Genomic DNA, 114982 nt, shown 5'->3' with positions numbered 1-114982 from the left:
CGACCGACTTCCACCTGCCCGACCTGGAGCCGATCATCGAGCTCGGCGTCAGCCCGCGCGCGACCCTCGGCATGATCGCGGCCGGCCGGGCGCTGGCGCTGATCCACGGCCGGGACTACCTGCTGCCGAGCGACATCCAGACCGTCGCGCTGGACGTGATGGGGCACCGGCTCGGCCTGACCTTCGACGCGGTCGCGGACAACATCGACCCGCGCGCCGTGATCGAGCGGATCCTGGCCACCGTCCCGCCGCCGCAGCCGGTCTGGCGTGACGGCGCCGACGGCTCCGGCCGCCCGGAGTTCGTGTAGTGCCCAACCGCCCAGATCCACGAGTTGCGATGACGATCTCGCAGCTCGCCCCCGAGCGTGCGTTGCGGCGGCTGGAGCTGACCGTCGTACGGCGGCTCGAGGGCTACCTGCACGGGGAGCACCTCGGCCTGCTGCCGGGGCCGGGCACCGAGCTCGCCGAGGCGCGTGAGTACCAGGTCGGCGACGACGTACGGCGGATGGACTGGGCGGTCACCGCGCGTACCACGGTTCCGCACGTCCGCGACCTGATCGCGGACCGTGAGCTGGAGACCTGGGCGCTGGTGGACCTGTCCGGCTCGATGGACTTCGGTACGTCGACGCTCGAGAAGCGGGAGCTCGCGGTCGCGGCCGTCGCCACGGTCGGGTTCCTGACCCACCGGCTCGGCGACCGGTTCGGCGGGCTGATGCTGCGCGACTCGGCGCTGCGCCGCTGGCCGGCACGGTCCGGGCGGCTCGCGCTCTACGGCCTGCTGCGCGCGCTGCTGGCCGAGCAGTTCAACGGCGACGAGGAGGCGCACCGCAGCGACCTGGCCGCGGCGCTCGAGTCGATGGCGCGGACGCAGCGTAAGCGTGGACTGCGCGTGGTCGTCTCCGACTTCCTCACCCCGCAGGACGGCGAGGTGGCCAGCCAGATCGAGCCGTCCTGGGAGCGCGCGATGCGCAAGCTGACCGCGCAGCACCAGGTGCTGGCGGTCGAGATCGTCGACCCGCGGGAGCTGGAGCTGCCGAACATCGGTGTCGTCACGATCGGTGACCCGGAGACCGGCGAGGTGCGCGAGATCGACACCCGGCGGCGTAAGGTCCGGGAGGCGTTCGGGATGGCCGCGCTCGCGCAGCGGGAACGAACGCGGGCCGCCCTGCGTAGGGTAGGTGCGGGGCACCTGGTGCTGCGGACCGACCGCGACTGGGTCGCCGACACCGTGCGGTTCGTGCTCGCCTACCGGCATGTCGCGGCCCGTCTGCACCAACCGCCGAAGGGAGTGGCTCGCTGATGGAGTTCCTGTCTCCGGCCAGATTGTGGTTCCTGCTGCTCATCCCGCTGATCCTCGCGGGGTACATCTTTCTCCAGCACCGTCGCTCGCAGTACGCGCTGCGCTTCACCAACATCGCGCTGCTGGACCGGGTCGCGCCGCGGCGGCCGCAGTGGCGGCGGCACCTGGCCGTCGGGCTGGCGCTGCTGGCCGCGCTGACCTGTGTCGTGGCGTTCGCGCAGCCGAAGGCCAAGGTGAAGGTGCCGCGCGAGCGGGCCACGATCGTGGTGGCGATCGACGTCTCGCTGTCGATGATGGCCACCGACATCGACCCGAACCGGCTCGAGGCCGCGAAGAAGTCGGCGAAGAACTTCGTCAACCAGCTGCCGGGCAAGTTCAACGTGGCGCTGGTGAACTTCGCCGGTACGGCCTCCATCATCGTGCCGCCGACCACCGATCGGGCGACCGTGCTGCGCTCGATCGACGGGCTCGAACTGGCCGAGTCGACCGCGACCGGTGAAGGCATCTTCACCTCGCTGCAGGCGCTCACCCAGGTCCCGCCGGACCCCGAGCACCCGACCGAGCCGGCCCCGGCGCGGATCGTGCTGCTGTCCGACGGGAAGCGCACCGTCGGACGGACCGCCCAGGAGGGCGCGCAGGCCGCGAAGGCGAAGAGCACCCCGGTGTACACGATCTGCTTCGGCACCGACTCGGGCTTCATCGAGATGGACGGCATCCGGCAGCGGGTCCCACCGGACCGTGCCGAGCTGCGGTCGGTCGCCGAGATCAGCGGCGGCAAGGCCTACACCGCGGAGTCGGCCGGTGAGCTCGAGGACGTCTACAAGGACATCGGTTCCTCGGTCGGGTACGACGAGGTCGACAAGGAGATCACCGCCCGGTACGCCGGTATCGCGATGCTCTTCACCCTCGCCGCGGCCGGCGCCTGCATCGCCCTCGCCACCCGTTTCCCCTAGCAGGACGCAGCCTCTAGAAGGACACTGCCCCTAGGAATCGGCGTAGGCGGTGAGCCAGGCAAGGGCGGAGTTCCAGTTCACGGCGACTTCGTTGGTCGAGTACGAGCCGATCTCGTCGATGTAGCACTTGGCCGGGGCGCAGCCCTGAAGGTTGCGCTGGGCAACGGGGTCTTGGAGTCCGGAGTTGGGGCCGCCGGCCATCGAGCCCGGGTACGGCGACGGCAGCGCCGGGTCGAGCGAGTGCGCCCAGAAGCGGTGGTGCTGATTGTGGCTGGACCGCTCGCCGTAGCCGGTCACGTACGACTGGCCGACCGCGTTCCGGCCGAGCAGGTAGTCGAGCGACTCCAAGGCCGCCGAGCGATAGGCGGTCCGGCCGGTCAGGTCTGCAGCGATCGCGAGGATCATCGCGTTGTTCGCCGTACCGGAGTTGGAACCCCAGACGTACTTGCCGTCCGCCGGCTTGTAGGGGTTGGCGTAGCCCTGCGACTTCAGGTCGGCGACGTAGGTGTCGGCGACTCCGGCGATCCGCTGGCGCAGCTTCCACTGGTCGAGGAGTGACAGCCGCCACGGCACCCGGGCCAGCGCGAGATCCGCCAGTCCACCGGTCTCCTGCCAGGAGAACCCGTCCGCCGCCTTCAACGTGGTGGTGATGGCCTTCCGGTACGACGCTTTGCCCGTCGCCGCGAACAACTCCGCGGCCGCCCACGAGAACTCATCGGTCACCTTCGTGTCGTCGTACGCGCCACCGCCCTCACCACCGGCGGGCGCATAGACGGCAGGGTGCTGCCGGGCCGCGGTCCAGGCCGTCTCGGCCGATTGGAGGCACCTCGTGGCGAACGCCTTGTCCCACTTCGCGTACACCCGAGCGCAGCGCGCACCCAGTGCCGCGAGGTTCAGCGTGGCCGCGGTCGACGGCGGGTAGAGGTAACGCTGCTGTGGATCCGCCGCCGGTGCGAGCGGGAGGCCGGTCCATTTCTCGTCGTGGATCTTGTGGTGCACCATCCCGGCCAGCGGCTGCCCGGCCGGTACCTGCATCCGCAGCAGGAAGTCGAGCTCCCACTTCGCCTCGTCGAGTACGTCGGGTTTCCCGTTGCCGGCCTCGGGGATGCGCAGCGTGTTGTCGGCAGTCCCACGATCGTGGTGGCCGGCTGATCGTTCGTACAGGTCGAGGAGTTGCCACGCGGCCAGAGCGCCGTTGACGACGTACTTGCCGTGGTCGCCGGCGTCGTACCAACCGCCGCGGACGTCGAGGCTGTAGTCGCAGGTGGCGGGGAAGCAGGGGACCGAGGTGTCGCCCTTGTTCGGGGCGACGCCGAGATGGCCGGCGGGTCGGGCGTACGCGTCGCCGACGTACTGCGCCTCGATCGGGATGCCGCTGCGGTTGTTGTAGAAGTACTCGAGTGCGTCCTGCCGGAGCCCGGCGTACACGTCGGTGCCGATGTCGAACGGGTCGCTGAGGTCGTCGCCCACCTTCAGGCGCAAGCCGGTGCCGGTGCGACGGTAGGTGCCGAGGTCGATCAACTGGACGTTGTCGCCGGAGAGCGCGTCCGGGCCGTACGGCTTGGTCTTGCCGGTAGCAACGATCTGGTTGCCTCCGTCAAGCAGCTGCCAGGTCTGTGCCGTGGTCGTCGTGGTGACGTAGGTGGCTCGCTTCGGGCCGCCGGCGACGTACCCGAGCTGGTTGACCCGCACCGCCGGGCCGTAGTCGCGGACCCCGCCCGGTGGCACGATGCCGCCGACGACCGAGATGTTGTCCAGGCACAGCGTGTACGCCTCGGTCGCGCCACCCGCCTGGAACGACACCTGCCCGTGCGTGTCGGTGACCGGCGACGTCCCGGTGAACTCGAACGTCTGCGGTGTCGTGGTGGCGTCGACGGGTTTGTTCAGCACCGTCGAGTACGGCGCGGCCGACTGCTGTAGCGCCGTACGGAACTGGACCGGCCGGCTGGCCGACGCGTCGAACCTGATCGTGTACGGCTGGCCCTGCTCGAGCGGCAGGTCGTCCTGGCCGATCATCGCGTCCCAGGGATTGGCCGTGCCGGCCGGGATCTGCGCGCACAACCGGCCGTCCGTCACGTCGGCGGGGATGTTGCTCCACCACGGATCCTTGCCGGTGTCGAAGGTCCCGTTCAGCACCCGCTCGTACGGCGGATCGGCAGCTGCCGGTGTGGTGACGAAGGGGACCAGCGTGAGGGCGCCGAGCAGGGCGATCGTGCCGGACCGCCGTCGGGATCTGGGCATGGCAGGCCTCCGGAAGCTGGTCTGGGAGCGCTTGCAGTTACGAACCGACCGGACCTGATGCTGCCGACCGTCACCAGCCGTGTCAAGAGCGAGATGTACGCTGGAACCGCTCCCATTCTGCTCCGCCGAAGGAGTTGAACGGCGCGTTCGGGTCGTGATGTTCTACGCTCGCCCTACGCCAAGAGTAAGGAACCGCCGGTGACCGACCTTTCCAGACGCCAGGTGACGCTCGACGAGGTCGCCGAGCGTGCCGGTGTGTCCCGGTCGGCGGCATCGCGTGTCATCAACAACGCCCCGCACGTCAGCAAGGCGAAACGGGCAGCCGTACTGCGGGCCGTCGCCGACCTGGGCTACGTGCCCAATGCGACGGCGCGGGCGCTCGCGACGCAGCAGGCCGGCGCTGTCGTGCTCGCGATCTCCAGCGACAGCGCGCAGGTGTTCGCCGACCCGTTCTTCGCCGAGGTCGTGGTCGGCATCTCGGCAACGCTCGACGAGACCGAGCTGGAGCTGATGTTGCTGCTGGCAACGTCGTCGCGAGGGCGGACCCGGTTGGAGCAACTGCTGCGGACGCGGCAGGCCGCCGGGGTGATGCTGATGTCGATGCACGGCGACGATCCGCTCGCCCGGCTCGCCGAGCAGTCCGACGTACCGGTGGTGTTCGGCGGGTGCCCGATCGGCTTCGAACCGCGGTACTACGTCGACGCGGACAACCGCGGCGGAGCACGGCTCGCGACCGAACATCTGATCGCGAGCGGACGGACCCGGATCGCGACGATCACCGGCCGGATGGACGAGGGCGCCGGCGGTGCGCGGTACAAGGGCTTCCAGGAGGCGCTCGCCGTCGCCGGACTCGACGCGAGCCGAGTTGCCCACGCCGACTTCTCCGAGGACGGCGGGACCGCCGCGATGCGCGAGTTGCTGGACAAGCACGCCGACCTGGACGCCGTGTTCGTCGCGTCCGATCAGATGGCTGTCGGCGCGCTGCAGGTGGTGAAGGAGGCGGGACGCTCGGTGCCGGGCGACGTAGCGATCGTCGGGTTCAACGACATCGCCGGTGCCCGCCACATTGATCCGCCGCTGACCACCGTCGCCCAGCCCATCCAGTCTCTCGGCCGGGAGATGGCACGGATGCTGCTCGCGCTGATCTCCGGGGACACGCCGACACCCCTGATTCTCCCGACCCGCCTGGTGCGCCGCGGGTCCAGCTGAGATCGCGACACGACGGTGATGTAGTTGACACGGCGAGGTTGCTGGTGTTGAAGGGGGCTGTGGTGCAAGATGTACCAGAGTTCTGCGGGGCATCTTGTGATGCCTTGCGGGATCAGTACCGCCAGGACCGACAGACGAGTGATCGAGAACGCTGGGGAAGGCGCCCCTCGAGCACAGGAGGTCCCGGTGGCGACGACTCGTGGCGTTCTGTACGTCCACACGGTGCCGTCAGCGTTGTGCCCTCATGTCGAGTGGGCCGCGGGCGGCATCCTTGGCGTGCCCGTGAAACTGGACTGGACACCGCAACCTGCGGCCCAGGGCCAGTACCGGGCCGAACTGTCGTGGCAGGCTGAGGCCGGGACCGCGGCGAAGCTGGCGTCCGCCTTGCGCGGATGGCAGAAGCTCCGGTTCGAGGTGACCGAGGAGCCGAGCAACGGCGTCGAAGGCGAGCGGTACTCCTTCACCCCGGCGCTCGGGGTCTTCCACGCGACCACCGGCGTCCACGGCGACATCATGGTGCCCGAGGAGCGGTTGAAGGCGGCCATGCTGAAGGCGGCGAGCGGTGAGGCCGACCTGACCGAGGAGGTCGAGCGGCTGCTCGGCCGCCCGTGGGACGACGAACTCGAGCCCTTCCGGTACGCCGGTGACGGCGCCCCGGTGCGCTGGCTGCACCAGGTGGTCTGAGGAGTTCCTGAGAACTTCAGAAGAAACCTGTGAACTCGGGGACGTCGCCGAACTTTTCGGTGAGACTGAGCATCAGACGTTCTACAAGGGTGGGAGGGGCCGTGGCCGCTGGGCCACCGGGTGTCGGGACACCCCCGGTGGTTGTCTAAAAACAGCGGCCGCACCACGTGAAGGGCACGAACCTCCGGGTTCGTGCCCTTCCAGCCGTTTCAGGGCTGGCTACAGCGGGATGTTGCCGTGGTTGCCGCGGATCGGTCCGCCGGCCTCGGCGGTGGCCAGGGCGGTCGCGAGGGCGGTGCGGGTGCAGGTCGGTTCGACGACCTCGTCGACGACGCCGATCTCGATGGCCCGGTCGATGCCGCCGGCAATCTTCTCGTGTTCCGCGGCCAGCTCGGCCTCGACCTGGGGCCGGAGCTCCGGATCCACCTCGGCGAGCTTGCGGCGGTGCAGGACCCGGATGGCGGCCACCGCGCCCATCACGGCGACCTCGGCGCGCGGCCACGCGAAGACCCGGGTGGCGCCGAGCGAGCGGGCGTTCATCGCGATGTAGGCCCCGCCGTACGTCTTCCGGGTCACCAGCGTCACCCGCGGTACGACGGCCTCCGCGAACGCGTGCAGCAGCTTGGCGCCCCGTCGTACGACGCCGTCCCACTCCTGACCGACACCGGGCAGATACCCGGGTACGTCGACCAGGACGACGAGCGGTACGCCGAACGCGTCGCACATCCGGACGAACCGGGACGCCTTCTCCGCGGACAGGGCGTCCAGGCAACCACCGAGCCGGAGCGGGTTGTTCGCGATCACGCCGATCGTGCGGCCGCCGAGGCGACCGAGTGTGGTGACGATGTTCGGTGCCCACCGCTGGTGCAGTTCGACCGAGGAGTCCTCGTCGAGCACCCCTCCGACCAGCGGGTGGACGTCGTACGCGCGCTTCGCCGACTCGGGCAGGAACCCGGACAGGTCGGTGTCCGGGATCGCGGTCGACATCGTGCCCTGGTTGGCGAGCAGATCGGCCAGCCGGCGCGCCTGCTCCAGCGCCGTCGCCTCGCTGTCGGTCGTGATGTGGACGACGCCGGACCGCCGCCCGTGCGGCTCGGGGCCGCCGAGGCGGAGCATGTCGACGTCCTCACCGGTGACCGAGCGGACCACGTCCGGGCCGGTCACGAAGATCCGGCCCTCCGGACCGAGGATGACGACATCGGTCAGCGCCGGACCGTACGCCGCTCCGCCGGCCGCCGGGCCGAGGACGACGGAGATCTGCGGGATCTTCCCGGAGGCCTGCGTCATCGCGTAGAAGATCTTGCCGACGGCGTGCAGGCTGAGCACGCCCTCGGCCAGCCGGGCGCCGCCGGAGTGCCACAGGCCGATGATCGGCACCTGCTCGGCGCGCGCCACCTCGTACGCCTGAACGACGACGTCGCAGCCTTCGTCGCCCATCGCGCCGCCCATCACCGTGGCGTCGGAGCAGAACGCGACGACCTTCGCCCCGGCAATCTTCCCGCGGACCGCGATCATCCCCGACAGGTTGTCCGGGGTGATCAGCTCCAGGCTGCCCGGGTCGAGCAGGTTCGTCAGCCGGGTCACGGGGTTCCGCGGGTCCAGCTCACGGGGCAGTTTGGCGGGTTTCGCCGGGGCGACGGTCATGAAGCCTCCAGGGGGACTACAGCGTTTTGAAGGCGATGGCGGCGTTGTGGCCGCCGAAGCCGAAGGAGTTGTTCAGCGCCGCGATGTCCCCGTCGGGCAGCTTGCGTTGCTCGGTCGCGACGTCCAGCTCGATCGCGTCGTCGAGCTTGTCCACGTTGATGGTCGGCGGCGAGACCCGGTTCTTCAGGGCGAGCACGGTGGCGACCGACTCGACCGCGCCGGCGCCGCCGAGCAGGTGACCGATCATCGACTTCGGCGCGGTGGCGACCGCGTGGTCGGCCTCCTTGCCGAGTGCCTGCCGGATCGCGAGCGACTCGGCGATGTCGCCCTGCGGCGTCGAGGTGGCGTGCGCGTTGATGTGGAAGATGTCGGCCGGGGTCAGGTCGCCCTCGGACAGCGCCCGCTCCATCGCCCGCCGCGCACCGGAACCGGTCGGGTCGGGCTGCGCGATGTCGTGGCCGTCGGCGGAGATCCCCGCGCCGGCGAGCTCGGCGTAGATCTTCGCGCCGCGCGCCTTCGCGTGCTCGTACGACTCCAGGATCAGGATCCCGGCGCCCTCACCGAGCAGGAACCCGTCGCGGTCCACGTCCCACGGACGCGACGCCTTCTCCGGGTCGTCGTTGCGCTTGCTGAGCGCCTGCATCATCCCGAACGCGGCCAGCGGCAGCGCCATGATCGCGCCCTCGGCGCCACCGGCCACCACCACGTCCGCGCGGCCGAGCCGGATCTGGTCCAGTCCCAGCCAGATCGCCTCGTTGCCGGACGCACAGGCCGACACCGGGGTGTGGACGCCGGCCTTCGCGCCGAGCTCCAGGCTGACGTAGGCCGCCGACGAGTTCGGCATCAGCATCGGGATCGCCAGCGGCGACACCCGGCGCGGGTTCTGCTGCAGGGCGTCGTAGTTCGACAGCGTGGTGTGCAGGCCGCCGATACCGGAGGCCACCGCCACACCGAGCCGCTCCTTGTCGAGCCCGGAGTCCTCCAGGCCGGAGTCGGCCCAGGCCTCGCGGGCGGCGACGACGGCGAGTTGCGCCGTACGGTCCAGACGGCGGGCCTTGACGCGCTCGATGACCTCGGTCGGCTCGACCGCGACCGGTGCGGCGATCTGCACCGCCAGGTTCTGCACCCACTCGTCGGTCAGCCGCCGTGCGCCGGAGCGACCGGCCAGCAACCCTTCCCAGGTGCTGGTCACATCGCCGCCGAGCGGAGTCGTGGCTCCGAGTCCGGTGATGACGACTCGGGTCTTCGACATGGTTACCTCATCCTTCACATGAGCGTTCTGCGGTTGGGAGCGAGGGGTGTGTACTGCGTGGTGCTCATCGGACCGTGTTCACGGCCCGATGAGCATCCGGGCCAGCACGGGTGACGGCGTACGTCAGCCGTTCTGGGCGCGCTCGATGAACGCGACCGCGTCGCCGACGGTCTTCAGGTTCTTGACCTCGTCGTCGGGGATCTTCACGTCGAACTTCTCTTCGGCGGCCACCACGACCTCCACCATGGAGAGCGAGTCGACGTCGAGGTCGTCGGTGAAGGACTTGTCCAGCTGGACGTCCTCGACCGGGATGCCGGCGATCTCGTTCACGATCTCGGCGAGGTTGGAACGGATCTCTTCGGTGCTGGCCATGTTCTCTGGTTCCCTTTCGGATTTCTTCTGGCTGTCACAGCCGGGTGCGGCCACCTGAGCCGCCCCCGGACAACTATGGACTACGGAAGCCGGATGACTTGGGCTGCGTACACCAGCCCGGCTCCGAAGCCGATGATCAGGGCGAGGTCGCCGCTCTTCGCCTCGCCGGCCTCGCGCATCGCGGTGATCGCGAGCGGGATCGACGCGGCCGAGGTGTTGCCCTGGCGCTCGATGTCGCGGGCGACCTTGACGTGCTCGGGCAGCTTCAGCGTGCGGCGCATCGCGTCAGTGATCCGCATGTTCGCCTGGTGCGGGACGAACAGGTCGAGCTGCTCCGCCTTCACACCGGCCACGTCCAGCGCCTTCTGCGCGGCCTTGGCCATCTCGAACGACGCCCAGCGGAACACCGGGTTGCCGTCCATCGTCAGGTGCGGCCAGTTGTGGTTGCCGTGCACCTCCTGCCAGGACTCCTTCTGGCTGATCACCTGGTGCTGCGTGCCGTCGGAGCCCCACACGACCGGGCCGATGCCCGGCTCGTCGGTCGGGCCCACGATCGCGGCACCGGCGCCGTCGGCGAAGATGAACGCCGTACCGCGGTCGGTCCGGTCGGTGATGTCGCTGAGTCGCTCGACCCCGATCGCCAGCACGTACTTCGCGCTGCCGCCGCGGACCAGGTCGTTGGCCATCGCGACGCCGTAGCAGAAGCCCGCACAGGCCGCCGAGATGTCGAACGCCGCCGCGGTCGGGGCGCCCACCTCGACCGCGATCCGGGTCGCGATCGCCGGCGTCTGGTACAGGTGCGTGACGGTCGCGACGATCACGCAGCCGATCTCGGACGGGTCGATACCGGAGTCCTGCAGCGCTTCCTTGGCTGCGTTCACCGACATCATCAGGACGGTCTCGTCCTCGCTGGCCCAGCGCCGTTCCTTGATCCCGGAGCGGGTCTGGATCCATTCGTCGCTGGAGTCGATCTGCTCGAGGATCTCCGAGTTCGGCACTGCCCGGCGCGGCCGGTACGACCCGATCCCGAGAATCCCGGCGTACTGCGAGCCTGTCGATGCGGTGATCATGCGTTGCTCCCGGCGGGGTGTAGGCGGACCAAGGGCTGGCCGGGGGCGACCGGGTCGCCTTCCTCGACGAGCCACTCGACCACGATGCCGCCGTGCGGCGCGGTCACGTCGACCTCGTCCCGCAGGCTCGCCACCTTCGCGACGACCTCACCGGCCTCGACGGTCGCTCCGGACTCCCGCGGTACGTCGACCTTGCGGGTGAAGGTGCCCTTGATCGGCGCGACCAGCAGGCGCCAGGTGGGGGAGGCGTCGATCTCGGACGGGCTGCCGTGCTTGTCGACGAACGCGCGGGCGTCGTCGAGCTGGTCCGGGGTCTTCAGCGCGAACGTCTCGACACCCTTGAGGGCGCGCCGCGCGATCCCGGTCAGGGTGCCCGCCGGCGGCAGCTCCAGGATGCCGGTCACCTCGAGCTCGGCCATGGTCTGCATGCACAGGTCCCAGCGGACCGGCGAGTTCACCTGGGTGACGAGCCGCTGCAGGACGTCCCGGCCGTCGTGGACGATGTGGCCGTCGCGGTTCGAGATCAGGCGGGTCCGCGGATCGTGAGTGCTGATCGCGGTCGCGTACTTCGCCAGCGTCTGGACGGCCGGCTCCATGTGCCTGGTGTGGAACGCACCGGCCACCGACAGCGGGATCAGCCGGGCCTTCGCGGGCGGATCGGCGGCCAGCGCCTCCAGCTCCTCGACGGTGCCTGCGGCAACGATCTGGCCGGGGCCGTTGTCGTTGGCCGGCGTCAGGCCGTGCTCGGCGAGCTTCGCGAGGATCTCGTCGCGGTCGCCGCCCAGCACCGCGGTCATCGAGGTCGGCGTCAGCGCGGCCGCCGCGGCCATCGCCTTGCCGCGCTCGCGGACCAGGACCATCGCCTGCTCGGCGGACAGCACGCCGGTGCCGGCCGCGGCGGCGAGCTCACCGACGCTGTGACCGGCGACCGCGCCGACCTTCGTGAAGGCGTCGGCCGGGTGCGGGAAGACCGCCAGCGCGGCGAGCATGCTGGAGGCGACCAGCAGCGGCTGCGCGATCGCGGTGTCCCGGATCGTGTCGGCGTCGGCTTCGGTGCCGTAGTGGGCGAGGTCGAGACCGGCGACCGCGGAGAGCCAGTTCAGCCGGCTCTCGAACACGGGATCCGCCAGCCACGGCTCGAGGAATCCTGGGGTCTGGGCACCCTGACCGGGCGCGACGATGACGAGCACGTGACCACTCTCCCTCAGCCGGGCCGGTCGTGAGCGGAAAGGCGAGCACGAATTCTCCGGGGCCGGTTTGTAGAGATCCTACAAAACGGTGCTTCCCGGCTCGGGATTGAGCAGCCGACCCAGGGCCAGTGCGACACGCAACGTGAAACTGTCGCGGGGATTCAGCGGGTTGTACCCCGTGATGTCCGCCACACGCTTCAACCGGTACCGGACGGTATTGGCGTGGATGAACATCGCCCGGGCCGTCGCCTCGATCGATCCGCCGGAGTCCAGGTACGCCGAGACCGTGTCGAGGAGCACGCCATCGCCCATGGTGAGCGGGCCGTAGACCTCGTTCGCGAGCTGCCGGCGCGCGTGGCCGTCTCCGGAGAGTGACCGTTCCGGGAGCAGTTCGTCGGCCGGCACCGGTCGTGGGGCACCCGGCCAGGCCACCGCGGCGCGGAGCCCGGCGACGGCGGCTCGTGCCGAGGTCACGGCCGACATCAGGTCCTTCACGACCGGTCCCACCACGATCGGACCGGGTCCAAACCAGGGCGCGAGTTTTTGTACGATCTCGACAGGTTCGCTCGTACCGCCGAGTACTACCACCAGGCGGTCGCCCTGGATCGCGCACAGAGCGTCAGCACCCGCTTCGCGGGCCGCGTGCCGGACCAGGTCCGCGACGTTCGAGCCGGCGTTGCGGACTTCGGCCGGTTCGGCGGGAGCCCGTCCGACCACCACGGCGACCTCGGCGGCTCCCGTCGTACCGGCGGCTCCGGTCCAGCCGAGGGCCGAGGCGCGGGAACGGACCGACTCGTCGGCCTCGCCGCGGATGACGGAGTCGACGAGGAGGGCCTCCAGACGGGCGTCCCAGGCGCCGCGCATCTCGGCGGCCTGCGCGTAGACGGTCGCGGCGGCGAACGCGACCTCGCGGGCGTACCGCTGGATGGCCTCGTGGACGATCGGCACGTCGTCGGGCGGCAGCAGGGTGCCGATGGTGTTCTCGATGGTCTCGATCGTGGTCCGCACCAGGTCGACGGTCTGGTGCAGCGAGATCACCCGGGTGAACTCCCGCGGCGCGGAGCCGAAGATCCGGGTCGGCATCGAGGAGTGCGCCTCGGGGTCGCGGAACCACTCGACGAACGCCGAGATCCCGGACTGCGCGACGAGCCCGATCCACGACCGATCCTGCGCCGACAATGTCGCGAACCACGGCAGCTTGGCGTCCATCGCCGCCATCGCGGCCGTGGCGAGGGCCCCGGTCGCGTGTTGCAGGCGCTCGGCCCGTGCGACGTGCTTCGGATCGGCCACGCCCCAACCGTAGACCCCGAACCGCCATGCAGGCAGAACCCACCCAGATCGCCATTCCAGGCATCGTTTCACCGGGTTCTGTCTGCGTGGCGGTCCGCGCTGCCATGATTAGGCGCATGACCGACAATGCGGGCGTGGCAGACGCCGTTGCCGCTCTGCGGGCGATCGGCTATTACCTTGAGCGCGATCGCCAGCCGACGCACCGGGTGAAGGCGTACCGGCGGGCGGCCGACACGATCGCCGCGTTACCGGCCGCCGAGGTGCGGGCGCGCCGCCGTGCCGGCACGCTGACCGAACTGGCGGGGATCGGGCCGAAGACCGAGGCCGTGATCATCGAGGCGATGGACGGCGAGACCCCGGCGTACCTGGTCAAGCTGGAGGGCGACGCGGGGGAGCTGACCGGCGCGGGGCAAGGGCTGCGCGCCGAGCTGAAGGCGGACCTGCATCTGCACTCGGAGTGGTCCGACGGCGGCAGCCCGATCGAGGAGATGGCGCGTACGGCGCACCGCCTGGGCCACTCGTACATCGCGCTCACCGATCACTCGCCGCGGCTGACCGTCGCCAACGGCCTGTCCCGGGAACGGCGGCTGCAGCAGCTCGAGGTCGTTGCCGAGCTCAACAAGAAGCTCCAGGACGAGCTGGACGGCTTCACGATCCTGAACGGTATCGAGGTCGATATCAACGAGGACGGCTCGCTCGACTGTGACTCCGAGATCCTCGCCCGCCTGGACGTGGTGGTGGCGAGCGTGCACTCGAAGCTGCGGATGGCGGCCGAGCCGATGACCGAGCGGATGGTCCGCGCGATCGCCAACCCGCACGTCGACGTCCTCGGTCACTGCACCGGCCGGCTGATCACCGGCGGTCGCGGAACCCGTCCCGAGTCGGAGTTCGATGCCGAGGTCGTGTTCGAGGCGTGCCGTCAGTTCGGTACGGCGGTCGAGATCAACTCCCGTCCCGAACGGCTCGACCCGCCCAAGCGGCTGCTCTCGATGGCGGTCGAGATGGACTGTGTGTTCTCGATCGACACCGACGCGCACGCGCCCGGCCAACTCGACTGGCAGGTGTACGGCTGCGAACGCGCCGAGGACTGTGGGGTGACGCCGGATCGCGTCATCAACACCTGGGACCAGCAGCAACTCGCGGAATGGACGGCGTCATGAGTGATCTGGAGAAGGACCCGGCCGAGGTCGTCGGGACCGGGGACTGCGAGGGTCCCGCGCTGGAGATGCTCGAGGCGCGCGACGTCGTCCTGGGGCGAACCACGAAGGTACGGCGGCTGCTCCCGAACAAGAACCGTCGGATGGTCGGCGCCTGGTGCTTCGTGGACCACTACGGACCGGAGGACCTGACCCAGCGCGTCGACTCGTACGACGTACCGGGGGAGCGCGGCATGCAGGTCCCGCCGCACCCGCACACGAGCCTGCAGACGGTGAGCTGGCTGTTCGAGGGCGAGATCGAGCACCGCGACAGCGTCGGATCCCACGCGTTCGTCCGCCCGGGTGAGCTGAACATCATGACCGCCGGCAACGGCATCGCCCACTCCGAGGTCTCCACCCCGGACGCCCCGCCGAGGCTGCACGGCGCCCAGTTGTGGGTCGCCCTGCCGGACGACGTCCGTACGACGACCCCGCCGGCCTTCAACGCGTACGCCGACCTGCCTCGACTCGAGCTCGACGGCGCGCAGGTGACGGTAATGATCGGGACCGTCGCCGGTGTCACCTCACCCGCCCCGGCGTACACCCCGCTCGTCGGCGCCGACGTCACGATCGAGCCAGGCCGTACGGTCTCGCTCCCGCTCACTGCGTCCAACGAGTACGCCGTCCTCGTGGTCGACGGATCGCTGACGGTCGGGGAACTGAGCCCGGGGTTCGGCGAGATGACCTACCTCGGCGCCGGCCGCGACGCGATCGAGCTCGTTGCCTCGGGCAATGGTGTGCGCTTCCTGCTGCTCGGCGGCGAGCCGTTCGAGGAGGAGCTGGTGATGTGGTGGAACTTCATCGGCCGCTCGCACGAGGAGATCGTCGCCGCCCGGAACGCCTGGCAGGCCGCGATCGATGCTGCTGGCAACGACCGGTTCCCGATGGTCCCCGGGTACGACGGGGATCCGCTGCCGGCACCGCCCTTGCCCGTGACGACGCTCAAACCGCGACCGCGAGCGCGCTGACCCGGCGCCGGTAGTACGCCCAGGTGACGGCCAGCAGCGCGGGACCCCAGAAGTTCAGCGGCGAGTAGCAGGCCAGCATCAGCACCTTCCAGCCCGTGCCGGAGAACGGGATGAAGTGGTCGGTGTACGCGTCGCGGAACCCGTACGTCCAGATCGCGATCAGGGACAGCGATCCCAGGACGGCGGGCACGATCGCGGCGTACGGATGGATGCGCCGGCCGCCGATGAACGGGATCCAGCGCGGCGCGACCTCGCCCCAGCGGCTGACCAGGCCCAGTGCGGTCAGGGCGACCAGTTCGGAGACGATCGACAGCGAGACGACGTACACCTTCTCGCCGATACCGCCGAGTTGGGCGGGGTTGCCGTTGTCGTCCAGCATGCCCATCGACGATCCGAACACCAGGCCCAGCCGCCAGAGCCCGGACGGCAAGGTCAGGAACGGGATCGCGTGGGCGAGGAGGTAGGCCCAGCGGGGGACGGGACGGTCTGTTGTGCTCACGTTCCGAGCATCCGGCCTACCGCCCCTCGGCGCCTCACCCGTCGGAGTGAAGCGGCTCCCTCCGAGGGCCGATTCCTTGTTCCAGTACGTCGAAGGCGCGGTCGATGACGGCCGCCTGATCACGGCGGACCTGCTCGACGTCGTCGCCGGCCACGATCCGGCCGACCGGGGTACGGAAGATCGTGGTGATGGTCGCGGTCAGCAGGTTCGCGACCAGGCGTGCGGAGAACTCGTCGCCGGTCTCCTCAGCCAGTACGCCGGCCAGCATGTCGCCGATCTCGTGTTCCTGCTCGACCATGCGGGACATCAGCGCGGGGCTGGACTGCAGCACGCTCCAGAATCCGTGCACACCGGCGATCGCACCGGACAGCGGGTGCCCCGCGGCGAGCAACTCGTGGTGGTAGCGGCGCATCGCGGTGGCCACCGGCTCGCCGGCGGGCCGGTCGCGGACGACGGCCTCGAGCTCGCGGAGCCGGTCGAGGTGCCGGTCCAGGTACAGGTCCTCCTTGCGCGGGAAGTAGTTGAAGACCGTCATCTTGGACACACCGGCCGCCTCGGCGATCTCGGCGACCGTCACCGCGTCGAACCCGCGGGTCACGAACAGGCCGGTGGCCACGTCCGCGATCATCCGCCGGGTCGCCTGCTTCTTGCGTTCGCGCAGTCCTTGCTCCGCCATGATGGGGATTGTACTGGACCAAATTTTATACCCGGTCTAAGATTCTCGGCATGGACAACAAGGACGTGGTGATCGCCGGCGGCGGACCGGTCGGACTGATGCTGGCCTGCGAGCTCGCACTGGCCGGAGTCGACGTACTGGTCGTCGAGCGGCTGCTCGAGATCGACCCGACGATCAAGGCCGGCTCGATCAACGTGCCGACCGCCGAGGCGTTGTACCGGCGCGGCATGCTGCCGGCGCTGCAGGAGCACCAGCGGCTGGCGTACGAGCAGATGAAGGCGTTCCGGGGCGGGAAGGCGCCGAGCGGCCCGCCGCCGGCCGGGCACTTCGCCGGGATCATGGTCAGCTCCGCCGGTGTGGATTTCGCGGATCCGGACTTCCGCGACGCCGGTCCCGCGGTATCGGTCGTCGCGGTCGGGCAGCAGGCGATCGAGTCCGTGCTGGGCGCGCGGGCCACCGAGCTGGGCGTGGAGATCCGGCGCGGGGCCGAGGTCACCGGCTTCGACGCCGACGACGAGGGCGTGACCGTCCAGCTGAGCGACGGCGAGGTGCGGGCGGGCTGGTTGGTCGGCTCTGACGGCGGCCGCAGCCTGGTGCGCAAGCTGGCCGGGTTCGACTTCCCCGGTACCGAGCCGGCGATCACGGGCCGGCAGGCGATCGTGGAGCTCGAGGGCGCCGAGGGACTACGCCGCAGCTGGAACTACACCCCGACCGGGCTCTACGCGCACGGACCGGTCCCGGGCCGGGTGCTGACCGTCGAGTTCGACGGCCCGCCGGAGGATCGCGACGCACCGATCACCGCGGAGGAGATCCAGGGCAGCCTGCGGCGGGTCACCGGCGTCGACGTCACGGTCACCCGCCTGCTGTCGGCGACCAGGTTCACCGACAACGCGCGGCAGGCCACGACGTACCGCAAGGGACGTGTGCTGCTCGCCGGGGACGCGGCACACGTGCACTCACCGTTCGGCGGGCAGGGCCTGAACCTCGGGATCGGCGACGCCGTCAACCTCGGCTGGAAGCTGGCCGCGACGATCCAGGGCACTGCGCCAGCGGGTCTGCTCGACACCTACACAACCGAACGGCACCCGGTCGGCGAGTGGGTTCTGGACTGGACGCGTGCCCAGATCGCCTTGATGCGCACGGATTTCCGGACTTCGGCGTTGCGCAGTGTGGTCAAGGATCTGCTCGAGACGGCGGGCGGTACGACGTACCTCGCGAAGAAGTTGTCCGGTGTCCTGCATCGCTACCCGATCGAGGGCGCGCACGAGCTGGTCGGCTCGGGTGCGCCGGACTTCAAGTTCGCAGACGGCACGCGGCTGGGGGAGCACCTGTTCGATGGCAAGGCGTTGCTGGTGGACCTGTCCGGCTCGGAGGAGTTGCGCGACGTCGCGTCCGGGCGGGTGCGCGTGCTGACCACGAAGTACGACGGCGACCTCACCGGCGTACTGATCCGGCCGGACGGGTACGTCGCCTGGGCCGCCGCGGACGGCACCGTGACGGGACTGGACGAAGCGTTGTCGACCTGGGGGGCTCAGAGCAGGTCGTGATCGCGGGCGTACGCCACGGCCGCGGTCCGGGACGGTACGTCGAGCTTCGCGAAGATGTTGGTGAGGTGCCGGGCGACGGTCTTGTCGCTCAGCACCAGCCGCTCCGCGATCTCGGCGTTGCTGTTGCCCACCGCAACCAACCGTAGAACGTCCAGCTCGCGCCCGGTCAGCCCGCCCGCGGGACTGCGACCGATCAGCCGCTCGACGCCCTGGCGGGCCGGTTCCGCGCCGACCTCGGCGAAGCTGCGGCAGGCCGCGGTCAGCTCGGCCGACGCCGAGTCGTCGTCACCGAGCAACCGGACCGCCCGCCCGACGAGCACCTTCGCGCGCGCCAGCTCGTACGGCGCTCGCAGCTCACCCCACAACCGGGCCGCCGTCCGGGCGTGCGGCAGCGCCCGGTCGGGATCGTCGTCCGCCAACGCCACCAAGGCCGAGCAGTACGCCGCCGCCGCCCGCAACCCCGCGCACCCGAAGCGATTCGCGATCGTGTCCAACTCGTCCGCAGCGGCCACTGCCTCGGCCAGCGCATCACCGGCGAGCAGCACCTCGACCGCACCCGCCAGCATCCGCGACCGATGGACCGGATCACCCGTCTCCGCGAGCAGCCGACGTACGGCGGCAACCGCGCCCGGGACGCGCCCGCGCGCAACCATCAACAGCGCCCGCCCGGGCTGCGCCTCGTACCCGAACCCGGCCGCTTCGTCGTACGACGCATCCGCCGCCGCGAAGTCGCCCCGAATCCGCAGTACGTCGCCCCGCTCGCCCAACGCCAGCCCTGCCGCGACATCCGACCCGGACGCCTCGTACCGCCGGCATGCGTCCTCGAACTCCGCGAGCGCCTCCGGGTACGCCGCATGCAGCCGCAGGATCTGGCCGCGGTGGACGGCGCACTGCCCGGTGAACGGCACGAGATCCGGCTGGCTGTCGCACCAGCGCGTCAGCGCCGCCGTCCACGCGGAGGCCCGCCCGAAGTCGAGTACTTCCTGGCAACCCTCGATCATCGCGCAGTACACACTGCCCGCGAAGATCGGTGACAACTCACCGGCGGCGACGCCGACCATCGCCTCGTCCAGCAGCGCGAGCCCTTCCGGCACGCGGCCGGAGTACAGCAGCAAGCGGCCCTTGCAGACCAGGCCTTGGGCCAGCAGATCGGAGTCGCCGTGCCGGCGGGCGATGGCGACGATGTCTTCTCCGACGACCAGCGCGCCCGGGAAGTCGCCATCGTCGAGGCAGCGGAAGAAGTCGTGGATCCGCAGGTAACCGCGCTCCACGACGTCCTCCGGCTGGTCGACCAGCAACCGCTCGGCGCGGGCCGCCCAGCCGTTGCCGACGGCCCCCTCACCGCGGCCGTTCAGCACGCGGGCCAGCCAGAACGCGAACCGGATCGCGCCGAGCACGTTGCCGGCGTCGGTCTGCAGGCGGTAACCGCGTTGCAGCGCCCGGATACAGGCGTCGGTGTCGCCGAGCAGGAACGCGGCGGTAGCCAGCGTGCCCAGCTCGTCCGGACCTAGACCGGTCGCGCCCGCCTCCCGGTCGACCGCAGCGAGCCGCTCGTACGCGACCGCCCAGTCCCGCCGCTCGAAAGCCGACCGGGCCCGCTGCAGATCGTCGACAATCCCCATTCACGCCCCCACACCACTGTGCATGCTCACTCGCGAGCATGCGCCGCCAGGTCACGCGGCGGCAAGGCTCCGGTCCGCGCCGGCGCGCGCTGCGATCCGCCGTGCGACGTACGCCGCGTCCCGGCCGACCCCGGGCAGGACCATCGAACTGAAGGCGTACTGGAAACACAGCCCGCAGAAGAACAGCCCCGGTGCGTCCGTGGCCACCCCGCGGTACTCCCGCGGCCAGCCGTCCGCGCCGACCACCGGGACCTTGATCCAGTCGAAGACCTGCTGGAACCCGGTCGCCCAGACCACGTTCGCCACGTCCAGCACCCGCCCGTCGGCCAGCAGCGGCCGACCGTCCTGGACGCCGACGACCCGGTCGGCCACCCGCTCGACCCCGCGGGCCAGCAGGTCCGCCCGCTTGACCCGGATCATCGGGCCACCGTGGAACCGCAGGTCCTTCATCGCGACCTTGCCGATCGGCGAGCGGCGGGTGACGACGTGCCGTCCGACGAACAGGAAGATCGGCCAGAACAGCTTCTGCCCCGGACGTCCGGGCTTGAACGGCATCTGCCCCGGGTCGCGGCCGCACAGCACGGTCGCGTGCGTCTCGGCGACCTCGTACGCGACGTCCGTACCGGAGTGCGATCCGCCGACGACCAGCACCGGCCCGTCCTTGAGCTGCGCCGGCCGCTGGTACTCCGACGAGTGCAGCTGCCGGATCGCCGGGTCCAGGTCGACCGCATAGTCCGGGAGGTACGGCGTACGCCCGAAGGTGCCGGTCGCGACGACGATGTTGTCGGCTGTGAGCTCCTCGCGCCCGACGGTGACGATCCACCGGTCGTCGCGGCGTTCGAGCCGGTCGACCCGGGTGTTGTGCCGGATCGGCAGCGCGAAGTGAGCGGCGTACGACGCGAGGTAGTCGGCCACCTCGTCCTTGCCCGGGTAGTGCCACGGATCGCCCGGGAACGGGAGGCCGGGAAGCCCGTCGTACTTCGCGGGGGAGTAGAGCCGCAGACTGTCCCAGTGCGAGCGCCACTGGTCGCCGACAACGGCGTTGCCGTCGAGGATGGTGAACGGCTCCCCGAGCCGTTGCAGGTGGTGGCCGGTGGCGAGGCCGGCCTGGCCGGCGCCGATGATGATGGTGTTCATGAAAGAACCTCCCTGACTTCGCGCCGGGGAGCGTGGAAGCGCAGCCACCACAGCAACATCAGCGCGGACGTCACGACGTAGAAGCCGTGCAGGAACCAGATCGGTCCCGGCGGCAGGTGCACCACGTAGATGCAGTGGACGGCGTTGCCGACGTTGGCCAGCACCAGGTTGGCCGGGCTGTACGACGCGAGGTCGCGGGTCCGGATCGCCCGGATCACCATCGGCAGCGCGCTCGACGCGAAGAGGATGGTGGACATCGTCCCCGCGAGAAGAGCAACGCTTGCGCCAGTCATGTCACTGACGCTAGGTCTGCCGGGCCGCCGTCCGCGTCGGACGGAATGCGCAACTCGCGAACGGCGCGACTACGACGTTTCTCGTACGTCGGTGTGCCGCCGGATCCACGGCGCCAGCGCGAAGACGACGAACGCGACCACGATCGTCACGACCGCGAGGCCACCGAAGTACGCGGTGTCCGACGCGTCCTCGGTCGCCTGCACGAGCTGGGCGGTGATCGCCTGACCCGCGGCCGGGGCCAGGAACCACAGCGCCATCATCTGGCTGAGGAACGCCCGCGGCGCCAGGACCGTCGTCGCGGCCAGGCCGACGGGGGAGAGGAACAGCTCGCCGAGCGTCTGGATCACGTACACGGCGACCAGCCACAGCGGTGACGCAAGGTTGTCCCCGGCAACCGACGAGGCGAGCGCCATCACCGCGAACGAGAGGCCGGCCAGCAGCAGCCCGGTCGCGAACTTCTGCCCGATCGACGGCCCGCGGTCGCCGAGCCGGATCCAGATCACCGCGAACACCGGCGCCAGCACGATGATCGAGAACGGGTTCACCGACTGGAAGAACTCCGGCGAGATCTCCACGCCGAACAGCTCCAGCTGCGTCCGGTCGGCGGCGAACGTCGTCAGCGTGGTCGCGGCCTGTTCGAACAGCATGAAGAACAGCATCGCCGCGATGAACAACGGGATGTACGCACGGACCCGCTGCCGTTCGACCGGTGTGACCAGCGGGCTCCGCAGCAGCATCACGAAGTACGCGATCGGCGCCAGGAAGCACACGTACGATATCGCGTCCACGACCGGCCTCGGGCCGACGCCGCCGGATCGCCAGGCCGACCAGGCGAACACCACCGCGAGCAGCGCGAGGACCGCGGCGGAGACCTTGATCATCGTCGGCCGGTCGGCGGCGGTCAGCGGGTTCGGCGGGGTGTCACCGCGGCCGTGCAGGGTGCGCCGGCCGAGCAGGTACGCGACCAGCGCGAGTGTCATCCCGACCGCGGCCGCCGCGAACGCGACGTGGAACCCGAACTCGCGACGCAGGAACCCGACCACGAACGGCGCCGAGAACGACCCGATGTTGATCCCCATGTAGAAGATCGAGAACGCCGAGTCCCGCCGCGCATCACCTTGCTCGTAGAGCGTGCCGACCATCGTCGACACGTTCGGCTTCAGCAGTCCGGTGCCGAGGGCAACCAGCGCGATCCCGGCGTACGCCGGACCGGTCGACGGCAGCGCGAGACACAGATGGCCGGCGACGATCACGGTACCGCCGTACAGGACGGTGCGACGGGCGCCGAAGACGCGGTCCGCGAACCAGCCGCCGAGCACCGAGAGCAGGTACACCGAGGCGCCGTAGATCGACACCACAGCCTGCCCGAGCGACTCACCCAGACCGAGACCGTGCGCCTGGTCGGTCAGGTACAGCAGCAGGATCGCCCGCATCCCGTAGTAGCTGAACCGCTCCCACAGTTCGGTGGTGAACAGCGTCATCAACCCACGCGGATGCCCGAAGAATGTCTTCTCCTCGGCAACGTCCTGTTGCGTTCCGGACACGCTCAACTACTCCCCGTGGTCGACAACACTCAGCGCCGACCGTAGCAAACCGAAGGCAACGCAGCGGGCCGCCCACCCCGGTGGGGTGAGCGGCCCGTTGACGGGTGGACCGGGGTCAGGCCCCGGCGCCCTCCTGCTTGACGCCGGCGACCGCGGTCGGGTCGTCGATGCGGTACTTGCGGGCCGCCTCGGCGGCGACCTCCGGCTTCACGTCACCGCGCTTGGCGAGGATCTCCAGCGTGGCGACGACGATCGACTCGGCGTCCACGTGGAAGTGGCGCCGGGCCGCGGCCCGGGTGTCGGCCAGGCCCCAGCCGTCGGTCCCGAGCGACGTGTAGTCGTTCGGCACCCAGCGGGAGATCTGGTCCTGCACCGCGCGCATGAAGTCGCTGACCGCAACGACCGGACCCTTGGTGTCCTTCAGCTGCTCGGTGATGAACGGCACCTGCTCCGGCTCCTCCGGGTGCAGCAGGTTGTGCTGCTCGGCGGCGACGGCGTCCCGGCGCAGTTCGTTCCACGAGGTCACGGACCAGATGTCCGCGGCCACGGAGTACTCCTCCGCGAGGATCTGCTGGGCCTTCCGCACCCACGGCAGCGCGACACCGGACCCGAGCAGCTGCACCCGCGGTACGTCGTCACCCTCGGCGGTCTGGTACTCGTCGAAGCGGTACATGCCCTTGAGCAGCCCCGCGACGTCGAGGTTCTCCGGCTCCGCCGGCTGGAAGACAGGCTCGTTGTACACGGTGAGGTAGTAGAAGACGTCCTCACCGAACGGCTTGTCCTTGTCCAGGCCGTACCCGTACATCCGGCGCAGGCCGTCCTTGACGATGTACGCAACCTCGTAGGCGAAGCCCGGGTCGTAGTGCACCGCCGCCGGGTTGGTGGAGGCGAGCAGCGGCGAGTGACCGTCCGCGTGCTGCAGTCCCTCACCGGTCAGCGTCGTACGGCCGGCCGTCGCGCCGACCAGGAAGCCCCGGCCGAGCTGGTCGCCGAACGCCCAGAGCGAGTCACCGGTCCGCTGGAACCCGAACATCGAGTAGAAGATGTAGAACGGGATCATCGGCTCGCCGTGCGTCGCGTACGCCGTACCGGCCGCGATCATCGAGCCCATCGCGCCGGCCTCGCTGATGCCCTCGTGCAGCAGCTGGCCCTGCTCGGACTCCTTGTAGGACAGCAGCAGGTTGCGGTCGACGGCCTCGTAGGTCTGACCGTGCGGGTTGTAGATCTTGGCCGTCGGGAACATCGAGTCCATCCCGAACGTGCGGTACTCGTCCGGGGCGATCGGGACGATCCGGTCGCCGATCTCCGGGTCCTTCATCAGGTCGCGGAACAGCCGGACCAGCGCCATCGTGGTGGCGACCGGCTGGTGGTTGCCCTTGGACAACGGCTTGTAGACGTCGTCACCAGGCAGCTTGAGCGACGTCTTCGGCGCCACCCGCCGCTGCGGCAGCGAACCGCCGAGCTGCTTGCGCCGGTCCATCATGTACTGGTACTCCGGCGAGTCGGTGCCGGGGTGGAAGTACGGCGGGTTGTAGGCGTCCTCGAGCGCGGAGTCGTCGATCGGCAGGTACAGCCGGTCCCGGAACGCCTTCAGGTCGTCCGAGGTCAGCTTCTTCATCTGGTGGGTCGCGTTGCGGCCCTCCAGCGCCTCGATCGTCCAGCCCTTGATGGTCTGGGCCAGGATCACGGTCGGCTGCCCGACGTGCTCGGTCGCGCTCTTGAACGCGGCGTACACCTTGCGGTAGTCGTGACCGCCGCGGGGGAGCTTGCGCAGATCCTCGTCGGACAGGTTGCTGACCATCTGCTGGAGCCGCTGGTCGCCGCCGAAGAAGTTGTTCCGGATGTACTCACCGGACTCGACGGAGTACGTCTGGAACTGACCGTCGGGCGTGGTGTTCATCTTGTTCACCAGCGCGCCGTCGTGGTCCTGGGCCAGCAGGTTGTCCCACTCGCGGCCCCAGATCACCTTGATGACGTTCCAGCCGGCGCCGCGGAAGAACGCCTCCAGCTCCTGGATGACCTTGCCGTTGCCGCGGACCGGTCCGTCCAGCTGCTGCAGGTTGCAGTTGATGACGAAGGTGAGGTTGTCGAGCTCCTCGCGCGCGGCCAGGCCGATCGCGCCGAGCGACTCCGGCTCACCCATCTCGCCGTCACCGAGGAACGCCCAGACGTGTTGCTGGCTGGTGTCCTTGATACCGCGGTGGTGCAGGTACCGGTTGAAGCGCGCCTGGTAGATCGAGTTCAGCGCGGCCAGACCCATCGAGACGGTCGGAAACTCCCAGAAGTCCGGCATCAGCCGCGGGTGCGGGTACGACGACAGGCCCTTGTGCGGGCCGCGCGACACCTCCTGGCGGAAGCCGTCCAGGTCGTCGGTCGTCAGCCGGCCCTCGAGGAAGGCACGCGCGTACATCCCGGGGGAGGCGTGACCCTGGATGAAGATCTGGTCGCCGCCGCCGGGGTGGTCCTTGCCACGGAAGAAGTGGTTGAAGCCAACCTCGTACAGGCTGGCGGCCGACTGGTAGGTGGCGATGTGACCGCCGACCTCCAGGCCCTTGCGGTTGGCCTTGCTCACCATCACCGCGGCGTTCCAGCGGATGAAGGCGCGGATCCGGCGCTCGATGTGCTCGTCGCCGGGGAACCAGGGCTCACGCTCGGGCGGGATCGAGTTGATGTAGTCGGTGCTCCGCAGTGCGGGCACGCCGACCTGTCGCTCCCGGGCGCGCTCGATCAGCTTGAGCATCAGGTAGCGCGCTCGCGCCTTGCCCCGTTCGTCCAGGACCGCGTCGAGCGATTCGACCCACTCCCGTGTCTCGTCGGGGTCGATGTCGGGGAGCTGGGTGGGCATCCCCTCGGTGATGATGGCTGGTGGTTCGTGTCCGGAAGCCACGGTGTCCTGCCGTTCTCTCTGGTTGTCTTCATCGCAATCCTGTCACCTGTTCGGTATGCGTTCTACTTCGCCTTCCTTTCCGGCCCGATTCCAGCCGACCGGACCAGATCTCAGCGGACACGCCTCGTACCCGCCACGCGCATACCGGACACGTCACGGAACCCTGGTGCATACTTGCGCGACGCGGTACGTCACGATGGACTATCGCTGAGCAGCAGGCTACTGACACCTACCCCCGGGTAAGCGGGGACCACGGAGGAGGACACGTGAGCGCGACCGCGGACCACGCGGACGGCAAGAGCGGAGTGCCGAACATGGCCTCCCGGCTCGGCCTGGAGGCCGGCTGGGTCGTCCAGGAGATCGGGTACGACGATGACTGCGACGACGAGTTCCGCGATGCGATCCGGGAAATCACCGGCGAAGCCTTCGTCGACGAGGACACCGACGAAGTCGTCGACGTTGTCCTGCTCTGGTTCCGTGAGGACGACGGCGACCTGGTCGACGCGTTCTTCGACATCCTGACCGACCTCAAGGCCGGTGGAGTGGTCTGGCTGCTGACCCCGAAGGTCGGCCGCGACGGCTACGTCGAGACCAGCGACATCACCGAGGCCGCGCCGGTCGCGGGCCTGGCGACGACCAGCACCCTGAGCGTGACCGACGACTGGTCCGCCACCAAGCTGGTGGTTCCGAAGTCCGGCCGCCGGGGGTGAGCCTCCCGGCTGTCGGCAGCCGGGCCCCCGACTTCGAGACGCAGAACCAGTACGGCGAACCGATCCGGCTGAGCGACTACGCCGGCCGGCGGGACGTCGTACTGGTTTTCTACCCGTACGCGTTCAGCCAGGTCTGCACCAGCGAACTGGCCGCGCTACGGGACCGCCCGTCGTTGCTCGCCGCCGCCGAATTCCTGGCGATCTCGTGCGACCCGATGTTCACCCTCCGGGCCTACGCCGACGCCGAACACCTCGACTTCAGCCTCCTCACCGACTTCTGGCCCCACGGCGCCATCGCCACGTCGTACGGCGTCTTCGCCCCCGACCGCGGCTGCGCCCTCCGCGGCACTTTCGTGGTGGACCGGTCCGGGATCGTGCGCTGGTCCGTCGTCAACCCGATCCCCGAAGCCCGCAACCCCGACGACTACGCGAAGGCCCTGGCGAGTCTCACGTAGAACTCCGGCCAGGGGCGCGCGAGGCGCGTTGTGGTGGGCTGTGAGGGACTCGAACCCCCGACCCCCTCGGTGTAAACGAGGTGCTCTAACCAACTGAGCTAACAGCCCATGCCCACGGCAAACGAAGCCCGGCCAACGACGGGCCGGGGAAGTTTCGCTCCTATGGAGCAAGCGGACCGACCTTATCATCTCACCCGGTGTGCCGCCGCGCCGTGTGCAGCACCCCGATGACGGCGCCGATGAGCCACAGCGCGAAGGCCACGGACGCCATGCCGCCGCTCCAGAAGCCGGCCAGGCACAGCACGGCAACCGCGTAGGACACCCAGGTCGCCCACGTCGGCAGGGCACCCGCCTGCTGGGCGATCCGCGTGGTCACGGCGACCAGCACTCCGCAGCCCGTGACTCGTCCATGCCGCCTCCCACAGTCGCGGCCCTAAGTAGCGTCAGCCCGAGCATGCGCCCGCCCCGAGCCACCAGCAAGAGACCGCGACGGATCGAGGTTGGGGAGGATTTCATACCCGGATCGGGCAGAAATCCTCCCCAACCACCCCGAAGCGTTCCATCGGCTACAGGGAAGAGCTTGGCTCGCTGAACACCGCGTTCACCAGGCGCTCGAGGGTCGGGGGGAAGATCTGGAGCAGGTCGATGTCGGCGTCTCCCATGGTGATGGCGGCGGTCAGGGTTTTGGTGCCGTCGGCGGAGCTGTACATGAGGGCGCCGTAGCCACCGGGGGCGCTGCCGTTGTGGTGGTAGATGGTTTCGGTGCCGGTGTCCTGCGCGAACAGGCCCAGGCCGTAGTTGAGCGGTCCGCTCTTCGGCTGCGGCGTACGCATCTCGGTCAGCAACTCGGCGGGCAGCAGCTTGCCGCTCTGCAGGGCTGACATGAACTTGTGCAGGTCCTGCGTGGTCGAGAGCATGCTGCCGGCGGCGAAGAGCAGCGACGGGTTCTGCTCGGTGACGTCGACGACCTTCCACTCGTCGCCGTCCTGATAACAGAGGTATCCGTGCGAGTGCGGCCCGGGGATGTCCGTCCGGTCGCCCGGCTCCACGGTGCACGTCAGACCGAGCGGCTCGACGATGCGGGTCTGCAGCTCCTCGACGAACGTGTGGCCGGTGACCGCCTCGATCAGCAGCGCGGCGACCGTGTAGTTGGTGTTCGCGTAGCTCCATTCGGCGCCCGGCTCGAACCGCGCCGGCTTGGCCAGCGCGAACTCGACCAGCGCGTCCGGGGTGTAGCCCTGCAGCCGGTTGTCGGCCCAGTCCTTGCCGGTCGCCGGGAGGCCCGCGACGACGGTGCCGTCGGGGTAGTACTCGCCCGTGTAGTTGAACAGACCGCTGGTGTGTTCGAGCAGCATCCGCACCGTGATCCGCGGGTCCAGCTCGAACCGCGGCAGGTGGCCGGCAACTGCGCCGTCCAGCTCGAGCTTGCCCTCGGCCACCAGTTGCAACACCACGGTCGAGACGAACGTCTTGGTGACGCTGCCGACCCGGACCTGGCCGTTCACCGGCGGTTCCTCGGTGCTGCCGAGTTCGCGGATCCCGGCGGTGCCGACCCACTCGCCGTGCTCGTCGTGGACCCGCAGTTCGAGACCGCCGAACCCGGCGTCGACGAACTCCTGGGCGGCCTTCTGCAGCTCGATGCTGTTCACGGCAGGGGACTGGATCGACATGGTACGTACTCCTCATTCGAGTGCTGTTTGTCCGACGTCACTCACGATTACGGGGAGTCCTGACACAGGACCGCCACGGCGCTGACGCGGTGCGAGTGACCGGCTTTCGTACGGGCCGTATCGGAACCCGCGGTCACTCGTTGGAACCATGTCGGTGGTCGCGCAATTCTTAACCATCGGCTGGTGAGAACGGACTCCTCCAGGGCGGGTTGCGGCTGGTAGGGTTCACGGCTGTCGGTCGGCACGATGACATACCGGGTGCGCCCGGTTACGGGATCGTTCCGGCGGGCAGAAAACGGGGCTGCTTTCGGTGTGAAGTGAGGCGGGTCTGCCCTGAACCCGCTCCGTCCAGTTCGGGAGGCGCGTGTCCGTGGGTCGCCAACTGGTCGGCGCCTCTACGCTCCTTGCCGACGTGTGCGTGCGTCCCGTCGTACCCGAGTCTCAGCTGGTGGTGGCATCGGCGTGAGAAGTGGTGCGGACCGGCCGGCGATCTCCACCGGGCCGGCGTTGATGATTCCCGCCGGGTACCCCCGCGACCTGCCGAGCGCACTGCTCCGCGCCGCCCGCGACTTCGGCGGCGCTGGTGTCGTCGAGATCGGGCCGGACGGCCGCGAGACCAAACTCGACTTCCCGACGCTGCTCGAGCTGGCCGCGCGGATCCTGGCCGGCCTGCGCGCGAACGGCGTACGCGCCGGAGACCCCGCGGTCGTGCACTGCACCGAGCCGGTCGGCTTCTTCGCCGCGTTCTGGGCCTGCACCCTCGGCGGCATCCGCCCGTTGCTGGTCGCGCCGAACCCGGGCGGCGACCGCACCGAGGAGGGCCGCGAACGGCTCCGCCGGATCACCGACCTGCTCGGCTGGACCGTCCTGATCGGCCGCCCGTCCGACCTGCCGAACGATCTCGGCCTTCCGGTCCTCGACCCGGACGCGATGGCCGGGCACGAGCCCACCTCCGACTTCCACCGGCCGGCCGCGGACGACGTCGCCGTACTGATGATGTCCTCGGGCTCCACCGGTACGCCGAAGATCGTGCAGCTCACGCACCGCGGGCTGGTCGAGTTCGCCGCGGGTACGCCGGCGATGCTGCCGGTACGACCCGGGCAGACGACGCTGAACTGGCTGCCGCTGGACCGCAGCGGCGCATTCCTGCTCTATCACCTGCTGCCCGTGTTCACCGGCTGCACGAACATCCACGTGAACACCGACTGGGTACTGGCCAACCCGCTGCGCTGGCTCGACCTGATGGAGCAGCACCGGGTGAACCACTCGTGGTCGCCGAACTTCGGGTACCGGCTCGCGACCGCCGCGGTGGCCGGCGAACCGGACCGGCACTGGGATCTCTCGGCGCTGCGCAGTCTGGTCAGCGGCGGTGAACAGATCACGGTGCCGGTGATGTCGGAGTTCCTGCGGGTCACGAACCGGTTCGGGGTGGTTCCGGAGACGTTCGTGGCGGCGTGGGGGATGACCGAGACGGTCACCGGCATCACGTTCGCGCGGCCCGGTCTGACGCCGAACGTGCACCGCGTCCGGATCCCACCGACCGGCGTCGTCGAATGGGTCGACCAGCGGCCGTCGTCCGGGAAGGTCGCGGTCGCGCGCCCGGGCAAGCCACGCACCGAGGTGCCGGGTGTGCTTTCGCTGGTCTCTGTGGGAGCACCGGCCCCCGGTACGACGGTGCGCATCGTGGCCCCGAACGGCGCCGTACTGCCGGAAGGCCGGATCGGCCAACTGCAGGTCGCGTCGGCCCGGGTGACGCCCGGGTACCTCGGAAACCTCGAGGCGGACCGCACCGCGTTCCCGGTCGGGAACTGGCCGGCCCGCAAATGGCTCGCGACCGGCGACCAGGGCTTCATCACCGGCGGCCAGGTCGTCATCACCGGCCGGGACAGCGAACGCATCATCATGTCCGGCAAGCTCCACTACGCCCACGACATCGAGTCCGTCGCCGCAACCGTCGTCGGCGCCGAACACGGCCTGGTCGCCGCCTGCGGCATCGCCGACGAGGAATCCGGCACCGACCGCCTGGTCGTCTTCTACGCACTCACCGCCGACTCCGTCCCCGGCATGGACCAGGCGATCCGCAGCCTGATCCAGACCCGCCTCGGCCTGCCGGCCCAGGTCGTCGGCGTCCCGCGCCGCGACTTCCCGACCACCCCCGGCGGCAAGATCCTCCGCCCGCTCCTCAAGCAACGGTGGATCGACGGCACCCTTCTCGAACCCGCCACCACCCACGTCGAACCAGCCGGCGCCACCCCCGCCTCCGGCCCCACCGGCCAAGGCCCTTCCAGCACCCCCGAGTCCACCCCGTTCGCCGACGAGGACGCCGCCGAACGCACCACCGAACTCCCGGTAGTCCGCCTCGCCTGGAAACGCGAACTCCAGCACTCCATCCCCACCCCACCCCAACGCCCCACCCTAGGCACCCCACCACCTGCCCCCACCGCGCCTCCCGTGCCGGCGCCCGAGCCCACCCGCACCGCACCGGCACCTGCGCAAGGCCCTGCCGCGACAGCTCCCACGCCGAATGCCTCCGCCACGGCACCTGCGCTTGGTCCCACGGCCCCGCCCCCGCCGAGCCCCGCGGCTTACTCGCCGCCCGCGACCGCCCCCGCACGCACCGACTCGTCAACCCCCGCCGCCCCCGGCACTGCATCGGACCCCGCCACGCAGCCGCACGCTGCGCTGCCCAACGCCGAGCAAAAGCGTGCCGACGAGCAATCGGACACCACCGAGCAGCCGCACGACGCCGCGCCCGCCAGCGCCGACATACCGCACGAAGACCACACATCGCCCGCGGACGCGAAGTCCGCCGAGCCGGAGCTCACCGCCAGCCGGTCAGAGGATGCGGAGTCGTACGACGCTGCGACCGTCAGCGTCGACGTACCGGGCGAGGACCAGTCGTCCGTCGACGAGGACTCCGCCGAGCCGGAGCCGACCGCCGACCGGTCTGAGGCCGAGGAGTCGTACGACGGTGCGACCGTCAGCGCCGACGTACTGTACGAGGACGACACCGCGTCGGTGGACGAGGATGCTGCTGAGCCGGCGCCCGCCGCCGACCGGTCTGAGGCCAACGCGCAGTCGTACGACGCGACGTCCGACAGCGCTGACGTGCCGCACGAGGACCAGACCTCGCCCGTGGACGAGGACTCCGCCGAGCCGGAGCCCACCGCCAGCCGGTCCGAGACCGCCGAGCAGTCGCACGACGCTGCGGCCGTCAGCGCCGACGTACCGGTCGAAGATCAGACTCCGTCCGTGGACGAGGACACCGCCGAGTCGGAGCAATCGGCCGACCGGTCGGAGGCTGCGGAGTCGTACGAGGCTGCGGCTGTCGGCGCCGAGGCGCCGGTTGAGGATCAGTCGTCGTCCGTGGACGAGGACTCCGCGGAGCCGGCCGCTGGCCGGTCCGCGATCGCCGAGGAGTCGTACGACGGTGCGAGCGTCGGCGCCGACGTACTACGCGAGGACCAGACACCTCCCGCCGACGAGAAGTCCGCCGACCGCGAGCCGCACGACACCGTGAACGAGCTGGAGACGACGGACCCGACCGACGCGGGCGATTCCGCTGACGCGACGGAGGCGGCCGCTGGGGTCGAGGCTGCGGAGGCTGCGGATGTCGCGGATGTGGTGGACGCGACCGATGCCGCTGACGGGGCGGATGCTGTGGAGCCGTCGGTGGGCGACTCCACTGGTCTTGTGGCTTCTGGTGACTCGGCTTCTGGGGATGTGGCTGCTGAGGACACCGACGCCGGTGAGGATGCGGCGTTCGAGGATGGGGTTGTTGCAGGTACGTCGTCAGACGGGGCCGACGAGGTCTCGACGGATGAGGTTGCGGCGTACTCGGATGATGCGGCAGCCGCAGACGATGTACCAACGGGGCCGCGGGACGCTCAGGCGGGATCGGACGCAGAGACAACCGACGAGGACGCCGACCTCGAGCAGAACCAGACGCATGCAGACCGAGCCTCCGACGACCCCGGCGTCGACGCCGACGCCGACGAGACGGCGTTCGACGAGACCGTGTCGAACGCAGCGTCCGAGATGGAAGCCGAGGTTGATGCTTCGGAATCGTCCGCGGCGGAGCTCACCTCCGAGACTGCGGACACGCACGACGAGACGACCGACTCTGAGGCAGACCCGGTGGAGTCCGCCGAATCAACCTCAGCGGACGACTCAACCTCCGCAGACATCGACGAGGCCGGCGAGCCCGCAAACGACGCGGACACGACCGACGCGGACATGACTGGGGCGGACACGACTGACGCCGCAGACACGATCGTTGCGACCGAAGTCGAGCCGGCCACCGATGCCGCGGAGACCGACGACACCGCCTCCGAGCCGACCAAGCCCGCACCGACTGACACCGCACACACCGACACCGAAACAGCAGGCACCGACGCCGCCGCCGCCGCCGCCGACGCCGCCGCCGCCGCCGCCGACGCCGCCGCCGACGCCGCCGCCGCCGACGCCGCCGCCGACGCCGACGCCGACGCCGACACTGACGCGGAAGACGGTGACGCGGATGTTGAGGACGCGGACGCTGGGGACGCGGTCGGCGCGGTCAACGCACGTACCGACGGCGCAGATCACGAGGTAGATGCCGGCGAAAGTCTTGCGGACGTGGTCAGTGCGGATGAAGCACGTGCGGATGAAGCGCGTGTCTACGAAGTCTTTGCGGACGGAGTAGTCAGTGAGGTCGGGGCCGGCGATGTCGTCGGTGACGCGGATGCTGACGAGGTCGCGGGCGATGAGTCTGGCGTGGCTGCGGATCAAGAGGCGTTGGATGCCGAGCCGGGTGAGGCTGGTTCGGTAGTCCCGGTCGATGCGCACGAGCTGGAGCAGGCAGTTGGCGAGTCGGTTTCCGCTGAAGGGGTTGGCGAGGGGGCGCCGGGTACGTCCGAGGTCGACGCGGATGACGGTGACGCAGAACAGGACGCGGGCAGCCGTGCTGGCGATGCCGTAGGTGATTTGGCTGACGACGCTGCTGGTGAGAGCGGAGCGGCCGAGGATGCGGACGATCGTGCTGAGGATGAGCCCGCCGCGGCCGAGGAGCTGGCCGGGGAACAGGCTGGTGTGGGGGCTGCGGCGCTTGTTGTGGTGGGTGTCGACGCTGAGGGTGTCGAGTCCGGTGCTGGTGCGGAGGACGGTGGGGGTGTCGCGGCTGCCGTCGTACCTGACGAAGCGCAGGACGGGGTGGCGGCTGAGAGCGGTGCGGCCGCTGCTCCTGCGCGGGTTGGGGTTGTGGAGCCGGTTGCGGTTGTGGGGGTGGCTGGGCGGTTCCCGGGGGCTGAAGGGGTGGAGCAGTTCTGGGAGAACCTGGTCGGGGGTGTGGAGAGCCTCCGGCGGGAGTCGGGCGACGGGGTTGTTGCGGTCAGTGGCGTGCTGGAGCACGTCGAGTCGTTCGATGCGAAGTTCTTCGGGTTGAGCGATCGTGAAGCCGAGTTGATGGATCCGGCGCAGCGGTTGTTCCTCGAGGTTTGTCATCAGGCGTTGGAGCACGGCGGGTACGCCGGTACGACGAGCCGCGTCGGCGTGTTCGCGGGCTCGGGCATGAACCTGTACAACCGCCAGCACCAGTCCCGCGACTCGATCGCCACCCGGGTCGCGTACCGCCTCGGCCTCACCGGCCCCGCGATCGGCGTGCAGTCGGCCTCGTCGTCGTCGCTCGTCGCAGTGCATCTCGCCTGCCAGGCCTTGCGATCCGGCGACGCAGACCTCGCCCTGGCCGGCGCTGCCGCCGTACAGGTGCCGCAGGCAACGACCTACCACCCGACGCCGAACTCGATCCTGTCGCCGAGCGGTCAGATCCGCGCGTTCGCCGCCGACGCCGACGGTACGGTCGGCGGGAACGGTGTCGCCGCGGTACTCCTGAAGCGTCTCGACCAGGCCCTGACCGACGGCGACACGGTGTACGCCGTGATTCGCGGTACGGCGGTCAGCAACGAGGACGCGCCCGCCGGGAACCAGACCGAGCTGATCGAGCGCGCGCTCGACCGCGCCGGGTTCGACGCCGACTCGCTCAGCTATATCGAGGCGCACGGGATCGGCAGCCCGGCCGCCGACGCCGCCGAGGTGAAGGCGTTGACGACCGCGCTCCGCCGGCACACCGACAAGGTCGGGTTCTGCACAATCGGATCGGTGAAGCCGAACATCGGCCACTTGGACAGCGCCGCGGGCATGGCCGGCCTGATCAAGACCATCCTGATGCTGCAGCACCGGATGCTGGTCCCGACCATCAACGTCACCGACCCGAACCCGGCGCTCGCCCTCGACGGCAGCCCGTTCGTGATCGGCACCGAGGTACGCGAGTGGACGGTGCCGCTGCTGTCCCGCGGTACGACGCTCCGCGCCGGCGTCAGCGCCCTCGACGCCGGCGGCACGAACGCGCACGTCATCCTCGAAGAGGCCCCGCGCCAGATCCGCCGCGGCGATGACGGCCCCGTCGTACTGCCGCTGTCCGCGCCCGACCCGGACGCCCTCGCCGACCTCGTCGAGCTGTACCGCACCGACCTCGGCCACGGCACCGGACACCGCCTCATCGACCTCGCCGGTACGGCGGCGCTCGGCCGCCCGGCGCACCGGCACCGGATGGCGGTCGCGGGCGGTACGGAGGCCGAACTCGTCGCCGCACTCGGCTCCGCCCAGCCCACCGAGGTGCCGCGCGGTGGACCCGGCCCGCTCGGCTACGCGTTCACCGGCCAGGGCGCCGCCCGTCGCGGAATGGCCGCCGGCCTGGCCGCGCGCTTCCCCGTGTTCCGCTCGGTCCTCGACGAATGCGACCGCGTCTACCACGAGGAGACCGGCGGTAACCTGCTCGAACTGCTCCTCACCCCGGCCGGTACGGCGGAAGGCGTCTGGCCGACCGAGACCGCGCAGCCGGCACTGTTCGCGTTCGAGCTCGCACTCGCCCGCCTCTGGCAGTCGTTCGGCGTCCAGCCCGCGCTGGTCGTCGGTCACAGCGTCGGCGAGTACGCCGCACTTTGCGTCGCGGGCGCTCTCTCGCTGGCGGACGGCGTACGCCTCACCGCGAAGCGTGGCGAGCTGATGCAGCGCGGCACGGTGCCCGGCGCGATGGTCGCCGTTCGCGCCGACGCCGACCGGGTTCGCGAGATCGCCCGGACCGCAGGCGTGGAGGTTGCTGCGGGCAACGGTCCGCAATCGTTCGTGCTGACCGGATCCGAAGTGATCGTCGGGCAGCTCGCCGCGCAACTCGATCAGCTGCAGGTCGCCTGGCAACGGCTGGACGTCGACCGCGCGTTCCACAGTTCGTTGGTTGACCCAATACTGGCCGACTTCGCGGAGATCGTCCGCGAGATCACGCTGAAGCCGCTGCGGACGCCGATGGTGTCGAGCTGGTCGGGTGATCTGCTCGAGTCCGGGACCGTGCTCGACAGCGACTATCTGGTCGGCCAGCTGCGGCAGCCGGTGCTGTTCGGTGACGCGGTCGAGGCGGTGACGGCGGCCGGCTGCCGCCGGTTCCTGGAGCTCGGGCCGGACGCCGTACTGAGCCCCGCAGGTCGCCGGATCGCGCCGAACAGCACGTGGATTCCAGCACAGCGCCTCGGCCAGGACCCGGTGCTCGCGACGATGAACGGCCTGGCTGAGTTGTACGAGCAGGGCACCGAGATCGCGTGGGCGAAGGTCTACGCGGACGGTGGGCGCGTCCCGTTGCCGACGTACCCGTTCCGTCGGGTGCACCACCCGGTCGACCCGTCGGTGACGGTGCTGGCCGGTCCCGGTACGGCGGTTGCCGGGGACAACAATGCGCCGCGGCTGAACGCGTTCGAACGGGCCGCGCGTGCACAAGCCGTCGTCTTCGAGCCGCCGTCGAGTGCCGCAGTGAAGCGGATCCCGCTGGACCCGCCGGAGCCGGTGGCGAGCGAGCCGGTCGAGCCGGTCGACGAGTCCGAGCGGTCGCCGTTCGCGTTGCCGGCCGAGACGCACCAGATCGACGCGGACTACTTGGCGCAGGCCGGGTCCCTGTCCGGCGACGAGATGTCCGCGGAGCGGTACCGCGAGTCGCTGGACGTCGTCCTCGACCTGACCTGCGAGGTGCACAACCTCGACCCGTACGACCTCACGGTCGACCATACGTTCGCCGAGCTCGGGGCCACGCCGGCGTCGATGGCGCCGGTGATCGACGAGCTCAAGAGCCGGTTCGAGGCCGAGCTGGCGCCGGACGACCTGTTCCTCTCGTACACCACACCGCACAAGCTCGCGACTGCTGTCGCGGTGCAGACGGCCGAGCCGGTCGAAGCCGTCGAGCCGCCGAAAGAGGCCCCAGTCGAGCAGGTCGCCGAGGAGGCGACGTCGGAGGAGGAGCCGGCCCGGGATGCGCGGGCGGCGTTGGCCGTTCTCGGATCGGGACTCGCGGAGCTGGCGGCGAAGGTCGACGAGGCCGCGGCCGCGACCAGCGAGGCAGAGCTGCCCGGTAGCGGTATGGCGGCACTCATGTCGCAGCAGCTTCGGGTAGCCGGCCAGCTCGTTGACGGCGTCACCAAACTCATGCGCGAACAGCTCGCCCTCCTCGGCGAACCGGCAACGCAAACGACTGAGCAGACAACAGAACCGACGCCAGAGCAGCCGAAAGAGCACACGGCAGAGCAAGAGCAGACCGTCCCAACCAACGAGCCTCCAGCCGACGACGAGGAGCCCGCAGAGTCCCGCCGTACGACGGAAGCCGAATCCCGCCGTATGACGGAGCTGGTTGACGAGCGCCGTCGCGACTTCACGTACTGGAGCCAGGTCCTCTCCGGCGCGGAACCGTTGGTCCTCCCCGCGGATCGGGCCCGCGCGGCCGGCGACGACGCGGTGGCATCGGTCCAGCACGAGCTGGACGAGGAGCTCGGCGAGGCCGTGCTCGCGTACAGCCGGGAACGCAAGCTCAGCCCCGTGATGACGATGCTGGCCGCGGTCGCCACCGTGCTCGGCCGGTTCGCGGCGCAGGACGAAGTGACCATCGGCTCGGCGCTGCTCCGTCCGGAGAGCGACACCTCGACGCCCCCGCGCCGCCCGCTCCCGCTGCGGATCGACCTGTCCGGCGAACCCGACCTCGGTGAGCTGACGGAGCGGATCCGCGACATCACCGCAGGCGCGTTCGACCACGCCGGCACCGATCTCGCGATCCTCGAACGCGACCCGCTGTTCCAGATCCTCGTCGAGTTCGACGACGAGTTCGGGGACCGGGATGACGACGACCTGCCGCCGAGCGTCGACCTGCGCTTCCGCCTGACCCACCACGAGACAGGCATCACCTGTACGGCGGACTACCGCTCCGGCCTGTTCGAACGGCCGACGATCGAGCGCCTGCTCGCCTACCTGGCCGAAGTGTTGCGGAGGGCAACGACCCGGCCGAACCTCCGCCTGCCCGAGCTGATGCTCCCGATCGAGTCCGACCTCGAGGCGCTCCGTGAGCTCGAGTCCGACGCCGACGCGAGCGGGCCGATCGGCCGGGTACGCCGGGACGCGGTGGTCGCCGGTGAGCTCAGCGGACTGCACACCCTGTTCGAGCAGCAGGTCGCGCGGACGCCGGACGCGATCGCGCTGATCCAGGACGGCCGCAAGCTGACGTACGCCGAGCTCGACCACCGCTCGAACGCGGTCGCCTGGAAGCTCGTGGACCTCGGCGTGAAGCCCGGCCAGTTGGTCGCCGTACGAGTTGCTCGCGGCACCGAAATGGTTGTGGCGGTGCTCGCGGTCCTCAAGTCCGGTGCGGCGTACCTGCCGCTGGATCCCGGCGTACCGGAGTCCCGCTGGGCCTTCATGGTCCAGGACGCGGCGGCGGTCGCGTTGGTCGGTGACGACGCGGCGCTGGCGGACCGTCTCGGTCTGCGACTCGTCCCGGTCGCAGGGCCGGCAGCACGAATCGACGGCGATCCGCGGTCGCGGCAGGCGCCTCCGGTACGGGCCGCTGCGGACGACGTGGCGTACTGCATTTACACGTCCGGCTCGAGTGGCAACCCGAAGGGCGTCGTGGTTCCGCACCGCGGCCCGGTGAACCTGGTCCGGCACTACCTGCGGACCCGGCGATCGCTGCGGACGCTGCAGTGGACGTCGTTCGGCTTCGACGTCCACGTGCAGGAGATGTTCACGACGCTCGCGTCGGGTGCGGCGCTGGTGCTGATCGGCGAGGACGACCGGTACGACCCGGATGCGGTGGTCGCGGCGCTGCGTGATCACGGCGTCCAGCGGCTGTTCATGGCGTTCAGCCCGCTGACCGCGTTGCTGGCGACGATGCGCCGGCTGCCCGAGCTGCCCGAGTTGCGGGAGATCGTCGCGGGCGGCGAGGCGATGGTGCTGACGCACAAGGTGCGGGACTTCCTCGACGCGCATCCGGAGTGCCGGCTGTTCAACGAGTACGGCCCGGCCGAGGCGTCGATCGTGACCACGATCCACGCGGTCGACCCGGCCGAGGACCGGCCGTCGATCGGGCGCCCGATCGACGGTGTCGCCGTACGCCTGCTGGATGCCGCGCTGCGGCCGGTGCCGGTCGGTGCGGTCGGGGAGATCCACCTCGGCGGCGCAGCCGTTGCCCAGGGCTACATCGGGCGGCCGGAGGAGACCGAGCACGCGTTCGTCCCGGATCCGGGACACCCGGGTGCGCGGTTGTACCGCAGCCGCGACCTCGGCCGCTGGCGCGCCGACGGCACCCTGGAGTACCTCGGCCGCGCGGACGACCAGGTGAAGATCCGCGGCCACCGGGTCGAGCCCGGCGAGACGGAGCACGTGCTGGCGGACCAGCCCGGTGTCGTCGACGCGGTCGTGGTGGCCTGCTCGGACCCGGGCGGTGACACCTGCCTGATCGGGTACGTCGTCCTCGAGGACAGCGATCCCGCCGTCCTGGCGCGGCTGATGCTTGACCTGGGCAAGGAACTGCCGATCTACCTGGTGCCGGCGGACCTGATCCCGATCGAAGAGTTGCCGCTCGACGACAACGGACGGCTGGACCGCAGCCGGCTCCCCGAGCCGGAGTGGCTCAAGCCCTAGACCGTCCTAGCGAGGTCTGGGCCAGGACATCCGCTCTGCAGCGTGCACGGAGGGTCAGTCGGTGGCCGCCCTCCCAAACAGCCACCGTCCGCCGTACACGGTGCAGAACCCGCGTTCGATCCCATCCCTCCACAGGATCGATCGCGTCGAAACGGTCGGACGCCGCCGGTGGCAGACTGGTTCCCGACCCTGCAGGTCACACGGTTGCGGCGGGAGAGTGCCCTCACCCGCCGCTCACGTGTTCCGGTGTGATCCAAGGCCCCCCTCGATCTCCCGGTTGACGACCGGTCTTGGCCCCCCTCGACCGGTCGTGGATGACGGTGCCCCCACCCCATCCATCCGTTGCATCGCGTGACATAGGCCTGTCGTTACACGGATCGCGGAGATTCGTAAAAATTGCGCAAAGGTGCGCGGGAGAAGCCTTACCCAACGCGCAATAGTGTGCGTGTCAGACCATTACGCGTCAGGCCAGTGCAGCCCAGGCCTGGTGGGCAGCGCCGAGCAGGCCCGCGTTGTCCAGCTGAGCGGGCACCACGGTGAGGTCCGTGACGAACGGCAACTGCGCCAGCCGCTTCACCCACGCCTGCACCGGGTCGAACAGCACCGGCCCCGCCTTCGCGACCCCGCCGCCGATCACGACCGCGGTCAGGTCGACGGTCACGGCCGTCGCGACGATTCCCGCGGCCAGCGCCTGCGCGCCGTCGTCGAACGCGGCCAGCGCGAGCTCGTCACCGGCCGCGGCATCGGCGGCCAGTACTTCGGCATCCACGTTCTCGCCGGTCCGCCAGCCGCTCCGCTGCGCGCGGGCGACCATCCGCGGGCCGCTCGCGTAGGCCTCGACACAGCCGAACGACCCGCACACGCAGGCCTCGCCGTCCTGGTCGATCACCACGTGGCCGATGTGGGCCGCGTTGCCGGACTGGCCGATCAGCGGTCTGCCGTCGACGACGAGGCCGCCGCCGACCCCGGTCGAGACGACGATCCCGAGCAGGGTGTGGGCGTCGCGGCCCGCGCCGCTCCAGAACTCACCGAGCGCGAAGCAGTGCCCGTCGAGTCCGAGCGCCACGGGGATGTCGCCCGTCATCGCCCGGACCCGGTCGACGATCGGGAAGTTGCGCCAGCCGGCGATGTTCACGGGGGAGACCAGGCCGTGCTGCTGGTCGACCGGGCCGGCGGAGCCGATGCCGACGGCCAGCGGAGTGGCGTCGCCGCGAACGCGCTCGATCAGCTCACCGAGCGCGGCGAACACCTGGTCGGCGTCGCCGGACGGGGTGCGGATCCGGTCGCCGGTGAGAATCGTGCCGTCCGCAGACACCAGAGCGGCGGCCATCTTCGTGCCGCCGATGTCGATTCCCAGCACGGTTCCCCGCGCCTTCGCTGTGTCGTCGCTCATCGTCCCCCCGGTCAGGGCGGTCAGGTCGAGAGACAACGTTATCTGTAGTCGGCCCGAACAGACAGAGGTGATTCGAGGTAATCACGGAAAACCCGCAGGAAGAGGGCAGGAAACTGTCATGACAACCCTTGACAACGATACCCCTCCAGCTGCTCTCAGCCCCATCGTTCCGGGCAACTTTGAGCACCCGCCAACCATTTCGCGGCGCTCGAAATGGTTGGTGGGTGCTCAAGGTGGTGGGGTGGGTGGCGGAGTGGACCGGGTGGGGGAGAGGGTGGGGGGATGAGTGATCAACTGGATCGTGACGCGGCCGGCTCGCTGGTTGTCGGTTTCACCGGGACCACGGCTCCCGACGACCTCCGGCGGGCGGTGGCGGGCGGGCTCGGGGCGGTCATCCTGTTCACCCGCAACGTGGCGGACGCCGAGCAGGTGGCGGCGCTGACGGACGCCCTGCGGGCCGAGCGGCCGGACCTGATCGTGGCGATCGACCACGAGGGCGGCGAGTTCAGCCACCTCGCGCCGGCGAACCCGTGGCCGCTGGCGTCGCCGCGTCTGCTGGGCGACCTGGACGACGTGGACCTGACCCGTGCTGCGGCCCGGGACGCGGCCGCGACCCTGGCCTCCCTCGGTATCGACCTGATGCTCGCCCCGTCCGTCGACGTGAACAGCAACCCGGCGAACCCGATCATCTCTACGCGCTCGTTCGGCCGCACCGCGGACGTCGTCTCGCGGCACGGCGTCGCGTTCGTCGAGGGCGTCCACGACGCCGGGATCGCCGCCTGCCCGAAGCACTTCCCGGGCCACGGCGACGTCTCGGTCGACTCACACACCGATCTGCCGCGCGTCGACCGTTCGATCGAGGAGGTCGCGGCCGTCGAGCTCGCTCCGTTCCGGGCGACCATCGCCGCCGGCGCCGACGTCGTGATGAGCGCGCACATCATCTTCTCGGCGTACGACGATCAGCCGGCCACCCTCTCGCACCGGATCCTGACCGGACTGCTGCGCGAGGAGCTCGGCTTCACCGGCGTCATCACCACCGACGCGCTCGAGATGCAGGCGATCACCAAGAACCGCTCGATCGAGGACGCCGCGGTCGCGTCGATCGGCGCCGGCGCGGACCTCGCGATGATCGCGGTCGGTACGGCGGACCCGCAGGCCCTGACCGCCCGCGTGGTCGACGCCGTCCGCACCGGCACGCTCCCCGTCGAGCGGGTCGTGGACGCCGCCGCCCGGGTTCGTGCCCTCGCCACCTCGCTCGGGCAGCGCAGCCGCCAGCCGGGCCTCGACGGCGCCCCGATCCGCGAGGTCGCCGCGCGCGTGGTGGCCAGGCAGACGTTCCCGGCGTACGGCGCAGCGCCGTACGTCGTCGATCTGACTCAGGGCCTGCACCCGGCCTGGAATCCCTACTTCTCCGGCCTGCCCGAGATCTTCACCCGGGTCGCTCCTGGCGCCGAGGGCGTCGTACTCCGCGGCGAGCACCACCTCACCGACACCGGCGAGCCCCAGGACGACGCGATCGCCAAGGCAGCCAAGGCCGCGCAGGGCCGCCCGCTGGTGATCGCCGTCCAGGACGCCGGCCGTACGCCGTGGATGCGCGAGGCCCTCAACCACCTCGTCCAGGGGCACCCGGACAACGTCTTCGTGCTCTGCACCGGCATCCCCGAGGACCAGTCCCTCGTCCCGGCCGGCACCCCGTCCGCCACGACCTCCGGCCGCAACGTCATCGTGCTGGAAACCATCGCCAAGGAGCTGACCCGCCAGCCCTAACCCTGCGTTCGAGGGATCTGCAGGCCATCACAATTGGCGCCGGGCGGTGGGCTCCAGCGGGGCGATGTCCGTCGGCAGGCGTTTGTGATGGCCTGGGCGTCCGTGCATCAGGTCGGGCGGCAGGCCAGTTCCAGGTCGAGGGCGTGTCGTTCGACGTGGTTGAGAGCGTGCCGGACGGCGCCGACCGAGACGATCGCGTCGCCGAGAGAGGAGACCGCGACGCGTGGAGGAGTGCTCGTGTAGCGGGCCAGGTGCGCCTCGAGGTCAGGAAGAAGGGCAGCGGCGGCCTCGGCGACGGCGCCGCCCAGGACCACCAGTTCGGGGTTGAACAGGGTGCCGAGCGTCGCGACCACCCGCGCGGTCCGGCCGGCGATGTCCTGAAGGATGCCCTGGGCAACCTGGTCGCCGTCGGCGGCCGCGCGGAACACCTGCTCGGCGGTCACCTCGCCGTCGGTCGCGAGCTCCCGCAACGACGTCTCCACGGCCCCGTCCGCGACCGCCGCCGTACCGTTCTCGCGCGCGATCCGGGCGATCCCGTGGGTGTCGCCGACCCCCTCGATGAGCTTGAGGAACACCATCTCGCCGGCGCCGCCGCGACTGCCGTGCAGCAACCGGCCGGAGTCCATCAGACCCGACCCGAACCGCTCACCGGCAAGCAGTACGACGAGGTCGTCGACGTTGCGCGCCCCGCCCCGCCAGTGCTCCCCGAGGGTCGCGAGGTTGGCGTCGTTCTCGAGCAGGACCGGCCACCCGTGCAGCTCGGTCAGCCGCTGCGCGAGCCCGGTGTCGAAGCGCCGCCAGAACTCGTCGTCGACGAGGATGTTCCCGTCCCGGTCGACGGGTGCCGCGACCCCGGCGCCGGCGGCGAGGACCTGAGCGTCCGTCACGCCCGCGGACGCGAGCGCCTCGACCACCGTCTGGTGCACGATCTCGGTCCGCTCGCTCGGCGTCTTCACACCAGCGGCCGACCGCCCGGCCTTGGCCACCGTCTCGCCGCGCAGGTCCGAGACCAGCACGGTCGTCTTGGCCGCGCCGATGTCGATGCCGAGCACGTATCCCGCGTGGCTGTTGAACTCGAACCGCCGCGACGGCCGCCCGACCGACGTCCGGCCGGGGTCGAGCTCGACCACCCAGCCCATCGAGATCAGGTCGTTGCAGACGGCGTGCACGGTCGCGCGGGTGAGACCGGTGGCCTCGATCAGGCCGGTTCCTGTCATCACCCGGGCGCGGGTGAGCACGCCGAGTACCTTGCCCGCGTTCACCCGGCGCAACATCGTCGGCGTGGCCGTGGGCGGCGTTGTCGGTGGTTTCGCCATGAAAGCCCCTTGACCTCGTCGTCGTACCGACCGCAGAATACATGCAGATTCTAAATTTAGAGCCTATATATAAACGCTGGGTTACCAGCAGATTCCGAGTGAGGCGATCGTGACGAGTCCGCAGACGACCGATCCCGACTGGTGGCGGCAGGCAGTCGTCTACCAGATCTACCCGCGCAGCTTCGCGGATGCGAACGGCGACGGTGTCGGTGACCTGCCCGGCATCATCAGTCGAGTCCCGTACCTGGTGGCGCTGGGTATCGACGCGGTCTGGCTGAGCCCCTTCTACCCGTCCGCGCTCGCCGACGGCGGGTACGACGTCGACGACTACCGCAACGTCGACCCGCGGCTCGGGACCCTGGAGGACTTCGACGGCCTGATCGCGGCGCTGCACGCGGAGAACATCAAGCTGATCGTCGACATCGTTCCGAACCACACGTCGAACCAGCACGAGTGGTTCGTCGAGGCGCTCGATGCCGCGAAGGGCCACCCCGCCCGCGACCGGTACATCTTCCGCGACGGCCCGGACGGTGCCCCCGACCAGCCGCCGTCGGACTGGGACTCGGTGTTCGGCGGCTCCGCCTGGGCGCAGACCGACGACGGCCAGTGGTACCTGCACATGTTCGCTGCCGAGCAGCCCGACCTGAACTGGCAGCACCCCGAGGTCCGCGCGGACTTCCTGGACACCCTGAAGTTCTGGTCCGACCGCGGCGTCGACGGTTTCCGCGTCGATGTCGCGCACGCGCTGGTGAAGGACCTGTCCGAGCCGTTCCCGTCGAAGACCACGCTGCCGCGGCAGTCCGAGTCGAACGGTCAGCACCCGCTCTGGGACCAGGACGGCGTCCACGAGATCTACAAGGACTGGCGCAAGCTGCTGAACACCTACGACCCGCCGCGGTCGGCGGTCGCCGAGGCGTTTGTACCAGCCGCTCGCCGGGCCCGGTACGCGAGTGCCGACGGGCTCGGACAGGCGTTCAACTTCGACCTGCTGCAGGCCGACTTCGAGTACGAGAAGTTCCGCAAGGTGATCGAGGAGAACCTCGCGCTCGCCGAGGAGAACGGCTCGTCGTCGACGTGGGTGTTCTCGAACCACGACGTCGTCCGGCACGCCACCCGGTACGGTCTGCCGCGGAACCCGAAGGGCGGCTGGCAGGACGGCAAGGACTGGCTGCTGAGCAACGGCACCGAGCCGACGGTCGATGTCGCGCTCGGTCTGCGCCGCGCTCGCGCCGCGACCCTGCTGATGCTGGCGTTGCCGGGTTCGGCGTACCTGTATCAGGGTGAGGAGCTCGGTCTGCAGGAGGTCGGCGAGCTGCCGGCCGCGAACCTGCAGGACCCGGCGTACTTCCGCTCGAAGGGCGCCGAGAAGGGCCGTGACGGCTGCCGCGTGCCGCTGCCGTGGACCGTCGGCGGCCTGTCGTTCGGCTTCGGCACGGGTGGCTCGCACCTGCTGCAGCCGAAATGGTTCGGCGCGTACTCCGTCGAGGCGCAGCAGGACGACGCGGAGTCGACGCTGAGCCTGTACCGCAAGGCTCTCGCCGTACGGCGTGGGCTGCGCACCGGCAGCTCGCTCACCTGGATCGACGGCTCCGACGACGTCCTGCACTTCGTCCGCTCGGGCGGCTGGCAGAGCGTCACCAACTTCGGCGCGGCCCCGGTCGAGTTGCCCGACGCGGCGGTCGTGCTGTCCAGCGGCCCGCTCGAGGGTGACAAGCTGCCCAGCGCCACGACTGCCTGGCTGATCTAGCAGTCACTCCAAAGACCCGCTCCGGTCAAGCCGTCCGCGGACGGCCTCCTCCCCCTGTGGCCGGGGCGTGTAGGGACGTGGCGGGGGCACCGGGCGGTTGCCCCCGTCACGATCCATCCCAACTGCGGGAATGTCAGGATAAGCGCGTGACGACGCTTGCGGACGTGATCGCGGTTCTCGATCGGCTCTACAACCCGGCCTGGGCGGAATCCTGGGACGCGGTCGGTCTCGTGACCGGCGACCCGGAGCAGGAGGTACGGCGGATCCTGTTCGCCGTCGACCCGATGCGGGGAGTGATCGACGAGGCGATCGACGGCGGGTTCGATCTGCTCGTCACGCATCACCCGTTGCTGCTGCGCGGCGTGAACAGCGTGGCCGCGACGACGCCGAAGGGCCGCGTGATCCACGACCTGATCCGCGCAGGTGTCGCACTGCAGGTCTGCCACACCAACGCCGACAACGCGAACCCCGGGGTCAGCGACGCGCTCGCCGCCGCGATCGGGCTGCGCGACACCCGGCCGCTGAAGGCGATGCCGGACGAGCCGATGGACAAGGTCGTCGTGTTCGTCCCGGTCGCGGAGACGCAGGCGATGCTCGACGCGCTGGCGAAGGCGGGCGCGGGACAGATCGGCGACTACGAGCGGGCCGCGTGGAGCGGTACCGGCGAGGGGACCTTCCGGCCGCTCGACGGCGCGAACCCGGCGATCGGGACGGTCGGGGACATCGAGGTCGTGCCGGAGAACCGGATCGAGATGCTCCTGCCGCGGCGCAAGCGCCGCGCGGTGGTCGAGGCGCTGGTCGCGGCGCATTCGTACGAGGAACCGGCGTACGACATCTATGAGGTGGCCGCGTTGCCGAGTGAGCGTGGCGGCGGGCGGGTCGGCGTACTCGCGGAGCCGCTGCCGCTGGCCGATTTCGCGCGGCTCGTCGCGGAGAGCCTGCCGCAGACCGAGCACGGTGTCCGCGTGTCCGGGGACCTGGACCGGACGATCGAGACGGTCGCGGTGGTCGGGGGAGCGGGGGATTCCGAGTTCGACCGGGTGCGCGCGGCCGGCGTGGACGCCTATCTGACCGCCGACCTGCGGCACCATCCCGCCACCGAGGCCCGGGCGTACGGCGACCCCGCGCTGGTCGACGTCGCGCACTGGGCCAGCGAGTGGCCGTGGCTGGTCGACGCGGACCGCCTCCTGCGCGAAGCACTGGCGGCCCAAGGCAGTACCGTGGACACTCACATCTCAACGCTCTGCACGGACGCATGGACCCTGCGAATCTGAGCGCGCCGCCACCATTTGAAGGAGCCGACTCTGAACGCCGAGCCCGCCGTCCAACGCCGGTTGCTGGACCTGCAGGATCTCGACCTGCAGCTGGATCAGGTCGCGCACAAGCGCGCGTCGTTGCCCGAGCACCAGGCGCTCAAGGAGCTGGTCGCGGAGAAGTCCGTGGTCGACCGCGAACTGGTCACCGCCGACACCGAGGTCAGCGACCTGCAGCGTGAGCAGAAGAAGGCCGACAGCGATGTCGAGCAGGTCCGGCAGCGCAAGGCGCGCAACCAGCAGCGGATCGACTCCGGTCAGGTCACCTCGCCGCGCGACCTGGAGAACCTGCAGCACGAGATCGGTTCGCTCGACCGGCGGATCTCCGACCTGGAGGACGCCGAGCTCGAGGTGATGGAGAAGCTCGAGGCCGCGGAGGCGGTGCAGACCGACCTGCGCACCCGGGCCGAGGCGTTCGCCGGCCGGCAGGCAGAGCTGGAGACCACCCGCGACGCCGCGCTCAAGGAGCTCGACGAGCAGCGCGCCGAGCTCGGTGACAAGCGCTCCACGGTCTTGGCCGAACTGCCGGAGCAGCTGCTCAAGCAGTACCAGCGGCTGCGGGAGCACAACGGCGGGATCGGCGCCGCGCCGCTGGTCGGCAAGCGCTGCATGGGCTGCCGGATGGAGCTCGCACCCTCCGACCTGAACACGATCAAGGGCGCCGCGCCGGACGCCGTACTGCGCTGTGAAGAGTGCGGACGGATCTTGGTGCGGACGTCGGAGAGCGCCGCATGACCTACGACCACGTCATCGTCGAGGCTGACGGTGGATCGCGCGGGAACCCCGGTCCGGCGGCGTACGGCGCTCTGGTGCGCGACCCGGTGACGCGGAAGGTGATCGCGCAGCAGGGCCGGACGCTCGGGATCGCGACCAACAACGTCGCGGAGTACTCCGGTCTGGTCGCGGGACTCGAGCTCGCCGCGGAGTACGCGCCGAACGCCTCGATCGAGGTGCGGATGGACTCCAAGCTGGTCATCGAGCAGATGGCCGGCCGCTGGAAGATCAAGCACCCGGACCTGCAGCCGCTGGCGATCAAGGCGCAGGGGCTGGCGCCGTTCGGGACCGAGTGGACCTGGGTGCCGCGGGCACAGAACTCGGCCGCCGACGCGCTCGCGAACAACGCGCTCGACGGCATCGACATCCCGCTGACCCCGGCGCCCGCCGGATCGTCACCGACGGTGGCGAAGGACCCGTCGGACCTCGCGAAGGCGATCCAGGGCTGGGGTCCGCAGACCGAGCCGCCGACGCAGCTGATCTTCCTGCGGCACGGCGAGACACCGCACACCGTGGAGAGGCGTTTCTCCGGATCCGGTGGTGACAATCCCGGGCTGAGTGACACCGGCCGTGCGCAGGCGCTGGCGGCCGCCGACTACCTGTCGCGGATCGGTGGGGTCGACGCGCTGGTCGTGTCGCCGATGCGCCGCACCCAGGAGACCGCAGCGGCGGTCGCGGCCAAGCTCGGGCTCGACCCGGTCGTGGACGAGAACTGGCGGGAGGTCGCGTTCGGCGACTGGGACGGGCATACGTTCGCGGAGATCCAGCAGAAGTGGCCGGACGCGATGAACGCCTGGCTGGAGTCGACCGCGGTCGCACCGCCTGGTGGCGAATCGTTCGACCTGTGCGCCCGGCGGGCCCGCTCGGCGCGTGACGGTCTGCTGGCGCGGTACCCGGGCAAGACGGTCGTCGTGGTCACCCACGTGACGCCGATCAAGCTGATGGTCAGGTCGGTGCTCCAGGCCCCGATGTCCGCGCTGTTCCGGATGGAGTTGCGCCCGGCAACACTGACCGAGATCCACTGGTACGCCGACGGCCTCGCGTCCCTACGCTCCTTCAACGTGCAGCCTGCCCTAGTCTGACCCCTATGCCGTTGCAGAGGGTTCGTTTCGCCGAGGCCGTTCCGGAGGTCTTCCGGGCATCGTTGCAGGAGATCCGCCGGGAGCAGGAGGTGCCCGCGGAGTTCCCGCCTGAGGTGACGGCTGCGGCTCTGAAGGCTGCCCAGAATGCTCGGCTGCCGGAGCTCGATCGGACCGACCTCGAGTTCGTGACGATCGACCCGCCGGACTCGATGGACCTGGACCAGGCGTTGCACATCGAGCGGACCGGTGACGGGTTCACCGTGTACTACGCGATCGCCGACGTGGGCGCGTTCGTGCAGGCCGGTGATCCGATCGACGCCGAGGCCCGGCGTCGCGGCGAGACGCTGTATGCGCCGGACAAGCGGACCCCGCTGCATCCGCCGGAGCTGTCCGAGGGCGCGGCCTCGTTGCTGCCCGACGAGGTGCGTCCCGCACTGCTGTGGACGATCACGGTGGACGCGACCGGCGAAGGTACGGGCGTCACGTGCGAGCGGGTCCTGGTGAAGTCGCGCGCGAAGCTCAACTACGCCGGCGTACAGAAGGATCTGGACGCTGGTACGGCGTCGGAGTCGTTGCAGCTGTTGCGCGAGGTCGGGAAGCTTCGTGAGCAGCGCGAACTGGAACGCGGCGGCGTCAACCTCCCGATCCCGGACCAGGAGATCGTCACCTCCAACCACGGCTGGGGCCTGGAGTTCCGGGCGCCGCTGCCGGTCGAGGGCTGGAACGCGCAGATCTCGCTGCTCACCGGCATGGCGGCCGCGCAGCTGATGACGAAGGGCAAGATCGGCATCCTGCGCACGCTGCCCGAGTCGCACGACGACCTGCGGCGCAAGCTCGGCAACACCGCCAAGGCGCTCGGGATCGTCTGGAGCGACCAGGCGACCTACGCCGAGTTCATCCACGGGCTCGATCCGAAGGTGCCGGCGCACGCGGCGATGCTCGCGGCGTGCACAGTGCTGTTCCGCGGCGCCGGGTACACGGCGTTCGACGGCCAGGTGCCGCAGCAGTCGCAGCATGCCGCGATGAAGGCGGAGTACGCGCACGTCACCGCGCCGCTGCGGCGGTTGGTGGACCGCTGGACGTTGGAGATCTGCGTCGCGCTGTCGGCGGGCGTCGAGGTGCCGGCCTGGGTACGCGAGTCGATGGACGAGATCCCGAAGATCATGGACGACGCGGACCGGCGGGCGCACGCGTACGAGCGGTCGATCGTCAGCATGGTCGAGGCGGGCCTGGTCGCGGATCGGGTCGGCGCCGAGTTCGACGGCGTGATCACCGACGTGGACGACAAGGAGAACGCCCGCGGCATCGTCGCGCTGACCAAGTTCGCGATCGAGGGCCGCGTCACCGGTGCGGCACTGCCGCTCGGCCAGCAGGTCCGGGTGAAGCTCGTCGAGGCCGACATCGCCAAACGCACAGTCGCCTTCGAACTGGTTCAAGGCTGACGACACCAGGTTCGGTGCGGCGCTGGCGTTTGGCGAACCGACGGCTAGCTGACGGAGACTCCGGCGGCTTCGAAGTCGTAGATCTTGCCACCGAACTTCAGTGCATCGACCGCGCCGGAGAACGCGTAGTCCCGGCCCTTGCTGACCGTCGCCGTGAGCAGCTTGGCGTCATCGCCGCCGTCGCCCAGGTAGGCGAGCATCTCGGTCCAGGTGCAGCGGGCGCCGTTGATCGAGCACGCCGTTCCGTTGAAGGCGGTACCGGTCAAGCCCCAGTGCTTGTCCGCGTCAGTGCTGGCGTTGAAGACCGTCCACTGGTTGGCGGTGCCGTTGGCCGGTACGTACACCAGCGACGAGTAGTTCGACGCCACCGCGGCCACATTCGGGTCGATCTCGAAGGTGATGCTCGGCATGTTGTTGCCCAGGGCATTGTTCTCGCCGGTCGTGTAGACCGAGAAGCCGACCGTGCCGAGGTCCTTCACGTTCCCGCCGGCGAAGTCGACCTCGTTGCCGAAGGCCACCTTGTCGGCCGCGGACGCGGTGTGCAGGTTGAGGGCGCCGTCACCGAGCGGCGCCTGGGTGGACGTCGCGGCGAGTTCGGCGTCGGCCGCGCCGATCACGTTGCGGTGCACCGTGCCCCAGTGCTTCAGGTACGTCGGGCCGGCCTTGTTCAGCTTGGTCTGGACGGCCGGGGCGAGGTCGACCTCTGCCACCACTCCGTCCTTCAGCTTGGCCGACGTGTCGACCCCGTTCGCCGGGACCGCGAACAACTGGGCGACGAACGCCTGCTGCAGGTCGCTCTGGCCGAGGCTGTAGTTGACAACCTGGCTCTCGGCTACCGAGTTGCGGACCAGCGGATAAGTGATCGCCGTAGCGGTCTGGCCGGTGACGCCGGCGTCAGCCGCGCCACCACCGAGCACCGAGATGCCGACAGCCGTGACAGCCAGCGTGAATGCGGATCCTGCCGCCGCGAGGCGGTTCTTCGAGTTGGACATGATTCCCCTTGCTTCCACCCGAACGGGCGGAATTGCGGTGCCGCCAGGAGTCGAACCCGGCCCATCCCCGCACACCTAGACGGTCTAGACCCGTCTACCGTGCGTCACCGTATAGGGCTTCGAACGTAATGGGAACAGCCAAGCCACCGCATGGTCCCTACTTCGCCCACCGACAGGCTTGAACCTGCTTCACCGCCTCGTCAGGTAGTCCTCGACTGCGGCGGTGGTGCGTTCCAGGTCGCCGGTCGCGAGCAGGTCGAGCAGGGCGCCGCGGAGCATCGCCAGTACGGCGGTACGTCGTGCCTCGGTCTGCTCGGGTGCGCTCGACTTGAGCAGCTCGAGCCAGTCGTCGACGGTCGACCGGGCGAAATCCGACCACGGGCCCTCCGGCGCGACGAGCGAGCGCCCGTACGCCTCGACCCAGAACGTCATCAGTGGCCGGCGTTCCGGCGCGGCCAGCCAGGTCCACAGTTCCCGCGCGATCACGGTCAGGCCGGGCGGCTCGTCGTACCGCTGCTCGGTCTGGCGGAGGAGTTCGAGCTGATCGGCGCGGCCGCGGGCGAGCAGGGCGCGGATCAGGCCGTCCTTGCTGCCGAACAGGAACAGCAGCACACGCGGGCTCGAGCCGATCGCGGTCGCCAGCGGGCGCAGGGACAGGTCGGCGAGCCCGTGGGTGAGCGAGTAGGCGTACGCGCGCTCGAGCAGTTCTTGCTCCCGCGCGGACGGGGCTTCCTTCGTGGTTGGCACGAGGGCTAGTATTGCTTACTGAAACAGTCGTGTCAGTAGATCGGGTAGGTAGATGACGAAACTGATCAGGAAGCTGGGGCACCCTGAGACCTCGGCTGGGTCGTGCAGTCGCATGCGGAGGTCTATGCGGCGGAGTACGGCTGGGGCCCGTCGTACGAGACGTTGATCGCGCAGATCGTGTCGGCGTACGCGTCCGAGCATGACGACGAGCGTGAGGCCGCGTGGATCGCCGAGGTGGACGGTGAGCGGGCCGGCAGCATCTTCTGCGTGCGTGGGCCGGACGAGACGACCGCTCAGTTGCGGCTGCTGCTCGTCACGCCGGCTGCTCGCGGGCTCCGGCTCGGCGCCGAATTGGTCGATACGTGTTTGGCGTTCGCTCGCTCAGCCGGATACAAGCGGATGGTGCTGTGGACGAACGATCCCTTGGTCGCGGCCCGGCACGTCTATCTGGCGCGCGGGTTCCGCCTCACGGGGTCCGAAGTACACGAGATGTGGGGCGACAATCTGGTCGGTCAGACGTACGAGCTGGATCTCTAGCTCTTACAGGCCGGTGCGCCGGGGGCGGCGGTCTTGTAGATCGCGTGCGAGAGGAATGTGTTGACGTACCCGTTCGTGACGGTCAGCGCGTGGCGCGGGCCGGCGCTGCCAAGCGGCAGGAACCTGCGCAGCGGGTACGCCAGGTAGTAGGCGCCGTAGTCGGTGAAGTTGAAATGCCGGGTGCCGGGGACCGTCGCGCACCACGACGTACCGGTGCTTGCCTTGAGCAACGAGAGTGCGCGGTCCCGGTCGTGGTCGTTCTTCGCGTCCGGGCCGCAGACGCTGGTGATACAGGAGTCGTCGGCGCCGAGCAGCAGGATCGGCGCCTTCACTCCCTTCGTCACGACGTCACCGAACTGGATCCCGTCGAGGTCGACCGCGGCCGCGCAGCGTGCGTCCAGGCGGCAGGCCTCGAGTGAGGCCGCGCCGCCGAACGAGTGGCCGACGTACGACGGCCCGACCGAGGACTCGACCGAGTTCGGAAGCTCCTTGGCGACCATGCCGGCCGCGAACCGTGCGTCGGCGGCCCAGACGCCGACGAGGTGATCGCCGACCTGCTGCGCGCTCTCGGTGCTCTCGCCGAGGTTCGGCGGGTTCGCTTCCGGTTTGCTCTCGATGGTCTGCCCGCCGAGGACGGTGAGGTTCGCGCTGTACGTCGGGGTGACGCCGGCGACCAGGTATCCGTGACTGGCGAGATCCTCCGCGAGAGCGGCGTACATCGGAGCCGACAGACCCATACCGGGCATCAGCACGACGACCGGGAACCGGCCGGGTGCGACGGCGACGCGGTCGAGGGCGCGGTCCTGGAGAGTGTCGAACGGTCCTTGGAACAAGGAGGTCGGCGCCTTGAGGTGGAGCCCGCTCCACGCACCCGGCGCGTACTGGACGCGGCGGCCGGTGGTGTCCTTGGCGACCGGGTACCAGAGCCAGACGGCGAGGCGGCGGGAGCCGTTCGAGTACGGGTCGCGGCGGGGCGTGTCGGTCCACTCGTACGTCCGCCGCCCGACCTGAAAACTACCGGTCGTCTCCGGCAACGCCACGGGCTCCGACCGCTGCACCAACACCCATCCCACATACCCAGCCCCACCAACAAGCACCACCAGGAGGAAGAACACGACCCCAGTCCGCACTCGCCTCCGCATACCCCCACTTTCTCACCCCAGCGGTCGACATCCCGTCCTCCCGCCCGCCGAGTCGTGAGAATCGGTAGCCAAAACCCACCAATCTCCACGACTCGACCAACCAGCCCGCAGCCAATCACCACGACTCGGCGGCCAGTGGTCAGGTCGGGAGCCCGAAGGAGCCGGCGACGGCGAACACGCGTGCGCGACCGGTGCGGGAAGTCGTGTGCGCGGCCGAGGGCGGGATGTAGCCGCCTCCGAGTACCACCGTGTCGCCGAGTTCGGCGATCGTGCGTCCGTCGGCGTCGAGTACGGCGACTGAACCGTCACGGGAGACCACCGAGCATCCCGGCGGCCAGGCCACCTCGACGAGGTGATCGCTCTTCCGGACGACCACGCAGTTCGTGGGCTCGTCCACCGTGAGCACTCCTTCGAGCCGCGCCGCCATGTTGCGCGCCGGGCGTTCCTGGACAGTCAGGTACGGCGTGTGGATCGAGTCGTCGGCGGACACGGTTTCGATCGTACGGCGATTGTTGGCGGGAGGGTGTCGAAGTGGTGGGGGTGGTTCCGACGTCTCGGGTGTTCTGTTGGTTGATGAAGGAGTTGGGATGGGCTTGCCGGAGGTTGTGGCGCGGGATGCATGGTTGGGTGCGCGGCGTGAGTTGTTGGCTGCGGAGAAGGCGTTCACCAAGGAGCGTGATGCGCTGAACGCGCGGCGCCGTGAGTTGCCGATGGTGTTGGTCGACAAGGGGTATTCGTTCGCCGGGGCCGAAGGCTCGGTGGGGCTGCTGGAGTTGTTCGAGGGGCGGGACCAGTTGGTCGTGTACCACTTCATGTTCCAGCCGGAGTGGGACGCCGGGTGCCCGAACTGCACCGGGTTCGTCGACGACATCGGGTCGACGCGGCTGCTCAACGCGGCGAACACCACGTTCGCGCTGGTCTCGCGGGCGCCGTACGAGAAGCTGGCCGCGTACCGGGAGACGCGTGGGTGGGAGTACCCGTGGTACTCGTCGTACGGGAGCGACTTCAACTACGACTACCACGTCACGCTGGACGAGTCCGTCGTACCGTTCGAGTACAACTACCGCACCAAGCCGGAGTGGGACGTGCTGCCGAACAACGAGCACACCCAGACGCAGCAGCCCTTCGACCTCCACGGCCTGAGCTGCTTCCTCCGCGTCGACGAGCACGTGTACCACACCTACTCGACGTACGGCCGAGGCCCCGACGCAATGACCTTCACCGTCACAGCCCTCGACCTAACCGCCCTCGGCCGCCAAGAACCCTGGGAAAAACCCGCCGGCCGCGCCGTAAACAACCACGACAACCACTGCCACTAGCCCCACGCTCCTGAGCAGTCAGAGCTTGGCGATTGCGGCGGCTCGTTCGGCTGGGGAAAGGGTGGCGGCGTCGAGTACGAGGTCGAAGGGGCCGTTCAGACCGATGCCGTAGTGGTCGCGGGCGTTGCCTGCGTGGCGGCCGTGGTTGCGTTCGTGCTCGCGCTTCTCGATCACGTCGAGTGGGGCTTGCAGCGCGACCCAGCGGACGTCGTACGGCGCTACAGCGGTCCGCCAGGCGGGCATGATCGTGTCGTCGACCGGCATCTCGTCGAGGATGACGTTGTTGCCGGCGTCGAGCAGCGCGACGACGGCGGCCCGCATGCCCGCCAGCATCCGCTCTCCCGCCGAACCGTAGTGCGTGACGATCCGCGGCTTCCCGTCGTCGTCGGTCAGCACGTCCTGCCAGAACCCCGGCCCGGGGCCTCGCCGGTGGCCGCCCCAGTCCTGCGGGAACATGTCGTAGAAATGATCCAGCCCGACGACGAGATAGGGCTCGGGCAGCAGCAGTTGCAACTGCCGCGCCGTACTCGATTTCCCGACGCTCGACGTGCCTACCAGGCCGATCAGGCGCCCGGGCATGTTCGCACCTCTCGTCTGTGGACCGGGTGTGGGGAACGGGTCGGTCTGTAAGCCGGATTCTGTGGTGGCGATCATCCATCTACGGTGGCCGTTGCCGGGCACCTCTAGCGGCCTACCCGCGAGCTCGGGCGGGCCGCCCTCAGACGCTCGCGCGGGTGGTGGTTGCCCACCGCCCTTCTTGGCCTTGCTCCACGTGGGGTTTACCTAGCCTCCACAGTCACCTGCGGAGCTGGTGGTCTCTTACACCACCGTTTCACCCTCACCCGCACTCCTATGAACCACGGGGTTCATCGGAGCCGCTGGCGGTCTGTTCTCTGTGGCACTGTCCCGCGGGTTACCCCGGGTGGGCGTTACCCACCACGCTGCCCTGTGGAGTCCGGACTTTCCTCGGCGCCCTCTGCAAAGGACGACGCGATCGCCCGACCGACCCGTTCCGTACGATCAGGATACGGCCTCGGCGGTCACCTCGGGCCACAGGCCGTCCGGACCCCGGTGGTACGGGCGTACGTCGACCACCGCGTCCAGGTTCAGCGGCCCGTAGATGTGCGGGAAACTCATCCCGGTCCCGTCCAGGTCCTCGTCGCAGAGCGCGGAGACCAGCCGGGCGGTGTCGATCACCAGCAGACACAGCGGCTCGGCCACGTCGTCGTACGCGAAGTTCGCGACCATCGCGACCTGGTCGGGGCGGGATGCGTGGATGAACGTCGCGCCGTCGTCGAGGCTCTTGCCGCGGGTCGACCACCGGTAGCTCCCGGCGTCCCGCGCGGCCGCCCACTGGTCCACGAACGCGATGTGCAGAATCGTCGCCATAAACCCAACGCTAGTGGTTGCAACGGTGGATTAAGGTGCTCGACATGGCCAACGAGGAGCACACCGACCCCGAGACCAAGCCGGAGACCAAGCCCGCGAAGCCGGTCGACGACCTGGTGACGACGCAGCACACGCTGACGGTCGACGGGCAGGAGTTGCGGTACACGGCGACCACCGGACGGATCGTGCTCCGCGAGGAGGTGTTCACCGACGGCAAGTTCGACGGGCTGAAGCCGAAGGCGGAGGTGTTCCTCACCGCGTACACGCTGGACGACGCGGACGCCGAGGACCGTCCGGTGACGTTCGCGTTCAACGGCGGCCCGGGATCGTCGAGCATCTGGCTGCATCTCGGTCTGCTCGGCCCGCGCCGGGTGGTCTCCGGCGACGTGGGTGAGCTCGCGCCCCCGCCGTACTCGATCGTCGACAACGCCGAGACGTTGCTGAAGTACAGCGACGTGGTGTTCATCGACCCGGTATCGACAGGGTTCTCACGGGCCGCGGAGGGGGAGAAGCCGGGGGACTACCACGGGTTCACGCGCGACCTGGAGTCGGTCGGTGAGGTGATCCGGCTGTGGACGTCGCGGAACGGGCGCTGGATGTCGCCGAAGTTCCTGGCCGGCGAGTCCTACGGTACGACGCGTGCGGCCGGGCTGGCCGCGCATCTGCAGCAGCGGTACGGGATGTACCTCAACGGCGTCATGCTGATCTCGGCGGCGCTGGAGTTCGGGCCGCTCGACTTCACACCGGGCAACGACCTGCCGTACACGTTGTTCCTTCCGTCGTACGCCGCGATTGCGCACTACCACGGGATGGTTCCGGACCGGTCGCTGGAGGACGTGCTCGCGGACGCGGAACGGTTCGCGGCCGGTAGGTACCCGAATGCGCTTGCCCAGGGCAACCGAATCCCGGCGGACTACCGCGCCGAGGTGGTCACCCGGCTGGCGTCGCTGACCGGGTTGAGCGAGGACTACATCGATCGCGTGAACCTGCGGATCGAGCACATGCGGTTCTTCGGTGAGCTGTTGCGCTCCCGCCGCCAAACGGTCGGACGTCTCGACGGTCGCTTCACCGGATGGACCGCGGACTACGGCTCGGAGACACCGGATCGCGACCCGTCGATGAACGCGATCACCGGGCCGTACTCCGCGGCGCTCAACCATTACGTGCGCGTCGAGCTCGGCTACGAGAACGACCTGCCGTACGAGGTCATCAACATGGACGCCGCGAAGAACTGGTCGTTCAAGGAGTTCGAGGGCCAGCAGATCTCGGTTGCGGACAAGCTCGCCGAGGCGATGCGCGGCAACCCGCACCTGAAGGTGCACGTCGCCTCCGGCCACTACGACGGTGCGACGCCGTACTTCGCCACCGAGCACACTCTCGCCCGCCTGCGGATCCCCGCCGAACTGACCACCAACATCGAAACGAAGTACTACCCGGCCGGTCACATGATGTACGTCCACGACCAGTCCCGCATCCAGCAGTCTGCCGATCTAGGCACGTTCATCACCGCATCCTCCAACCGAGGCGGTCAGGAAGGGTAGATGCGGAAGCCGGTGTAGGTGCGGTGTTCGAAGGACTGGTAGAAGTCCTCGGCGGTGTCGGTGACCAGGTCTACGCGTTGGGCGCCGGTCAGAGGTGCGGCGTACTCGAGGAGGGCGCGGCCGATGCCCTTGCGGCGGTACGCGCGGTGGACGGCCATCTGGGACAGGTGAGCCTGGATGTGGCCGTCGCTCTGCAGGTACGCGAAGCCGATGACCTGGTCGCCGTCGAGCGCGACGACGGTCGTCACGCCGGGAGCAGTGAAGACCGCGTGCGCGCGAGCCGAGTCGGCGGGCAGGCTCGGCCAGTTCTCCGCTTCGCAGATCGCGAGGATCCCCGGCAGGTGGGTCTCCTGGTACTGCGTGACGGTCACGGCACGGTGAGTACTTCGGCGCCGGTGTCGGTGACTACCAGGGTGTGCTCGAACTGTGCCGTCCGCGACTTGTCCTTCGTGGTCGCGGTCCAGCCGTCGTCCCACAGGTCGTACTCGTACGTGCCGAGCGTCAGCATCGGCTCGATCGTGAACGTCATCCCGGGCTCGATCACGTCGTCGAAACGCTCGTCGTCGTAGTGCGGGATGATCAGGCCGGAGTGGAACGACGTCGAGATGCCGTGGCCGGTGAAGTCGCGCACCACGCCGTACCCGAACCGCTTGGCGTACGACTCGATCACGCGGCCGATGATGCTCACCTGACGACCGGGCTTGACCGCCTTGATGGCGCGGTTCAGCGCCTCGAGCGTGCGCTCGACGAGCAGCCGGCTCTCCTCGTCGACATCGCCGACCAGGAACGTCGCGTTGGTGTCGCCGTGCACACCGTCCAGGAACGCCGTGATGTCGACGTTGACGATGTCGCCGTCCTCGAGTGGACGGTCGTCGGGGATGCCGTGGCAGATCACCTCGTTCACCGACGTGCACAGCGACTTCGGGTAGCCGCGGTAGCCGAGCGTCGACGGGTACGCGCCGCGGTCGACCAGGTACTCGTGGCCGACCCTGTCGAGCTCGTCTGTGGTCACGCCTGGCTTCGCCGCCGCACCGACCGCCTGCAACGCCTGCGCGGCGAGCTTGCTCGCGACCCGCATCTTGTCGACCAGCTCGGGCACCGTCACGTAGGACCCGTCGAACGGCGTAGGCGCCGGCTTGTCGACGTACTCCGGACGCGGAATGGAAGCAGGTACATCGCGGCGCGGCGAAATGACGCCAGAGGTAAGGATCGACATGGTGAGATCATTCTAGAGAGCGCTGCGACAAGACTCCCAGGAGGTGGTCATCCAGATGAGTGACGATCACAGCAACGAGTGGTACTACAACACCAAGACCGGCAAGGTCGAGCCGTACCAGGGTGCGAAGTCGGGGGACCGGCTCGGGCCGTACAGCACGCCCGAGGAAGCCGCGCGCGCCCTGGAGAAGGCCCAGGAACGCAACGAGGCCTGGGACAACGACCCGAAGTGGAACGACGACTGAGGTCCGGCTCCGACGACGTGCTGAGGGGCACCACCGAACGCGGTGGTGCCCCTCAGCCGTTACTGACTTCTGTTGCTTGCTGACGTGAAGGTCAGCGGGCTACCCGCTTGGCCGCGGTCTTCCGGGCCGGAGCCTTGCGCGCCGGTGCCTTCTTCGCAGCGGTCTTCTTCACCGCGGACTTCTTCGCGGCGGTGCGGGCCGGTGCCTTCTTCGCGGCGACGCGCTTCGCCGGCGCCTTCTTGGCGGCGACCTTGCGGGCCGGAGCCTTCTTGGCCGGAGCCTTCTTCGCTGCGACCTTCTTCGCCGGCGCCTTCTTGGCGACGGTCTTCTTCGCGACAGTCTTCTTGGCCGTCGTCTTCCGCGCTGCCGTCGTCGTCTTCTTCGCAGCGGTCGCGCGCTTCGCCGGCGCCTTCTTCGCGACGGTCTTCCTGGCCGTGACCTTCTTCGCCGGAGCCTTCTTGGCCGCGACCTTCTTCGCGGGGGCCTTCTTGGCGGTGGTCTTCTTGGCCGGCGCCTTCTTCGCCACCGTCTTCTTGGCGGCGGTCTTCTTGGCCGCACTCACCTTCTTCGTCGCTGTCTTCTTTGCTGCGCTGACCTTGCGCGCGGTCGTTGTCTTCGCGGCGCTGGTCTTCTTCGCGACAGTCTTCTTGGCGGGAGAAGCCTTTTTGGCTGTCGCCTTCCCTGCGGCTGCCTTCTTGGCTGGCACTCTGCCTCCTTGGTGCGGCTGAGGAAAACCACGGTGGATTCCTCGTCGTCATGATGATGACAACACTTGTGCGCTACGTAAAGCACCGGAAACGTCCGCAGGTTAAGGAGAACTGGCGGCGTACTGGCGGCTAAATGCCGAGAATCCTTGTGCAGAAGGGATTCCGCCGCGCCCTGAGCATGCCGGATAGGCTGAATAATTTCTTGGCGACACGCGCACAATCTGGCCATCGAACGCCCCGATCGACGAGTGTTGTCCTCGGCAACGTCCTGCGAACGTGAGGTGCAACGAGCAGATGAAGAGTGCGTACGACGACCTGCGCAACGTCGTCGAACTACCCGACGAGGTGCGTCGTGTGGTGAGCATCGTGCCGTCGTTGACGGAGTCGATCGCGGTCACGCATCCGGCCGAAATCGTTGGTGCTACCGACTGGTGCACGCATCCCGCGGACCTCGACGTAGTACGTCTTCGAGGCACCAAGAATCCCGACGTCGATCGCATCCACGCACTCGCACCGGACGTCGTCGTCGCGAACGCGGAGGAGAATCGCGCGGCCGATCTCGACGCGTTGCGAACGAGTGGAATCGCGGTCTGGGTGACGGCGCCGACGACAGTGCCCGAATCACTCGACTCGCTCGGTCGCATGCTGTCCGCGATCATCGGCGGCGAACCGCAGTGGTTGCACGATGCGCGGACGGTGTGGAGTACGCCGTACGCCGGAATGCGCCGGCGGGCCGTGATACCGATCTGGCGGCGGCCGTGGATGGCGCTCGGCCGGGACACGTTCGCAGGCGATCTGTTGTCGCGGATCGGTATCGACAACGTCCTTGGAGAATCTCGTGAACGTTATCCGCGGATCGACCTGGACGTGTTGCCGGACTACGACATCGTGGTGCTGCCGGACGAGCCATATCCGTTTTCACCGGACGACGGACCGGAGGCGTTCACGAATCCCGCCCGGTGTGTGTCGGGACGGCATCTGACCTGGTACGGACCGTCACTCGTGCAGGCCCGCGAACTGCTGAGCGGACAGCTTTCGTGACGTCCGCCACGATCGCCGCGCGACCTCTAGACGGGTTAGGTATGCCTCACCTACGCTCACCGCGTGCCGTCGATGACCGCGAAGAAGAAGTGCTGCAAGGACAAGCCGAGGTGCAAGAAGTGCCCGGTCGTCCTGCTGCGCCTGTCCAAGGCAGGCTGCGCCGAGCGGCTCGATCGCGTGCACTACGAGGTGGACAAGAAGGTCCCGAAGAAGGTCCTCAAAGAAGCCCGCAAGCGCTGACTCAGGACGCCCGGCGCAGCGTGATCACGTCCGCTGCCCGCCGGAGCATTCCGGGGATCGTGACGTGCGCGGCCTGACCGGTCGCCTCGAGATCGTCGCCGTACCACCAGCCGTGTGCGCTGATGGTCTGCAGCTCCAGCTCCTCCTGGTTCGCGAACGTCACGTCGACGCTGTCCACCGCGACCGCGAAGAACGTCTGGTGCTGGACGATCCGGCAGCCACCCCACTCGAACTCGATCGTGTTCGTCGCCACCGGTGTGCCGAGCGCGTCGATCGGCAGCACGATGCCGACCTCTTCGCGCAGTTCGCGGCCGGCCGCTTCCGCGACCGTCTCACCGGATTCGACGCCACCGCCGATCGTGAACCAGTACGGCGTCTGCGGCTTCAGCGGATCCCAGCCGTGCAGCAGCAGCACCTTGCCGTCCGGACGCACCGGCAGCACGCGGGCCGTCGTACGGTGTCGGACCGTTCCTGGTGGTGGCAACTGGGATTCGCTCACACCACAAAACGCTAAAGGAAACTGCTCGCTCTGCGTCGGGTGCTGCGGCGCGTCTCACATGGTTGCTGTGGACATCTACGATCGAAGACATGGCAAGTATCGGTCTCGGACTGGCAGCGCTCGGGCGTCCCGGCTACATCAATCTCGGGCACGACGAGGACCTGCCGCCGCGACGTGCCGTCGAGGATCTGCGGGTGCGGACACACGAGCTGCTGGAGCAGGCGTGGCAGGCAGGTGTTCGGTATTTCGACGCCGCGCGTTCGTACGGTCTTGCCGAGCAGTTCCTCGGAGAGTGGATCACACCGGAACGCCGTACGGCGATGACCGTCGGGTCGAAATGGGGTTACACGTACGTCGCCGACTGGCGGCACGACGTGGAGACGCACGAGGTGAAGGACCACAGCCTCGCGACGTTCGAACGCCAATGGCCGGAGACCCTTCAAGCGCTTGGTGGACCACCGGACTTCTACCTCGTGCACAGCCTGACGTTCGACAGTCCCGCGCTCGAGGACAAGCGCTTGCTGGATCGGCTGCGCGAACTCGCGGACTCCGGTGTCCGCGTCGGTCTCTCCACGAGCGGTCCACGACAGGCCGAGACGCTGCGCAAGGCGTTGTCCTCCGGTACGCCGTTCTCCGCCGTACAAGCCACCTGGAACGTCCTGGAGACGTCAGCCGGCGGTGCACTCGCCGAGGCGCACGACGCCGGCTGGTTCGTCGTCGTCAAGGAGGCGGTCGCCAACGGCCGCCTCACGTCCCGCGGCGGCGAGACGCCGTTCAACGAGTTCGCCCAGCAGCACGGCGTCGCACCTGACGCACTGGCCGTCGGCGCGGCTGTCGCTCAGCCATGGGCCGACGTGGTCCTCAGCGGAGCAACCACGACGGCCCAACTGACCAGCAATCTCGCCTACCGCACCGACGGCCCGCTCACCGAGTTCGCACAACAACCCGAGGAGTACTGGACCGAACGCTCATCGCTCCCATGGATTTGACGGCCTGAGGGCCTGACGCAGCGCACCGGACTTCGCAGTCGTTGTCGCAGCCGCCACGTCTCCGGACAACTACCGGGGAGGTGCAGAGTGGCGTCAGAAGGTGTGTTCGTCTCCCGGGAACGCGCCCGAGGCGACCTCGGACGCGTACGTGGTGGCGGCGTTGGTCAGGATGCCGCGCAGGTCGGCGTACTGCTTGACGAAGCGCGGCATGGTGCCGGAGCGGAGGCCTGCCATGTCCTGCCACACCAGCACCTGGGCGTCGGTGTCGCGGCCGGCGCCGATGCCGATCGTCGGGATCGGGATGCGCTTGGTGATCTCCGCGGCGACGTCGCCCGGGACCATCTCCAGCACCACCGAGAACGCACCGGCCTCGGCGAGCGCCACGGCGTCGTCGATCAGACCGGCCGCCTGATCGCCCCGGCCCTGAACGCGGTACCCGCCGATGCTGTGCTCGCTCTGCGGCGTGAAACCGATATGCGCCATCACCGGGATGCCGGACTGCGTGAGCTTCTCGACCATCGGTACGACGGTCCGCCCGCCCTCGAGCTTCACCGCGTGGACGCCGGCTTCCTTCATGAACCGCACGGCCGTGTGGAACGCCTGCTCCGGCGACGCCTGGTACGAACCGAACGGCAGGTCCGCGACAACCAGCGAGTGCTCGACCGCGCCGGCAACCGCACGCGCCAGCGGGATGAGCTCGTCGACCGTCACGCGCAGGGTCGTGTCGTAGCCGAACACGTTGTTCGCGGCGGAGTCACCGACGAGCAGCACCGGGATGCCGGCCTGGTCGAAGATCTCGGCGGTGTACTGGTCGTACGCCGTCAGCATCGCCCACTTCTCACCGCGGCTCTTGAAGTCCCGCAGATGATGGATCCGGTACCGCCGCGGCCGCTTCACCCCATCACCAGCCGCTACACCTCCACCGGCCGGCTTCCCAGCACCTCCGCCGTACGGCGAAACCTCCGCGTCCGCACCGGGCGCGACACTCGCAACCACAGCCGGTGTGTTGCTCACAGCCTGGCTCGCCGCCGGGCTGACCACAGCGCTCGCGGATACGTCCGCACCTGGTGCGGTGTTCGCCGACGGACTGGTTGGTTGTGCGCGGCGTCCTGCTCGGTGTGAGGTGAGCTGTTCTGTGGAGACCTGGCTGGGGGCGTCCTGCTGGACGTCCGCGCGCCGACGGGCTCCGATCGGGCGAGCCGCGCCAGGCACGTGCGGTTGTTCGCCAGCAGGTTCGTCGCTGACCGGTGCGTTGCTCTCGTACTCGGCACTCGGGTCCGACAGATACCCGTTGTCCCGCACCCCAGGAGCCGCGTCCTGCTCACCAGCCCGGAGCCGAATCTCCTGAGGCTGAGTCTCTTCACCCACACCCTGCCGCCGCTCAGCCTCCGCGCGCTGTCGGGCCTGTTCGCGTCGCCGAGCTGCTTCGCGTTGCTCCGCGTCCTGACGCCGCAGTGCTTCCAGGCGGCGTTCAGCGTCCTCGCGTCGCTGGGTTGCTTCGTCTCTGCTGGGGTCTTCCGGCCGACGGGGTGGCTCTTGCCGGACCGCTTCTTCTTGGCGGCGGGCGTTGTCGGGCTCAGGGGAGCGGGGCGGCTCGGCCGAGCGGGGTGGCTCGGGTGCGCGAGTTGGCTCGGGAGTGCGGTCGTGGCCCCAGATCGGTTCGGGTCCCGGGCCCGGCTCGTAGCGGCGCGGTGGTTCCTGACCGCGGCTCGACTCCTGGGCACTTGGTGCGTCCGGTGGTTGCAGACGCTGCGGAGGCCGCGGCGGCTGCTGCGGACCCAACCCATTATTCAGCCCATTGCCAGACCCGTTGCTGCTGAACCCGTTGCCGTTGCTCGTGCCGTTGCTCGACCCGTGACTACTCAGCCCGTTGCTCGACCCGTGGTTCAGCCCGTTGCTGGTTCCGTTGTTCGCCGCAGGTTGACCACCAGCCGACGGCTGTGGCGCGAACGGGCTCGTCTGTGGTGCCGGACTGCTCCAGTTCGTGCTGCCGTTGGACGGCTGCGACGGGCGCTGCGGCGTACCGCTGCCACCCGGAGCCGAAGGCGCCTGCGACTGAGGCGCCGGCGACGGAGGTACGGGGGGCTGAGCCGGCCGCGGCTGCGCCCCACCTGACACACCGTTACTCCCGGACCCAGAACCGGACCCAGGCCCGAACGGACTAGGCCGCCCCTGCGGCGGTGCCTGCGGAGGTTGTTGCGCGGGTGGCTGCGGCCGGAACGGGTTCTGCTCTTGGTACTCCCGCCCGTACGACTCCTCCCGCGACTCTCCGTGGTACTCCTGCCGCTCTACCCGCGGCGGCTGCTGCGAAGGAGGTGGCGCACTCGGCAGGTACGGCGGCTTCGGGACGTACGGCTGCTGCGGCACCGGGCCGCGCTCGTACGTCCGCGGCGCGTTCGGCAGCGACGGTGAAGGGTCGAGACCCCACCCTGAACCAGCAGAGTCGCGGTCCCGCCAACTGTCGTTGTCGTAGTCCGAGCGGCGGTGTTCCTCGGTTGCCCGGTTCGCCGGTCCGGTCCCGTACGGCGAGGGCAACTCCTCGTCGTCACCCTGGGTACCGGCCGACAGGAAGTTGTCAACCATGCGCTCATCGTCCCACCGTTGCGGAGGGTGAGCGCCACCGCCTGTGGGTGAGCGATCGCTCACATCCTCCTTGGGCAGGCCGGAGCGGTCGTGGGTCTCCTCGGTGGAGCCCCACGACTGATCCTGGGCCCAGGGGTCGGGCTGGGATGGGCGGTACCGCCAGGAGTCACTCAGTGCCCGGCCGCCTTTCGTGCGTCCTCACGCCATGCATTGGTGATCGGCAGCCGACGGTCCCGGCCGAAGGCCTTGTGGGTGATCTTCGGGCCCGGTGGGTACTGCCGGCGCTTGTACTCCGCTCGGTCGACGAGCTGGATCACCTGGGTGACCAGCCCGGTCTCGAAGCCGGCGGCGACGAGCTCAGCACTGCCGCGGTCCTGTTCGACGTAGTCGTCCAGCATGTCGTCGAGCAGGTCGTACGGCGGCAGCGAGTCGGTGTCCTGCTGCCCGGGGCGGAGCTCGGCAGACGGCGGTTTGGCGATCGAGTTCGCCGGGATCGGGGGCTGCTGCCCCTTCTCCTTCGCGTCCGCGTTCCGCCATTTGGCGAGCCGCCAGACGAGCGTCTTCGGGACGTCCTTCAGCGGCGCGTACCCGCCGACCGCGTCACCGTAGATCGTCGAGTAGCCGACGGACAGCTCCGATTTGTTGCCGCAGGCAAGCACCAGGTGGCCGTCGGCGTTCGACAACCCCATCCAGATCACCGCGCGGACCCGCGCCTGCAGGTTCTCCTCGGCGAGCCCGGTCAGGCCGAGCGTGTCCAGGAACGGCTGCACCATCGGCTGGATCGGTACGACGCGGTAGTTCAGGCCGGTCCGCGCGGCGAGGTCGGCGGCGTCGTCCTTGGAGTGGTCGCTGGAGTACACGCTCGGGTTGGAGATCCCGAACACGTGCTCGGCGCCGATCGCGTCGCAGGCGATCGCGGCGACCAGCGAGGAGTCGATGCCGCCGGACAGTCCGAGCAGCACCGACTTGAACCCGTTCTTCTGGACGTAGTCGCGCAGGCCGGTGACGATCGCGCCGTACATCTCGGCCTCGTCGGACAGCCGCGGCGCGATGTTCGACTCGATCGCCTCGTACGGCGGGAGCTCGTCGTCCTGGAGGACGGTGTGCACGATCTCGATACCTTCGTGGGTGCCGGACGGCGTACCCGAGGCGGCCGGAAGGTCGAGGTCGACGACCATGCTGCCCTGCTCGAACTGCGGCGCGCGGGCGAAGATCTTGCCGTCGGCATCGGCGATCAGCGAGTCGCCGTCGAAGACCAGTTCGTCCTGGCCGCCGACCAGGTTCACGTACGCGAGCGCGCAGCCGGCCTCGCGGGCGCGGCGCCGGACGAGATCACCGCGGACGTCGTCCTTGTTGGCCTCGTACGGCGAACTGTTGACGACGAGCAGCAGGCCCGCACCGGCCTCGCGGGTGACCGCGACGGGTCCGCCGTCCTGCCAGAGGTCCTCGCAGATCACGAGGGCGACGTCGACGCCGTGGATGCGGACGACCTGCAACGTGTTGCCGGGGACGAAGTGCCGGAACTCGTCGAAGACGCCGTAGTTCGGCAGGTGGTGCTTCACGGCACTCGTGACGACGCGGCCCTGGTGGATGACCGCGGCGGCGTTGGTGGGGGAGCCCTTCGGGCGGCCGAGGCGGTCGATGCCCATCGCCGTACCGCCGGCCCGGTCGAGGTACCCGCAGATCACCACGATGTCGCCGAGTCCTTCGTCGGCGAGCCGCTTCGCGAGCGAGTGGATCCGGGACTGCGAGGCGTCCACGAACGACGCGCGCAGCGCGAGATCCTCCACCGGGTAACCGGTCAGCCCGAGCTCGGGGAACGCGACCACGTGCGCGCCTCGCTCGACCGCGTTCCGGGTCCACGCGACGATCTTGTCGGTGTTCCCGTCGATGTCACCGACGGTCACATTGAGTTGAGCAAGCGCTACCCGAAGCTGAGGCACGAGAGCACATTACTGGTTCCCACGGCCCGACCCCACGCCCGTTGCCAACCTCTTACGAATGCCGAAGGAAAGTCCGCACCTGATCGAGGTTGCGTTCCACGGTCTCCATCGCGTCCACGGTCAGCCGCTCACCCTCCAACTGGGGGTACTCACTCCGCATCCGCAGCACGTGGTCCCACCCCACCTCGTGCCATCCGGGGATCCCACGCCGCCGCCCTTCCAGCCGCCGGCGGTGCTCACCTTCATCGCTGCAGACGCACTCCACGATCCGCAGCCGCCCGTCGTACCTCGCGGCCAGTTGCCCCCACCGCTCCGCGATCTCCTCGTTGACCAGACAGTCCACGATCGCCGACTGCCCGAGCATCAACTGCCGTTCGACGAGGGTTCCGAGGAGGTCGTAGTACATCGCCAGGAACGCCGGACGGTCGAGGCCGCCGAGGACGCCGTGCGGTCTGAGGGCTCCGAGCAACCAGTCGCCGGCGAAAGCCGGGACTCCGGTTTCGGTGGCCAGTTGTTCGGCCAGCGTCGACTTTCCGGTTCCCGGCAGTCCGGTGAACGCGATGATCTGCTTCACCGTGACGACGTTAGCGAGGTGCGGGCCACGACGAGGGGAGTGAGGGTGGTCCAGCCGAGGCACTTGTAGAGGCGGCGACCGTCGGGGGAGGCGGCCAGGTAGGCGGTGGTGGCGGAGCGGCATCGGGCAGCGTGTCCGAGGGCGGTCATGACGGCCCGCGCGAGACCGCGGCGGCGGTGGGCGGGATCGGTCTGGATCATGTCGGCGACGGCGCCGGTGTGCAGGATCGCCATCCGTCCGGTGGCGGCGATCTCGCCGTACTCGTAGACCTGTGCTTCGACCACCGACGGCGTGGCGGAGAGTTCGAGGGAGTACGGCGGGGGAACGGGATACGACACCTGGTCGGCCAGCCGGACAGTCATCAGCCATTCGGTGCGGACGATCTCGAACGGCCGGAGGTCGGCGGCGACGCGATCCGCCGCGCCGGCGGCGATCGTGAGCCACGACGTACCGGGCGGATTGCAGTCGGTCAGCGCGAGATGCGCGGCGGCGGTGGCGTGCTGCTCGGTCGCGACGTACTCGACCCGCCGCTCCGGCTCGCCGATCCGGACGACCGTGACGTCGTCGATGCATTGGAAGTCGGTCCACCCGCGGGAGGCCGACCACCCACGCTGCCAACGATTCAAGGCTTCGTCGTGCATGCACATATCGAACAGCGACGAAGGTTCACGTGGCAGGGACTTTCGTCGGATGTGCCGCCGACGCCGCGTGGATTGACTAAGAACCATGAGCACCCAGAGCGGGCCGACCGGACTGAGCGAACGCGCGCTGGGCCCGGACCTCGCCCGCGGCTTCATGCTGCTCTTCATCGCCTTGGCGAACTCGCACTACTTCATCGCCGGCCACGAGTACTTCAGCGGCTTCCCCACCGCGGGATCGCCCGTCGACCACGTGGTCGGTCTGCTGATCTCGACCCTCGTCGACGGTCGCGCGTTCCCGATGTTCGGCGTCCTCTTCGGGTACGGCGTCGCGCAGATCGTCCGCCGCCAACGCGAATCCGGCAACGACTGGTGGCCGATCCGCAAACTGCTGTGGCGCCGCAGCCTCGTCCTGGTCGTGCTCGGTTTCCTGCACGCGATGCTGCTGTACGTCGGCGACATCCTCGCGGCGTACGGCGTACTTCTGTTCCTCGGCGTCTGGGCCCTGCGCTGGAAGGACCGTTGGCTGTTCGTCGTCGCCACCGCGGTCCTTGTCCTCACCGCACTGCCCAGCGGCGACACCCTCGCCGGCTCCGCCGAAGGTCCCGATCCTTCGATGCTCCCGGCAACCTTCCTCGGTCAGTTCCCCGACCGGTTGGTCGTGCAGCCGTTCATCGCCGGCCTCGGCTGGATCGGCTTCGTGACGCCGTTCCTGATCGGCCTGTGGGCGGGTCGCCGCCGGATCCTCGAACGCCCGGCCGAGCACCTCACCCTGCTGCGTACGACGGCGCTGCTCGGCCTCACCATCGCGATCCTCGGCGCGCTCCCGGTCTCGCTCGTCGTCGGCGGCGTACTCTCCCGGCCGAGCGACCACGCGGTGACGGTCCTCGGACCGTTGCACGACGCAGCCGGTGTCTTCGGCGGATTCGGGTACGCCGCTCTGATCGTGCTGATCGCACATCGGCTGAGCCGTTCTGGGGGCGACCGCCAGGGCCGTGTGACCGTGGCGGTCGCCGCCGTCGGACAACGATCGTTGACGTGCTACCTGGCCCAGTCCGTCGTCTGGGCGGTCGTGTTCACGCCGTACCTGCTCGACCTGTCGGACACGCTCGCCACGACCACGACAGCTCTGCTCGCCGTCGCGACCTGGCTGGCGACCGTGCTGCTCGCCGACCGGATGCGACGCGCCGGCTACCGCGGACCGTTCGAGCTCCTGATTCGCAGGATCACGTATCAGCCCAGGACGATCTCGGACACGCGATCCCGCAACTCCGGGAGCCGTGCGTAGAACACGTCACCCGGGCACTGCGTCGTGTTGTAGTCCCGGTGCCCGACGATCGCGACCTGCGGGTCCAGACCGTACTTCGTGCACAACCACGCGCACGTCAGCGCCGACATGTCGAACAGTGCGACCGGCACGTCCTCGCTCACGTAGATGCCCTCGTGCTCGATGCCGATCGTGTGGCTGTTGTTGTTCGCCGTCTGCGCGCCGAGCACGTTCTGCCCGTTGTTGATCGACGACAGCGACTTGCTGCGGCCCTCCATCAGGAACCCGCCGCGGCTGATCGTGAGCTGGTTGCCGATGTCGATCCAGCCGTTGGTGTCCATGTGCAGGTCCTGGATCCAGTGCTGAACCTTGTACGCCGCGGCGAGCGAGTAGTCGGTGACGTTCGGGCTCGCGGTGTGGTGGATGACGATGTGGTCGGGCTTGCCGATCACCTGTGTCGCGGACTTGGGAGGACGCGCGGACCACTCGGTGCGCGTGTAGCAGCGCGGCGCGGGGGCGGCGTGCGCCGCTGTCGGGAGGGTGATGCCACCGAGCAGTACGCCGCCGGCAGTTGCGCCGAGGATCGTACGCCGGGACACCAGTGTCGATGCCAGCTCATGTTGGAAATTTTCTGGGGCGGTCATGTTATAGAAAATCCCCTACCGTCGAGGCCTCCAAACCGGAATGATCTAATGACGTGGTGACACAGAGTCAGGCACCGGACGTGGTGCGGGTGGGGCGGGTCGGCAAGACGGTGCGGGTACTCGTCGCGGTCGCCGGCATCGGCCTGCTGATCAACGGTTCGGTGCGCGCCAGTGACGACGCCTGGCCGTTCGGTCCGATGTCGCAGTACGCGATGTCGGTGCCGGACGACGCCAGGATCGACTACACCCGGGTGAGCGCGGTGACGGACGCCGGCACGACGGTCGACGTACCGCTGAACATCGAAGGCGCCGGGGTCGCGCGGGCCGAGATCGAGGCACGGGCCGGGGAGATCGTGAAGGACCCGTCGCTGCTGCAGCAGGTCGCGGACGGGTGGGCGCGCAAGCATCCTGACCAGCCGAAGTACGTGAAGCTCGAGCTCATCCGTGACACGACCCAACTGGTGAAGGGCAAGGTCGAAGGACCGCCGACATCCCAGGTGCTCGCGACCTGGGAGGTACGCCGATGAGAGTCGCCAACTGGTTCACGCCGGTGATCGCGCTGGCGCGGATCGCCTGGTTGCGGACGATCCTGTACCTGTTCGTCATCCTCGACATGCACGCGTTCGTCCGCGACACCCGCGACAAGGGCGAGCACCCCGGGCTGTACGAGCCGTTGCTGCTCGCCCGGCTCCTCGACCTGCCGAAACCGTCCGTCGCGAACACGACAGTCCTGTACGTCGTCCTGATCGTCGCGTGCCTGCTCGGGGCGACGAACTACTTCCCGCGGGTTGCCGGCTGGATCGTCGCGCCGGCGTTCACCTGGTGGGTGCTGATCGGGATGAGCGACGGCAAGGTCGACCACGACCACCTCGCGCTGGTCATCGCGCTCTGGGTCCTGCCGACCGTGAAAGCGGGCAGCCGGGGCATCGCGTCGTACGGCGACCAGACTCGGTCGGAGGCGGCCGGGTGGGCGATCCGGTGCATCCAGATCTGCGTGATCGCGACGTACTTCCTGTCCGCGGTCGCGAAACTGCGCAGTGCCGGATGGGCGCTGACCTGGCCCGGCAGCGCCGTACTGACGTGGGCGATCGTGCGGCGGCCGCACCCGGTCGGGGAGTGGTTGCTGCATTACCCGTGGGTGCTGCACGTGATGCAGTGGGTCGGCATCATCGGGGAGTTCTGCTCGCCGGTGATTCTGTGGCTCAAGGGGCGCTGGCAGCTGTTCGGGGCGCTGTTCTTCGTCGGGTTCCATGCGGCGAACACGGCGATCCTGCTGATCCACTTCCTGCCGACGGTCGTCTGCTGGCTCGCGTTCGCGCCGCTGGAACGCGTCGTACCGTGGTACCGGTCCCGCCGCGCAGCCCGCTCAGCCGCCTCAGCCCGCTCAGCCAGCGCGGCCGGCTCAGACGGCGATGCCCGAGAGGCCGAAGACCAGACCGAACACGGCCGGCAGGCCGAGCAGCAGGCCGGCGCGTAGCTTGAACCGGCGGCCGCCGGGGCCCGGCGTCCGGACGACCCGGGACAGTACGGCGCCGGCGTACCCGAAGACCAGGGCGGCGAGCAGGATCTGGCGGGTCGGCAGGTTGTCGGCGTTGTGATGCGTCAGCCCGAGCGTGACCAGGCCCGGGCAGCAGAACGCGCACATCCCGAACCCGAGCTCCGGGATCGGCAGCCAGCGGCGCCCGAGCACGTCCCGCTCGGCAGGTCGCTTACGCCGCAGCGACTGCGCGAAGCGGGCGGTGCTGACGATCAGGTCGCTGAGGCAGAGGACCGCGGCCACGATCAGGGCGGCGTGGAAGATCGTCTGCACAAAAGGACACGCTAGGCCCTGAATGCGGTCATATCCGGCCTGCCACGTAACGTCTGCTTAACAAGGGCGGGGCACACTGTGAGAGACCCCGTGATGTGCCTGAGAGATGTTCCGGTGAGAGGTGGACTGATGGACAAGCAGCAGGAGTTCGTACTGCGCGCGCTGGAGGAGCGCGACGTGCGTTTCGTGCGGCTCTGGTTCACCGACGTGCTCGGGTTCCTGAAGTCGGTCGCGGTCGCGCCGGCGGAGCTGGAGAGCGCGTTCGCGGAAGGACTCGGGTTCGACGGGTCGGCGATCGAGGGATTCGCCCGGGTGACCGAGGCCGACATGCTGGCCAAACCGGACCCGTCGACGTTCCAGATCCTGCCCTGGCGGGGCGAGACGATGGGCACCGCGCGGATGTTCTGCGACATCAACATGCCCGACGGCTCGGCGTCGTTCGCCGACCCGCGGCACGTCCTGAAGCGCACGCTGTCGAAGGCGGCCGATCTCGGGTTCACGTTCTACACGCACCCGGAGATCGAGTTCTACCTGTTCAAGTCGCTCACCGGCGCACCCGGTACGACGCCGGAGCCGGTCGACTCGTCCGGGTACTTCGACCACACGCCGCAGGGCATCGGCAACGACTTCCGCCGCGAGGCGATCACGATGCTCGAGTCGATGGGGATCTCGGTCGAGTTCAGCCACCACGAGGGCGGTCCGGGACAGCAGGAGATCGACCTGCGGTACGCCGACGCGCTGTCGACCGCCGACAACATCATGACGTTCCGCGTCGTGGTGAAGGAGGTGGCGCTCTCGCAGGGGATCTACGCGTCGTTCATGCCGAAGCCGTTGTCGGATCAGCCCGGGTCCGGGATGCACACCCACATGTCGCTGTTCGAGGGTGACCGCAACGCGTTCTTCGAGGGCGGCGCGCAGTACCAGCTGTCGAAGACCGGACGGGCGTTCATCGCCGGCCTGCTGCAGCACGCGGCCGAGATCACCGCGGTGACGAACCAGTGGGTGAACTCGTACAAGCGGCTCGCGGTCGGGGACGAGGCGCCCTCGTTCGTCTCGTGGGGTCACAACAACCGGTCCGCCCTCGTGCGGGTGCCGATGTACAAGCCGCACAAGGGGCAGTCCTCGCGCGTCGAGTTCCGGTCGCTCGACTCGGCCGCGAACCCGTACCTCGCGTTCGCGCTGATGCTCGCCGCCGGCCTGAAGGGCATCGAGGAGGGCTACGAGCTCCCCGTCGAGGTCGAGGAAGACATCTGGTCCCTGACGCCGCGCGAACGCAAGGCGCTCGGCATCAAGCCCCTGCCCGGCAGCCTCGCCGAAGCCATCAGCGCGATGGAGGACAGCGAACTGGTCGCCGAGACCCTCGGCGAGCACGTCTTCGACTTCTTCCTCCGCAACAAGCGCGCCGAATGGCAGGACTACCGCCGCCAGGTAACCCCCTTCGAACTCAACAAGCTCCTGCCGGTTCTGTAGGACCTCAGCCGTCGACCTTGAAGGGGTCATGGTCGGTGAGGAGTTTGTCCAGGCGGGCCTGGTCGACCCGGTTGGTCACTACGGAGATCTCTTGCCGGTCCCGGACCACCTTGCACAGCACGACCGTCGACGTGACGACGTACAACAGTCCGAGTGCGAGGAACGCCCGTACCCAGGGTTCGGCCGGTAGGTACGCCAGGGCGATCACCATTGCCGAGACCGAGATCCCGAAGGACGCGACCGCCTGCGCGTAGAACGCTGCCGTCTGCTGCGGCTGGATTCTTTTCGTCATGCCGGAATCGTCGACCGCCGGAGCCGCCGCCACATCCGTAGAACCACTCGGTTCAGACGCCGGCGGTCTGGGGCGGGGCGTCGTCGGAGGCGTGCTGGGAGGCCCAGCGAGAGGCTGCGGTGGAGTGCCGGTACGGCGGTTCGTCGGCGACCGGGGGCGTCTGGACAGCTGCTTCGAGAGTGGGGGCGGCGGCAACGACCGGGGTGCCGTCGGGGGCCAGGGCGTTGACCTCTTCGACGGTCAGCAGGCCGACGGGGCGGACGCCTTCGGTGATGATCACGATGCAGCCGGGGATCACCTGCTGGGCCCGATTTCCCTTGGCAGGAACGAGAATTCCGTCGGCCGGCGTCCGCCAGGCACCCGGCGAGAAGTGGCGCAGCGCGATCCCGGCCTGGCCGTCCTCGGGCGTGCGGGGCGGCAGGTACGCGGTCGCCGTGTAGTCGTAGTCGTAGTCCGGCTCCGGCGGCCCGGAGACTCGTCCGCCCTGCTGGGGTGTCAACCACACCACCGTGCCGCGCACGGCGAGCGACCCCGTCATCATGACCATGGACAGTCATCATGCCCGACTACTGAGCGAGTTCGCTACACGACACCGTGTATTCACCGCAACCAACCCGAGATCCAGCCGCGACTTTGAGAAGCCACCAACCATTTCGCGGGCCCGAAAGTGGTTGGTGGCTTCTCAAAGTGGGGGATTGGGTAGCCTGCGGGGGTGGCTGACGGGCGGAGGGGGTCGTGGGAGGGCCGGCTGGTTCGGCTGGGGTTCGAGGATCCGCAGCGGGCGGCCGGCATCCTCGAGGACCTGGACGCGCTGGACTCGCACAGTCCGCTGGCCACCGAGCAGCTGATCACGACGCTCTCGGAGTCGGCTGATCCCGATCTCGCGCTGCAGAGCCTCTGCGCGATGGCCGAGGCGCTGCACCGGAACAATCACGATCTCGCCGCGTTCGCCCGCACCCTCGAGATGGACGACGGCTTCCGCCGCCGGCTCGTGTACGTGCTCGGCGCGAGCGAGGCGCTCGGGCGGCATCTCGGCGTACATCCACGGCACTGGTACGACCTCGCCGACCCGGCGCTCGCGGGCGCCCGGCCGTCGGTGGAGGATGTCGCCGCCAAGCTCGCGACCGCCGTCGACGCCGACAATCCGGTCGACGCGCTGCGGGTCGAGTACCGGCGCCTGCTGCTCCGGCTCGCTGCCCGGGATCTCGCCGAGGGGCTGCTCGTCGACGAGGTCGCCGCCGTACTCGCGGATCTCGCCGGAGGTGCGCTCGAGACCGCTCTGCACATCGCCCGCAACGACTACTTCGCGGCGCATCCCGGCGCCGCCGGCTGCCGGCTCGCGATCATTGCCATGGGCAAATGTGGTGGCCGGGAGCTCAACTACGTCAGCGATGTCGACGTACTGTTCGTCGCCGAGCCGCTCGAGGGCGAACCGGAGCTGCCGGCCCTCAAGACCGCGACCCAGCTGGCCGCGGCCACGATGCGGATCTGCTCGGCGCACACCGGCGAGGGCACGCTCTGGCCGGTCGACGCCGCACTCCGGCCGGAAGGCAAGTCCGGTCCGCTCGTCCGCACGCTCGACAGCCACCTCGCGTACTACCAGCGCTGGGCGAAGACCTGGGAGTTCCAGGCCCTCCTCAAGGCTCGCCCGGTCGCGGGCGACGCCGAGCTCGGTCGTGAGTACTCCGAGAAGATCGGTCAACTCACGTGGTCCGCCGCCGACCGCGAAGGGTTCGTCGCCGACGTCCAGGCGATGCGCCGGCGCGTCATCGACCACATCCCGGCTGCGGACGTGGACCGGCAGCTGAAACTCGGTCCCGGCGGATTGCGCGATGTGGAGTTCGCCGTACAGCTTCTGCAGCTCGTGCACGGTCGCAGCGACGAGTCGGTCCGCAGCGGTACGACGCTGGTCGCACTGGAAGCCCTGACGAGCAGCGGGTACGTCGGCCGCACGGACGGCGCCGTACTCGCGGATGCTTACCGCTTCCTGCGGTCGATGGAGCACCGCATCCAGCTGTTCCGCCTGCGCCGTACGCATCAGGTTCCGGACAACGAGGCCGATCTGCGCCGGCTCGGCCGCTCGCTCGGCTTCACGAAGAACCCGGTCACCGATCTCACCGCCGCCTGGAAGAAGCACGCGCTCGAGGTACGGCGCCTGCACGAGAAGCTGTTCTACCGCCCGCTGCTCGCGGCGGTCGCGCGGATCCCAGGCGACGAAGTACGCCTGACGCCCGAGGCGGCCAAGCAGCGGCTGACAGCCCTCGGGTACGCCGATCCGGCGTCGGCACTGCGGCACATCGAAGCCCTGTCCGAAGGGGTCTCACGGCGTTCGTCGATCCAGAAGGCGTTGCTGCCCGCGATGCTCGGCTGGTTCGCCGAATCACCCGACCCGGACGCCGGTCTGCTCGCGTTCCGCACGATCTCCGACGCCCTCGGCTCGACGCCCTGGTACCTGCGCCAGTTGCGCGACGAGGGCGCGTCGGCCGAGCGGTTGGCGCACCTGCTGGCCAGCGGCCGGTACGCCGTCGACCTGTTGCAGCGTGCTCCGGAAGCGACCGCGATGTTCGCCGACGAGCGAGAGCTGACGCCGCGCACCCAGGAGGCCCTGCTCACCGAGATGTCCGCCGCCGCCCGGCGGCAGGATTCGCCGGAGACCGCGGTCGCGGCGATCCGCGGCGTACGGCGCCGTGAACTGTTCCGGACCGCGGCGGCGGACCTGTCCGGCCTGCTCGACGTCGAGACCGTCGGCGACGGGCTGACCGATATCGCCGTCGGCACGCTGGCGGCCGCGCTCGAAGTCGCGCGCAAGGCGGTCGCACAGCGCCTGCTTGCCGAGGGCGAGCCGGAGCCGACCCGGATGTCGATCGTCGCGATGGGCCGGTTCGGCGGTCACGAGCTCGGGTACGGCAGCGACGCGGACGTGATGTTCGTGCACGACCCGCTGCCGGGCGCCGACGAGAAGAAGGCGACGGACTTCGCGACCCAGGCGGCGACCGAGCTGCGCCGGATGCTGGCATTGCCCGGCGCCGATCCGGCCGTCGCGATCGATGCGGACCTGCGCCCCGAGGGCCGGCAAGGACCGTTGGTCCGGACGCTGGCGTCGTACGCCTCCTACTACGCGCGCTGGTCGGCTGTGTGGGAAGCACAGGCCCTGCTCCGCGCCGACCCGTTGTGCGGCGACGCCGACCTGTGTCAGTCGTTCCGTGAACTGATCGACCCGCTGCGCTATCCGGTGAACGGTGTGAGCGAACGCGACGTCATGGAGATCCGCCGGATCAAGGCGCGCGTCGACGCCGAGCGGCTGCCGCGCGGCGCCGACCGGAGTACGCACACCAAGCTGGGTCGCGGCGGGCTCGCCGACATCGAGTGGACCGTTCAGCTCCTGCAACTCCGCGAAGCGCACCGCGTTCCCAGTCTCCGTACGACGCGCACGCTCACCGCGCTCCGGGCCGGGGTGGAGGCCAACCTCGTCGACCCCACCGAGGCCGAGACGCTGCAAGCGGCCTGGGTGCTGGCGACCCGGATCCGCAACGCGGTCATGCTGGTTCGCGCCCGCCCCGGCGACTCGCTCCCGCGCGATCCGCGCGACCTGGCAGCCGTGGCGCAGATCTGCGGCTACCCACCTGGCGAATCCGGCCGCTTCTCCGACGACTACCTGCGCACCACCCGCCGCGCCCACAACACGGTTGCCCGCCTCTTCTGGGACGACTGACCGTACGGACGAACGGGTAGTCGTCCCGCCCGACCTCCGATCCGCGCACTCCACCCGCCCGCGCCCGCACGCCGGAGTCGACCACTACCCGTTCTTCGGTCCGCAGCGTTGACAGGCAACCTTTTAGTTGCCTATTGTCGAGGGCGTGGAGCTGGTGTTCAAGGCGTTGGCCGACGAGGGCCGGCGGCAGTTGCTGGATGCCCTGCGGGAGCGCAACGGGCAGAGCCTGCAGGAGCTGTGTGAGCTGCTGCCGGACCTGACCCGGCAGGGCGTGACCAAGCACCTGCGGATTCTCGAGGACGCGAACCTTGTGGTCACGGTCAAACGCGGACGCCACAAGCTCCACTACCTGAACCCGGTGCCGATCAACGAGATCGCCGAGCGGTGGCTGAGCAACTACGAACGCGACAAACTGCGTGCGCTCAGCGCATTGAAAGCGGCGTTGGAGGAATCATGAGCAAGCCCGCGATGATCCATGTGACCTACATCGAGACCACCCCCGAAAAGCTGTGGGAGGCGCTCACCTCGGGCGCTTTCACCCAGCTGTACTGGTTCGGCCGCCGGATCGAGTCGGACTGGACGGTTGGCGCACCGGTGCGTTTCTACGACAGCGCCGACGACAGCCTGACCGACAGCGGCGAGGTTCTGGTGTACGACGAGCCGAAAACGCTGGCCTACACGTTCAAGAACGAGTTCCTCGAGTCCCGCGCCGACGAGGCCCCGGGCCGGGTGACGTTCACCATCGAGCCGGCCGGGAAGAACGTGGTGAAACTGCAGGTCGTGCACGACGAGATCGCCGAGGACACCGTCGAGGGCTGGCGGAACGGCTGGGCCCCGATCCTCGCCAACCTGAAGACCTACCTGGAGACCTCCCGAACCCTGGAGATCACCTTCTCCTAAACTTGGACTGGTGGGAGCGACAGATCAGGTCCGGCAAGTCGGTGTCTTCAGCACCGTCCGCCGCAGCGTGCGGATGACGGTCGGGCAGAAGCGCGTCTGGGAGACACGGTGGGCGGAGCTCGGCCGCACCCAGGAGGATCTGCCGCCCGGTGAGCTGGATCTGGCCGAGTGGTTCGGCCGTACGGCGCCGACCGTGCTGGAGATCGGCTCCGGGATGGGGGAGGCGACCGCGCAGCTCGCCGTCGCGGCGCCTGAGGTCAATCACGTGGCCGCGGAGGTCTATCCGGCCGGTCTCGGTCAGCTGATGTTGTGGGCGGAGAAGTACGACCTCGACAACGTCCGCCTGCTGCAGGGTGACGCGCTGGACTTCCTGCGTGATCACGTCGCCCCCGGCGCGCTGGCCGGCGTACGGATCTACTTCCCGGACCCGTGGCCGAAGAAACGGCACCACAAGCGCCGGCTCGTCACGTCGCCGTTCGTCGCGCTGATCGCCGACCGCCTGCAGCCGGGCGGGACGTTGCACCTGGCAACGGACTGGGCAGACTACGCCGACCGCATGCTCGAGGTCTGCGCGGCCGAGCCGTCATTGCGCAACCAATATGACGGCTGGGCCCCGCGGCCCGAGTGGCGGCCGGTCACCAAGTTCGAGTCCCGCGCCCAGGCCGAGGGCCGCGACGTCCGCGACCTCATCTACGCCAAGATCTAGGCCGACCGGCTCGTGAACGCCCACTGCCCGGCGCCGACGGTATAGACGGTGTAACACTCGTCGTACGTCGCCGAGCCCGCGAACGCCTGCGGTACGGCGTCGACATCAGCAGCTCGCGCCGACGGCACGTGGACCTCGGCCGTCGTACCGACCGGCACCAGCACGTCCAGCGACAGGACTCGTCCCTTCTTCTTCCACGAGACCGCCACCCGCCCGCGGATCGTCTCGGTCCGGATGCTCGCCGAGTCCACCTCGTCGCGGGCATCCGGCCGTACGACGATCCGCTCACTGCCGGCGTCGACGACGCGTAGCCCGGCGACGTTCTCGAAGATCCACTGCACGACCGTGCCCTGGAAGTAGTGGTTGCGCGACCGCGAGTCGTCCTCCCACTTCTCCCACATGGTGTCCGCACCGAGGTCGAACCAGTAGCCCCAGCTCGGATAGCTCCGCTGCAGCGCGACCTTCGTTGCCACGTCGCCGTACCCGTGGGCGGTCAGCACCGGCAGCAGTACGCCGACGCCCAGGCATCCCGTGTTGAGATGGAAGCCACGTGCCTCGACGTCGGCGGCCAACCCGGCCGCGACCTGCTCGACATGCTCGTCCGGCACGATCCCGAACGCCAGCGGTACGGCGTTCGACGTCTGCCGGTAGTCCGGGTCGTCGGCCGACCGGTACCGGCCTTCGGCGCGATCGAGGAACGTCCGGTTCAGCCCGTCGGCGAGCTCGTCTGCAGCTTTCCGGTACTCGTTGGACTGCCCGATCAGCTCGCCGATCTCCGCAGCGACCACGAGCGCCCGGTAGAGGTACGCCGTACCCGTCAAACGCCGGTCCTCCGGAGCCGGACCGCTCCCGAACCCGGGCGGCAGCCAGTCGCCGAGCACACTCACCGACAACCCGTCCTCGACCCGGTCGAGTTCCCACGCGAGGTAGCGCGTCAGCGAGTCCCAGTGCTCGCGGAGCAGCCGCTCGTCGCCGTACCAGCGGTACATCTCGCGCAACAGGAACGGATAGACGGTCGGCCACTCGGTCGCGGGGGAGAGGTCTGTGAAGCCCCAGCCGCTGGTCGGCACGATGACCGGGAGTTGCCCGGAGTCGGCCTGGCTGTCCCGGATGTCGCCGAGCCATTTGGTGAAGAACCGCGCCAGATCGAGGGTCGCGAGCATCGTCGGCGCGCCGACCTGCGCGTCGCCGGTCCAGCCGTTCTTCTCGAAGTACGGCGTATCGGTCGGGATCCCGTGCAGGTTGCTGAGGATCGTCCGCCGCATCGCCTGCTCGAACTGCTCGTACGGCGCCTGCGTCGACGCGAACCGGGTCACCGACGGGACGTCCGAGTTCACCACCCGCAGTTGCAGGTCGGCGGCCGCGCCCTCGAGCTGCACGTACCGGAAGCCCTTGTAGGAGAACCGCGGCTCCCAGGTCTCGACGCCGGTGCCGGCCGCGATGTACTCGTCGCGCTGGATCCGGTCGCCGTCGACGTGCACGTTCCAGGCGGCCACGTTGCCATCAGCAACCGTCTCGCCGTGGGTGAGGCTGATCGTCGTCCCGGCCGGCGCGGTGGTGGACAGCCGGGTCCAGCCCGCCACGGTCCGCCCGAAGTCCACGATCCACACGCCCGGCCGGACCTCGGTGACCTCGACCGGGTCGACGGTCTCGACCACCCGGATCGGCTCGTGGGCCTGAGCGGTCAGCTTCCCCTTGGGCGCCTCGACGACCGATGCCGCGGACCAGGCGGAGTCGTCGAACCCGGCCGTGTCCCAGCCGGGCAGCGCGCGCCGGGCGTCGTACGTCTCACCGGCGTAGAGCGAGTCCGACAGCGTCGGGCCGCCCGTGATGCGCCACGTCTCGTCCGTGACCACCTCGTCCACGCGGCCGTCGTCGTACTCGACGACCAGCCGGGCGATCAGCCGCGGGTCGGCGGTCCACGGGGTGTCGTGCCAGCGCCAGACGTTCACCGAGGTCAGGCCGAAGAAGCCACGCCCCAGTTCGGTGCCGACCACGTTGTCGCCGGCCTGCAGGAGCTCGGTCACGTCGTGCGTGACGTAGAGAACGGTGTGGTCGTAGGCGGTGAAGCCCGGGTCGAGTACGGCGTCACTCACCGCCTGCCCGTTGAGCCGCAGATCGGCGTACCCGAGACCGCTCGCGTAGAGCCGGGCACGCCGGACCGTGCCGTCCACGGCGAACGCGCGCCGCAGGAGCGGTGCGCTGTCGGTCACGCCACCGATCCACTGCGCGGCCCCGAACCCCTCGTCAAGCAGACCGGTCTCGAACCATTCCGGTGCAGCCCACTCACCAGGCACGTCGTCCCACAGCCGGACCGTCCAGTGGTACCGCGTCCGCGGCGCCGTCGGACCGTCGTACTCGATCCCGAAGGTCCGCGCCGTCTCGACCTTGCCCGAGTCCCACACGTCGGCGCGCTCCGGCGTCAGCAGCTCCGGCGCGGAGGCGACCAGGATCTGGTACGCCGTCTGCGTCGCGCCGTACCCGGGGGCGACGGCGACCCAACTGAAGCGTGGCCGAGGTACGTCGACGCCGAGCGGCTGGGCGGCGTACTCGGTCTTGAGAGATCGAGGGATCAGCACGCTCAGGACCGTAGGCAGTCGCGCGTCCGGCTTTCAACCGTCTGACCAGATCCGGCCGATGATCGAATCTGATCGTTCGTCTCGGTTCGTGATTCGTAGGTCCAAATGCTGAAACCTGAGCATCTTGCTCGACTTTGTCCGCTTTCATAGTCCTATGCAGCTCATCGCGAACGCGCCCGGAGACGCCCTGACACGGCGCCGGCACGTCGATCTGCTGCGCGTGAACTCCTCGGGTTGTTGAACGACGGCGTAGTTCTTCCTGCCCGTCTCCTCCCCGTTCCGTAGGAGTCCATCCATGCGTCGCCTCGTCCTGATCGCGCTGCTCGGCTCGATCGCCCAGCTCGTCGACGGCACCCTCGGCATGGCGTACGGCGTCACCGCCAGCACCGCCCTGCTGATCACCGGGATCACCCCGGCCGTCGCCTCCGCCTCGGTCCACCTGGCCGAGGTCGGCACCACGCTGGCCTCCGGCCTGTCGCACTGGCGGTTCGGCAACGTCGACTGGCGCGTCGTCGCGCTGATCGGGGCTCCGGGCGCGGTCGGGGCCTTCGCCGGCGCGACGTTCCTGTCCAGCCTCTCGACCGAGTCGGCGTCGCTGTGGGTCGCCGGCCTGCTGCTCCTGCTCGGCGTCTACATCCTGGTCCGGTTCGGCACCGGGAAGGTCCGGGCGGTGATCGAGGGCCGCCCGGCCGGGAGGTTCCTCGGCCCGCTCGGTCTGGTGGCCGGCTTCATCGACGCCACCGGCGGTGGCGGCTGGGGTCCGGTCGCGAACTCCGCGCTGCTGTCCAGCGGCAAGCTGGCGCCGCGACGGGCCGTCGGTTCGGTGAACGCTGCCGAGTTCCTGGTCTCCGTCGCCGCCAGCATCGGGTTCCTGTTCGGGCTGGGCGGGAAGAACCTGCCGTTCGGCATCGTCGCCGCGCTGCTGATCGGCGGCGTCGTCGCGGCGCCGTTCGCCGCGTGGCTGGTGTCCCGGCTGGCCACCCGCTGGCTCGGCGTCGGGGTCGGCCTGGTGCTGATCCTGACCAACGCCCGCACCGTGCTGAACGGCCTCGACGTCACCACCGGCCCGCGGTACGCCGTCTACGCGGCACTCGTCCTGGGCTGGGCCGCGATCGTCACGTACGGCGTCCGCGCCGCCGCGCGCCGAACCGTCCGCGAGGCCGAACAACTGCTCGACGAATCCGAGCTCGAGCCCGCTTCCTGAGCTTCACCTTCCGCCAAGACAAAGGTCCTCCAGTGAGCATCTCCGCCACCCGTCCGTTCCGCCTGCTCGCCGCCGCCCTGGCGGTCACGGTCGCCGTCACTGCCGCGGGCTGCTCGCGCGCCGACAGCGACGCAGCGCCTGCCGCATCGAGCGACAAGGGTCCCGCCACCGAGCTGCGGCTCGGCTACTTCCCGAACGTCACCCATGCCGCCGCACTGGTCGGTCTCGGCAAGGGTCTGTTCACCAAGGAGCTCGGCAGCACGAAGCTGGTGCCGACCAAGTTCAACGCCGGCCCCGAGGCCGTCGGCGCGCTGCTCGGCGGCTCGCTGGACGCGTCCTTCATCGGCTCCGGCCCGGCGATCAACGCCTACGCGAAGTCGAACGGCGAGGCGGTCCGGCTGATCGCCGGCGCCACGTCCGGCGGCGCGCAGCTCGTGGTCAAGCCGACGATCACCAAGCCGGCCGACCTGGTCGGCAAGACCGTCGTCACGCCGCAGCTCGGCAACACGCAGGACGTGTCGCTGAAGAAGTGGCTCGCCGAGAACCAGCTGACCGGCAAGGTCAAGGTGACCAACCTGGAGAACGCCCAGACGCTGGACGCGTTCAAGAAGGGCGACGTGGACGCGGCCTGGCTGCCGGAGCCCTGGTCGTCCCGCCTGGTCCTGGACGCGGGCGCGAAGGTGCTGCTCGACGAGGCGTCGCTGTGGCCCGACGGGCAGTTCCCGACGACGGTGCTGATCGTCCGGACGCAGTTCCTGAAGGAGCACCCGGCGACGGTGACGGCGCTGCTGAAGGGGCTGAACGCGGCCATCGACCTCAGCACGTCGGACGCCGCACAGGCCAAGACCGTGGTGAACGACCAGCTCAAGGAAGCGACCGGCAAGGCGCTGAAGCCGGCGGTCATCGACCGGGCGTGGCAGCACATCAAGATCACCGCGGACCCGATCGCCTCCACCTTCCCGCAGCTGGCCAAGGACCAGGTCGCCGCGGGGATCGCGAAGCAGGCGCCGAACGTCGCCGGTTTCGCGGACCTGGGGCCGCTGAACCAGGTCCTCACCCAGGCAGGCAAGCCGGCGGTCGACGCCGCCGGTCTGGACGCGAAGTAGAGGAGAGCCCGATGACCGCCACTGTCGACGCGCCGCCCGACCAGCTCACCCCGGTGCGGTTTCACCAAGTAGGAAAGGCGTTCGGCAGCGGCCGCAAGGCGGTGGTCGCGCTGGACGGCGTCGACCTCGAGGTCGGTGCCGGCGAGTTCGTCTGCCTGCTCGGCGCCTCCGGGTGCGGCAAGACCACGCTGCTCAACCTGGTCGCCGGTCTGGACCGGCCGACGAGCGGCCGGATCGAGCTGAACTCGTCGCGCCCGGCGGTCGTCTTCCAGGAAGCCGCGCTGATGCCGTGGCTGACGGCGGCCGGGAACGTCGAGCTTCCGCTGCGGATGGCCGGCGTACCGAAGGCGCAGCGGCGGGCCAAGGCCGCGGAGCTGCTGGAGCTGGTGCGGCTCGCCGGCCTCGGCGACAAGCGGCCGCACGAGTTGTCCGGTGGTATGCGGCAGCGGGTCGCTCTGGCGCGCGCACTGGCGTCAACGACTGACAGTGCTGATGCGGGCAAGCCGTCGTTGTTGCTGATGGACGAGCCGTTCTCAGCGCTGGATGCGATCACCCGCGACGTTCTCCAGGGCGAGCTGCTGCGGATCTGGCGTGCCACCGGTACGGCGATCCTGTTCGTCACGCACGACGTCCGCGAAGCGGTGCGGCTCGGGCAACGCGTCGTACTGCTGTCGTCGCGTCCCGGGCGCGTCGTACAGGAATGGGATGTGGATGATGCTCCTGATGCAGTTGACGAGATCAACACCGCGCTGCGCAAGGTGATCAGCAGTCATGCCGCTTGACGTCCAGGAAGGATCTGTCGAGGCCGGTCTGGACGCCCTCGACACACCCGTCAACGCGCCCGACGGTTCGCGGGTACGGCGGATCGCCGCGCGAGTACTGCCACCGATCGGGGCGATCGTCGTCCTGGTGGCGATCTGGCAGGCGTTGTGGGCCGCGGCGTTCTGGCCCGAGTTCAAACTGCCCTCGCCGGCGGCCGTCTGGGGTCAGATCTGGGAGCTGGTGACCAGCGGCGACATCCTCGAGCTGTTCTGGGTGTCCGTGCACCGGGCCGTCATCGGGTTCGCGATCTCGCTGCTGATCGCCGTACCGCTGGGGCTCGCGATCGCGAACATCCGCGTCGTACGGCGGGGTATCGGGCCGCTCGTGTCGGGGCTGCAGAGCCTGCCCTCGGTGGCGTGGGTGCCGGCGGCGATCCTGTGGTTCGGGCTGAACGATCGCGCGATCTACTGGGTGGTGCTGCTCGGCGCGGTGCCGTCGATCGCGAACGGGCTGGTGTCCGGTCTCGACCAGGTGCCGCCGATCCTGCCGCGGGTCGGCAAGGCGCTCGGGGCGGGCCGCTTCGGCGGGATCCGGTACATCCTGCTGCCGGCCGCGCTGCCCGGGTTCCTCGGCGGACTCAAGCAGGGCTGGGCGTTCTCGTGGCGGTCGCTGATGGCGGCCGAGCTGATCGCGACCTCGCCGGAGCTCGGCAAGGGCCTCGGTCAGTACCTGCACGACGGCATGTCGCTGTCGGACATCTCGATGGTGTTCGCCGGGATCGTGCTGATCTTCGTGGTCGGCGTCGGCATCGAGCTGCTGGTGTTCCGGCCGCTGGAGAACTCGGTGCTCCGCGCCCGGGGACTCACCTCGTCCGCTCGCTGATGCGGCCTGTGCCCGTACTGGCCGTACTGTTGGGACGTGGTCCGATTTCTGCCGTTCCTGATCAGCCTGGTGCTCACTGTCTACGCGCTGTTCTCGTGCATCCAGACACCCGACGAAGACGTGCCGCATCTGCCGAAGCTGCTGTGGATCGTCCTGATCGTGTTCGTCCCGTTCGCGGGGCCGATCGTCTGGCTGCTGATGTCACGCGCACACCTGAACCGCCAGGAGAGCGTCGTACGGCGGGAACCGCCGAGGCCCACCGGCCGGCCGCCGGCGCCCGACGACGATCCGGACTTCCTCAAGTCACTGGACCGCTACCGGGACCCGCGCACGACCGCGAAACCACCCGAGCCCGAGGTCCCGGCGGACGAACCGAAACCGCCGAAACCGCCGAAGCGACCGAAGGACACGAAGGGGTCCGAGGACTCCCCGTCCGAGACCGACGACGGTAAGGCCTGAGTTTTCACACAGGCCTTACGACGCCGTTCCGTGGCTGCGAGCAGCTACGCGGACTTCCGGTGCTCGGGCAGGAGGGTGTTGTCGCGCTCGGACTCCGTGGTGCCGCCCCAGACGCCGTACGGCTCGCCGACGGCGAGGGCGTGCTGGCGGCATTCGGGCTGGACCGGGCAGGTGCCGCAGAGCGACTTGGCCACCATCTCGCGGGCGCGTTTGCGAACGCCACGCTCCGATTCGGGTGAGAAGAAGAGCTCCGGGTTGACGTCCCGGCATGCGGCTTGCGACTGCCAGTCCCACAGATCCATGAGCGGGCGGGGCAGACGAGGCATCCCTCTCGACATGGCAACCTCCTATGACTCACCGTAAGCGCGGACGGGCGCTCGGTGAAAACTATGCTCATCTCAGAGCGAGTTCAACCCTTGTTGTCTCGAAGTTCGGGCCATTCGTTATCGCCACGTGCCGTCGCGGCCGGTGATCGGCGGATTTCAGGCGGCGGGCGTGTTCACGTCATCACCTGATGTGACATGAGTCACTTCAACGGTGCAAGTTCGTCTGCACGTGCAGATGCCTCAGGCACCGATTTCGGGGTCGTAGCGGTAGTACTCGTGGGCGCCGTGGGGCGTGTCCCGCTCGCCGGTCAGGGCCCGGATCACCGTCGCGTGGGTGATCGCCAGAACCGGTCCGTCGGTGCTGGCGGTGTGCCGGGCGAGGGCGGCGCGGGCGCGTTCGCGGACCCGGGACAGTGGCTCCCAGGGTCGCTGGATGCCATCCGGCCATTCCCCGTCGTACGCCTCGAACTCGGCCTGCGCCGCACGGACGTCGGCGGCGCTGCGCCACAGACCGGTGTGGTCCGGCAACCAGTCGCGCAGGTCGTAGTCGACCTTGACGCCGAGCGCGAGCCGGTGGCCGATGATCGCGGCGCTGTGCAGGGCCCGCGTGAACGGCGAGCTGACCAGGTAGGTCGCGCGGATGCCGCCGAGCAGGTCGGCGAGTTCCTGGGCCTGTTTCATCCCGAGGGCGGTGAGTGGGGCGGAGTCGGCCGCCATTCCCGGCCAGCCGCGGGAATCGATCGGCTCGTAGTCCGGCTCACCGTGCCGGACGAGATAGATCTGCGTCACGGGCATGTTCTACCGGAGATGTCTGGCCCCCGCCCATCCACGGGTGTGGCCGGGCGGCGGCGGGTCGGTCAGGGACGTCGGCGGCCGCACCTCGTGCAGCTCGTCGAAGAGGTTGTCGAGGCCGGCCCGTGGCGCCGCCGGCGAGGTCTGTGCGTCGATCCAGCGGATCTCGGTCGCGCCCTGGTGGCCGTGCACGGCCAGGATCGCGTCGACGTTCGGCCAGACGGCCGTCGCCGGGTTGTCGCCGCGCCAGCGCAGGGCCACCGAGCCGTCGGTGAACTCACACCCTTCCGCCACCACGCCGGTCCCGGACACGCCACTGGGATCTCGGTACCGAACCAACTCGAAGGTTCGCGGCCTCACCACCTGCTGCACTCCCCGATGTCTCGACCCGGTCTTGCAGCGATCAACGCTGCGCTGAGATCAACGACGGCACCTACGAGGTGGTTACTGGCGAGCAACCGTCCGCCGCATGAAAATGCGCTCCGAGGGGTCGAGTCCGAACGCCGTCTCGACGGCCAGGATCTCCGTCAGCCCGGGCGTGAGTTCCGCGGCCGGCAGCTCCGTGAACCCGAGCCGCGCGTAGTACGGCGCGTTCCACGGCACGCTCCGGAACGTGCTGAGCGTCAGTACCGGAAACCCTTGCTCGGCGGCCCACGTACCGACGTACTCGATCAATCCCCGGCCGATCCCGCGCCCCTGATGATCCGGGTGCACGCTGACCTGCTCGATGTGTACGCCGCCGTCGACGAGCTTCACGAAGACGAAGCCGGTCGGCTTGTCTGCGTCGTCGACCGAGACCCACAGGTGCCCGGCCTCCCAGGACTGCTCGAAGATCTCCAAGGCGGGCGGCGGATGCTCCGCGACGTCCGTCATACCGATGTTGCGAAAGAGCACGCCGGCAGCAACCTCGAGCTCCTGGAGAGCGGGGAGCTCGTCTCGACGAGCGGTACGGATGTTCATGGATGCTATTGTTGTCCATGTGAAGCGCAGCTATTGGCGATTTTTTGAGTGGCCGGCCTTGGTGCCGGGCGACTCAGCCGATCGCTGACGCCCACCCGCAGACACCAGAGCCGGCACGAAGGCAAGGACATCCGTCCTTGCCTTTTCTCGTTCCCAGCCGGCTGACTGCGTCGCACGCATGCGGACCGGCGGAAAGGTCCCCAGAATGAACACCCTCCCGAAACCGAGCCAGCAGAGTCGCGAACAGTCGCGGGTCGTCGACCGACGCATCGAGAAGACTGTCCCGCTGGTCACCCCGCTCGCCCTGCACGACGAGTTCCCGCTCAACGACGACGTCGCCCGAACCGTGGCCGACGGCCGTCAGTCGGTGGCCGACGTACTGAACGGCGTCGACGGCCGCCTGCTGGTCGTCGTCGGCCCGTGCTCGGTCCACGACGCCGACGCGGCCCTCGAGTACGCCGAACGCCTCCGCCCGGTCGCCGAGCGGCTGTCCGACGGCCTCCTCGTCGTGATGCGGGTGTACTTCGAGAAGCCGCGCTCGACGCTGGGCTGGAAGGGCCTGATCAACGACCCGGGCCTGGACGGCTCCGGCGACGTGAACCGCGGTCTGCGGATCGCCCGGCGGCTGCTGGTGCAGGTCAGCGAGCTCGGGCTCCCGACCGGCTGCGAGTTCCTCGACCCGATCACCCCGCAGTACATCGCGGACACCGTCGGCTGGGGTGCGATCGGCGCCCGGACCGTGGAGAGCCAGGTCCACCGGCAGCTGTCGTCCGGCCTGTCGATGCCGATCGGGATGAAGAACCGTCCGGACGGATCGATCGCGACCGCGGTCGACGCGATCAAGGCGGCCGCCGTACCGCACGTCTTCACCGGTATCGACCACGACGGCGCGCCGGCGATCCTGCACACCCGTGGCAACCCGGACTGCCACCTGGTACTCCGTGGTTCGGACAGCGGCCCGAACTACGACGCGGAGTCCGTAGCGGGCGCGCAGGAGCTGCTGCGCAAGGCCGGACTGGCCGAGCGGGTCGTCATCGACGCCAGCCACGGCAACAGCCGCAAGGACCACCGCCGGCAGCCGGTGGTGGCCGAGGAGATCGGTGCGCAGGTCGCGGCCGGCAACCAGGCGATCGTCGGCGTGATGCTGGAGTCGTTCCTGCAGGAGGGTCGCCAGGACCTCGACCCGACCCGGGAGCTGGTCTACGGCCAGTCGATCACCGACGCCTGCATGAGCTGGGACACGACCGTGCAGACGCTCGAGAAGCTGCGAGCCGCGGCGGTCGCACGGCGCGACCAGAGCTAGATCGGGACGATATTCATCACGCCCGCGATCCGTGCCGCGGATCGCGGGCGTCATCAAGGGTCCGTTTGATGACGCCCAAGCCGTGCGTCATCGCCTCGGCCATCGACGCGGCCAGCTCGTCGGGGAGCACGTCGCGGATCCACACCAATCGGCACCGCCGCTCGCCGTCGACGACGACCTGCATGGCGGCGTTGTCGTGATCCGGCTGTACGTTGCCGCCGACGACCGCATAGACGATCCGGCGAGTGGGGTGGTCGACGCTGACTCGTCGTTCCCGGACCACCGTCCCGTCGGCGAAGGTGACGACCCGGCAGTCGGCCTCGACCTGGGTGTCTTCCACGAACCCCGGCGCCATCCGCGAAGGCCCCGTGGCGAAGTCGCCGATCACGTCCCACACCTCCTCGGCACTGGACTCGATCACGATTTCTTTGCTGATAGACGCCATGTCTCCTACCTATGTTCTCTGTGCTGCAACAGGGGCCTCGGGGCAGACAAGCCTGCCCCGAGGCTGCCCGCCGGTCTTGAAGATCCTTGCGGGACTGTCCCACCCGCCGCATAGCATCCGAAGGTGCTCTCCTTCGTTGATCTGGCAACCAGCGCGGACTTCACCGTCGCCGCGGTGGACTGCCGAGACGATCACCGCGGCTGGTCGAGTGAGCAGCCGCGCGAGGACGTGCGGCTCGTGTTCGTGCGCCACGGCGGGTTCCGCCGACAGGTTCGCGGTGTCTGCGCGGACCTCGACCACACCGTCGGCTACCTCGGGATGCCCGGCGAGGAGGAGCGCTTCGCCCATCCCGCCGGTAGCGACAAGTGCACCTCGATCAGCCTGACACCCGCACTCTGGCGCACCCTGGCCGGCGAGGCGCCACGGCTGGACGGCTCGTCGGTGTACGTGGAGGGCAGGCTCGACCTCGCCCACCGGCAGCTCCTGGCCGCCACCCGCGCTGCCGACACCGACTACGCAGCGGCCGAAGGACTGCTTGGCCTGGTGACCAAGGTCGTCCGGCAGGTGGTGACCACGACCATCCCGGACAGCGACCGGGCAGGGGCCGGTGACCGGGCGCTGGTAGCCCAAGCCCGCGGTGTGATCAGCGACGGTCATCCCGCCGCGGCCGGGCTGATTCCGCTCGCCGCACTGTTGGGCGTCTCGCCCTACCGGCTCAGCCGGGCCTTCACCCGCGAACTCGGGGTGTCGCTGACCCGCCACCGCAACCGAGTCCGCGTAGCCCACGCGCTGGACCGGCTGGAGACCGGTGAACCGAGCCTCGCAGTCCTCGCCGCCGACCTCGGCTTTGCTGACCAGGCACACCTGTGCCGGACCATGCGCGAACACCTGGGACACACGCCAACCGCGCTACGTAGGCTGCTCGCCTGAGACCACCAGAGAAGCGCGGATAGCTGTTCATCTCGAGGTCTCGCTTCGGCTACGGCGGGCCCCTAAGGTCCGGACCATGACTGAGATCTCCCGGCGTCTGGTGCTCGGTTCGGTGGCGGGTGGGGCAGCGGTCTCGCTGCTCCCACCGTCACTGCACACCGCGATGGCGCAACCTGTGAGGCGTGGTGGTCTGCGCGCGATCGAGCACGTGATCGTGCTGATGCAGGAGAACCGCTCGTTCGACCACTACTACGGGGCGCTGCGCGGAATCCGCGGGTACGGCGACCGGCAGCCGCTGCGGCTGCGCAACGGCAAGAGCATCTTCCACCAGCCGAAGACGGGTGGTGGCGAGGTGCTGCCGTTCTCGCTCCGGAAGGCCGCCGCCGACGCGGGCCGCAACCCGGACGACATCCAGTACCTCGGCGCGCTGGCCCACGGGTACGGCGACGCCACGCAGGCCTGGGCGGGCGGCTGGAACGACGACTGGGTGCAGGCCAAGACGGCCGCCACGATGACCCACTACGACCGCCGCGACATCCCGCTGCAGTACGAGCTCGCCGAGACGTTCACGATCTGCGACGCGTACCACTGCTCGGTCAACGGTTCGACCAACCCGAACCGCAACTACCTGTGGTCCGGCACCGTCGGCTACGAGCCCGGTACGACGCAGCGCGCGGTGACGAACGCGGCGTACGACTACGACCACGCCGGCTACGACTGGACGGCGTACCCGGAACGACTCGAGCAGGCCGGTGTCTCCTGGCAGATCTACCAGGAGTGGGACAACTTCACCGACAACGCGGTCGAGTACTTCAAGACCTTCAAGGACATCGGGCACCGGATCCTCGAGAACGTCCCGGGCGGCTACCGGACGACCGAGGAGTTCTACGACAAGCTGTTCGCGAAGACCGAGGCCGAGCGAACCGTCGCGCTGCAGCAGCTCGAGTTGGCGGTCGGGAAGCTTCCGGCCGCGGAGCAGGAGCTGTTCCACAAGGCGATGTACCGGTCCGAGCCGGAGTCGCTGGTGCCGCGGCTGCGCGCCGACATCAAGGCCGGCACGCTGCCGAAGGTGAGCTGGCTGGTCCCGTCCGCGGTCGATTCCGAGCACCCCGGTTCGTCCACCCCGGTCGGCAGCGCGAACCTGATCTACGACGTGCTCGACGCGATCGCGTCCGACCCGGAGACCTGGTCGAAGACCGTGCTGCTGATCAACTTCGACGAGAACGACGGGTACTTCGACCACGTCCCGCCGCCGGTCGCGCCGCAGCCTCCGTCGGGCGAGGGCGACGATTGGTACGCCGGGAAGCCGATCGGGCTCGGCCCGCGGGTCCCGATGACCGTCGTGTCACCGTGGACGGTCGGCGGTCATGTGAACTCGCAGGTCTTCGACCACACCTCGGTCCTGCGATTCCTCGAACTCTGGACCGGTGTCCGCGAGCCGAACATCAGCTCCTGGCGGCGGACGGTCTGCGGTGACCTGACCTCGACGTTCGACTTCGACCGCAGCTACCGGCAGCCGTCTGTCGACCGGCCAGGCCCGGTCCCGGCGCCCATCAACCGCTGGCACCCGGCGCCGCCCGCGGACCAGGCCGTCCCGGCGCAGGAGCCCGGCCGGCGACCCGCGCGCGCACTCCCTTACGGACCGGCGGTTTCGGGATCAGTGGCCGACGGCAAGCTGATGCTTGCCCTCAGCAACCATGGCGCGCAGTCGACGCACTTCACCATCTATCCGTACGGCGGCGAGCTCCCGGCGCCGGCGCACTTCGACGTCCACCACACGCACGCGGACAAGACTCCGGGGGACACCCCGACCGCGGTCGCGATCCCCGTCGACGGTCCGTTCGAAGTCGCGGTCCAGGGCCCGAACCGGTTCTGGGCGGAGGTCGCCGGTTCGTCCTCCGGCCCCGCGGCGGGCCTCGACGTACGCATCGAGAACCGCGCCGGCGCCCTGCAGTTGCACCTGGTCAACGCCTCGAGGAAACAGCTGACCGTGAAGCTGAAGGCCCGCGGCTACGGCAGCAAGACCACGACGATCGAGCTCCGCGGCAAGCAGTCCCGCCCGATCTTCTGGCCGACCGACACCGGCTGGTACGACGTCGAGGTCACGACCCCCGACGACCCGACGTACCGCCGCCGCCTGTCGGGTCACCTGGAAACGGGCAAGCCCAGCATCACCGGCTGACCGTCCCCGCCGCGTCCGAAGATGTGTGGTCGACACCCCGCACATCTTCGGACGTCAGGGGTGATCAGGTCGACGTGTTGTCCTCGAGGTTCGCGGCGCCGGTCATGATCGCGACGCCTTCGGTCATGGTGTGGGAATCCGGCGTGATGACACCGGCGCAGCGGCCGAGTCGCTGGATGTGGATCCGGTCGGCGACCTCCCACACGTGGGGCATGTTGTGGCTGATCAGGATGACGGGCAGCCCGCGCTCGCGCAGCCCCTTGATCATGTCGAGAACCTGGTTCGACTCCTTGACCCCGAGCGCGGCGGTCGGTTCGTCGAGTACGACGACCTTGCTGCCGAAGGCCGCCGCGCGAGCGACGGCGACGGCCTGGCGCTGGCCGCCGGACAGGGTTTCCACCGTTTGCTGGATGTTCTGGATCGTCTGGATACCGAGTTCGCGCACCGCTGCCGCCGCGCGATCGCGCATGCCGCGGTGGTCGAGCATCCGGAAGACGTTGCCGAGGAGACCTGGCCGGCGTTCCTCGCGGCCGAGGTACAGGTTGCTGGCGATGTCGAGGGCGGGTGCCACCGCCAGCGTCTGATAGACGGTCTCGATGCCGGCTGCCCGGGCGTCTTGTGGCCCGCGGAAGGTGATCGGTGCCTGCTCTAGCGTCAGCTGTCCGGCGTCGGGTATCAGCGCGCCGGTGAGGCACTTGATCAGCGTGGATTTGCCCGCGCCGTTGTCACCGATGACGGCGAGGACCTCACCGGGGAACAGGTCGAGGTCGACCCCGTCGAGGCCGATCACGCGGCCGAAGGTCTTGACCAGTCCGCGTGCGGACAGGATCGGAACCTGGAGAGCTGTGTCCCCCGGCTGATTGATGGTGGCAGTCACGAGCGCACCTTCCTGATCCACTGGTCCACGGACACAGCGACGATGACCAGGACTCCGACTGCGAGCAGCCGGTACTGCGCGTCGACACCGGCCAGCGACAAGCCGATGGTGAAGGCCTGCACGATCAGGGCGCCGAGCAGGGTGCCCAGGAGACCGCCGCGACCACCGAACAGGCTGGTTCCGCCGATCACGACCGCGGTGATGCTTTCCAGGTTGGCGTCGACGATCGCGTTCGGGCTGGCGGCCCCGGCGCGGCCGATCAGGGTCCAGCCGGCGATTCCGTAGATCAGGCCCGCGACGGCGTAGACGCTGAACAGGACGCGGCGCGAGCGGACGCCGCTGAGCCGCGCGGCCTCGGGGTCGTCTCCGACGGCGTACACATGCCGGCCCCAGGAGGTCTGGCTGAGCGCGAACCCGACGACGACATAGAGACCGATCACGATCAGTACTCCGGTCGTGACGCGGAACCGGCCGATCGCGAAGCCCTCGCCGGTCCAGTTGAGCAGGGCCGGGAGACGGTTGTTCTGGATGCTTTGTCCGCCCGAGTAGAGCAGGGCGAGAGCGGTGAAGATGCTCAGGGTTCCCAGTGTGACGATGAACGGTGGCAGACCGATCCGGGTCACCAGGAGCCCGTTCAGTACGCCGGCGGCGAGCCCGAGGACGAGGCCGGCGGCCAGGGCGAGGCCGGCCGGCCAACCGTTCTCGGCGGCCAGGGTCGCCGTGACCATCATCGACAAGATCGCGATGGCTCCGACCGACAGGTCGATGCCGGCGGTCAGGATGATCAGCGTCTGGCCGACCGCGAGGGCGGCGACGACCGCGGTCTGCTGAACCAGCAGGGACAGCGCGGCCGGGTTGGAGAACCGGCTGTTCACGATGGTGAAGCACACCACCGTGAGCAGCAGGATGATCGCAGGGCTGAGCGCGGGATGCTGGTGGAGAAGGTGCTGGATCCGTTGGCTCGTCGTGTGTTCCCGCCGGGCGAGCTCCTTCGCCGCGGCGCCGGGGGTGGCGCTCTGTACTGTCATCTGGTCACCTCTCGAGGTCGGAGTCGGCGGTCATCCCCAGCACAGCGTGCTGCCCTTGGCGGTGTCGATGCTGGTCACGCCCGGGCTGGCCTTGTCGGTGACGAGTGCCACGCCGGTGTTGTAGAAGTCGAGCCCTGGGCTGTTCTGGGGCTTGTCGCCGCCGCGGGCGATCTTGGCGATCGACTCGACGCCGAGCGAGGCCATCTTCAACGGGTACTGCTGGGAGGTCGCACCGATGATCCCGTCCTTCACCGACTTCACGCCCGCGCAGCCACCGTCGACCGAGACGACGAGCACGCCGGAGGTCTTGCCGGCCGCCTTAAGAGCGTTGTAGGCACCGATAGCGGCCGGCTCGTTGATCGTGTAGACGACGTTCACGTTCGAGTTCTTGGTCAGGCAGTTCTCCATCGCGGACCGCCCGCCGTCCTCGGCGCCCTGCGTCGGCTCGTTGCAGACGATCGAGTAGGAGCCGCCGCTGTACGAACCCGACTTCGCCTCGTCGCCGTTCTTCTTGGCGTCCTTTGTATCGACTCCGAGGCCGGTGAGGAAGCCCTGGTCACGGTTGTAGTCGACGGAGACGACCTTGTCGTTGAACAGGTCGAGCAGCGCGATGGTCGCAGGCTTGCCGCCGAGCTGCTTGGCGGTCCATTGCCCGATGAGCTTTCCGGCCTCGAAGTTGTCGGTGGCGAAGGTGATGTCGACGGTGTCGGCCGGGTCCGGCGGCGTGTCCAGGGCGATCACGTACAGGCCGGCGTCCCGCGCCTTCTTGATCGCGCTGTTGACGCCTGGACCGTTCGGGGTGATCAGGATGCCCTTCTGGCCCTGCGCGATCGCGTTCTCGATCGCCTGTACCTGGCCTTGCTCGTCGCCGTCGGCCTTCCCGGAGGCGATCGTCAGGTCGACGTTGTTCTTCGTGGCCTCCTCCTTGGCGCCCTTCTGCATGGCGACGAAGAAGGGGTTGGTGGAGTCCTTGGTGATCAGGGACACGCCGATCTTGTCGGTCGACGACGCAGACCCGCCGCTGTCGGATCCGCCACAAGCTGACAAGGCCACCAGACCGGTCAGGGCGGCCGCGGCGACACTGAGGCGCGCTGTACGGGTGATGAAGTGCATGTTCGGGTCCCTCCGGGAAAGGCACAGTTTGTTAGTACGTCAACGTTGACGTAAAGGCAGAACACACCAAGAGAGGCTTGTGGTCAAGGGCTCAATCGGAAATACTGCAGCCATGACGACAACGTTGACGCAGTCCGGAGGCGGCAAGGATCGGCCGGCTCGGTCGACCATGAAGGACGTCGCCCGCCTGGCCGGTGTCAGCGTCAAAACGGTGTCGCGGGTCGTCAACGGCGAGCCAGGCGCCTCCGCCGCCGTCCGCGAACGCATTCTGCAGGCTGCGGAACGGCTCGACTATCGACACAATCTCGGCGCGAGCACCTTGCGTCGGAAGGACTCGAGATCAGGCATCGTCGGTGCGCTGCTGCAAGATGTCGGGAACAGTTTCTCCGCCGGTCTGTTACGTGCGCTCGAAGACGCTCTCCGCGAGGGAGGGCTGTCCGTGCTGGCCGCGAGCCTCGACGAGGAGCCGGATCGTGAGCGGGACATCGTCTCTGATCTGGTGGCCCGCCGCGCCGACGGGCTGGTACTGATGCCGGCCTCCGAGCGGCACGAATACCTGCTGAGTGAACATCGCGCGGGACTCCCGTTGGTGTTCGTGGATCGCCGACCGCACGGTCTGGACTGCGACTCCGTCACCATCGACAACCGGATGGGCGCCAAACTGGCGACCGCTCACCTGATCGCGGGTGGACATCGCCGCATTGCGATGCTCAGCGACCTCCATCAGATCGAGACGGCCAAGGAGCGGATCGCCGGTTACCGCGCAGCCCTCGAGGAAGCGCAGATCGGATTCGATCCGCTGCTGCTCGTCCACGGTGTGCGCAGCGAGGAGGAAGCAACGCGAGTGGTCGCCGACTTCCTCGACTCGACAGACCCTCCGACCGCACTGGTTGCCGGGCGCAACATCATCACAGTGGGCGCTGTTCGCGCACTGCGGTCCGCGGGCATGGTGCGCAAGGTGGCTCTGGTCGGGTTCGACGACTTTCCCTTGGCCGACCTGATCGAGCCGGGTCTGACAGTGATTCGGCAGGACGTACGGCGCATCGGCGCCGAGGTCGGTCGTATCCTCCTCGGCCGGCTCGCGGGCGACAACGGGCCACCACAGCATCTGGTGCTCAAGCCGTCACTGATCCGGCGAGGAAGCGGTGAGATCCTCCCACCGAACCTCGATCCTGTTGGTCGATGACAGTGGTCGGCGCCGGTTATCTGGCGATAGCCGCGGTACGCGCCTTGGTCACGGTGATCAGGTCGGCGGGGGACAGGCCGATGTCGAGACCGCGCCGGCCGCCCGACACGTAGACCGTCGGGTGGTCGGTGGCGGTGCTGTCGACGACCGTGGGCAGGGCGCGCTTCTGGCCGATCGGGCTGATGCCGCCGACGACGTACCCGGTGGTGCGCTCGGCGGCGACCGGGTCGGCCATCACTGCCTTCTTCCCGCCGGCCGCGGCCGCGATCGCCTTCAGGTCGAGCTGCTTGTCGACCGGTACGACGCCGACTGTGAGCTTCCCGTCGACCTCGACGAGCAGCGTCTTGAACACCTGCTCCGGCGCCAGCCTGAGCGCCTCGGCTGCCTCGAGTCCGAACGACTTCGCCGCCGGGTCGTGCTCGTAGGCATGCGTCGTGAACTCGACCATCGCCTTCGTCAGCGCAACGGTCGCGGGTGTTCCCTGACTCTGCTTCTTCGCCACGGGGCGAGCTTAGTGAGGGGCGGACCTCCGCCACTCACCAACCGTCCGCCGGGGCGGCGCGGCACGCTCAACTGTCCGTTGGTCGGGGCTCGTCCGAGGGGTTGGTGAGTGGTGCGCGTCCGGTGATCCGGACGCAGCAGTGGCCTGGGGTGGGGGCGAGTTCGGCCTGGAGTGGGGCGTCGAGGCTGGTCAGGAGGCCGGCTACCAGGTGCAGGTTCATGCCGCAGACCAGTTGCGGGTGGTCCTTCGCCAGTCGCCGGAACGGGCAGTTCGCCAGCGCGATCCCGTCCTCCTCCGGCCGTGGCTCGAAGCCATGCGCCTCGAGCACCTGCACCAACACGTCCCCCTCACCGCGGTCGCGGGCGGTTCGGCCGAGTGCTTCGCCGTACTCGTGGGCTCGGCGGTTGACCGCCTCGCGAGGGGTGAGGCCGGTGGTTTCGGCGTCCTGGATGGCGGTGGCGAGGAGGTGGCCGGCGACGGCGTACTGGCGTTCGGGGAGGGTGATCTCGATCTCGCGGTCGGAGCGGTGGTACAGCTTCGCGGGGCGTCCCGCGCCCGGGCCGGTGCGGCCGGTGCGGCGCTCGTAGCAGGTGTCGAGCAGACCCTCTTCGGTGAGCTTGTCGAGGTGGAACGCGGCCGTGGTCCGCGGCAACCCGAGCGCACTCGCGGCATCGTCCCGGCTCACCGGTTCGGGCCGGCTGACGACGTACTCGTAGAGCCGGCGACGAGTCGGCTCCTCCAGTACGGCGACCGCCTGAACGGCGGCATCCCAGGGCGTGTCCACGGAATGATTCTATCGACAACATCGGTTGGTCAAACAGTATGATGTCAGTTCGTTGATACCTCAGGGAGTGTGCAGATGGCGATCTCGGCCGACCTCGAGTCCGTCCCCCTCCATATCGTCGCGCGCCGGGCGGAGATCGACCTGCCCGCCGCGCAGCGAGCCGTCGCGGACCTGCTGACCGCCCTCGGGCGGGACCCGCAGAGCGCGCACCTGGCGGAGACCCCGCGCCGGGTTGCGAACGCGTACGCCGAGATGCTGACGCCGCGGGAGTTCGAGCTGACCACGTTCCCGAACGACGAGGGGTACGACGAGCTCGTCCTGGCCAAGGACATCCCGGTGCAGTCGCTGTGCGAGCACCACCTGCTGCCGTTCCAGGGCGTCGCCCATGTCGGGTATCTGCCCGGCGACCGGATCCTCGGGCTCTCGAAGCTGGCCCGGGTGGTGGAGCTGTTCGCGCGCGACTTCCAGGTGCAGGAGCGGCTGACGAAGCAGGTCGCCGATTGGCTCCAGGACCACCTCGACCCGAAGGGGGTCGGTGTCGTGATCGAGGCCGAGCACCAGTGCATGTCGTTGCGCGGCGTACGTGCGGCAGGCTCGCGGACGGTCACGTCGTCGCTGCACGGGATCCTGCGCGACAGCCCTAGTTCGCGGCAGGAGTTCTTCGCGCTGACCGGCCTCACCCCGTAAGGGCAGCCAGGCGACGTTTCGGTCAGGCCGACGCGGCGGCCGACTGGTGGTGGTGGGTGCGCCGGCCGGTGGCGAGAATGTGCGTGAGCTCGCCGGGCAGGAGGTCGGTGCCTGGTACTGGTTCCATCTCGGAGACGTCCAGCCAGCGCACGACGGTGGCGCCGCAGTGGCCGTGAACGGCGAGGATGGAGTCCAGGTCCGGCCAGACGGCCGTCGACGGATTCGCGCCGTGCCAGCGCAGGGCGACCGAGCCGTCGGTGAACACACAGCCTTCGGCGACGACGCCGGTCCCGGAAACTCCACTGATGTCGGTGTAACGAACGAGTTCGAATGTCTGGGGTTTCACCGGCCACACCCCGTGTGGCATGAAAGAGCTGCCATGATCCTTTCCCCGTAGCGGCGTGGTTGGGCTCTCGCCACAAACCGGGGACAAATACCGACTGTCAGCGGGGAAGGACGGTCTGTAGCGACTCATCTTCTCAAGACAAGCTAGAACCAAACCCCGGAACACGCCAGACCTGAATCCGCGTGTCTCAATCCTCGACCCGTGATCGAATACCACGGTGTTCCTGACGATTGGTACCGATCTGGCCGGAGAAGACGCGCCCGCGAGCGATTTCGGGTTCCTGTTGCACAAGAACCCGGCCCGTCCGCAGGCGATCGACGTCACCGGGGGATCGGCCCATGTGTTCTACCCGGAGGCGACCGGCGAGCGTTGTACGGCGGCGGTGCTGCTCGAGATCGACCCGATCGGCCTGGTGAAAGCCGGCCGCGGTAAGGCGGCCGAAGGCTTCACCCTCGGGCAGTACGTCAACGACCGCCCGTACGCCGCCTCCAGTCTGCTCGCCGTCGCGCTCGGGAAGCTCTTCCGTACGGCGATGAACGGCCGCTGCGACGCCCGCCCGGACCTCGCCGCGCGCCCGATCCCGCTCGAGGTCCACGTCCCGGCGCTCCCGTGCAACGGCGGCGCCGATCTCGCCGAGCGGTTCTTCGCGCCGCTCGGCTGGACCGTCGACGCCCGCCCGGTGCCGCTCGATCCGGAGATCCCGGCGTGGGGTGATTCGCGGTACGTCGACCTGCGGCTGACCGGCGTACTGCGGCTGGCCGACGCACTCAAGCACCTGTACGTGATGCTCCCGGTCCTCGACGACGCCAAGCACTACTGGGTCGGATCGGACGAGGTGGACAAACTCGTCCGCGCCGGCGAGGGCTGGCTGGCCGCGCATCCCGAGAAGGACCTGATCTCGCACCGCTACCTCGCGCACCGGCGCTACCTGGCCGACGCTGTCCTGGAGCGGCTGGCTGAGGTGGACGGGGTCGAGCTGGCCGAGGAGAGCCCGGATGAGGGCTCCGTGTCGCTGGCCGTCGAACGGCGTACCACGGTGGCCGCCGTACTGCGGGAGCTCGGTGCGCGGCGGATCGCGGACATCGGATGTGGTGAAGGCGCGCTGGTCGGCGAGCTGCTGAAGGACCCGATGATCGGCGAGCTGATCGCGACCGACGTGTCGGCACGGGCGCTGATCGCGGCCAAGCGTCGGCTGCATTACGACGACCTGCCGGATCGTCAGCGCGACCGCCTGAAGTTCCTGCAGTCGTCGGTCACGTACGCCGACGAGCGACTCGCCGGGCTCGACGCCGTCGTACTGATGGAGGTCGTCGAGCACGTCGACCCGCCACGGCTGCCTGCCCTGGCGGACTCGGTCTTCCGCGCGGCACACCCTGCCGCGGTCGTCGTCACCACCCCGAACAGCGAGTACAACGTGCGCTTCCCGTCGCTTCCGGCCGGCAAGTTCCGCCACCCGGACCACCGCTTCGAGTGGACCCGCGCGGAGTTCCGGACCTGGTCCCAGCAGGTCGCGGACCGCTTCGGCTACACCGTGCAGTTCCGGGCCGTCGGTGCCGAGGACCCTGAGGTAGGACCGCCGACCCAGCTGGCACTGTTCCGTCGGGAGGACGCCCGATGAAGATCGACGTACCGGCTCTCTCGCTGATCGTGCTCGTCGGTGCCAGCGGCTCCGGCAAGTCCACGTTCGCGCGCAAGCACTTCCTGGCCACCGAGGTGATCTCGAGCGACTTCTGCCGCGGGCTCGTCTCGGACGACGAGAACGACCAGGCCGCGACGAAGGACGCCTTCGAGGTGCTCCACTTCATCGCCGGGAAGCGGCTGGCCGCCGGGCGGTTGACGGTGATCGACGCCACCAACGTGCAGCCGGAGGCCCGCAAGGAGCTCGTGAACCTGGCCCGCGAGTACGACGTACTCCCGGTCGCGATCGTGCTCGACCCGCCGGAGCGGGTCTGTGTCGAGCGGAACGAGCAGCGGTCTGACCGGCAGTTCGGGTCGAAGGTGATCACCCGGCAGCGCTCGCAGCTGAAACGCGGCCTGCGGAGCCTGAAACGTGAAGGCTTCCGGACCGTTCACGTGCTGGAGAGTGTCGAGGAGATCGATGCCGTCAGCCTCGAACGGACCCGGCTGTACAACGACCTGACCGACCGGACCGGCCCGTTCGACATCATCGGCGACGTACACGGGTGCCGTCCCGAACTCGAGCGGCTGCTCACCGATCTCGGCTACACGCTGACCCGCGACGACGTGGGCCGGCCCGTCGACGCCGTACACCCGGACCGGCGGGCGATCTTCGTCGGTGACCTCGTCGACCGCGGTCCCGACTCTCCCGGCGTACTCCGGCTCGTGATGGGAATGGTTGCGAGCGGCAACGCTTATTGCGTTCCCGGCAACCACGAGGACAAGCTGCTGCGCGCGCTGCGGGGCAAGAACGTGAAGATCAGCCACGGTCTCGAGACGACGCTCGAGCAGCTGGCCGCCGAGCCTTCGGAGTTCCGCGATGAGGTCGCGGCGTTCATCGACGGGCTGATCTCGCACTACGTGTTCGACGGCGGCAACCTCGTCGTTTCGCACGCGGGTCTCGTCGAACGGATGCACGGTCGTACGTCGGGTCGCGTCCGTTCGTTCTGCCTGTACGGCGAGACGACGGGGGAGACCGACGAGTTCGGGCTGCCGGTGCGCTACCCGTGGGCGAACGACTACCGCGGTCGCGCGACGGTCGTCTACGGGCACACGCCGACGCCCGAGCCGGAGTGGATCAACAACACGATCTGCCTCGACACGGGCTGCGTCTTCGGCGGATCGCTCACCGCGCTGCGCTACCCGGAGCGGGAGCTGGTGGCGGTGCAGGCGGCCGAGGAGTACTACGCGCCGGCGAAACCGTTGCATGTGGCAACGGCGCCGTCGCGCGAGCCCGACGTACTGGAGCTGACCGACGTGACCGGTCGCCGGGTGATCGAGACCGCGTCGCACGGACGGCTGAGCGTCCGGGCCGAGCAGGCCGGTGCGGCGCTGGAGGTGATGAGCCGGTTCGCGATCGATCCGCGGTTCCTGCTGTACCTGCCGCCGACGATGAGCCCGGTCGCGACCTCGCCGGAGCCGGGATTGCTGGAGCACCCGCGGCAGGCGTTCGAGACCTTCCGGGGCCAGGGCGTCACCGAGCTGGTGTGCGAGGAGAAGCACATGGGCTCTCGGGCAGTCGTGCTGCTGACGCGCGACGACGGCCTGGCCGAGAAGCGGTTCGGTCTGGCCGGCCGCGGCGCGATCCACACTCGCACCGGGCGGTCGTTCTTCGGCGCGGAGCTGACCGACGAGCTGCTGCTCCGCCTGCGCTCGGTCGCCTCTGCTGCTGGTGTCTTCGAGGAACTCGATACGTCCTGGCTGCTGCTCGACGCCGAGCTGCTGCCGTGGAGCGCGAAGGCCGAGGACCTCCTCCGGAACCAGTACGCCGCCGTCGGCGCGGCCGCTCGTACGTCGTTGCCAGCAGCAACCGCCGCGCTACGTTCCGCCCAGGCGACCGGCCTGGACGTCGGTGACCTGCTGGCGTCGGCCGAGCGCCGTACGGCGAACGCGGAGCGGTTCACGGCGGCGTACCGACGGTACTGCTGGCCGACCGACGGGCTGGACGGCGTGCGACTCGCGCCGTTCCAGGTGCTTGCGTCCGAAGGGGCGACGTACCAGGAACAACCGCATGCCTGGCACCTCGGTGTCGCGGACCGGATGGTTGCCGCGGGCCCGGAGTTGATCACGCAGACGCGGCGGCTGTTCGTGGACGCGGAGAACTGGGACGCCGGAGTCGGGTGGTGGGAGGAGCTGACCGGGGCCGGGGGAGAGGGCATGGTGGTGAAGCCCGCCGCGAACCTGACCCGCACGGCGAAGGGTCTTGCCCAGCCGGGGCTGAAGGTGCGCGGGCAGGAGTACCTGCGGCTCATCTACGGCCCTGACTACACCGAGCCGGCGAACTTCACCCGCCTCCGCGACCGCAATCTTGGCCACAAACGCTCTCTGGCGCTCCGGGAGTACGCCCTCGGCCTGGAGTCCCTCGACCGCGCTGCCCGCGGAGAACCGCTGTGGCGCATCCACGAGTGCGTCTTCGCCGTACTGGCGCTCGAGTCCGAACCGATCGACCCCCGCCTCTGAATCACTGCCTCTAGATCACTGCCGCCTGCGCACAACGACAACGGTGAGCACTGCAACGACGAGCATGACGGCCGGTAGCGCGCCGGCTGGGTCGTCCTGGACCACGACCGCGTTGCAGGCTGCTGTTGGTGCCAGACCGATCGCGACCGGGATCACCGCGCCCCGGTCGCCGCGATGGATGCCGTAAAGGACCAGTGGGGTGAGCAGCCACAAGGCGAACAGCAGGACGAAGCCGGGCGCGACGGAGCCGAAACTGTTCAGGTCACCACCGTCCATCAACCACCCGAAGCCTCCGACGGCGAGGGCGATGACCGCGACCGCGACCGGTGACCAGCGGAGGCCGGTGCGCAGGTCGAGCGTCCGTCGAGCCGCTGCGAGCGCGAGGTAGCAGCCGATCGCCACGAGCTCCACGACTGCCGTCACGAGGATGAGCTGCGGCGGATCGAGCGCACTCCCTATGGAGTCGACGCTCGGGGGACAGGGCTCGCCGCCCGCTGTTCGGTGGCAGGACTCGAACCCGGGCGACGGCCACCACTCGTAGGCCGCCCAGAGCACGAGGAGGCTCAGGAAGCTCACGGCGGCGGTGACGCGGAACAGGTTGCCGGCGGGCTTGGTGGGCCGACGGCGGAGATCGAGGCGTGGGGCGGTCACGGAAACACGATGCCGCTGCAGAGGGCCACCGAATCGTCACGGGGCGGATCGTTTCTGGCGTGTAAACGTCTTCCGTTTGCTCTTGGCAAGGTGTGACATTGCACTTAGGGTCTGTGCAATGTCACACGGCACAGAGTCGAACCTAGGGCTGAGCGTGGAGCTGACCGGAGGGTTGCTGCACGACTGGCAGCAGCGGAACCGGCGGGCGACGATCCCGCACGCGATCAGGGAGCTGCGCAAGGCCGGGAACCTGGAGAACCTCCGGCGGCTGGCCGACCCCTCGGTCGAGCCGTACCGCGGGCGGTACCCGTTCCTGGACACCGACCTCTACAAGACGCTGGAGGGCCTCGCCTATGAGGTCGACCGCGACGACGCGCCGGCCGGTGCGCGGGAGTTCTTCGACGAGGTCGTCGAACTGCTCGAGCAGGCGCAGGCCGAGGACGGCTATCTGAACTCGTACTTCCAGGACCCGGACCAGCCCAAGCAGCCCTGGTCGGACCTCGGCTGGGGCCACGAGCTCTACAACCTCGGCCACCTCATCCAGGCGGCCGTCGCGGCGCAGCGTCGATTGTCTGATGGTCGATTGCTGACAATCGCCCGGCGGTTCGCGGATCTCGTTGTCCGGAAGTACGGCGAACGCGGCGAGGAGGTTGTCGACGGGCATCCCGAGGTCGAGATGGCGCTGGTCGAGCTTTATCGTGAAACCGGCGACGAGGACTACCTCACCCAGGCTCGTCTGTTCGTGGACCGGCGTGGTCAGGGGAAGCTCAAGCACACGATCTTCCCGGGGGAGTACTTCCAGGACCACGTGCCGTTCCGCGAGCTGCCCTCCGTCACCGGTCACGCCGTACGGATGGCGTACCTCGCGGCGGGCGCGGCCGACGTCCACCTGGAGACCGGCGATCCGACGCTGCTGGCAGCGCTGGAGCGGCTGTGGGACGACATGGTCGCGACCAAGCTGTACCTCACCGGCGGGCTCGGCAGCAGGCACTCCGACGAGGCGATCGGCGACAGGTACGAGCTGCCGTCGGAGCGGGCGTACGCCGAGACGTGTGCGGCGATCGCGACGATGCAGTGGGCCTGGCGGATGTTCCGCGCCACCGGCAAGGCGTCGTACCTCGACGTGTACGAGACCGTGCTCTACAACGCTTATGCCGTAGGGCTTTCGGCCGACGGTACGGCGTTCTTCTACGACAACCCGCTGCAGCGCCGGCCGGACCACGAGCAGCGCTCCGGGATGGAGGACGGCGGCGAACTGCTCCGGCGCGCGTGGTTCGGCTGCCCGTGCTGCCCGCCGAACATCATCCGCTGGATGTCCGAGCTCCAGGACCACGTCGCGATCCACCGCGACAACACGTTGTACGTCGGCATCTACGCCAACGCCCGCCTCACGACCGAAGACCTCACCGTCACCGTCACCACCAACTACCCGTGGGACGGCGAGATCACGCTGACCGTCGAGGACGCACCGGCCGAGGAGCGGGCGATCGCCCTCCGTGTCCCGCGGTGGGCGGCCGGCGCCGAGCTGTCCGTGCCCGGAGCAGACGAGGGCAACGAAGAGCGGATAGCGGCGGTGGACGGATGGGCCGTGGTGCGGCGGACGTTCGCCGCCGGCGACGTACTGAGGCTGACGTTGCCGATGGCACCGAGAGCGCACGGCTCGCACCCGTACCTGGATGCGACCCGAGGCGCGATCGCGGTCGCCCGCGGACCGCTGGTCTATTGCGTCGAGCAACAAGATGCCGCGGCGCCGATCGACGACCTGCTGCTCACGCCGACCGCCGTAACCAAGGCGATCGCGCGGCAGCAGGACGACCATCTCGTGCTCGAACTGACCGCCGGTGTCGCGCCGGCGGCGCCTTCCGAGCTCTACCCCGTGCTCACCGAACAGACCCCAGAATCCGCCATCGACGAGGTACCGGTGACGTTCGTGCCGTACTTCCTCTGGGGAAACCGTCAGGCCCTGGCCATGCGTGTGTGGCTGCGAACGGAAAGAGAAGACTGATGAAGAGAACTTCCATGCTGGTGGGGCTCGTGGCATCGGCGGCGCTCGCGCTGACCGCGTGCGGCGGCGGCACGTCCGGCGCGACCGGTGAATCCGCCGGTCCCGGCGCCAAGGCCGCGCAGGGCGGCACGCTCCAGGTGCTCGCGAACGCGGCGTTCTCGCACCTCGACCCGGCCCGCGGTTTCGACGGCGGCGTCAACAACTTCTACCGGCTGATCTACCGCACACTCACCACCCAGGGCGCCGCACCGGGTGCCGACGGCACCAAGATCGTGCCGGACCTCGCCACCGACACGGGCAAACCGTCCGACGGCGGCAAGACCTGGACGTTCACGCTGAAGGACGGCCTGTTCTTCGAGACCGGTGCGCCGATCACGAGTGCCGACGTGAAGTGGGGCGTCTCGCGGGCCTGGGATCCGGAGATCGGCATCGGCTCGCCGTACGCGAAGCAGCTGATCGAGGCGCCCGCGTCGTACCAAGGGCCCTACAAGTCGGGTGACCTGGCGACGATCGCGACGCCGGACGCGAAGACGATCGTGTTCCACCTGAAGAAGCCGTACGCCGACTTCGGCAGCGTGGTCGCGCAGAACACGTTCACGCCGGTGCCGAAGGGGCAGGGCGCGGGGAACGCGCTGGACAGCAAGCCGATCGCGTCGGGGCCGTACAAGGTGTCCGAGTACAAGCCGGGCGCGTCGCTCAAGGTGGTCCGCAACGACAAGTGGGACAAGAAGACCGACGACGTACGACAGGCGAACCCGGACGCGTTCCAGTGGACGTTCGGCCTCGACCCGGCGACGATCGACGAGCGGATGATCGCCGGCCAGGGTACCGACGCCGACGCGATCGCCGGCACCATCCAGGCCGCCACGGTGGCCCGGGTCCAGACCGCGCAGCTCAAGCAGCGCACGATGAGCGGTCTCGGCGGCTGTACGACGTACATGGGGCTGAACTCCACGAAGAAGCCGCTGGACAACGTGAAGGTGCGGCAGGCGATCAACCTCGCCGTGAACAAGCAGACCGTCCGCGACGCGGTCGGCGGGTCGACCCTCGCCGAGATCGCCACCAGCATCCAGCCGCCGACCATCGCCGGCCGGGTGGACTACGACCCGTACCCGAGCCCGGACCACAAGGGTGACGTCGACGGCGCTCGCAAGCTGCTCACCGAGGCCGGTTTCGCCAGTGGCTTCACGATGACGCTGGACACCCGGGCGCAACCGAAGATGCAGGCGATGGCGGTCGCGATCCAGCAGGCGCTCGAGCCGCTGAAGATCACTGTGAAGATCAACACCATCGACACCGCGACGTACTACGAGGTGATCGGTACGACGTCGCAGCAGCACGACGCGGCGATCACCGGCTGGTGCCCGGACTGGCCGTCCGGCGCGACCTTCCTGCCGCCGCTGTTCGACGGCCGCAACATCACCGCGAAGGGCAACAGCAACCTGTCACAGCTGAACGACCCGGGCGTGAACGCGAAGATCGACGAGATCGCCAAGCTGACCGATGTGAAGGCTGCGAATGCGGCGTACGGCGAACTGGACAAGCAGATCATGGCGCTGGCGCCGGTCGTCCCGCTGCTGTACGAGAAGGTCCTGATGCTTGTCGGTAGCAACATCGGTGGCGCCTACCTGCACGACGGGTTCTCGGGTGGCATCGACCTGGTGTCGGTCGGATTGAAGGACAGCGGCAAGTGACAGCCAGCCCTACCCTCGTCGAGGTCGAGGAGGCGGTGCCGTCGTCGGCACCGCCCACCTCGGGCCGGCGGATCCTGACCACGGTCACGCGGGACAAGGGCGCGCTGGCCTGCCTGGTGTTCCTGGCGATCGTGGTCCTGATGGCGGTCGCCGCGCCGCTGATCACCAAACTCAGCGGCTGGGGGCCGTACCAGTTCGACTCGGCCGCGATCAACTCCGACCTCGGCGGCGTACCGCACGGTTCGCTCGGCGGGATCAGCGGCTCGCACTGGTTCGGCGTCGAGCCGCAGAACGGCCGCGACCTGTTCGCGCGGATCGTGTACGGCGCGCGCGTGTCGATCACGATCTCGCTGTCGGCAACCCTGCTGACCGGGATCCTCGGCGTCGTGCTCGGCATGCTCGCCGGGTTCTACCGCGGCTGGATCGACCAGGTGATCTCGCGGCTGATGGACTTCCTGATGGCGTTCCCGGCGCTGATCTTCATGATCGCGATCCTGTCGTCGCTGCCGTCCGGGAACCGGCCGGTGCTGCTGGTCGTGGTGATCAGCGCGTTCGGCTGGCCGTACCTGGCGCGGGTGATCCGCGGCCAGACGATGACGCTGGCGAACCGTGAGTTCGTCGAGGCGGCGCGGGCGTCCGGGGCGAAGGACTCCCAGGTGGTGTTCCGGGAGATCCTGCCGAACCTGCGCGGCTCGATCGTCGTGATGACGACGCTCGCGATCCCCGGCTACATCGGTACCGAGGCGGGTCTGTCCTTCCTCGGCGTCGGCGTCTCGCCGCCGACCGCGTCCTGGGGCCAGATGATCTCGAGCTCGGTGAGCTGGTACTCGGTGGATCCGATGTTCTTCGCGATTCCCGGCCTGTTCCTGTTCCTCACGGTGCTCTCGCTGACCGTCCTAGGCGACAAGATCCGCACCCTCATCGACCAGGGAGAAGCCGCATGATGCGCTACGTCCTAGGCCGGCTCGGGGGCGTCGTACTGATCCTGCTGGCTGTCTGCCTGTTCACGTACCTGATCTTCTTCAAGCTCTCACCGGATCCCGCGGTGATGATCTGCGGCAAGACGTGTACGCCGGAGCGCATCGACTCGATCCGTGACGTGCTGGGGCTCAACCAGCCGCTGCTGACGCAGTTCTGGGACTTCTTGAGCGGGATCTTCGTGGGCCGTGACTACGGCTCGGTGCACTGCTCGGCGCCGTGTCTCGGGTACAGCTTCCAGACCAACGAGTCGGTGTGGAGCATGATCACCGCGCGACTGCCGGTGAGCATCACGGTCGCGGTCGGTGCCGCCGTACTCTGGCTGCTCGTCGGCGTGATCGGCGGTCTGGTCAGCGCGGTCAAGCAGGGCACGTGGTGGGACCGGTCCGCGATGGGCCTCGCGCTCGGCGGCGTGAGCGTGCCGAACTATGTGCTCGCGCTCTTGCTGCAGTACGTGCTGGTCGTGAAGCTGCAGTTGCTGCCGTTCCCGTCGGCGGTGCCGTTCGCGGACAACCCGCTGCTGTGGTTCGAGTCGTACCTGATGCCGTGGGTCGTGCTGGCCGTCGGCTACGCCTGTCTGTACGCACGGCTGACCCGGAGCAACGTCATCGACACGCTGGCCGAGAACTACTACCGGACCGCGCGGGCCAAGGGACTCAACGGCGCGTTGATCATGCGCCGCCACGCCTTGCGGCCCGCGCTGACGCCGATCACCACGATCTTCGGGATGGACTTCGCCGGCCTGCTCGGCGGCGCGCTGATCACCGAGACCGTGTTCGGGCTGAACGGGATCGGCAAGATGGCCGCCGACTCGATCGCCAAGAACGACCAGCCGGTGATCATGGCGGTCACCCTGCTCGCCGCCTTCTTCGTTGTCATCGGCAACGTTGTGGTGGACCTGCTGTACACGGCCCTCGATCCACGGGTACGGGTGGTGTCGTCATGAGTGACGAATTGTTCGTTGTCGACAATCTGACTGTCACTTTGCCGACCAGTCGCGGACCGGTCGACGTGGTGAAGAACGTGTCGTTCACGGTCGGTCGGGACGAGACGGTCGGGATCGTCGGCGAGTCCGGGTCGGGCAAGTCGATGACCGCCCTCGCCGTACTCGGGCTGCTGCCGCGGGGCGCCCGTACGTCGGGCAGCGTCCGGCTGGACGGTGCCGAGTTGCTCGGGCGCTCGGACCGCGACCTCAGATCCGTGCGTGGCAACGCGATCTCGATGGTGTTCCAGGACCCGCTGTCGTCGCTGAATCCCTACTACACCGTGGGATTGCAGATCTCCGAGATGTACCGAACACACCGCGGTGGATCGCGGAGTGCGGCCCGGAAGGTCGCGATCGAGGCGCTGGAGCGGGTGCACATCCCGGATGCGGCGCGGCGGGTCGACCATTACCCGCACCAGTTCTCCGGCGGCATGCGGCAGCGCGTGATGATCGCGATGGCGTTGTGCTGTTCGCCGTCGTTGCTGATCGCGGACGAGCCGACGACCGCGCTCGACGTGACCGTGCAGGCGCAGATCCTGGAGCTGCTCGGCGAACTGCAGTCGACGACCGGGACCGGGATGATGTTCATCACCCACGATCTCGCGGTGATCAGCTCGATCGCCCAGCGGGTGCTGGTGATGCAGTCGGGTGATCCGGTCGAGTACGGGACCGCGGAGCAGGTGTTCTCGGCTCCGCGGCACGAGTACACGCGGATGCTGCTGGACGCCGTACCGCGGATCGATGACGAGGTGCTCTCATGACGCTGTTGCAGGTGCGGGGCGTGACGAAGGAGTTCGTCACCCGGGGCGAAGGGACGATGGCTCGCAGGTCGACGTTCACCGCCGTCGATGACGTGAGCTTCGAGGTCGAGCTCGGTGAGACGCTCGCGATCGTGGGGGAGTCCGGCAGCGGCAAGTCCACGACCGCGCGGATCGCGGCGCGGTTGCTCGAGCCGACGGCCGGTACGGTCGTGTTCGACGGGCAGGACGTGACGAAGGCCAGGGGCAGGGAGCTGGCGACGTTCCGGAACAACGTGCAGGTGGTGTTCCAGGACCCGTTCTCGTCGCTGAACCCGCGGTACACGGTCGAGCGGATCGTCACAGCGCCGCTGACGTACCAGGGGATCACGCCGAAGGGCGGGCGGCGCGCGTTCACGCAGGAGCTGATGGAGCGGGTCGGTCTGAACCCGGACCACTGCCGGCGCTACCCGGCGCAGTTCTCCGGCGGGCAGGCGCAGCGGATCGGGATCGCCCGGGCGCTCGCGGTGAACCCGAAGCTGGTGATCTGCGACGAGGCGGTGTCGGCGCTGGACGTGTCGATCCAGGCGCAGGTGCTGGAGCTGCTGATGCGGCTGCAGCGGGAGAGCGGGTTCAGCTACGTCTTCATCGCGCACGACCTGGCCGTCGTACGGCAGATCTCGCAGCGGGTCGCGGTGATGAACCGAGGCAGAATCGTCGAGGTGGGGACACGGGACCAGGTGTTCGGGGATCCTCAGGACGAGTACACGAAGACGCTGCTGGCCGCCGTACCGCGGATCAACCCGGAATGGGACGCCAGACGCAGGGGGAAAGAGGCTTCATGACGAGCTACACGATTCCGGGGATGCACGTTCGTGAGCACGAGGTTTCGGTGCCGCTGGACTGGTCGGATCCGGGCGAGTCGATCACCGTGTTCGCGCGGGAGCTGATCGATCCGACGCGGAAGGACGAGGACCTGCCGTGCCTGCTGTTCCTGCAGGGCGGTCCCGGTGGGAAGGGGCCGCGGCCGACCGGTGTGTCGGGGTGGATCGAGCACGCGTTGAAGAACTACCGGGTCGTGCTGATGGACCAGCGCGGCACGGGCCGGAGTACCCCGGTCAGCGGGCGGCGGATGGCGTCGATGTCGGCCGAGGAAGGCGCCGACTACCTGGCGTGCTTCCGGGCGGACTCGATCATCTCGGACGCCGAGCAGCTGCGGAACAAGGTCTTCGGTGGCCGCCGCTGGTCGACACTCGGCCAGAGCTACGGCGGTTTCCTCACGCTCACCTACTTGTCCAAGGCGCCTGACGCCTTGACCGCGTGCTACGTGACCGGTGGGCTCGCGTCGATCGACCCGTCGGCGGCCGAGGTGTACCGGCGGACCTATCCGCGGGTGGCGGCGAAGAACCGGGAGTTCTACCGGCGGTACCCGCACAACGTGGAGCGGATCGGCCGGATCGCGGACCGGCTGGCGGAGTCCGACGTACGGCTGCCGGACGGGGATCGGTTGACGGTGCGGCGGTTGCAGTCGCTCGGGATCGACTTCGGGATGAAGCCCGGGTACGAGCGCATCCACTGGCTGATCGACGAGGCCTTCAACGGCGACGAGCTGTCCGACGGCTTCCTCGGGCAGGTGCTGGGATCGTCGTCGTACCTCGCGGAACCGCTGTTCGCCGCGCTGCAGGAGAGCATCTACGGATCCGGTGACGGGGCGACCGGGTGGGCGGCCGAGGCGGAGCGGGCGCGGCATCCCGAGTTCGCCGAGGACGCGCGGCCACTGCTGTTCACCGGCGAGATGATGTACCCCTGGATGTTCTCCGAGATCCGCGGGCTGCGGCCGTTCCAGGGCGCGGTCGAGGTGCTGGCGCAGCGGCCGCGGTGGCCGGAGCTGTACGACCTCGAGCAGCTGGCCGCGAACGACGTACCGGTGGCGGCCGCGGTGTACTTCGACGACATGTACGTCGACTCCGGGCTGCAGCTGGACACCGCGCACCGGGTCGGCAACGTGCAGGCGTGGGTGACGAACGAGTACGAGCACGACGGGTTGGGCACGCAGCGGGTCTTCGAGCGGCTCACCGAGCTGGTCGCATCCGTCGGGGGTGGCATCCCGAATCACTGATGACCGGTGCTTCACAATAGGCGGCGACCCAGGAGGTGAACCATGGCTGCCGATTCGATCGAGCCGCTGCCGAGCGTACGGCGGCTGGCGCAACGCGAGAACCTGCGCGACAGCGTCGCCAACGCACTGCGGGCGGCGGTGATCTCCGGCGAGCTGAAGCCGGGGGAGGTGTATTCGGCGCCGACGCTCGGTGCGCGGTTCGGGGTCTCCGCGACACCGGTCCGCGAGGCGATGCTGGACCTGGTCCGCGAGGGCCTGGTGATCTCGCTGCGGAACAAGGGCTTCCGGGTCACCGACGTGTCCGATGAGGACCTCGACAACCTGGCGGCGCTGCGTCAGCTGATCGAGCCGCCGACGATCCGGGACGTCGTACCCGTGATCCCGGCGCAGGACTACCCGCGGCTGCGGCGGCTGGCCGAGGACATCGTGGTGGCGGCTCAGGCCGGCGACCTGATCGCGTACATCGAGGCGGACCGGGTCTTCCACGTGACGCTGCTCGCGTACTCCGGCAATCAGAAACTCGTCGACGTCGTGTCGGACCTGCGCTCCCAGACGCGCTTACTCGGCCTGACTCCACTCGTCGAGAGCGGCCGCCTGGTCCCGTCTGCCACCGAACACCACGAGCTGCTGGACCTCATGGAGGCCGGCGACGGCGAGGGCGCCGAGCAGCTGATGCGCCGGCACATCGGCCACGTCCGAGGCCTGTGGGCCCGCTCTCAGAGCAACTGACGCAGGAGTGAGTCGGCGACGAACTCCTCGAACTCGGGGTTCAGCCGAACTCGTCGACCAGCAGGACACACCAGGGCCGGCCCGATCTCGAGCAGAAGACGGGTTATCCCTCCGCGTTGGGGGTTCTCCGTTGGTATGCGACGGGAGAACCCCCAACACGAGGGGATATCCGGCGCTTGTGACGGATGGGTGGTGGAGGTGTTTCGGGTGGTGCGGTGAAAGGGCGGGGTGTGCATTGGGAACAGGAGGTGTCGGTTGCCTGGGTAGTGCACCTGAGCGTGATTGTGGTCGTGCGTACGGTGTCTCGCTGGTGCTCTACCTGTCGAGCGTGCACACTGTCGACCGATAATCCCGCCCAAGAGGACAACCCTCCTCCATCCGGCTGTGACAGGTTGCGGCCACTCTGCTCGCTGACACCTGGGGCGTTGGGACGCTGGCGGTATGGGTCGGTTGCGATGGTTGGGCGTAGCGGGTGCGGCGTTGGTGCTGGCTGGTTGCAGCGGCGGTGGGTCAGGGACTTGGTCGGACGCTGGGTCGGCGCCGGCTAGTAGTACGTCGGATAGCAGTACGCCGACGCCCGTCGTCACGCCGACCCCGACACAGACCGCTCAGCCGACGCCGCGACCGACGCCGAAGCCGGTGCCTAAGCCGACTGCGCCGGAGGCGGACTGCACCGGGTCGTTCAAGGACGGCCGGTTCGACTTCTCGGGCAGCAACATCTTCATCTCCGACCAGGGCTTCACCTGCAACGGCGGGCAGATGGTCGGGTACGAGCGGCACAAGACCGCCATCACCTTCTACGTCGGCAACAAGCACGTCACGCTCGGACCGAAGAAGTCCGCGGCGATCGGCGGCTACCGGATCCGGGTCGGCATCGCGAACAGCAAACAGGCCACGTTCACGATCGACCGGGTCACGTCTACCTAGGACGGGTCCTAGGCGATCACACCCAGCGCCTGCTTCGCGGTGGCGGCAGCGTCGGCGCCGTACGTGCTGGTGAGCCGGTCGAGGAAGCTGGGGTGGTCCAGGCTGTACTCCTGCGTGCCGACCGTCTCCAGCACCGTGGTCGCCAGCGTGCAGCCGAGGTGGGCGGCCGCTTCGTGGTCGAGGCCGGCGGCGCGGCCG

The 114982-nt window shown here is 69.1% G+C and carries 104 protein-coding genes, 1 tRNA gene, 1 other RNA gene and 1 pseudogene (2 of these 107 only partly in view); 55 read left to right on the top strand and 52 right to left on the bottom strand.

Annotated features, from left to right (window positions below; translation table 11 throughout):
* The 3 genes in view from E0H45_RS27690 to E0H45_RS27680 are tightly spaced (at most 29 nt apart) and all read left to right on the top strand, a layout consistent with a single transcriptional unit that may run on beyond the window.
* A protein-coding gene (locus tag E0H45_RS27690) for an AAA family ATPase (RefSeq protein WP_131342665.1) crosses the window boundary here: on the top strand, window positions 1-308 show its 3' portion. The gene continues 727 nt to the left of window position 1, outside the view; 308 of the gene's 1035 nt are visible here — the last part of the coding sequence; its start codon lies off the left edge, out of view; its stop codon occupies window positions 306-308.
* Window positions 309-337: 29 nt separating this feature from the next.
* Window positions 338-1300, top strand: coding sequence for a DUF58 domain-containing protein (locus E0H45_RS27685; protein ID WP_131342663.1), 963 nt, complete (start codon window positions 338-340; stop codon window positions 1298-1300).
* Window positions 1300-2253, top strand: coding sequence for a VWA domain-containing protein (locus E0H45_RS27680; protein ID WP_131342661.1), 954 nt, complete (start codon window positions 1300-1302; stop codon window positions 2251-2253). Before E0H45_RS27685 ends, E0H45_RS27680 begins: the two co-directional genes overlap by 1 nt.
* Window positions 2254-2283: 30 nt before the next feature.
* On the opposite strand, the gene E0H45_RS27675 is transcribed toward E0H45_RS27680, so the two are convergent.
* Entirely contained in the window at window positions 2284-4494 is a 2211-nt protein-coding gene (locus E0H45_RS27675; protein ID WP_131342659.1) for a glycoside hydrolase family 9 protein, read from the bottom strand.
* Between the two features lie 198 nt (window positions 4495-4692).
* On the opposite strand from E0H45_RS27675, the gene E0H45_RS27670 reads away from it, so the two are divergent.
* Window positions 4693-5703 (top strand): LacI family DNA-binding transcriptional regulator, encoded by a 1011-nt coding sequence (locus E0H45_RS27670; RefSeq protein WP_131342657.1) that lies wholly within the window; start codon window positions 4693-4695, stop codon window positions 5701-5703.
* A 186-nt stretch (window positions 5704-5889) separates the two neighbouring features.
* On the top strand, window positions 5890-6387 hold the full coding sequence (locus E0H45_RS27665) for a DUF3145 domain-containing protein (protein WP_130380557.1): 498 nt from the start codon (window positions 5890-5892) through the stop codon (window positions 6385-6387).
* A 219-nt stretch (window positions 6388-6606) separates the two neighbouring features.
* Here the strand turns inward: E0H45_RS27665 and E0H45_RS27660 are convergent, their stop codons facing one another.
* From E0H45_RS27660 to E0H45_RS27635, 6 genes are all read right to left on the bottom strand, one after another.
* Window positions 6607-8031 carry an acyl-CoA carboxylase subunit beta gene (locus E0H45_RS27660; protein ID WP_131342655.1) on the bottom strand — a complete coding sequence of 475 codons (1425 nt, stop codon included), beginning with the start codon at window positions 8029-8031 and terminating at the stop codon, window positions 6607-6609.
* Between the two features lie 16 nt (window positions 8032-8047).
* A complete protein-coding gene (fabF, locus tag E0H45_RS27655) occupies window positions 8048-9283 on the bottom strand; it encodes a beta-ketoacyl-ACP synthase II (protein WP_131342653.1) in 1236 nt (411 codons plus the stop codon).
* A 123-nt stretch (window positions 9284-9406) separates the two neighbouring features.
* Window positions 9407-9655: an acyl carrier protein gene (locus tag E0H45_RS27650; protein ID WP_130446978.1), complete on the bottom strand. Its 249-nt coding sequence runs from the start codon at window positions 9653-9655 to the stop codon at window positions 9407-9409.
* An 80-nt stretch (window positions 9656-9735) separates the two neighbouring features.
* Window positions 9736-10725, bottom strand: a complete 990-nt coding sequence (locus E0H45_RS27645; protein WP_131342651.1) for a beta-ketoacyl-ACP synthase III — start codon at window positions 10723-10725, stop codon at window positions 9736-9738.
* Window positions 10722-11915, bottom strand: a complete 1194-nt coding sequence (locus E0H45_RS27640) for an acyltransferase domain-containing protein (RefSeq protein ID WP_131342649.1) — start codon at window positions 11913-11915, stop codon at window positions 10722-10724. The genes E0H45_RS27645 and E0H45_RS27640 overlap by 4 nt, the downstream gene beginning before the upstream one ends.
* A gap of 78 nt (window positions 11916-11993) precedes the next feature.
* Window positions 11994-13205, bottom strand: a complete 1212-nt coding sequence (locus E0H45_RS27635; RefSeq protein ID WP_238155318.1) for a PucR family transcriptional regulator — start codon at window positions 13203-13205, stop codon at window positions 11994-11996.
* Between the two features lie 116 nt (window positions 13206-13321).
* On the opposite strand from E0H45_RS27635, the gene E0H45_RS27630 reads away from it, so the two are divergent.
* Both E0H45_RS27630 and E0H45_RS27625 read left to right on the top strand, forming a co-directional pair.
* The gene (locus E0H45_RS27630; protein WP_131342647.1) at window positions 13322-14365 is read left to right on the top strand and encodes a PHP domain-containing protein; all 1044 of its coding nucleotides are present in this window, start codon (window positions 13322-13324) and stop codon (window positions 14363-14365) included.
* Window positions 14362-15369 (top strand): pirin family protein, encoded by a 1008-nt coding sequence (locus E0H45_RS27625; protein ID WP_131342645.1) that lies wholly within the window; start codon window positions 14362-14364, stop codon window positions 15367-15369. Before E0H45_RS27630 ends, E0H45_RS27625 begins: the two co-directional genes overlap by 4 nt.
* Here E0H45_RS27625 and E0H45_RS27620 read toward each other — a convergent pair.
* Both E0H45_RS27620 and E0H45_RS43695 read right to left on the bottom strand, forming a co-directional pair.
* Window positions 15344-15868, bottom strand: a complete 525-nt coding sequence (locus E0H45_RS27620) for a hypothetical protein (RefSeq protein ID WP_131342643.1) — start codon at window positions 15866-15868, stop codon at window positions 15344-15346. The two genes, E0H45_RS27625 and E0H45_RS27620, sit on opposite strands and share 26 nt — an antisense overlap.
* A 34-nt stretch (window positions 15869-15902) precedes the next feature.
* Window positions 15903-16544: a TetR/AcrR family transcriptional regulator gene (locus tag E0H45_RS43695; RefSeq protein ID WP_131342641.1), complete on the bottom strand. Its 642-nt coding sequence runs from the start codon at window positions 16542-16544 to the stop codon at window positions 15903-15905.
* Between the two features lie 50 nt (window positions 16545-16594).
* Between E0H45_RS43695 and E0H45_RS27610 the strand changes: the two genes are divergently transcribed.
* On the top strand, window positions 16595-18091 hold the full coding sequence (locus tag E0H45_RS27610; RefSeq protein WP_131342639.1) for an FAD-dependent monooxygenase: 1497 nt from the start codon (window positions 16595-16597) through the stop codon (window positions 18089-18091).
* Here the strand turns inward: E0H45_RS27610 and E0H45_RS27605 are convergent.
* The 5 genes from E0H45_RS27605 to aceE all read right to left on the bottom strand — a co-directional run bounded on the left by E0H45_RS27605 (window position 18076) and on the right by aceE (window position 25533).
* On the bottom strand, window positions 18076-19713 hold the full coding sequence (locus tag E0H45_RS27605) for a helix-turn-helix transcriptional regulator (RefSeq protein WP_131342637.1): 1638 nt from the start codon (window positions 19711-19713) through the stop codon (window positions 18076-18078). The genes E0H45_RS27610 and E0H45_RS27605 overlap by 16 nt on opposite strands.
* 51 nt (window positions 19714-19764) lie before the next feature.
* The gene (locus E0H45_RS27600; protein ID WP_131342635.1) at window positions 19765-20850 is read right to left on the bottom strand and encodes a flavin-containing monooxygenase; all 1086 of its coding nucleotides are present in this window, start codon (window positions 20848-20850) and stop codon (window positions 19765-19767) included.
* Window positions 20847-21143 (bottom strand): hypothetical protein, encoded by a 297-nt coding sequence (locus E0H45_RS27595; RefSeq protein ID WP_131342634.1) that lies wholly within the window; start codon window positions 21141-21143, stop codon window positions 20847-20849. Before E0H45_RS27595 ends, E0H45_RS27600 begins: the two co-directional genes overlap by 4 nt.
* A 69-nt stretch (window positions 21144-21212) precedes the next feature.
* Window positions 21213-22688 carry a peptide MFS transporter gene (locus E0H45_RS27590; RefSeq protein ID WP_131342632.1) on the bottom strand — a complete coding sequence of 492 codons (1476 nt, stop codon included), beginning with the start codon at window positions 22686-22688 and terminating at the stop codon, window positions 21213-21215.
* A 115-nt stretch (window positions 22689-22803) separates the two neighbouring features.
* Window positions 22804-25533, bottom strand: a complete 2730-nt coding sequence (gene aceE / locus E0H45_RS27585; RefSeq protein ID WP_238155404.1) for a pyruvate dehydrogenase (acetyl-transferring), homodimeric type — start codon at window positions 25531-25533, stop codon at window positions 22804-22806.
* A gap of 308 nt (window positions 25534-25841) precedes the next feature.
* On the opposite strand from aceE, the gene E0H45_RS27580 reads away from it, so the two are divergent.
* Window positions 25842-26285: a DUF3052 domain-containing protein gene (locus E0H45_RS27580; RefSeq protein WP_130380525.1), complete on the top strand. Its 444-nt coding sequence runs from the start codon at window positions 25842-25844 to the stop codon at window positions 26283-26285.
* Complete coding sequence (locus E0H45_RS27575; protein ID WP_131342628.1) at window positions 26282-26740, top strand: peroxiredoxin; 459 nt, start codon at window positions 26282-26284, stop codon at window positions 26738-26740. Before E0H45_RS27580 ends, E0H45_RS27575 begins: the two co-directional genes overlap by 4 nt.
* Before the next feature lie 31 nt (window positions 26741-26771).
* Here the strand turns inward: E0H45_RS27575 and E0H45_RS27570 are convergent.
* The 3 genes from E0H45_RS27570 to E0H45_RS27560 all read right to left on the bottom strand — a co-directional run bounded on the left by E0H45_RS27570 (window position 26772) and on the right by E0H45_RS27560 (window position 28410).
* A tRNA-Val gene (locus E0H45_RS27570) sits at window positions 26772-26848 on the bottom strand.
* An 82-nt stretch (window positions 26849-26930) separates the two neighbouring features.
* Window positions 26931-27116, bottom strand: a complete 186-nt coding sequence (locus tag E0H45_RS27565) for a hypothetical protein (protein ID WP_131342626.1) — start codon at window positions 27114-27116, stop codon at window positions 26931-26933.
* 190 nt (window positions 27117-27306) lie between these two features.
* Window positions 27307-28410: a serine hydrolase domain-containing protein gene (locus E0H45_RS27560; protein ID WP_131342624.1), complete on the bottom strand. Its 1104-nt coding sequence runs from the start codon at window positions 28408-28410 to the stop codon at window positions 27307-27309.
* 510 nt (window positions 28411-28920) lie between these two features.
* Between E0H45_RS27560 and E0H45_RS27555 the strand changes: the two are divergent.
* Window positions 28921-36621, top strand: a pseudogene (locus E0H45_RS27555) (acyltransferase domain-containing protein); the annotation flags it as partial.
* Window positions 36622-37101: 480 nt separating this feature from the next.
* Window positions 37102-39393 carry a non-ribosomal peptide synthetase gene (locus tag E0H45_RS43920; RefSeq protein ID WP_420323351.1) on the top strand — a complete coding sequence of 764 codons (2292 nt, stop codon included), beginning with the start codon at window positions 37102-37104 and terminating at the stop codon, window positions 39391-39393.
* Window positions 39394-39856: 463 nt separating this feature from the next.
* Here the strand turns inward: E0H45_RS43920 and E0H45_RS27550 are convergent, their stop codons facing one another.
* The gene (locus E0H45_RS27550) at window positions 39857-40786 is read right to left on the bottom strand and encodes an ROK family protein (protein ID WP_131342620.1); all 930 of its coding nucleotides are present in this window, start codon (window positions 40784-40786) and stop codon (window positions 39857-39859) included.
* Window positions 40787-41068: 282 nt separating this feature from the next.
* Here E0H45_RS27550 and nagZ point away from each other — a divergent pair, with 282 nt between their 5' ends.
* Window positions 41069-42553 (top strand): beta-N-acetylhexosaminidase, encoded by a 1485-nt coding sequence (gene nagZ, locus E0H45_RS27545; protein ID WP_131342618.1) that lies wholly within the window; start codon window positions 41069-41071, stop codon window positions 42551-42553.
* 107 nt (window positions 42554-42660) lie between these two features.
* Here the strand turns inward: nagZ and E0H45_RS27540 are convergent, their stop codons facing one another.
* Window positions 42661-43869, bottom strand: a complete 1209-nt coding sequence (locus E0H45_RS27540; RefSeq protein ID WP_131342616.1) for an ROK family protein — start codon at window positions 43867-43869, stop codon at window positions 42661-42663.
* Between the two features lie 109 nt (window positions 43870-43978).
* On the opposite strand from E0H45_RS27540, the gene E0H45_RS27535 reads away from it, so the two are divergent.
* The 5 genes from E0H45_RS27535 (at window position 43979) to E0H45_RS27515 (ending at window position 50227) form a co-directional block, all read left to right on the top strand.
* Window positions 43979-45616 carry a glycoside hydrolase family 13 protein gene (locus E0H45_RS27535; RefSeq protein ID WP_202872529.1) on the top strand — a complete coding sequence of 546 codons (1638 nt, stop codon included), beginning with the start codon at window positions 43979-43981 and terminating at the stop codon, window positions 45614-45616.
* Window positions 45617-45762: 146 nt separating this feature from the next.
* The gene (locus E0H45_RS27530; RefSeq protein WP_131342612.1) at window positions 45763-46890 is read left to right on the top strand and encodes a Nif3-like dinuclear metal center hexameric protein; all 1128 of its coding nucleotides are present in this window, start codon (window positions 45763-45765) and stop codon (window positions 46888-46890) included.
* Window positions 46891-46905: 15 nt separating this feature from the next.
* Window positions 46906-47664 (top strand): zinc ribbon domain-containing protein, encoded by a 759-nt coding sequence (locus tag E0H45_RS27525; protein ID WP_131342610.1) that lies wholly within the window; start codon window positions 46906-46908, stop codon window positions 47662-47664.
* Window positions 47661-48785, top strand: a complete 1125-nt coding sequence (locus E0H45_RS27520; protein ID WP_131342608.1) for a bifunctional RNase H/acid phosphatase — start codon at window positions 47661-47663, stop codon at window positions 48783-48785. Before E0H45_RS27525 ends, E0H45_RS27520 begins: the two co-directional genes overlap by 4 nt.
* Window positions 48786-48790: 5 nt before the next feature.
* A complete protein-coding gene (locus tag E0H45_RS27515) occupies window positions 48791-50227 on the top strand; it encodes an RNB domain-containing ribonuclease (protein WP_131342606.1) in 1437 nt (478 codons plus the stop codon).
* Window positions 50228-50271: 44 nt separating this feature from the next.
* Here the strand turns inward: E0H45_RS27515 and E0H45_RS27510 are convergent, their stop codons facing one another.
* The gene (locus E0H45_RS27510) at window positions 50272-51219 is read right to left on the bottom strand and encodes a hypothetical protein (RefSeq protein WP_131342604.1); all 948 of its coding nucleotides are present in this window, start codon (window positions 51217-51219) and stop codon (window positions 50272-50274) included.
* Window positions 51220-51408: 189 nt separating this feature from the next.
* On the bottom strand, window positions 51409-51966 hold the full coding sequence (locus E0H45_RS27505) for a TetR/AcrR family transcriptional regulator (protein ID WP_131342602.1): 558 nt from the start codon (window positions 51964-51966) through the stop codon (window positions 51409-51411).
* A gap of 102 nt (window positions 51967-52068) precedes the next feature.
* On the opposite strand from E0H45_RS27505, the gene E0H45_RS27500 reads away from it, so the two are divergent.
* On the top strand, window positions 52069-52503 hold the full coding sequence (locus E0H45_RS27500; protein ID WP_131342600.1) for a GNAT family N-acetyltransferase: 435 nt from the start codon (window positions 52069-52071) through the stop codon (window positions 52501-52503).
* Here the strand turns inward: E0H45_RS27500 and E0H45_RS27495 are convergent.
* Together E0H45_RS27495 and E0H45_RS27490 are read right to left on the bottom strand one after the other, a co-directional pair.
* Window positions 52500-53645, bottom strand: a complete 1146-nt coding sequence (locus E0H45_RS27495) for an alpha/beta hydrolase (RefSeq protein WP_131342598.1) — start codon at window positions 53643-53645, stop codon at window positions 52500-52502. The genes E0H45_RS27500 and E0H45_RS27495 overlap by 4 nt on opposite strands.
* Before the next feature lie 139 nt (window positions 53646-53784).
* Entirely contained in the window at window positions 53785-54135 is a 351-nt protein-coding gene (locus tag E0H45_RS27490) for a hypothetical protein (protein ID WP_131342596.1), read from the bottom strand.
* Between the two features lie 97 nt (window positions 54136-54232).
* On the opposite strand from E0H45_RS27490, the gene E0H45_RS27485 reads away from it, so the two are divergent.
* Window positions 54233-54964 (top strand): DUF899 domain-containing protein, encoded by a 732-nt coding sequence (locus E0H45_RS27485; RefSeq protein ID WP_131342594.1) that lies wholly within the window; start codon window positions 54233-54235, stop codon window positions 54962-54964.
* 18 nt (window positions 54965-54982) lie between these two features.
* Here E0H45_RS27485 and E0H45_RS27480 read toward each other — a convergent pair whose 3' ends face one another.
* The 3 genes from E0H45_RS27480 to E0H45_RS27470 all read right to left on the bottom strand — a co-directional run bounded on the left by E0H45_RS27480 (window position 54983) and on the right by E0H45_RS27470 (window position 56353).
* Window positions 54983-55543 (bottom strand): phosphotransferase-like protein, encoded by a 561-nt coding sequence (locus E0H45_RS27480; RefSeq protein ID WP_131342592.1) that lies wholly within the window; start codon window positions 55541-55543, stop codon window positions 54983-54985.
* Window positions 55544-55575: 32 nt separating this feature from the next.
* An RNA gene (rnpB, locus tag E0H45_RS27475) (RNase P RNA component class A) lies at window positions 55576-55974 on the bottom strand.
* 10 nt (window positions 55975-55984) lie between these two features.
* Window positions 55985-56353, bottom strand: a complete 369-nt coding sequence (locus tag E0H45_RS27470; protein WP_131342590.1) for a DUF952 domain-containing protein — start codon at window positions 56351-56353, stop codon at window positions 55985-55987.
* 44 nt (window positions 56354-56397) lie between these two features.
* Between E0H45_RS27470 and E0H45_RS27465 the strand changes: the two genes are divergently transcribed.
* Window positions 56398-57894: a S10 family peptidase gene (locus tag E0H45_RS27465; protein ID WP_131342588.1), complete on the top strand. Its 1497-nt coding sequence runs from the start codon at window positions 56398-56400 to the stop codon at window positions 57892-57894.
* Here E0H45_RS27465 and E0H45_RS27460 read toward each other — a convergent pair.
* Window positions 57882-58265 carry a GNAT family N-acetyltransferase gene (locus E0H45_RS27460; RefSeq protein ID WP_131342586.1) on the bottom strand — a complete coding sequence of 128 codons (384 nt, stop codon included), beginning with the start codon at window positions 58263-58265 and terminating at the stop codon, window positions 57882-57884. The genes E0H45_RS27465 and E0H45_RS27460 overlap by 13 nt on opposite strands.
* Window positions 58262-59110 (bottom strand): type I methionyl aminopeptidase, encoded by an 849-nt coding sequence (gene map, locus E0H45_RS27455; protein WP_131342584.1) that lies wholly within the window; start codon window positions 59108-59110, stop codon window positions 58262-58264. The genes E0H45_RS27460 and map overlap by 4 nt, the downstream gene beginning before the upstream one ends.
* Window positions 59111-59165: 55 nt before the next feature.
* On the opposite strand from map, the gene E0H45_RS27450 reads away from it, so the two are divergent.
* Entirely contained in the window at window positions 59166-59354 is a 189-nt protein-coding gene (locus E0H45_RS27450) for a hypothetical protein (protein WP_131342582.1), read from the top strand.
* Between the two features lie 91 nt (window positions 59355-59445).
* Here the strand turns inward: E0H45_RS27450 and E0H45_RS27445 are convergent, their stop codons facing one another.
* Window positions 59446-60060 (bottom strand): histone H1-like repetitive region-containing protein, encoded by a 615-nt coding sequence (locus E0H45_RS27445; protein ID WP_131342580.1) that lies wholly within the window; start codon window positions 60058-60060, stop codon window positions 59446-59448.
* A 295-nt stretch (window positions 60061-60355) separates the two neighbouring features.
* Between E0H45_RS27445 and E0H45_RS27440 the strand changes: the two genes are divergently transcribed.
* Both E0H45_RS27440 and E0H45_RS42585 read left to right on the top strand, forming a co-directional pair.
* Window positions 60356-61102: a helical backbone metal receptor gene (locus E0H45_RS27440; RefSeq protein WP_131342578.1), complete on the top strand. Its 747-nt coding sequence runs from the start codon at window positions 60356-60358 to the stop codon at window positions 61100-61102.
* A gap of 63 nt (window positions 61103-61165) precedes the next feature.
* Complete coding sequence (locus tag E0H45_RS42585) at window positions 61166-61342, top strand: hypothetical protein (RefSeq protein WP_157996160.1); 177 nt, start codon at window positions 61166-61168, stop codon at window positions 61340-61342.
* Between the two features lies 1 nt (window position 61343).
* Here the strand turns inward: E0H45_RS42585 and E0H45_RS27435 are convergent, their stop codons facing one another.
* Window positions 61344-61841, bottom strand: coding sequence for an NUDIX hydrolase (locus tag E0H45_RS27435; RefSeq protein WP_131342576.1), 498 nt, complete (start codon window positions 61839-61841; stop codon window positions 61344-61346).
* Between the two features lie 89 nt (window positions 61842-61930).
* Between E0H45_RS27435 and E0H45_RS27430 the strand changes: the two genes are divergently transcribed.
* The gene (locus tag E0H45_RS27430; RefSeq protein WP_131342574.1) at window positions 61931-62830 is read left to right on the top strand and encodes an aldo/keto reductase; all 900 of its coding nucleotides are present in this window, start codon (window positions 61931-61933) and stop codon (window positions 62828-62830) included.
* Window positions 62831-62923: 93 nt separating this feature from the next.
* On the opposite strand, the gene panB is transcribed toward E0H45_RS27430, so the two are convergent.
* The 4 genes from panB to E0H45_RS27410 form a co-directional block, all read right to left on the bottom strand.
* Window positions 62924-65413 carry a 3-methyl-2-oxobutanoate hydroxymethyltransferase gene (gene panB, locus E0H45_RS43790; RefSeq protein ID WP_337590421.1) on the bottom strand — a complete coding sequence of 830 codons (2490 nt, stop codon included), beginning with the start codon at window positions 65411-65413 and terminating at the stop codon, window positions 62924-62926.
* Between the two features lie 170 nt (window positions 65414-65583).
* The gene (locus E0H45_RS27420; RefSeq protein WP_131342572.1) at window positions 65584-67356 is read right to left on the bottom strand and encodes an NAD+ synthase; all 1773 of its coding nucleotides are present in this window, start codon (window positions 67354-67356) and stop codon (window positions 65584-65586) included.
* Between the two features lie 52 nt (window positions 67357-67408).
* Window positions 67409-67930 (bottom strand): P-loop nucleotide/nucleoside kinase family protein, encoded by a 522-nt coding sequence (locus tag E0H45_RS27415; RefSeq protein ID WP_165546609.1) that lies wholly within the window; start codon window positions 67928-67930, stop codon window positions 67409-67411.
* The gene (locus E0H45_RS27410; RefSeq protein WP_165546608.1) at window positions 67927-68571 is read right to left on the bottom strand and encodes a GNAT family N-acetyltransferase; all 645 of its coding nucleotides are present in this window, start codon (window positions 68569-68571) and stop codon (window positions 67927-67929) included. Before E0H45_RS27410 ends, E0H45_RS27415 begins: the two co-directional genes overlap by 4 nt.
* An 85-nt stretch (window positions 68572-68656) precedes the next feature.
* On the opposite strand from E0H45_RS27410, the gene E0H45_RS27405 reads away from it, so the two are divergent.
* The gene (locus tag E0H45_RS27405; protein ID WP_131342566.1) at window positions 68657-69856 is read left to right on the top strand and encodes a DUF418 domain-containing protein; all 1200 of its coding nucleotides are present in this window, start codon (window positions 68657-68659) and stop codon (window positions 69854-69856) included.
* On the opposite strand, the gene E0H45_RS27400 is transcribed toward E0H45_RS27405, so the two are convergent.
* A complete protein-coding gene (locus tag E0H45_RS27400; RefSeq protein WP_202872528.1) occupies window positions 69802-70434 on the bottom strand; it encodes a peptidoglycan recognition protein family protein in 633 nt (210 codons plus the stop codon). The genes E0H45_RS27405 and E0H45_RS27400 overlap by 55 nt on opposite strands.
* Before the next feature lie 101 nt (window positions 70435-70535).
* Between E0H45_RS27400 and E0H45_RS27395 the strand changes: the two genes are divergently transcribed.
* Together E0H45_RS27395 and E0H45_RS27390 are read left to right on the top strand one after the other, a co-directional pair.
* The gene (locus tag E0H45_RS27395) at window positions 70536-71006 is read left to right on the top strand and encodes a hypothetical protein (RefSeq protein WP_238155316.1); all 471 of its coding nucleotides are present in this window, start codon (window positions 70536-70538) and stop codon (window positions 71004-71006) included.
* The gene (locus E0H45_RS27390; protein ID WP_131342560.1) at window positions 71003-71956 is read left to right on the top strand and encodes an HTTM domain-containing protein; all 954 of its coding nucleotides are present in this window, start codon (window positions 71003-71005) and stop codon (window positions 71954-71956) included. The genes E0H45_RS27395 and E0H45_RS27390 overlap by 4 nt, the downstream gene beginning before the upstream one ends.
* On the opposite strand, the gene E0H45_RS27385 is transcribed toward E0H45_RS27390, so the two are convergent.
* Entirely contained in the window at window positions 71882-72289 is a 408-nt protein-coding gene (locus E0H45_RS27385) for a hypothetical protein (protein ID WP_131342558.1), read from the bottom strand. The two genes, E0H45_RS27390 and E0H45_RS27385, sit on opposite strands and share 75 nt — an antisense overlap.
* Before the next feature lie 129 nt (window positions 72290-72418).
* Here E0H45_RS27385 and glnA point away from each other — a divergent pair, with 129 nt between their 5' ends.
* Complete coding sequence (gene glnA, locus E0H45_RS27380) at window positions 72419-73759, top strand: type I glutamate--ammonia ligase (protein WP_131342556.1); 1341 nt, start codon at window positions 72419-72421, stop codon at window positions 73757-73759.
* A 4-nt stretch (window positions 73760-73763) separates the two neighbouring features.
* Here the strand turns inward: glnA and E0H45_RS27375 are convergent, their stop codons facing one another.
* A complete protein-coding gene (locus E0H45_RS27375; RefSeq protein WP_131342554.1) occupies window positions 73764-74051 on the bottom strand; it encodes a YiaA/YiaB family inner membrane protein in 288 nt (95 codons plus the stop codon).
* 52 nt (window positions 74052-74103) lie between these two features.
* Entirely contained in the window at window positions 74104-74598 is a 495-nt protein-coding gene (locus tag E0H45_RS27370) for a hypothetical protein (RefSeq protein ID WP_131342552.1), read from the bottom strand.
* Window positions 74599-74763: 165 nt separating this feature from the next.
* On the opposite strand from E0H45_RS27370, the gene E0H45_RS27365 reads away from it, so the two are divergent.
* The 4 genes from E0H45_RS27365 to trmB all read left to right on the top strand — a co-directional run bounded on the left by E0H45_RS27365 (window position 74764) and on the right by trmB (window position 79369).
* Window positions 74764-77763 carry a bifunctional [glutamine synthetase] adenylyltransferase/[glutamine synthetase]-adenylyl-L-tyrosine phosphorylase gene (locus E0H45_RS27365; RefSeq protein WP_131342550.1) on the top strand — a complete coding sequence of 1000 codons (3000 nt, stop codon included), beginning with the start codon at window positions 74764-74766 and terminating at the stop codon, window positions 77761-77763.
* A 145-nt stretch (window positions 77764-77908) separates the two neighbouring features.
* Window positions 77909-78220 (top strand): ArsR/SmtB family transcription factor, encoded by a 312-nt coding sequence (locus tag E0H45_RS43390; RefSeq protein ID WP_131342548.1) that lies wholly within the window; start codon window positions 77909-77911, stop codon window positions 78218-78220.
* Complete coding sequence (locus E0H45_RS43385) at window positions 78217-78663, top strand: SRPBCC family protein (RefSeq protein WP_131342546.1); 447 nt, start codon at window positions 78217-78219, stop codon at window positions 78661-78663. Before E0H45_RS43390 ends, E0H45_RS43385 begins: the two co-directional genes overlap by 4 nt.
* 10 nt (window positions 78664-78673) lie before the next feature.
* Window positions 78674-79369, top strand: coding sequence for a tRNA (guanosine(46)-N7)-methyltransferase TrmB (trmB, locus tag E0H45_RS27350; protein WP_131342544.1), 696 nt, complete (start codon window positions 78674-78676; stop codon window positions 79367-79369).
* Here the strand turns inward: trmB and E0H45_RS27345 are convergent.
* Entirely contained in the window at window positions 79366-81948 is a 2583-nt protein-coding gene (locus E0H45_RS27345; RefSeq protein ID WP_238155314.1) for a family 78 glycoside hydrolase catalytic domain, read from the bottom strand. The two genes, trmB and E0H45_RS27345, sit on opposite strands and share 4 nt — an antisense overlap.
* Window positions 81949-82102: 154 nt before the next feature.
* Here E0H45_RS27345 and E0H45_RS43915 point away from each other — a divergent pair, with 154 nt between their 5' ends.
* Genes E0H45_RS43915 through E0H45_RS27320 form a run of 6 tightly spaced genes read left to right on the top strand, consistent with a single transcriptional unit; the run spans window position 82103 to window position 86361 of the window.
* Window positions 82103-82189 (top strand): putative leader peptide, encoded by an 87-nt coding sequence (locus tag E0H45_RS43915; protein WP_370342797.1) that lies wholly within the window; start codon window positions 82103-82105, stop codon window positions 82187-82189.
* A gap of 54 nt (window positions 82190-82243) precedes the next feature.
* On the top strand, window positions 82244-83152 hold the full coding sequence (locus E0H45_RS27340; protein WP_131342540.1) for a sulfite exporter TauE/SafE family protein: 909 nt from the start codon (window positions 82244-82246) through the stop codon (window positions 83150-83152).
* A gap of 32 nt (window positions 83153-83184) precedes the next feature.
* Complete coding sequence (locus E0H45_RS27335) at window positions 83185-84258, top strand: ABC transporter substrate-binding protein (RefSeq protein ID WP_202872527.1); 1074 nt, start codon at window positions 83185-83187, stop codon at window positions 84256-84258.
* An 11-nt stretch (window positions 84259-84269) separates the two neighbouring features.
* Window positions 84270-85040 carry an ABC transporter ATP-binding protein gene (locus E0H45_RS27330; RefSeq protein ID WP_131342538.1) on the top strand — a complete coding sequence of 257 codons (771 nt, stop codon included), beginning with the start codon at window positions 84270-84272 and terminating at the stop codon, window positions 85038-85040.
* Window positions 85030-85902: an ABC transporter permease gene (locus E0H45_RS27325; RefSeq protein ID WP_131342536.1), complete on the top strand. Its 873-nt coding sequence runs from the start codon at window positions 85030-85032 to the stop codon at window positions 85900-85902. Before E0H45_RS27330 ends, E0H45_RS27325 begins: the two co-directional genes overlap by 11 nt.
* A gap of 36 nt (window positions 85903-85938) precedes the next feature.
* Window positions 85939-86361, top strand: coding sequence for a PLD nuclease N-terminal domain-containing protein (locus tag E0H45_RS27320; RefSeq protein ID WP_131342534.1), 423 nt, complete (start codon window positions 85939-85941; stop codon window positions 86359-86361).
* 44 nt (window positions 86362-86405) lie between these two features.
* Here the strand turns inward: E0H45_RS27320 and E0H45_RS27315 are convergent, their stop codons facing one another.
* The 4 genes from E0H45_RS27315 to E0H45_RS27300 all read right to left on the bottom strand — a co-directional run bounded on the left by E0H45_RS27315 (window position 86406) and on the right by E0H45_RS27300 (window position 88439).
* Entirely contained in the window at window positions 86406-86699 is a 294-nt protein-coding gene (locus E0H45_RS27315; RefSeq protein ID WP_130380423.1) for a WhiB family transcriptional regulator, read from the bottom strand.
* A 228-nt stretch (window positions 86700-86927) separates the two neighbouring features.
* A complete protein-coding gene (locus tag E0H45_RS27310; RefSeq protein ID WP_131342532.1) occupies window positions 86928-87476 on the bottom strand; it encodes a histidine phosphatase family protein in 549 nt (182 codons plus the stop codon).
* 9 nt (window positions 87477-87485) lie between these two features.
* Window positions 87486-87842: a hypothetical protein gene (locus E0H45_RS27305; protein WP_337590420.1), complete on the bottom strand. Its 357-nt coding sequence runs from the start codon at window positions 87840-87842 to the stop codon at window positions 87486-87488.
* Window positions 87843-87923: 81 nt separating this feature from the next.
* Complete coding sequence (locus tag E0H45_RS27300; protein ID WP_131342530.1) at window positions 87924-88439, bottom strand: GNAT family N-acetyltransferase; 516 nt, start codon at window positions 88437-88439, stop codon at window positions 87924-87926.
* A 205-nt stretch (window positions 88440-88644) separates the two neighbouring features.
* On the opposite strand from E0H45_RS27300, the gene E0H45_RS27295 reads away from it, so the two are divergent.
* A complete protein-coding gene (locus E0H45_RS27295) occupies window positions 88645-89742 on the top strand; it encodes a 3-deoxy-7-phosphoheptulonate synthase (RefSeq protein ID WP_131342528.1) in 1098 nt (365 codons plus the stop codon).
* 16 nt (window positions 89743-89758) lie between these two features.
* Here E0H45_RS27295 and E0H45_RS27290 read toward each other — a convergent pair whose 3' ends face one another.
* On the bottom strand, window positions 89759-90187 hold the full coding sequence (locus E0H45_RS27290) for an SRPBCC family protein (RefSeq protein ID WP_131342526.1): 429 nt from the start codon (window positions 90185-90187) through the stop codon (window positions 89759-89761).
* Between the two features lie 123 nt (window positions 90188-90310).
* Here E0H45_RS27290 and E0H45_RS27285 point away from each other — a divergent pair, with 123 nt between their 5' ends.
* Together E0H45_RS27285 and E0H45_RS27280 are read left to right on the top strand one after the other, a co-directional pair.
* Complete coding sequence (locus E0H45_RS27285) at window positions 90311-91117, top strand: helix-turn-helix domain-containing protein (protein WP_131342524.1); 807 nt, start codon at window positions 90311-90313, stop codon at window positions 91115-91117.
* 76 nt (window positions 91118-91193) lie between these two features.
* Window positions 91194-93299 carry a phosphocholine-specific phospholipase C gene (locus E0H45_RS27280; RefSeq protein ID WP_131342522.1) on the top strand — a complete coding sequence of 702 codons (2106 nt, stop codon included), beginning with the start codon at window positions 91194-91196 and terminating at the stop codon, window positions 93297-93299.
* A 64-nt stretch (window positions 93300-93363) separates the two neighbouring features.
* On the opposite strand, the gene E0H45_RS27275 is transcribed toward E0H45_RS27280, so the two are convergent.
* From E0H45_RS27275 to E0H45_RS27265, 3 genes are read right to left on the bottom strand one after another with little or no spacing between them, the layout of a single operon-like run.
* Window positions 93364-94176 carry an ATP-binding cassette domain-containing protein gene (locus E0H45_RS27275; RefSeq protein WP_131342520.1) on the bottom strand — a complete coding sequence of 271 codons (813 nt, stop codon included), beginning with the start codon at window positions 94174-94176 and terminating at the stop codon, window positions 93364-93366.
* Window positions 94173-95204, bottom strand: coding sequence for an ABC transporter permease (locus tag E0H45_RS27270; RefSeq protein ID WP_131342518.1), 1032 nt, complete (start codon window positions 95202-95204; stop codon window positions 94173-94175). Before E0H45_RS27270 ends, E0H45_RS27275 begins: the two co-directional genes overlap by 4 nt.
* A 30-nt stretch (window positions 95205-95234) precedes the next feature.
* Entirely contained in the window at window positions 95235-96317 is a 1083-nt protein-coding gene (locus E0H45_RS27265) for a substrate-binding domain-containing protein (RefSeq protein ID WP_131342516.1), read from the bottom strand.
* Between the two features lie 112 nt (window positions 96318-96429).
* Here E0H45_RS27265 and E0H45_RS27260 point away from each other — a divergent pair, with 112 nt between their 5' ends.
* Entirely contained in the window at window positions 96430-97503 is a 1074-nt protein-coding gene (locus E0H45_RS27260) for a LacI family DNA-binding transcriptional regulator (protein WP_202872526.1), read from the top strand.
* Window positions 97504-97519: 16 nt separating this feature from the next.
* On the opposite strand, the gene ybaK is transcribed toward E0H45_RS27260, so the two are convergent.
* Together ybaK and E0H45_RS27250 are read right to left on the bottom strand one after the other, a co-directional pair.
* The gene (ybaK, locus tag E0H45_RS27255) at window positions 97520-98005 is read right to left on the bottom strand and encodes a Cys-tRNA(Pro) deacylase (protein ID WP_131342514.1); all 486 of its coding nucleotides are present in this window, start codon (window positions 98003-98005) and stop codon (window positions 97520-97522) included.
* A gap of 67 nt (window positions 98006-98072) precedes the next feature.
* Window positions 98073-98789, bottom strand: a complete 717-nt coding sequence (locus E0H45_RS27250) for a helix-turn-helix transcriptional regulator (protein WP_131342512.1) — start codon at window positions 98787-98789, stop codon at window positions 98073-98075.
* A 75-nt stretch (window positions 98790-98864) separates the two neighbouring features.
* On the opposite strand from E0H45_RS27250, the gene folE reads away from it, so the two are divergent.
* Entirely contained in the window at window positions 98865-99476 is a 612-nt protein-coding gene (gene folE / locus E0H45_RS27245) for a GTP cyclohydrolase I FolE (protein WP_131342511.1), read from the top strand.
* A gap of 22 nt (window positions 99477-99498) precedes the next feature.
* Here the strand turns inward: folE and E0H45_RS27240 are convergent, their stop codons facing one another.
* Window positions 99499-99822, bottom strand: a complete 324-nt coding sequence (locus E0H45_RS27240) for a hypothetical protein (RefSeq protein ID WP_131342509.1) — start codon at window positions 99820-99822, stop codon at window positions 99499-99501.
* A gap of 217 nt (window positions 99823-100039) precedes the next feature.
* On the opposite strand from E0H45_RS27240, the gene E0H45_RS27235 reads away from it, so the two are divergent.
* Window positions 100040-101440 carry a 3' terminal RNA ribose 2'-O-methyltransferase Hen1 gene (locus tag E0H45_RS27235; RefSeq protein ID WP_131342507.1) on the top strand — a complete coding sequence of 467 codons (1401 nt, stop codon included), beginning with the start codon at window positions 100040-100042 and terminating at the stop codon, window positions 101438-101440.
* Window positions 101437-103959 (top strand): polynucleotide kinase-phosphatase, encoded by a 2523-nt coding sequence (locus E0H45_RS27230; protein ID WP_131342505.1) that lies wholly within the window; start codon window positions 101437-101439, stop codon window positions 103957-103959. Before E0H45_RS27235 ends, E0H45_RS27230 begins: the two co-directional genes overlap by 4 nt.
* 15 nt (window positions 103960-103974) lie before the next feature.
* Here the strand turns inward: E0H45_RS27230 and E0H45_RS27225 are convergent, their stop codons facing one another.
* On the bottom strand, window positions 103975-104610 hold the full coding sequence (locus tag E0H45_RS27225; protein WP_131342503.1) for a hypothetical protein: 636 nt from the start codon (window positions 104608-104610) through the stop codon (window positions 103975-103977).
* Between the two features lie 118 nt (window positions 104611-104728).
* Here E0H45_RS27225 and E0H45_RS27220 point away from each other — a divergent pair, with 118 nt between their 5' ends.
* The 9 genes from E0H45_RS27220 to E0H45_RS27180 all read left to right on the top strand — a co-directional run bounded on the left by E0H45_RS27220 (window position 104729) and on the right by E0H45_RS27180 (window position 114784).
* The gene (locus E0H45_RS27220; RefSeq protein WP_131342501.1) at window positions 104729-106615 is read left to right on the top strand and encodes a glycoside hydrolase family 127 protein; all 1887 of its coding nucleotides are present in this window, start codon (window positions 104729-104731) and stop codon (window positions 106613-106615) included.
* Window positions 106615-108309 (top strand): ABC transporter substrate-binding protein, encoded by a 1695-nt coding sequence (locus E0H45_RS27215; RefSeq protein ID WP_238155312.1) that lies wholly within the window; start codon window positions 106615-106617, stop codon window positions 108307-108309. The genes E0H45_RS27220 and E0H45_RS27215 overlap by 1 nt, the downstream gene beginning before the upstream one ends.
* On the top strand, window positions 108306-109253 hold the full coding sequence (locus E0H45_RS27210) for an ABC transporter permease (RefSeq protein WP_131342499.1): 948 nt from the start codon (window positions 108306-108308) through the stop codon (window positions 109251-109253). The genes E0H45_RS27215 and E0H45_RS27210 overlap by 4 nt, the downstream gene beginning before the upstream one ends.
* Window positions 109250-110233 (top strand): ABC transporter permease, encoded by a 984-nt coding sequence (locus E0H45_RS27205; protein ID WP_131342497.1) that lies wholly within the window; start codon window positions 109250-109252, stop codon window positions 110231-110233. Before E0H45_RS27210 ends, E0H45_RS27205 begins: the two co-directional genes overlap by 4 nt.
* Window positions 110230-111033 (top strand): ABC transporter ATP-binding protein, encoded by an 804-nt coding sequence (locus E0H45_RS27200; RefSeq protein WP_131342495.1) that lies wholly within the window; start codon window positions 110230-110232, stop codon window positions 111031-111033. The genes E0H45_RS27205 and E0H45_RS27200 overlap by 4 nt, the downstream gene beginning before the upstream one ends.
* Window positions 111030-111854 carry an ATP-binding cassette domain-containing protein gene (locus E0H45_RS27195; RefSeq protein WP_131342493.1) on the top strand — a complete coding sequence of 275 codons (825 nt, stop codon included), beginning with the start codon at window positions 111030-111032 and terminating at the stop codon, window positions 111852-111854. The genes E0H45_RS27200 and E0H45_RS27195 overlap by 4 nt, the downstream gene beginning before the upstream one ends.
* Window positions 111851-113128 carry an alpha/beta fold hydrolase gene (locus E0H45_RS27190; protein ID WP_131342492.1) on the top strand — a complete coding sequence of 426 codons (1278 nt, stop codon included), beginning with the start codon at window positions 111851-111853 and terminating at the stop codon, window positions 113126-113128. The genes E0H45_RS27195 and E0H45_RS27190 overlap by 4 nt, the downstream gene beginning before the upstream one ends.
* A 42-nt stretch (window positions 113129-113170) precedes the next feature.
* Window positions 113171-113857 (top strand): GntR family transcriptional regulator, encoded by a 687-nt coding sequence (locus E0H45_RS27185; RefSeq protein ID WP_131342490.1) that lies wholly within the window; start codon window positions 113171-113173, stop codon window positions 113855-113857.
* A gap of 441 nt (window positions 113858-114298) precedes the next feature.
* Window positions 114299-114784, top strand: coding sequence for a hypothetical protein (locus E0H45_RS27180; RefSeq protein WP_131342488.1), 486 nt, complete (start codon window positions 114299-114301; stop codon window positions 114782-114784).
* Window positions 114785-114792: 8 nt separating this feature from the next.
* Here E0H45_RS27180 and E0H45_RS27175 read toward each other — a convergent pair whose 3' ends face one another.
* On the bottom strand, window positions 114793-114982 hold the 3' end of the coding sequence (locus E0H45_RS27175; protein WP_131342486.1) for a carbohydrate kinase family protein. The gene runs 794 nt beyond the window's last position; 190 of the gene's 984 nt are visible here — the last part of the coding sequence; the start codon falls outside the window, past its right edge — the gene reads right to left on this strand; it ends in the stop codon at window positions 114793-114795.

The organism is Kribbella soli, from assembly GCF_004331345.1.
GTDB classification, from domain to species: Bacteria; Actinomycetota; Actinomycetes; order Propionibacteriales; family Kribbellaceae; genus Kribbella; species Kribbella soli.
Note: the sequence above shows the minus strand (reverse complement) of the source record. Positions and strands in the feature narration are given on the sequence as shown.

Excerpts from the sequence above, each read along its gene's own strand:
- E0H45_RS27550 (WP_131342620.1), bottom strand. The coding sequence starts at position 40,786 with ATGAGCGACGACACAGCGAAGGCGCGGGGAACCGTGCTGGGAATCGAC.
- E0H45_RS27185 (WP_131342490.1), top strand. The coding sequence starts at position 113,171 with ATGGCTGCCGATTCGATCGAGCCGCTGCCGAGCGTACGGCGGCTGGCG.
- E0H45_RS27685 (WP_131342663.1), top strand. The coding sequence starts at position 338 with ATGACGATCTCGCAGCTCGCCCCCGAGCGTGCGTTGCGGCGGCTGGAG.
- E0H45_RS27290 (WP_131342526.1), bottom strand. The coding sequence starts at position 90,187 with ATGGCGTCTATCAGCAAAGAAATCGTGATCGAGTCCAGTGCCGAGGAG.
- E0H45_RS27300 (WP_131342530.1), bottom strand. The coding sequence starts at position 88,439 with ATGAACATCCGTACCGCTCGTCGAGACGAGCTCCCCGCTCTCCAGGAG.
- map (WP_131342584.1), bottom strand. The coding sequence starts at position 59,110 with ATGTCGATCCTTACCTCTGGCGTCATTTCGCCGCGCCGCGATGTACCT.
- E0H45_RS27340 (WP_131342540.1), top strand. The coding sequence starts at position 82,244 with ATGCGTCGCCTCGTCCTGATCGCGCTGCTCGGCTCGATCGCCCAGCTC.
- E0H45_RS27220 (WP_131342501.1), top strand. The coding sequence starts at position 104,729 with ATGTCACACGGCACAGAGTCGAACCTAGGGCTGAGCGTGGAGCTGACC.
- E0H45_RS27630 (WP_131342647.1), top strand. The coding sequence starts at position 13,322 with ATGACCGACAATGCGGGCGTGGCAGACGCCGTTGCCGCTCTGCGGGCG.
- E0H45_RS27650 (WP_130446978.1), bottom strand. The coding sequence starts at position 9,655 with ATGGCCAGCACCGAAGAGATCCGTTCCAACCTCGCCGAGATCGTGAAC.
- E0H45_RS43695 (WP_131342641.1), bottom strand. The coding sequence starts at position 16,544 with ATGGCGGAGCAAGGACTGCGCGAACGCAAGAAGCAGGCGACCCGGCGG.
- E0H45_RS27625 (WP_131342645.1), top strand. The coding sequence starts at position 14,362 with ATGAGTGATCTGGAGAAGGACCCGGCCGAGGTCGTCGGGACCGGGGAC.
- E0H45_RS27180 (WP_131342488.1), top strand. The coding sequence starts at position 114,299 with ATGGGTCGGTTGCGATGGTTGGGCGTAGCGGGTGCGGCGTTGGTGCTG.
- E0H45_RS27195 (WP_131342493.1), top strand. The coding sequence starts at position 111,030 with ATGACGCTGTTGCAGGTGCGGGGCGTGACGAAGGAGTTCGTCACCCGG.
- E0H45_RS27230 (WP_131342505.1), top strand. The coding sequence starts at position 101,437 with ATGAAGATCGACGTACCGGCTCTCTCGCTGATCGTGCTCGTCGGTGCC.
- E0H45_RS27405 (WP_131342566.1), top strand. The coding sequence starts at position 68,657 with ATGAGCACCCAGAGCGGGCCGACCGGACTGAGCGAACGCGCGCTGGGC.
- E0H45_RS27205 (WP_131342497.1), top strand. The coding sequence starts at position 109,250 with ATGATGCGCTACGTCCTAGGCCGGCTCGGGGGCGTCGTACTGATCCTG.
- E0H45_RS43385 (WP_131342546.1), top strand. The coding sequence starts at position 78,217 with ATGAGCAAGCCCGCGATGATCCATGTGACCTACATCGAGACCACCCCC.
- panB (WP_337590421.1), bottom strand. The coding sequence starts at position 65,413 with ATGGTTGACAACTTCCTGTCGGCCGGTACCCAGGGTGACGACGAGGAG.
- E0H45_RS27315 (WP_130380423.1), bottom strand. The coding sequence starts at position 86,699 with ATGTCGAGAGGGATGCCTCGTCTGCCCCGCCCGCTCATGGATCTGTGG.
- E0H45_RS27295 (WP_131342528.1), top strand. The coding sequence starts at position 88,645 with ATGAACACCCTCCCGAAACCGAGCCAGCAGAGTCGCGAACAGTCGCGG.
- E0H45_RS27190 (WP_131342492.1), top strand. The coding sequence starts at position 111,851 with ATGACGAGCTACACGATTCCGGGGATGCACGTTCGTGAGCACGAGGTT.
- folE (WP_131342511.1), top strand. The coding sequence starts at position 98,865 with ATGGCGATCTCGGCCGACCTCGAGTCCGTCCCCCTCCATATCGTCGCG.
- E0H45_RS27280 (WP_131342522.1), top strand. The coding sequence starts at position 91,194 with ATGACTGAGATCTCCCGGCGTCTGGTGCTCGGTTCGGTGGCGGGTGGG.
- fabF (WP_131342653.1), bottom strand. The coding sequence starts at position 9,283 with ATGTCGAAGACCCGAGTCGTCATCACCGGACTCGGAGCCACGACTCCG.
- E0H45_RS27515 (WP_131342606.1), top strand. The coding sequence starts at position 48,791 with ATGCCGTTGCAGAGGGTTCGTTTCGCCGAGGCCGTTCCGGAGGTCTTC.
- aceE (WP_238155404.1), bottom strand. The coding sequence starts at position 25,533 with ATGCCCACCCAGCTCCCCGACATCGACCCCGACGAGACACGGGAGTGG.
- E0H45_RS27465 (WP_131342588.1), top strand. The coding sequence starts at position 56,398 with ATGGCCAACGAGGAGCACACCGACCCCGAGACCAAGCCGGAGACCAAG.
- E0H45_RS27215 (WP_238155312.1), top strand. The coding sequence starts at position 106,615 with ATGAAGAGAACTTCCATGCTGGTGGGGCTCGTGGCATCGGCGGCGCTC.
- E0H45_RS27680 (WP_131342661.1), top strand. The coding sequence starts at position 1,300 with ATGGAGTTCCTGTCTCCGGCCAGATTGTGGTTCCTGCTGCTCATCCCG.
- glnA (WP_131342556.1), top strand. The coding sequence starts at position 72,419 with ATGGACAAGCAGCAGGAGTTCGTACTGCGCGCGCTGGAGGAGCGCGAC.
- E0H45_RS27610 (WP_131342639.1), top strand. The coding sequence starts at position 16,595 with ATGGACAACAAGGACGTGGTGATCGCCGGCGGCGGACCGGTCGGACTG.
- E0H45_RS27540 (WP_131342616.1), bottom strand. The coding sequence starts at position 43,869 with ATGGCGAAACCACCGACAACGCCGCCCACGGCCACGCCGACGATGTTG.
- E0H45_RS27560 (WP_131342624.1), bottom strand. The coding sequence starts at position 28,410 with ATGTCGATCCAGTCCCCTGCCGTGAACAGCATCGAGCTGCAGAAGGCC.
- E0H45_RS27370 (WP_131342552.1), bottom strand. The coding sequence starts at position 74,598 with ATGGTCATGATGACGGGGTCGCTCGCCGTGCGCGGCACGGTGGTGTGG.
- E0H45_RS27410 (WP_165546608.1), bottom strand. The coding sequence starts at position 68,571 with ATGCACGACGAAGCCTTGAATCGTTGGCAGCGTGGGTGGTCGGCCTCC.
- E0H45_RS27605 (WP_131342637.1), bottom strand. The coding sequence starts at position 19,713 with ATGGGGATTGTCGACGATCTGCAGCGGGCCCGGTCGGCTTTCGAGCGG.
- E0H45_RS27265 (WP_131342516.1), bottom strand. The coding sequence starts at position 96,317 with ATGCACTTCATCACCCGTACAGCGCGCCTCAGTGTCGCCGCGGCCGCC.
- E0H45_RS27660 (WP_131342655.1), bottom strand. The coding sequence starts at position 8,031 with ATGACCGTCGCCCCGGCGAAACCCGCCAAACTGCCCCGTGAGCTGGAC.
- E0H45_RS43920 (WP_420323351.1), top strand. The coding sequence starts at position 37,102 with ATGACGGAGCTGGTTGACGAGCGCCGTCGCGACTTCACGTACTGGAGC.
- E0H45_RS27440 (WP_131342578.1), top strand. The coding sequence starts at position 60,356 with ATGAAGAGTGCGTACGACGACCTGCGCAACGTCGTCGAACTACCCGAC.
- E0H45_RS27200 (WP_131342495.1), top strand. The coding sequence starts at position 110,230 with ATGAGTGACGAATTGTTCGTTGTCGACAATCTGACTGTCACTTTGCCG.
- E0H45_RS27485 (WP_131342594.1), top strand. The coding sequence starts at position 54,233 with ATGGGCTTGCCGGAGGTTGTGGCGCGGGATGCATGGTTGGGTGCGCGG.
- E0H45_RS27430 (WP_131342574.1), top strand. The coding sequence starts at position 61,931 with ATGGCAAGTATCGGTCTCGGACTGGCAGCGCTCGGGCGTCCCGGCTAC.
- nagZ (WP_131342618.1), top strand. The coding sequence starts at position 41,069 with ATGAGTGATCAACTGGATCGTGACGCGGCCGGCTCGCTGGTTGTCGGT.
- E0H45_RS27470 (WP_131342590.1), bottom strand. The coding sequence starts at position 56,353 with ATGGCGACGATTCTGCACATCGCGTTCGTGGACCAGTGGGCGGCCGCG.
- E0H45_RS27645 (WP_131342651.1), bottom strand. The coding sequence starts at position 10,725 with ATGATCACCGCATCGACAGGCTCGCAGTACGCCGGGATTCTCGGGATC.
- E0H45_RS27495 (WP_131342598.1), bottom strand. The coding sequence starts at position 53,645 with ATGCGGAGGCGAGTGCGGACTGGGGTCGTGTTCTTCCTCCTGGTGGTG.
- E0H45_RS27450 (WP_131342582.1), top strand. The coding sequence starts at position 59,166 with ATGAGTGACGATCACAGCAACGAGTGGTACTACAACACCAAGACCGGC.
- E0H45_RS27260 (WP_202872526.1), top strand. The coding sequence starts at position 96,430 with ATGACGACAACGTTGACGCAGTCCGGAGGCGGCAAGGATCGGCCGGCT.
- E0H45_RS27675 (WP_131342659.1), bottom strand. The coding sequence starts at position 4,494 with ATGCCCAGATCCCGACGGCGGTCCGGCACGATCGCCCTGCTCGGCGCC.
- E0H45_RS27480 (WP_131342592.1), bottom strand. The coding sequence starts at position 55,543 with ATGCCCGGGCGCCTGATCGGCCTGGTAGGCACGTCGAGCGTCGGGAAA.
- E0H45_RS27600 (WP_131342635.1), bottom strand. The coding sequence starts at position 20,850 with ATGAACACCATCATCATCGGCGCCGGCCAGGCCGGCCTCGCCACCGGC.
- E0H45_RS27520 (WP_131342608.1), top strand. The coding sequence starts at position 47,661 with ATGACCTACGACCACGTCATCGTCGAGGCTGACGGTGGATCGCGCGGG.
- E0H45_RS27330 (WP_131342538.1), top strand. The coding sequence starts at position 84,270 with ATGACCGCCACTGTCGACGCGCCGCCCGACCAGCTCACCCCGGTGCGG.
- E0H45_RS27595 (WP_131342634.1), bottom strand. The coding sequence starts at position 21,143 with ATGACTGGCGCAAGCGTTGCTCTTCTCGCGGGGACGATGTCCACCATC.
- E0H45_RS27325 (WP_131342536.1), top strand. The coding sequence starts at position 85,030 with ATGCCGCTTGACGTCCAGGAAGGATCTGTCGAGGCCGGTCTGGACGCC.
- E0H45_RS27390 (WP_131342560.1), top strand. The coding sequence starts at position 71,003 with ATGAGAGTCGCCAACTGGTTCACGCCGGTGATCGCGCTGGCGCGGATC.
- E0H45_RS27270 (WP_131342518.1), bottom strand. The coding sequence starts at position 95,204 with ATGACAGTACAGAGCGCCACCCCCGGCGCCGCGGCGAAGGAGCTCGCC.
- E0H45_RS43915 (WP_370342797.1), top strand. The coding sequence starts at position 82,103 with ATGCAGCTCATCGCGAACGCGCCCGGAGACGCCCTGACACGGCGCCGG.
- E0H45_RS27375 (WP_131342554.1), bottom strand. The coding sequence starts at position 74,051 with ATGACGAAAAGAATCCAGCCGCAGCAGACGGCAGCGTTCTACGCGCAG.
- E0H45_RS27510 (WP_131342604.1), bottom strand. The coding sequence starts at position 51,219 with ATGTCCAACTCGAAGAACCGCCTCGCGGCGGCAGGATCCGCATTCACG.